The organism is Caulobacter sp. DWR1-3-2b1 (assembly GCF_049895765.1).
Taxonomy (GTDB): domain Bacteria; phylum Pseudomonadota; class Alphaproteobacteria; order Caulobacterales; family Caulobacteraceae; genus Caulobacter.
This window is the reverse complement of the sequence record NZ_JAFCSZ010000007.1, coordinates 1-108250: the sequence shown is the minus strand read 5'-3', so window position 1 is coordinate 108250 and position 108250 is coordinate 1. Positions and strand designations below refer to the sequence as shown.

Sequence of the window (108250 nt, the reverse complement as noted above, 5' to 3'; positions counted from 1 at the left end):
GCTGGTACGAGGTCGCTCGCTACGACATGCGGTTCGAGAAGGGCTGCGAAGGCGTCACCGCCGAATACTCCACGCGTCCCGACGGCCTGATCCGGGTGCTCAACACCTGCCATCAGGGCGCAGTCGACGGTCCGGTCAAGACCAGCGAAGGCAAGGCCAGGGTGGTCGACACGGCCACCAACGCCAAGCTGAAGGTCTCGTTCTTCGGTCCGTTCTGGGGCGACTATTGGGTGATGGACCGCGCCGACGACTACAGCTGGGCGATCGTCGGCGAGGGCTCGGGCAAGTATCTCTGGCTGCTCACCCGCAAGCTGCCCACTGACCTGGAGCGCGAAGCCCTGACCGCACGGGCCAAGGCTTTGGGCTACGACACCGCAATGCTGCGCCCGACCAAGCATTTCTAGCGCCCAATTGGCGTCCGAGTGGTACCGCTAGAGCCCTTTCCGACCTGATGGCTTCATCAGGGTCGGGCGAAAAGGGCTCTAAATCAAAAGTTTAGAGCATTTTTCGATCCGATAACCGTTTCACACTTATCGGAAAATGCTCTAGTGGGACGCTTGGCGAGCTTCCAGGACGGAGGCGATCCGCTCCAGTGTGCGATTGAGCTGCTTGGTCTCTTCTAGGTGAGCCGCCATATAGGCGACATGAGCGTCAACTGCGGGCGTGGCCTTTTTCATCCGGCTCATGAAGAACACCCACACTCCAACCACCAAAATGATGGGGAGCAGATTGATGATTATGCTGGTGAGGGTCATGGGAGCGGGCTCGATCTTGCTGTGACGCTTAGCGGTCAAGCTAGCGATGTCACATTGGGCTTGTCACGCGAACAAAGCTGGAACAGGATCGCGCCATGGACGTCGTGATCGACCTGCGCAGGTCGCGGCCCGAGACCACCGACGCGGTCACCCGCGGGGCGGCGCGATTCCTGGTTTCGCTGGGCTACGCACCCTTGGCGGAAGTAACCCTGCCCAATAGCCGGCGCGCCGACCTGATGGCGCTGGGGCCCAAGGGCGACATCATCATCGTTGAGGTGAAGTCAGGCCTCGAGGATTTTCGCATCGACCGCAAATGGCCCGAATACGCGCCCTATTGCGACGGTTTCTATTTCGCGGTCGCGCCGCATTTTCCGGACGGCATCCTGCCTGAAGAACCGGGCCTGATCGTCGCTGACGCCTTTGGCGGCGCCGTGGTGCGCGAAGCCCCGGTCGCGCCCCTGGCTCCGGCGAGGCGCAAGGCCCTCACCCTGGCTTTCGCGCGGCTGGGAGCCATGCGGGCGGCCGGCGTAAAGGCCGACCAGCTTTAGTTGTCTCGCACCACTTTCAGCACCGCCTCGCCGTAGCGATCCAGCTTGCCCTGCCCCACCCCGCCGGCCTTGGCGAGGGCAGGCAGGCTGGCCGGACGCGCGGCGGCGATCTCGGCCAGAGTGGCGTCGTGGAAGATCACATAGGGCGGCACGTGCTGGGCCTGGGCCTGCTCCTTGCGCCAGGCGCGCAGAGCCTCGAACAGGGCCTGATCCTCCAGCGGCACGGTCAGGGCCTTGCCCTCGCGACGCTTGCGCGGCGCGCCCGACCGCGTGCTGGAGTCCGAAGCCTCGACCTGCTGGCGCAGACTAACCCGGCGCTCGCCGCGATACACCGCCTTGACGCCCTCGACTTCGCCGAGACCGATCAAGGGACGACCGTCATTGGGGTCCTCGCGCAGCAGCCCCTCGAACACCAGGGTGTCGAGCAGGTCGCGCCAGGTTCCGGGACTGTATTCGCGACCGATGCCGAAGGTCGACATCTGGGCCTCCTGCGGGGTGACGTCCTTGGTCTTGCCCAGAAGGTGGTCGATCAGGCGGCCGCGCCCGAACCGTCCGCCCAAGCGGTGAGCGGCCGACAGCGCCTTCTGGGCAGCCTCGGTAGCGTCGATCCCCTGGGGCGGCGAGGTGCAGATGTCGCAAACCCCGCACCGGGCCACGCCCTCCTCGCCGAAATAACGACGCACGGCGGCGGCGCGGCAGGTGACGCCCTCCAGCATGGCGTAGAACTGCCGCAGCTTGCGGGTCTGGACCTGGCGCACATCGTCGGGAGCCTCCCGGCCTTCGATCCGCTTGCTGGCCCAGGCCATGTCGGCCGAGCCGTACAGCGTGATCCCTTCCGCCGGCTGGCCGTCACGTCCGGCGCGACCGATCTCCTGCCAATAGGCCTCGATGGCGGCGGGCGGATCGGCATGGATCACGAAGCGGACGTCGGGCTTGTCGACGCCCATGCCGAAGGCGATGGTCGCCACCATCACGGCGGCGTCGGCCTCAAGGAACTCCTCCAGCCGCCGTGCCCGGACGTTCTTGTCGAGGCCGGCGTGATAGGCGAGGGCCGGAACACCCTGGGCGATCAGCTTCTCGGCCAGCTTCTCGGTGGAGTCTCGGCTGCCGGCATAGACGACGCCGGCGCGGCCCGGTCGCTCCAGCACCAGCTCGACGACCCGGTCATGACCTTTGCCGCGCTTGCGCTCGGCGTTCAACGCCAGTTCGGGGCGGGCGAAGCTGTCGACAAATTCGGCGGCGCCTTCAAGGCGAAGTTCGGCGCGGATGTCGTCGCGGGTCCGGGCGTCGGCCGTGGCGGTGACGGCCAGGCGCGGAACGTTGGGAAACACCTCGGCGATGCGGCCCAGCATCCGGTATTCGGGCCGGAAATCGTGCCCCCACTGGCTGACGCAGTGCGCCTCGTCGACGGCGACCAGGGCCAGGTTCAGGCGCGACAGCCGGTCCAGCATCGACGGCTGCATCAGGCCCTCGGGCGACAGATACAGCAGGTCGAGCTGGCCCTCGTCGATGCGCCGCCAGATATCGGCGCGCTCGCCCGGCAATGTGTTGCTGTCCAGCCGCTCGGCCGCGACGCCGGCCTGTTGCAGCCCGGCCACCTGGTCAGCCATCAGGGCGATCAGCGGCGAGACCACCAAACCCAGGCCCGGCCGGATCAGGGCGGGGATCTGGTAGCACAGGCTCTTGCCGCCGCCGGTCGGCAGCACGGCCATGGCGCTGCGCCCGGCCAGCAGCTCGCCGATCACGCCGGCCTGCAAACCCCGGAAGTCGGCATGGCCGAACGTCCGGCGCAGCACGTCGCGGGCGGTGTCGAGAGCGGTCTCGGGGGGAGCGGAATCAAGGTTCGTGGGCACGTCGGACTTGTGACAGCGGGGATGCGCAGCGCCAAGCCATTCCTCGCGCGGCGATCGTAAGGAAGATCACCTTACTCAATCCCAAATCGCTACCTTGGAATTTCGCCACGCCGCCACAAGAGCGCCGCCTTCGACGTTCACCTCTCGTCAATCTTGTCGCGCGTTTGGTGGGCTTCAGCTAAACGGGACGCTGGCGCGCGCCCTCCGACGCGCCCTGGGATAAACGACGACATGGCCAACGGCACCTTCGGCGGAAACAGGGCGGCGAAGCCGCAACGCACGCCGCTGCAAGCCGCCCTCTACTGGAGCGCGGTGCTGGGCGTCTGGGGCCTGATCTTCATCGTCGCCTTCTTCGCCGTGTTCGCCAGCGACCTGCCCGACACGTCCAAGCTCTATGACGTCAAGCGCCAGCCCTCGATCAACTATCTGGATCGCTCGGGCGCCCTGCTGGCCGTGCGCGGCAGCCAATATGCGCCGCCGGTCGATATCGACGCCCTGCCGAAATATGTCCCGGCCGCCTTCGTGGCCATCGAGGACCGCCAGTTCTATCGCCACTTCGGGTTTAACCCCTGGGGCATCATGCGCTCGATCGCCTGGAACATGACCCATGATGGGCCCCAGCGCGGCGGCTCGACCATCACCCAGCAGCTGGCTCGCAACCTATTCCTCAGTCCGGCCCAGAACTATCGCCGCAAGGCCCAGGAGCTGATCCTGGCTGTCTGGCTGGAGCTGAAGTTCAGCAAGAAGCAGATCCTCGCCCTTTATATGAACCGGGTCTATTTCGGGGCCGGCGCCTATGGCATTGAGGCCGCCTCGCAGCGCTATTTCAACAAGCCCGCCGACCAGCTGACCATCGGCGAATCCGCCCTGCTGGCCGGCATGATGAAGGGCCCGGCCCGCTATTCGCCCGTCAGCGCCAGCGAGCGCGCCGCCCGCCGCGCCACCGTCGTGCTCGACGAGATGGTCCGCATCCGCGCCATCACCGCCGAAGAGCGCGACGAGGCCTTCAAGACCCCCGTGCAGGTCTCGGCCACCCTGGCCAACCAGCGCGCCCAGTATTTCACCGACTATATCGACGCTCAGGTGCGCTCTCTGGTCGGCGAGCCGACCGAGGACCTGGTCGTCGAGACCACCCTGGACCTGCCGATCCAGGTCGCCGCCGAACGCTCGGTAAAGCTGGGCGTCGAGGGCCATATCAAGCAGGGCGTCGAGCAGGCGGCCTTGGTGGCCATCGACGGCGAAGGCCGTATCCGCGCCTATGTCGGCGGCGCCGACTATGGCGAGACCCAGTTCGACCGCGCCACCACCGCCCGCCGCCAGGCGGGCAGCGCCTTCAAGCCGTTCGTCTTCCTGACCGCGATGGAACAGGGCCGCACGCCCAATGTCATCGTGGTCGATGAGCCGGTGAAAATCGGCAACTGGGAGCCCAAGAACTACACCAACAAGTTCCTGGGTCCGATCACCCTCCAGACGGCCTTGGCCCAGTCCATCAACACGGTCGCCGCGCGCCTGGCCAATGAGGTCGGCACAAGCAATGTCGCCTCCACCGCCCGCCGCCTGGGCATCGCCAGCAAGATCCAGCTGGACCCGTCCATGTCCCTTGGCGCCGTCGAGGTCAGCCCGCTGGAGATGTCCCAGGCCTATGCTCCGTTCTCGAACGGCGGCTTCCTGGCCAAGGGCTATGGCATCGAGCGCATCCGCACCGCCAGCGGCCAGGTGTTGTACGATCACGGCGTCGAGAAGGTGTCGCGCGCGGCCGTGATCGGCTCACCGGCCCTGCAATATATGAACCAGATGATGCGCCAGGTCGTGACCTCGGGCACCGGGACCCGCGCCAAGGTTGCGGGCTATGACATCGCCGGCAAGACGGGCACCACCAGCGACTATCGCGACGCCTGGTTCGTCGGCTACAGCGGCGGCTTCGTCACCGCCGTCTGGACCGGCAAAGACAATAACACGCCGATGAAGAAGGTGACCGGCGGCGGCGCCCCGGCCGAGATCTGGCGTAACTTCATGACGGCCGCCCTGCCCCGCCTGAAGTCCACCCCGATCCCCGGCGGCGTCATTGACCCCCCGCCGGTGGCTGGCGAGGACCCCATCGGAGATTTGATCGATCCGTCTGCGCCGGAAGGGCCGAGCGCCGAGGTCCCGGCCTCGACGACGCCGCCTGCCGATAACTTGCCCTACTAGGCTCACGGGTTTCGCGCCGGGGGCTCAAGTCGCTACTGCACACTGCTGGGCGTAAACTCGCCCCTCGCAATCGCGCCTTCGCGGCCTTAACTAGGGCACTCGCAGCGCGGGACGGCGTAGGTCCCCGTCGAGCTGATCCGGAGTCGTCCATGTCGCTGAGAGTCGCCGTCCAGATGGACCCCGTTCAGGGGATCAACATCGACACCGACACCACCTTCCTGATGATGATGGAAGCCCAGCTGCGGGGCCACAAGCTGTGGTTCTACACACCCGACAAGCTGTCGATGGAAGACGGCCGGGTGTTCGCCCGCGCCCAGTCGCTAGTGCTGACGGCGACCAAAGGCGCCCACGCCACGCTCGGCGAGATGCAACTGCTCGACATGAAGGACGATGTCGATGTGGTGCTGATGCGCCAGGATCCGCCGTTCGACATGGCCTACATCACCGCCACTCACTTTCTTGAAAAGGTCCACCCGCACACCCTGGTGGTCAACAATCCGGCCGAGGTGCGCAATGCACCCGAAAAGCTGTTCGTCACCGATTTCCCCGGCGTGCAGCCGCCGACCCTGATCACCAGCGACTACGAGGCGATCTACGACTTCCGCGCCCGGCATGGCGATATCGTGCTCAAGCCCCTCTACGGCGGCGGTGGTTCGGGCGTGGCGCGACTGCTGGCCGATGATCCCAATCTCGACGCCCTGCTGGAACTGCACGCCATGATCAGCCGCGAGCAGGTGATCGCCCAGAAGTTTGTTCCGGCCGTCAGCAAGGGCGACAAGCGCGTCCTGCTGGTCGACGGCGAGCCGGTCGGCGCGATCAACCGCGTGCCGGCGGCGGGTCAGGTGCGCTCGAACCTTCGGGTTGGCGGACGGGCCGAGGCTGTTGACCTGACCGCGCGCGACCTGGAGCTCTGCAGGATCATCGGCCCGGAGCTGAAGCGGCGCGGCCTGCTTTTCGTCGGCATCGACGTGATCGGCGATTACCTCACCGAAATCAACGTAACCTCTCCCACCGGAGCCCAACAACTGAAGCGTTTCAGCGGAATCGACGCCGCCGCCGCTCTCTGGGACCGTATCGAAGCGATCCGCGCGCAAGCTTAGGTAAGGCTCAGTCGGTGGATGAAGTGCGTGTGATAGCACGCTGATTTCCCGAAACGTTCGTTTTTCGTTCTTGCTCTGCTCTTCACGTCATGTTTCGTGTGTGGATAAGTCGACCTTATCCGGAGGCGGGCATGGCCGCAAAAGTCGTCACGGTTGCATTTGAAGGCGTCGAGGCGCGCCGGGTCGATGTCGAGGTTCAGCTGACCAGTGGTCAGCAAATCTTCGTCATCGTCGGCCTGGCCGACAAGGCCGTCGCCGAGAGCCGCGAACGGGTGCGCGGGGCCTTTGCCGGGCTTGGCCTGTCGCTGCCCGGCAAGCGCATCGTCGCCAATCTGGCGCCCGCCGACATGCCCAAGGAAGGCACGCACTTCGATCTCCCCATCGCTCTCGCCGTAATGGCGGCGATCGGCGTGATCCCGCAGGACGCCCTCGATGGCTGGGCGGCCATGGGCGAGCTGTCACTGGACGGCCGCATAGTCCCGGCGGCCGGAGCGCTTCCCGCGGCGATGGCGGCGGGCGCCATGGGCCTTGGTCTGATCTGCCCCGAGGCCAGCGGACCGGAGGCGGCCTGGGCCGGCGGCACGCGCATCCTCGCACCACGCTCGCTGGTGTCGCTGATCAACCATTTTCGGGGCAGCCAGGTGCTTTCCGCGCCGTCGCCCGGTCCGGTCATCGAGGGCGAGCGGGGCAAGGACCTGCGCGACGTCAAGGGTCAGGAGCACGCCAAGCGCGCCCTGGAGATCGCCGCCGCCGGCGGTCACAACCTGCTTTTTGTCGGTCCACCGGGATCGGGCAAGTCGATGCTGGCCCAGCGCCTGCCGGGCCTGCTGCCGCCCCTGACCTCGACCGAGCTGTTGCAGACCTCCATGGTCCATTCGGTGGCGGGACTCATTGCGCGCGGGGCGCTGACCCGGGCGCGGCCGTTCCGATCGCCGCATCACTCGGCCAGCATGGCGGCCCTGACCGGCGGTGGGCACAAGGCCAAGCCGGGCGAGGTCTCGCTGGCGCATAATGGCGTGCTGTTTCTCGATGAGCTTCCGGAGTTCGGCGTCCAGGCCCTCGATAGCCTGCGCGGCCCGCTGGAGACCGGCGAGGTCATGGTGGCTCGCGCCAACGCCCATGTGCGCTATCCGGCCAAGGTGCAACTAGTGGCGGCCATGAACCCTTGCAGATGCGGGCATGGAGGAGCCGGCCGGGGCTATTGCGGCAAGGCCCCGCGCTGCCAGCGCGACTATCAGGGCCGGGTATCAGGCCCGCTGATGGATCGCATCGACTTGTCCGTCGACATGCCCGCCGTCACCGCCGCCGACCTTGCCCTGCCCCCGCCCACCGAAGGCTCGGCGGAGTTCGCCGCCCGGGTGGCGCGGGCTCGGCAGCTGCAGATCGAGCGAGCCGAGGCCCTGGATAGCCCGGAAAGCCTGAACGGCCGCGCCGAGGGCGCCTTCCTCGACAGGATCGTGGCCATCGACGAGGCAGGCCGGGCCCTGCTGACTCGCGCGGCCGAGGCCGGCAAGATCAGCGCCCGGGGCTGGACGCGGGTTCTGCGTCTCTCGCGCACCATCGCCGACCTGGAGGGCGCGGACAGTGTGCGCCGGGTGCATGTGGCCGAGGCCCTGGCTCACCGCCGCTCTGCCGCCCCGGGCGAGGATGTCGCGCCGAGCTTTGGGCAGCCTGTTTTCTGAGGGCCGTGTTTTGACCGGCCGTTAAGCCGCGCAAGCTAGCCTCTCCGCCCATGAGCAGCACCCGTCCCTCCGCCCCCCGCGTGTCCGCTGGCGTCACGCCCGAGCAACTGGCCACCCTGAGCCACGAGTTTCGCACGCCCCTCAACGGCGTGCTGGGCATGGCTCGGCTTCTGGAAGGGACCCGCCTGACGGCCGAGCAGCGGTCCTATGTCACCGCCCTGCGCGAAAGCGGCGATCACCTGCTGTCCCTGGTCAATGACGTGCTGGACTTCGCCCGCCTGGGCGCTACAGCCATCGATCTGGCGCCGGCGCCGGTCGATATCGAGGGCCTGCTGCGCCAGGTCGCCGAGCTGATGAGCCCACGGGCCCACGAGAAGGGCGTCGAGATCGCCTGGGCCGTCTCGCCTGGCCTTCCGACCATCCTGGCCGACGAGGGGCGCCTTAGGCAGATCCTGCTGAACTATGCCGGCAACGCTGTGAAGTTCACGCAGATTGGCGGCGTGCTGCTGACCGCGACCGCCGCGCCGAACGGCCGCGTGCGCTTCAGCGTCGCCGACACCGGGCCGGGTGTCGCACTCGAGGCCCGCGCCAAGATCTTCGAAGCCTTCGTTCAGACCGACGCCAGCCACCGCACTCAGTTGGGCGGGGCCGGGCTGGGCTTGGCTATCGTCGCTCGCCTGGCCCGCGCCATGGACGGCGAGGCCGGGGTCGGCGGGGAGATCGGCAAGGGCGCCGATTTCTGGTTCGAGGCCCCCTTTGCGATCGCGTCGCCGGCTTCGGCTGACCGGCCGCTGGCCGGACGCGTGGTCGCCATTGCCTCGCCCAACCCCGTTGTCCGCATCGCCACCGCCCGCCAGGTCGAGGCCGCCGGCGGCCGGGCCATCGTCGCTGCAGACAAGGCGGCCGCCCTCGCCGCGGCGCCGTCTGATGCGGTGCTGCTGATCGACGCCGCGCTCTGTGGTCCGCGCGGGGCGCTGAAGCCGCCCGCCGACCGCCGCGCCGTGGTGCTGTTGACGCCAGACCAGCGCGGCCGCATCGACCGGCTGAAGACCGCCGGCTTCAGCGGCTATCTGATCAAGCCCCTGCGCGCCGCCTCCATCGTCGCCCAGGTGCTGCAAGCCACCACCCACAGCCCCGCCCCGGCCGACAGGCCCGCCGAGGACGACCGCATCGCCGAGGCCTCGGCCCCGGGCGTCCGCGTGCTGCTGGCCGAGGACAATCCGATCAACGCCCTGCTGGCCCGCACCCTGCTGGAGCGCGAGGGCTGCAAGGTCGACCGCGTCGCCGACGGCGAGCAGGCCGTCGCCGCCCTGTCCAGCGACAGTTATGACCTCATCCTGATGGACGTGCGCATGCCGGTGCTGAATGGCATCGACGCCACCCAGCGCCTGCGGGTCCAAGGCGTGACGACCCCCATCGTCGCCCTGACCGCCGACGCCTTCGATGAGGACCGCCGCGCCTGCCTCGCGGCCGGCATGACGGACTTCCTCGTCAAACCCCTGACCCACGCCGCCCTGCGCGACGTGCTGACCCGCTGGACCGGATCAAAGGCGGCGTCAGCAGGAGCGTCCGGCGTCTGGACGAAATCCGCGACGCGGGCCAAGGTCGCCGGCTAAGCGCGGGGCGTTCCCCGCGAGGGGACGCCGCATGACAGACCAGCCCGTAGCCGCGCCGCAGAAGAAGACCCTTCTTCAGACCCTGGCCTTCTTTGGCGAGCGTCGCAGTCTGGCGATGCTGGGCTTGGGCTTCGCGTCGGGTCTGCCGTTCATGTTGATATTCGACACCCTGTCGCTGTGGCTGCGCGACTCCGGCGTGTCACTGGCGGTGATCGGCTTCTTCTCGCTGGCCACTTTGAGCTTCTCGTTCAAGTTCCTGTGGGCCCCACTGATCGACCGCGCCAAGGTGCCAGTCCTGCACAAGCTGCTGGGCCACAGGCGGGCGTGGATCCTGGTCTTCCAGACCGCGATGATCCTGGGGCTTTGGACGATTTCGACCCTCAATCCGGCGTCGCAGCTGGGGATCCTGGCCGCCGTCGCCGTCGCCGTAGGCTTTGCCACGGCCTCGCACGACGTTGTCCTGGACGCCTGGCGGATCGAGGTGGCCGACAAGGAAGAGCAGGGGCCCATGGCGGTCGCTTATCAGTGGGGCTACCGCGGCGCGATGATCGCGGCGGGCGCCGGCCCCCTGCTGCTGGCCGAACGGTATGGCTGGAATTTCTCCTACGCCGTCATGGGCTTCGTGGTTGGCATCGGGGTGATGGCCACGCTGTGGGCGCCGCGTGAGGCCGAGCACACGGTCCGCCCGATCCCGACCGGCGACGTCAACCAGCCCCGCGCGCTGGAGATCCTGGAATGGATCGCGCGCCTTGGCATCCTGCTGCTCGGCGCCCTGGCCTTGGGTTCGGGCCTGTCGGGCGACGCGTCCCTGCTGTCCAAGCTGATCGGCGGGGAGGCTCTGGCCGAGGCCTGGAAGGCCAAGCCCAACGGCGTCTGGCTGCAACTGCTGGGCGTGCTGACGGGCCTCGCCATCGTGGTGGTGGCCGCCTGGCCGATCCCCAAGGTGCGCACCAAGCCCGGCGTCTACATGTCGGCGGCGTTCGGCGAGCCGCTGATCGACTTCACCAAGCGCTTCCACGGCGTGGCCGGCCTGATCCTGGCGGCGATCTGCGTCTATCGCGTGTCGGACTTCGTGCTCAACATCATGAACCCGTTCTATCGCGACATGGGCTTTACGCTGACCGAGATCGCCGAGATCCGAAAGGTGTTCGGCATCATCGCCTCGATGATCGGCGTCTTCCTGGGCGGGGTGATCGTGGCGCGGCTTGGTCTGATGAAGGCCCTGGTCATCGGCGCCTTCGCCCAGCCGATCAGCAACCTGTTCTTCGCCTGGTTGGCCATGAGCGGTCACAATGTGCCGGTGCTGTTCTGGGCGATCTGCATCGACAACGTAGCCGGCGGCGTCGCCGGCACCGCCCTGATCGCCTATATGTCCAGCCTGACGACGGTGGGCTTCACAGCCACGCAGTATGCGCTGTTCTCGTCGCTCTACGCCCTGCCCGGCAAGCTGCTCGCCTCGCAATCGGGCCGCATCGTCGAGGCCTCGGCCATGGCGGCGGAAGCCGGCGGACCTATCGGCGCGCTGAAGGGCCTGTTCACCCGCCTTCCGCCCGAGAGCTTCACCGCCGCCGGCGCCAAGCTGGGCGTCAGCGCCCCGGCCATGGCGGCGGGCTATACGGCATTCTTCCTCTACACAGCGGTGATCGGGGTGGTGGCCATCGTGCTGTCGTTCATGGTGGCGGCCAAGCAGGGCGAAATTGACCGGCGGGCCGAAGAGGCGGTAGCGGCCCAGGACCCTTCCCCTGAAGGGGGAGGATCTAGAGCCTAGGTCCCCAGACAAACCACCTGAGCCACGCGCAAGTCCCGGCGCAGGCCGTCGGCCACGCGGCCGTAGTTTTCGGTGGTGATCGCCTCGCCCATGGCGAAGTCGCTGCCGCCGCGACGGCGGTGGGGGCCGAGCAGGGTGCGGAGGGTCTCGGGGGCCGTGGTATAGATGCGGCCGCGACGCGGGCTTTCGGCCACCGTCACCCCAATCACCCGCCCGGCGCTGTCGAGGGCTGGGGCACCGGAGAGGCCGGCCAAGGTGCCCTTCAGCGTGTCGGTGCGGCCGACCTCGGCCCAGACCAGCACCGGCTCGGTGCGGGCCCCGCGACCATGGACGACCAGATTCTCGCGCCCCAGCAGGCGCGAGGCGGCCTCGCCCGGATGGCCCTGCGGGAAGCCCGGATGATAGGCGCGCGCGCCCCGACGCAGGGGCTCTTCCAGGCCGAGCGGCACGGCGGGCGCTCCGCCCTCGGTGGTCAGGATGGCGGCGTCGGCGCGCGGGTCGATGGTGATTTTGGCGGCCACGCCTCGCCCGTCGGCCACGACGATGGCGGCCGACTTGCAGCCGTCGACCACGTGGCGAGCGGTCAGCCAGGTGCCGTTGTCCCCCACAGAAAAGGCGGTGCCTGAGCCCGGCTCGGGCTTGGCGGGCACCTGGACGACGATGGACGGATCGAACGGCGAGGCCGGGCCCAGCGGCAGGCCTTCTTCGCCGGGCACCGGCGGCGGCGGCGGCGGGGCGTCGGAACGCTCCTGCCGGCCGACAGCGACGATCAGCAGGGCGCTGACGGCGGCGGCGTAGACCAGCCAGTCTGGAAGCTTGGGAAAATGCACGGGACCTGGCCCTCGCCTTTCCGGATCAGCCGGCTACGGCGGCAGCGAGAACCAAGGCGGTGGCCAGCTTGGCGCCCACCAGCAGGGCGGCGGCGGCGACCTCGCCCTCGTGGATGCGCTCGGGCAGGCCCTGCAGCACCATGTCGGTGATGCGGAACACCAGCAGTTGCACGGCGATGGTCGCCGCGCCCCAGATGACGATCTCGATCACCGAGGTCGAGGCGGTCAGCGAGATGGCCAGCGGAATGGCCAGGCCCACCATCACCCCGCCCAGCGACAGGGCGGCGGCCGAGTTGCCTTCGCGGATCAGCTTGATTTCCTTGTGCGGGGTCAGCAGCGCGTAGAGCGCGGTCCCCACGATCAGCATGAACAGGGTCACGCCCGCATGCATCAGGGTGACAGGGAAGCCCGTGGCGAAGGCTTGGACCTCGGGCGACTGAAGCTGGGACGGCATGAACGCGAATACCCTCGGAACCTGGAGGACGAAGTCCTATCACGGGTCGGCGAGGCTTGCGTAGGGGGCTCGCCTGAGAGATGGCCTCTTAGGCGAGGCCGTTACACTCGATCATCGCGATCTTGTCGGTTGCGACGTCGTAGATGACTGTCACAATCGAGCAGCCACCATCGAGCACCGCCGGCAGCGCGGCATAGGGCTCAATCTTCGCCACGCCGATTGTCGGCGGGTCCGACCAGTCGACCTCAATCCAGCGCCCCTCGATGACCTTGCGGCCCGCTACGGTCGCTCCAGCGTAATGACGCTGATATTTCGACAACGCCTTTACGTGACGGGGCCGCTTCGCGATGGCTTCCACCCTACTAACTTGAGCAGCGGTAGGATTCCAGAGCGGCGCGCCGACGACCTCGGCGATGGCCACCGAAGCCACAAACATCGATACGGCGAGCGCCGTGAAAAGAGCGCCTGCCTTCTTCACGCCGCCTCGTCGTCCTCGTCGTCATCCAGCACACCCGCCATGGCCGCCATGGACAGCTGGCGCAAGGCGCTGGCGCGGACCTTCTCGCTCTCGCTCTTCAGTTGGCCGCAGGCGGCGAGGATGTCGCGGCCGCGCGGGGTGCGGATCGGCGAGGAATAGCCGGCCTTGTTGAGGATCGCGGCGAAGGCCTCGATCGCGGCCCAGTCGGAGCATTGATAGTCAGAGCCCGGCCAGGGGTTGAACGGGATCAGATTGACCTTGGCCGGGATGCCCTTGATCAGCTTGACCAAGGCGCGCGCCTCATCGGGGCTGTCATTGACGCCCTTCAGCATCACATATTCGAAGGTCACGCGGCGGGCGTTGCTGATGCCGGGATAGGCGCGGATGCCGGCGATCAGCTGGTCCAGCGGGTACTTCTTGTTCAGCGGCACCAGCTCGTCGCGCAGGGCGTCGTTGGTGGCATGCAGGCTGATGGCCAGCATCGCTTGCGTCTTTTCGCCCAGAGCTTGCAGCTGTGGCACGACGCCCGAGGTCGAAACCGTGATGCGGCGACGCGAGATGGCGATGCCCTCGTTGTCGCTGATGATCTCGATGGCGTCGGCGACCGCGCCCATATTGTAGAGCGGCTCGCCCATGCCCATGAACACGATGTTGGACAGCAGACGGTCGTCCTTGTCGGACGGCCATTCGGCCAGGTCGTCCTTGGCCACCTGAACCTGGGCGACGATCTCGGCGGCGGTCAGGTTGCGGACCAGGGCCTGGGTGCCGGTGTGGCAGAAGCTGCAGTTCAGGGTGCAGCCCACTTGGCTTGAAACACACAAGGCGCCGGCCCGGCCGACCGATGGGATATAGACCGCCTCGACCTCAATGCCGGGCGCCATGCGGATCAGCCACTTGCGGGTGCCGTCTTTGGAGACCTGGCGCTCGATGATCTCAGGGCGCGCGATGGTGAAGACCTCGGCGAGGCGGGCGCGGGTTTCCTTGGCGACGTCGGTCATCATCGCAAAGTCGGTGACGCCGCGATGATGGATCCAGCGGAACACCTGGGTGGCCCGCATCCTGGCCTTGCCATGCTCGGCCACGCCCGACTCAGTCAGGGCGGCGATCATCTGCGACCGGGTCAGGCCCGAAAGGTTGATCAACGGCTTGGCTGCGGGAGCCGCGCCGGAGACGCGCGACAGATCGAGGGTGACGCTCAAGGGGCGGTCCGGGGTCGGGAGGATTTGCGGGGTCAAGGACGGCATATAGCACTTGGCGGGGGTTTTTCCAAAAGGGGCGGGGTGATGTGACGCAATGGTCGTGTGGCAATGCCCGGACGCCCCTAGACACCCCCACCCCACAGGCCCATATCCGCTTCATGCGCGCCCACGACGCCGATGTGATCATCGCGGGAGCCGGCATGGCCGGTTCCACCCTGGCCCTGGCCCTGGCTTCGGGCGGGCTGAAGCCTCTGCTCGTCGATCCCCAGCCGTTCGAGGCCCAGCTGGCCCCGACCTTCGACGGACGGTCCTCGGCCATCGCCTATTCCAGCTTCCGCCAGTGGCGCACCATCGGCGCGGGCGAGGCCTTGGCCCCCCACGCCCAGCGGATCGAGCAGATCCTGGTCACCGACGGCCGCACGCCCGGCGCCGCCGCGCGGGGCGCCTCGCCGGCGTTCCTGCGCTTTGACTCCAGCGAGATCGCCGACCGTTCGGACGGCGAGCCCCTGGGCTATCTGATCGAGAACCGCCAGATCCGCGCGGCCCTGGCCAAGGCCGTGACCGATCAGAGCCTGCCGGTGATCGCCCCGATGGCCGTCAGGACTCTTGAGGTCGACGCCGCCGGCGCTCGCCTGACCCTGGCCGATGGCCGGGTGCTGAGCGCCCCGCTGGCGGTGAGCGCTGAAGGCCGAGGCTCGGTTTTACGCAAGGCGGCTGGCATCGGCGAGATCGGCTGGGGCTATGGCCAGAGCGGCGTTGTGGCCACCGTGAAGATGGAGCGCCCGCACGAGGGCGTGGCCCACGAATATTTCCTGCCCAGCGGCCCGTTCGCCATCCTGCCGCTAACGGGCAACCGCGCCAGCCTGGTCTGGACCGAGAGCACCGCCAGGGCCGAGGCCCTGCACGGCGCGCGGCCGGAGGTGTTCCACGCCCACCTGATGCGGCGGTTCGGCGAGTTCCTGGGCGCGGTCGAGATGTGCGGGCCGGTCTTCGTCTATCCGCTGTCGCTGTCGCTGGCCGAGCGCATGGTCGCCCCGCGGCTGGCCTTGATCGGCGACGCGGCCCACGGGGTGCACCCCATTGCGGGACAAGGCCTGAACCTTGGCCTGAAAGATGCGGCGGCCCTGGCCGAAGTGCTGGTCGAAGCAATGCGCGGCGGAGAGGATATCGGCTCCGACGTGGTGCTGGAGCGCTTCGCCCGCTGGCGGCGGTTCGACACCGTGACCAACGCGCTCGCCTTCGACGGCTTCGTGCGGCTGTTCTCTAGCAACAACCCGATCCTGCGCCTGGCGCGGGGCATCGGGCTGGCGGCGGTCAACCGCATCGCGCCGGCCCGGCGTTTCTTCATGCACGAGGCTGGCGGGGCGGTAGGAGATCTGCCCAGGCTGCTGCGCGGGCAGGCGATCTAATCCTCTCCCCGTGGGAGAGGTGTCGGCGCAGCCGACGGAGAGGGGATGCCATGAACCGGGATGACTTCCCCCTCCGGTCGCTGCGCGACCACCTCCCCCGCTAAAGCCCTTTCCGACCTGATGGCTTCATCAGGGTCGGGCGAAAAAGGCTCTAAATCAAAAGTTTAGAGCATTTTTCGATCCGATAACCGTTTCACACTTATCGGAAAATGCTCTAGGGGGAGGATCAGACCTTCACGATCCAGTTCTTCCGCCGCGTGTAGGCCACCACCGACCAGATCAGCGCGATGAAGATCGCCACCGGGATCAGCGCCGCCGTCTTGGTTCCAACTACCGGCGAGGCGGCGGCGTAGGGGATCTTGAGCATGTGCGCGGTCAGGATGATCGAGGCCAGCTCATGCAGCACATAGGCGAAGATGGCGTTGACCCCAAAGTCGGTCAGGAAGCCGCGTCCGGGGACGCGCCACAGCTTGACGTCCAACGCCTGATGCAGGGCCGCCAGCACCAGCAGCGCCGCACCGCTGGAGATCAGGACGTAACTGCTGGTCCAAAGGTCTTTCACGACCGGGAAGGCAAAGCCCCAGGCGATGCCGACCGCCAGCAACAAGGCGCCGGCCAGAGCCAGGCCCCGCGCGCCGCGCCGGGCGGCAAGCCATTCGCCGGCGGCGACGCCGATCAGTGCCTGGGCGATGGCCGGCAGGGTTCCCAAAAGGCCTTCGGGGTCGTAGCCCAACGGGCCTTTGACATAGGTGTGGACGCCCAGCACAGCGCGGTCGGCAAAGGCGATCAGGCTGGCGCCCGGCTTCATGAGGTCGGCCGCACCGCCGGGATAGGGTGCGAGGCACAGTAGCCAGTAAAGCAACAGCACGACCACCGCGATGGTCAGACGCGTCCGGGGTCCCGTCAGGCGGTACAGGACGGCAGCGGCGAGGAAGGCCAGGGCGATGCGCTGCAGCACGCCCATCGGACGGAAAACCACACTCTCAGGCGTGGCCAGCCAGTAGATGTTGGAAACCAGCAGACCCAGCAGGAACAATCGCCCTGTCCGCACCACCAGGCGGCGCAGACCCACGCCATTCAGGCCGCGCTCGGCGGTCGCCAGCGGGATCGACACGCCGGTCATGAAGATGAAGGCGGGAAATACCGCGTCGGCCAGGGTGAAGCCTGCCCAGCGCGAGTGCATCAGCGCCGGAAAGACGTCGTAGCCGCTGACATAGTGCAGATAGGCGGCCGAATTGACCAGGATCATGCCGACGATGGTCAGGCCGCGCAGGACGTCCAGCGACGCCAGGCGGGGCGGCTTTGCCAGGCCGGCGTCGAAGGCCACGGACCTATTCGCCGTCTTCGAGCGAGCGGGCCTCTTCAGGCAACATGATCGGTACGCCGTCGCGGATCGGATAGGCCAGCTTGGCGGCCCGGCTGACCAGTTCGCCGCGGGCGCGGTTATAGTCCAGCGTCGTGCGGGTGACGGGGCAGACCAGCACCTCCAGCAGGCGCGGGTCGATTTCGGCGGGCGGCGGGGTCGGTGTGACGGTCATGAAACCTCTCTACCGCCCCTCATTATCACTGGATAGAGGGGGGATCGTCGTCGTCCCCTACGGCCGCGTCGATCTCCAGCAGGGCGACAAGGGTCTCGCGCCGGTCGTCCATGGTCGGGGCCTCCAGCAGGGCCTGCTTTTCCATGCCGTCGAACGGCAGGGCCATCGACAGGCTGTTGATCAGGGCGTCCGATGGCGCGGTCTCGGCGCTGGTCCAGTCGATGGCCAGACCCCGGTGATCCAGATAGCGGCGCAGGGCGGCTAGTAGCGGCGCCGGGTCGGCTGAGGAGGGTCCGTCCTCGCGCAGATCAGCCGCAAACGACGAGAAGTCGGCTCGCACCTGGCGATACGGCGTCCGCACCGGCAGTTCGTCGCCCGCCCGGAAGCGGCATACCCCGGTCAGGGTGACCAGGTAACGACCGTCACTGGTCTCGGCGAAGCTGGTCACCCGGCCTGCGCAGCCGATCGGGGCCAGGCTTGGCTCGCGCTCGTCGTCCGGCGCTGCGCCGTTCGCCCGGGTCTGGATCATGCCGATGATCCGCTCGCCCGCCATGGCGTCGTCCAGCATGTTCAGATAGCGCGGCTCGAAGATGTTCAGTGGTAGCTGGCCGCCGGGTAGCAGCAGCACCCCATCCAGCGGAAACACCGGGATCACCAGCGGCAGCTCGCTGAGTTTTCGAAACGATCCCGGCATCTGAACTCCTAACTGAAGAGGATGGATGACAGCCGCTTGCGGCCAGCCTTGGCGACCTCCGACATTACGCCGGCCGCCTCGAACACGGTGAGCAGTTGCTTGCGGGCCGCGTCCTCATTCCAGGCGCGGTCGCGCTCGATGATGGTCAGCAGGTGGTCGGCTGCGGCCTGCAGATGGCCGGCGCCGGCCAGGGCCTTGGCGAGCTCGAAACGGGCTTCGTGGTCGTCAGGGTCAGCGGCCAGGCGCTTTTCGAACGGCGCCGTCTCGGACGGAGCGTCGGCGGCCAGGGCCAGGGCGGCACGGACGCTTTCCAGATCGGCGTCCTTGGCGTTTTCCGGCGCCATCGCCGCGGTGGCCGCCGCGCCTTCGAGATCGCCGCTGTCGAGATAACAGCGCGCCATGCCGCCGATGGCCTTCAGATTGGCCGGATCCAGCTGCAGGGCCTGGGCATAGGCCTGAGCCGCGCCGCCGATGTCGCCGAGGTCCAGGGATTCCTTGGCCATGGCCAGCAGGGCGTCCAGATCGCTCTGGGCCGGCGGACCCGAGATGCGGGCGATGAAGGCCTTGATCTCGCTCTCGGGCACGGCGCCCTGGAAGCCGTCTACCGGCTGGCCGTCGACGAAGGCATAGACGGTGGGGATCGACTGCACGCGCAGCTGACCCGAATAGCCGGGGTTCTTGTCGACATCGATCTTGACCAGCTTGACCGCGCCGCCAGCGGCCGCGACGTGCTTTTCAAGGGCGGGCGTCAGTGTCCGGCATGGACCGCACCAGGTGGCCCAGAAGTCGACGATCACAGGCTGGGTCTTGGACGCCTCGATAACGTCGACCATGAAGCTGGCGTCCGTACCGTCCTTGATGTGCGCGCTCGTGCCGCCGGCCTGGGCTCCACCGGCTTGGCCCCCGGCTTGGAGAGGGGCGGGCTTTTCGCCGATAAGGCTCATCGGAAGTCTCTCATGGAAGTCGAAACGCAGTGACCGGCAAGATGGTCCCTCGACGCGACAACCGCAATCAGGGGGCGACCGTCATCGCCTCGAAATCGACGATTATCGGCTCGACCCCCAAAACCGACAGGAACCGCCGGAAGCCCGCCTGGCTGAGCGCCGTGGTGGCGTCGTTGCCCAGCGGGTGGAAATTGACCGGGTCGGCCTTGGCCAAGGCGGCGTCGAGCACGAAGCGGACCCTGTGATCCACATCATTGATCAGGCCCAAGGCCGTCACCGAGCCCGGCGTCACGCCAAGGGTCTCGACCATCATCGCCTCGGGTCCGAACGACAGCCGGCCCGAACCGATCACTGTGTGCAGGCGCTTCAGGTCTATCACCGTCTCGCCGAGAGCCGAGATCAGCCACAGCTGGCCCTTCGCGTCCTTCAGGAAAAGGTTCTTGGTGTGGCCGCCAGGCAGGGCCACCTTGATCTCCATCCCCTCCTCCACCCGGAAGACGGGCGGATGGTCGAGGGTGGAATGGGCGACATCATGGGCGTCAAGAAAGGCGAAAAGATCGGCGCGGGTCTTCATACCCGCTCTTAGGACGTGGCGGCCAGGCGTTCGAGTACGAAATCAGCGCGCGTCTCGACATCGACGCGGGGGAGTTCGACCAGCCTGTAGCCCAGCGCCGGATAGACCTGCGCCATCGCGGCGTGGGTGCGTTCGGCCTCGGCCAGATCCTGCCGACGCTCGGCGTCCTGGGCGAAGATCTCGGGCCAGGGCGGGGCGATGAAGACCACGGGGTCGTACCGCAAGCGGCGGACCGCATCATCGACGGCGTCGGGAACGGGCAATTCGCAAAGTGTCAGATAGCCGATGATGTCGGGCAGGCCCCGGTCGAAGAACACCGGGCCGGTCAGGCCGTCCGCCATTCGGTACGACGTCAGCTCCCGGGACAGCATTCGGTCCGCATAGGCCTGTGGGTCGCCCCACGGCAGAGCGGTTCCGCCCGCGCGAACCTCTTCCTGGATGATCGTCCGCCCGGCCTCGAAGGAGCGCGCAAAGCCGCGAACCTCCAGAGCGTCGATCAAGCTGGTCTTGCCCGAGCCGGGGCCACCGGTGACGATGATCCGGCGCGGCGGGACAAGGATCATGACGGGGGCCTTTCGATGAGGGGCTCAAGGTCAACTGGACGGCCTCGCCCGTTGGGCGCTAGACCAGTTCCAAGGGTCAAGGAAAACAGGAAGACGAGCGGCATGGAACTGGAGTGCTATCCTACCGAGAACCGCCCGCCGGAGATCGTGCCGGGCCGTCCGCAGCGGGCCTGGATGGACCACTTCGCCGACCGCCACCCCTATCGCTGCCTGCCGCTGTCGATGGCCAACACTTCGGGTTGGGAAATCTTGTGCCCGGTCGGCTTCTCGATGACCTGGGACGGCGGGGCGCACCAGGAGTGCATCAAGTTCCAGCCCGACCATCCCTATCCGGGCTTTACCGAATTCGTGAAGTCGCACTTCTCGCGCGGCACTGTGACCTTTCACACCGGCTATCTGTTCCGCACGCCGCCCGGCTGGTCGATGCTGGCCATGGGGCCGCCCAACCACATCAAGGACGGCATTCAGCCGCTGGCCGGCCTGGTCGAGACCGACTGGCTGCCCTTCCCCTTCACGATGAACTGGCTCTTCACCCGCCCCGGCACGGTGCGCTTCGAGAAGGGCGAGCCGTTCTGCTTCATCATGTTGCTGCAGGATAAGGCGATGGACAACGTCCAGCCGGTGATCCGCTCGATGAACAGCAATCTGGACCTGCGCCGCCAGTACGACGTCTGGGCCGAGAAGCGCACCGAGTTCAACAGCCTGATCTTCAAGCGTGACCCCGAGGCCACCAAGGAGGCCTGGCAGCGCTTCTACTTCAAGGGCGAATACCCCGAAGAGGTGGAGGCCGAGGCCCCGTCGCACCACGTCAACAAGCGTCGGCTGAAGACCCCGAAGCTGGGGTGACAGGCGCTTGAAGCGGGTTCTTTTCGTCTGCGGCAAGAACAGGCTGCGCAGTCCCACGGCCGAGCAGGTCTTCTCGACCTGGCCGGGGATCGAGGTCGGCTCGGCTGGCGTCAACGCCGATGCCGACGAGCCCCTGACCGGAGAGATGGTCGCCGAGGCCGACCTCATCTTCGTGATGGAGAAGGCCCATCGCGCCAAGCTGACCAGACGTTTCAGGGCGCACCTGAAATCGGCGCGGGTCATCTGCCTCGACATCCCGGACGACTACGCCTTCATGGACCCAGAGCTTGTGCGGATGCTGCAAGTGCGCGTCCCGAAGTTCCTACCTGCCAGATAGAGCCCAGAGAACTCTGCTTGACAGAGTATCTGTCACACCATAACTCTGCGTCACAGAGCGCTTTGACACATCTCAGATCGAGGGAGGATCATCATGAGCATGACACGAAACGAGGCGGCGGCGGCGCTGTCGGATATCGAACGCACGACCGAGCGCGGACAGGTGCTGCGCGGCTATCGGATCGCCGGACCAATCCTGATGCTTTGGGGCCTGATCTGGGCGGCGGGCTATGTCGCCATGGGCTTACTGGCGCCGGAGCGATGGGGCCAGCTCTGGATCGTGCTGGACGTTGTGGGGGTCGTAGGCAGTCTGGTGCTGAGCCGCAGCGCCGGAAGCGCCAGGCGAGGCGAGGCGATGGCGATGAACTGGCGGATGGTCGTCGGCATGCTCGCTGGTCTGGTCTTCTTCTTCGGGACTTTCACCCTGTTCCAGGCCTCGACGGTGGAGCCCTATCTGGCCTTTCCCGGTCTGGTGACGGGCCTTGTCTATATCGGCATGGGTCTGTGGAGGATGCCGCGCTACCTCTGGATCGGCGCCACACTGATGATCGCGACCATGGTCGGCTATGTCTTCTTCCAGCCCTTGCTGACCTTCTGGATGGCCGCCTTCGGCGGCGGCGGCCTGTTCCTGGCTGGTCTGTGGCTTCGGAAGATATAAGCATGGCCGCGCAACTCGACGACCTTATCCACCAGCCCCTGCGCCTGAAGATCATGGCCGCCCTCTATGCCGAACGCGACGCCGATCCTGTCGAATTCAGCCGCCTGAAAGCGGTCACCCAGGCCACCGACGGTAATCTGGGCAGTCACTTGGCGACCCTGGAAAAGGCCGCCTACCTGGAAATTCTGAAAGACCATGTCGGCAAGAAGCCCCGCACCCGGGCGGCCCTGACCCCGGCCGGCCGCAAGGCCTTCCGCAGCCACGTCGACTATCTGCGCGAGGTGGTCGAGGGCGTGGGAGAGGGGACCTGATCGCGTCCCGGACCCGCCGAGCCCACGACGGCGGCCTAGGTATAGCCCCTTAGGGAAGACTCCCTTAGGGGGCGGCCCCGAATTTCGCCACCCGCCGGCAGGTCGTATCGAGGCGTCATGAGCGGCTCGACACGGGCTTGGCTCTACCGAGGATGCCGCTATGACCAGCCCCGCCATCGACCTCACGGTCCATCACAAACCCGCCGGCGCGTCGGACCGCGTCGCCTACGGTTTCGTCAAGCTGCTGCGGTTTTTCGCCGACACCTTCTTCGCCAAGCGTTACGGCCACCGCGCGGTGGTGCTGGAAACAGTGGCGGCCGTGCCGGGCATGGTTGGCGCGACGCTGAACCACCTGAAATGCCTGCGACGGATGGAAGACGACCGGGGCTGGATCAAGACCTTGATGGACGAGGCCGAGAATGAGCGGATGCACCTGATGACCTTCATCCAGGTCGCCCAGCCCACCGCGTTCGAGCGCTTCGTCGTGGTCGCCGCCCAGTGGGTGTTCTACCTGTTCTTCTTCGCCCTCTATCTCGTGTCGTCCAAGACCGCTCACCGCGTGGTCGGCTATTTCGAGGAAGAGGCGGTGATCAGCTACACCCACTATCTGGCCGAGATCGACGAAGGTCGTTCCGAGAACGTGGCGGCGCCGCAGTTGGCTCTGGACTACTGGGACCTGCCCGTCGGCTCCACCCTGCGCGACGTGATCGAGGTGGTGCGGGCCGACGAGGCGCACCATCGGGACGTCAACCACGGCTTCGCCAATGAACTGTCCGGCCTGCCCCATGGCGACATCGCGCCCTGCCCGCCGCACGTGGTGCTGGAACCGAACTGGAAGACGGCGGCCTGACGCCGCCACCCGGCTGAGGATCCGCGCACGCCCCGAGGCCTCGCCTCGGGGCGTTTTGCGCCTAGGCGGCCTTCACAGCCGAGACGATCGACTTGACGACCTTGCGGACCAGCGCCGGATCGTCGCCCTCGGCCATGATGCGGATCAGGGGCTCGGTGCCGGACGGGCGCACGACGATGCGGCCCGACCCGTTCAGCTGAGCCTCGCCGTCGGCGATGGCTTCCTTGACCGTCTTGGCTTCCAGGGGCCTGGTCCCGCCGGTGAAGCGGACGTTTTCGAGAAGCTGCGGCACGGGCTCGAACTGACGACCCAGGGCGCTCATCGGCTGGCCGGTCTCGATCATCACCGCCAGAACCTGCAGGGCCGCAATCAGGCCATCGCCCGTGGTCGAGAAGTCCGACAGGATCACGTGGCCCGATTGCTCGCCGCCCAGGTTGAAACCGCCCTCGCGCATCCGCGCCATCACATAGCGGTCGCCGACGCTGGTGCGCTCAAGGCCCAGGCCCTGCTCGTTCAGGAAGCGTTCGAGTCCGAGGTTGGACATCACCGTGGCGACCACGCCGCCGGCCTTCAGCTTGCCGGCCTTGGCAAAGGCGGCGGCGATGATCGCCATGATCTGGTCGCCGTCGACCACCAGGCCGTTCTCGTCGCAGATCACCAGCCTGTCGGCGTCGCCATCCAGGGCGATGCCGATATCGGCGCGGTACTCGCGCACCAGTTTGGCCATGGCTTCGGGATGGGTCGAGCCGCACTCGTGATTGATATTGGTCCCGTCCGGATCGACGCCCAGCGGAATGACCTCGGCGCCCAGCTCGTACAGGGTGACGGGCGCAACCTTGTAAGCCGCGCCATTGGCGCAATCGATGACGATGCGCAGGCCGGCCAGGGACAGCTGGCGGGGGAAGGTCGCCTTGACGATCTCGACATAGCGGGCCTGGGCGTCGTCGATGCGCTTGACGCGCCCGAGGCCGCGCGGCGGCGCCAGGCCCTCCTGCAGGCCCTCGTCCATCAGGGCCTCGATCTTCAGCTCCTGCTCGTCCGACAGCTTGTAGCCGTCGGGACCAAACAGCTTGATGCCGTTGTCGGCGTAATTGTTGTGGCTGGCGCTGATCATCACGCCCAGGTCGGCGCGCATCGAGCGGGTCATCATGGCCACGGCCGGCGTGGGCAGAGGACCAAACAGCCGCACGTCCATGCCGACGCTGGCGAAGCCGGCGACCAGGGCCGGCTCGATCATGTAGCCCGACAGCCGGGTGTCCTTGCCGATCACCACCAGGTGGCGGCGGTCGTCCTGTGAGCGAAACAGCTTTCCGGCGGCGAGACCCACCCGAAGGGCAACCTCTGCCGTCATCGGGTGTTGGTTGGCCTGGCCGCGAATGCCATCAGTGCCAAAATAGGCGCGCTTGCTCATGGTCGCTCTAATCTCGTCAGCTTCGTAGGGATCGCGAAACGATCCGAAATGCAGATTTATGTAGGCCGAACCGGCGCGAATGCTAAAGCCCGGCCGAAGACATACCCGCGCTGGTAGCCATAATCCCCGCTGGCGCGATTTACAAAGGACCATGGCATGTGCGGCATTATCGGCATCGTCGGAAACCAGCCCGTTGCAGACCGTCTGGTCGAAAGCCTAAAGCGTCTGGAATATCGCGGCTATGACTCGGCCGGGATCGCCGCCCAGGTGGACGGCGTGCTGCAGCGCCGCCGGGCTCCTGGCAAGCTGCGCGAGTTGGAAAGCGTGCTGGCCCACGAGCCGCTGGTCGCCACCACCGGCATCGGACACACCCGCTGGGCCACCCACGGCGCACCTACGCTGCGCAACGCCCACCCTCACATCGTCGGCAAGGTGGCGGTGGTCCACAACGGCATCATCGAGAACTTCGCCGAGCTGAAGGCCGAGATGATCGCCGCCGGCCGCGAGTTCCAGAGCGACACCGACACCGAGGTCGTCGCCCACCTGCTGGACGCCGAGCTGGCCGCCGGCCTTGCGCCCCTGCAAGCCTTCGAGGCGACCCTGAAGCGCCTGCGCGGGGCCTACGCTCTCTGTGTTCTCATCGGCGGCGAGGACGAGGTGATCCTGGCCGCCCGCAACGGCCCACCCCTGGCTGTGGGCTATGGCGACGGTGAGATGTTCGTCGGCTCCGACGGTCTGGCGCTTGGCCCCTTCACCAACCGCGTCGCCTATCTGCACGACGGCGACTATGTGATCCTCGACCACAAGGGCGCGAAGATCTTCGACCAGTCGGGCAAGCTCGCAAACCGTCCGATCAAGATCGTCCCGGCCTCGGCCGTGCTGATGGAGAAGGGCAATTACCGGCACTTCATGGAGAAGGAAATCCATGACCAGCCGGAGGGCTGCCAGCGCACCATCGCCGCCTATGTCGACCCGATCACGTCGCGTGCAACGGTGCCCGGCGGCATCGACTGGAAGACGCTGGAGCGTATCCAGATCGTCGCCTGCGGCACCTCCTATATCGCCGGCATGGTCGGTCGCTATTTGATCGAACAGCTGGCCGACCTGCCGGTGGATGTCGAGATCGCCTCGGAGTTCCGCTACCGCCAGCCGGCCATCCGTGCGAACGCCCTGGCCATCGCCATGTCGCAGTCGGGCGAGACCGCCGACACCCTGGCGGCCCTGCGCTATTGCCAGGCGGCCGGCATGAAGAGCGCCGTGGTCGTCAACGCCACCGAGTCGACCATGGCCCGCGAGGTCGACGTGGTCTGGCCGATCCATTGCGGTCCCGAGATCGGCGTAGCCTCGACCAAGGCCTTCACCGCTCAGGTCAGTGTGATGATCGCCCTGGCCATCGCCGCCGCCAAGGCGCGCGGCCGCATCGACGACGCCGAGGAGCAGCGCCTGGTGAAGGTGCTGCTGGAAGCGCCGCGCCTGATCGCCGAGGCCATCGGCCTGGAAGACGCCATCAAGGACATCGCCGTCGAGGTCTCCAAGGCCCGCGACGTGCTTTATCTTGGCCGCGGCCCGATGTCGGCCCTGGCCCTTGAAGGCGCTCTGAAGCTCAAGGAAATCAGCTACATCCACGCCGAAGGCTACGCCGCCGGCGAGCTGAAGCACGGCCCGATCGCCCTGGTCGACGACCAGACCCCGATCGTCATTCTCGCGCCCTATGACAATTGGTTCGAGAAGTCGGCCTCGAACATGAGCGAGGTTATGGCGCGCGGCGGTCAGGTGATCTTCATCACCGACACCGAAGGCGCCAAGCACGCCCCAGCCGGCGCCAAGGTGGTGATCACCGCCCCGGCCTGCGACCCGCTGATCTCCGCCCTGGTGATGTCGGCGCCGATCCAGCTGCTGGCCTATCATGTGGCTGTCCAGAAGGGGGCGGACGTGGATCAGCCGAGGAACCTGGCCAAGTCGGTGACGGTGGAGTAGCCCTGAAGGGGACCAACGAATGTCGATCATCATGACGCCCATCGGCCGGGTGCAGGGCGGCCGCGACATCCCCGAAGACGACGACTGGGGCAAAAGTCGCGCCAAAATCGTGCTCGACCCGACCCGCTTCGACGCCGAGGCCTTGATGGGTTTGGAGACCTTCAGCCACGCCGAGGTGGTCTATGTGTTCGACAAGGTCACCGACGATCAGATCGTCACCGGCGCTCGCCACCCGCGCGGCAATAAGGCCTGGCCGAAAATCGGCATCTTCGCCCAGCGCGGCAAGAACCGGCCCAACCGCATCGGCGTCACGGTCTGCCGGGTCGTGGCGGTGGATGGCCTAAGCCTCGAGGTCGAGGGCCTGGACGCCATCGACGGCACGCCGGTGCTGGACATCAAGCCGGTGATGAGCGGCTTCTCCCCGCGCGGCCCGCACCGCGAGCCCGACTGGGCGCGGGAGATCATGGAGAAGTACTGGTGACCGACGCCGCGCCCTATTGGAGCGATCTGGAACGCTTCCGGTTCGGCGATGGACCCGAGACGGCCGACACCCTGTTGGCTCTGGTTCTGTCAGGCGACAAGACCGCGACCTGCTGGTCGGTGCGCGAGGGCCAGTTGACCGTCATCGGCAAACGCATGGTGGCGTGCGACAGCCAAGATCGGCCGCGCGCGGTGCTCGAGACTGTGTCGCTTGAGATCACGCCCTTCGATCAGGTCACCGAGGCCTTCGCCGCCAAGGAGGGCGAGGACAACAAGACGCTGGCCTCATGGCGCAGCGAGCATCAGGCGTATTTCGAGCGCAATGGCGGCTTTGATCCGGCGATGCCGCTATGGTGCGAGACGTTCAGTCTGATCACCGAGATCGCGATCCCCTGAAGCCCGGTTCAGTCCTTGGATAGTTTCGCCAGGAAGGCCTTGGCCGCTTCCTTGTGACGCGGCCGCAGGTTCTTGCCGACGATGGCGATGACCGCGGCGATCACGGCGGCGTCGTCGGTCATGCCCAGGGCCGGCAAGATGTCGGGGATCACGTCGGTGGGCAGGACAAAATAGGCGAGAGCCGCCATCATCATGCCCTTGGCCGCCGTGGGCGTGGCCGGATCGCGGGCGCACCACCACACCGACAGGACCTCTGCCGCGAACGGCACGCGGGCTGCCACCCGGCGGATCTTAGGCAGGAAGCCGCGAGCCACGCGCTCTTCGTTCAACTGCACCGTCGCCGGGACCAGGGCCTTGGACGGATCCAGGATCTGGTTGACGTCAGGGGATGGTTTGGCGTCGACGCTCATCGGTTTACACCTTCTTCAACTGCGAACTTAAACGCAAACCGTGAGGGAACGTCTATGAAACTCGACAACACCGTCGCCGCCGTCGTCACTGGAGGCGCATCGGGCCTCGGCGAGGCCACCGCCCGCGCCCTGGCCGCCCATGGCGTCAAGGTGGCCATCTTCGACATGAACGAAGTCACCGGCGAAAAGGTCGCCGCCGAAATCGGCGGCGTGTTCTGCAAGGTCAATGTCACCTCCGACGCCGAAGTCGACGCTGGCTTCGAGAAGGCCCGCGCCGCCCACGGCCAGGAGCGGGTGCTGATCAACTGCGCCGGCACCGGCAACGCCGCCAAGACCGCCAGCCGCGACAAGACCACCGGTGAGACCAAGCACTTCCCGCTCGACGCCTTCGACCGCATCATCCAGATCAACCTGGTCGGCACGTTCCGCTGCATCGCCAAGTCAGCCAAGGGCATGCTGGACCTTGAGCCGCTGGCCGACGGCGAGCGCGGCGCCATCGTCAACACCGCCTCGGTCGCGGCGGAAGACGGCCAGATGGGCCAGGCGGCCTATTCGGCGTCCAAGGGCGGCGTGGTCGGCATGACCCTGCCAATCGCCCGCGACCTGATGAGCGAGGGCATCCGCGTCAACACTATCCTTCCGGGCATCTTCAATACCCCGCTGATGAACAACGCCCCCGAAGCGGTGAAGGCCGGCCTCGCGGCGTCCGTGCCCTTCCCCAAGCGCCTGGGCCTGCCGGAAGAATACGCCCAGCTGGCCGTGACCATGGTCACCAACGGCTATTTCAACGGCGAGGATGTGCGCCTCGACGGCGGCATCCGCATGGCGCCGCGCTAAGTATAAAACTCCTCCCCCTGAAGGGGGAGGAGATCGCGGAGCGATCGGAGGGGGAAGCCAGCTGCGGTACAGCAACCACTTCCCTCTCCGTCGCCTATGGCGACACCTCTCCCATCAGGGAGAGGATTGCCGACCTACTTCCCGGCGACAGGCCGCTGGATGCTGCTGGCCAGGTTGGCCATGATCTCGCGGGCGTCATAGGCGCGGGAATCGCCCTGGGGCTTGGCGCCCTTGTGCATGACGATCTCGGCGCCGGCTTCGAAACGCTCGATGGTCCGCACCTGGGTGCGGTCATAGAAGAAGGGGTCACCCCAGAAGGGGTCCCAGCTGCGCCAGCCATAGCTGGGGCCGAAATAGCGCCAGGACGGGCGCCAGTAGCCGTAAGGATAGCCATAGCCGAAGCCCGGGCGCGCCAATGGATCGGGATCGATCACCGTGCGCGCCGTCCGGTCGGTGCGACGGTCGGCCGTTTCGAACCAGTCATAGCCTCCCTGCACGGTCAGTTCGGCGGCGCGATACAGCAGATAGCGCTCGACGGTCTCGCGCGAGGTCAGGCTGTTGCCGGCGAAATTGACCCGGTAGCGGTCGCCTTCGAGGCGCAGCTCGGAGAACCCGCCGGTGGTCGAGCCCGATGTGACCTTGGGCTGGTAGGGGGTAGCGGTCGCGCAGGCCGAAAGCCCGGCGGCGACGACCATGGCCGCGACGAGGGCGGCTTTCTTCAGGGACATGTGAGATGCTCCACGACCCGAAATCTCGGATCTAGACTCTAACTCTGGCCGGGGTTTGTGGTTTCGCCAAGGCGTTTGATTTCTTGCCTGAAATCAGCAGGATACGAAATCAGCCGCGCGAGACGATCAGGACCGCGGCGCAGATTAGCAGCGCCCCGACCACGAAAGCGAAGGCCCGGCGGAACACCGGCTCGTTCATCCGTGTCGACAGGGCCGCGCCGCCCAGGCCGTAGGCGCTCATGCTGATCAGGTCCATGCCGATGGTGGCGGCCCCGAACATCAGCAACTGGGGAACCAGAGGCCGGTCCACATCGATGAACGGCGGCAGGACGGCCGTGAAAAACAGCAGGACCTTGGGGTTGGCGATCTGGACGGTGAAGCCGTCGAGAAAGGCCGACTTTCCCGCCTTCACGGTGGCGCTGGCATGGCTCTCGGTATTCTTCCAGCCGGCCCACAGGGACTTCAGCCCCAGCCAGACCAGATAGGCCGCGCCCGCCAGGGCCAGGATGTGGAAGGCCTGGGGAAAGGCGATGATCAGCGCGCCGAGACCCAGGGCCGAACCGGCGAACCAGATCAGGGTGGCGGCGTTCATGCCCACCACGCCGAGCAGGGCCGCGCCCTTGCCCTTTTCCATCCCCGTGGCGATGGCGAACAGGTTGGCCGGGCCCGGCGTGATGGCCATGACGAACATGGCGACAAGGAAGGCGCCGTAGCGGGCGGGATCGACGGGCAGGATCATGGCTTGGCTATAAGGTGGAGCCCGCCCGTCGAAAAGCGATGTCTAGGCGCCGACGACCACCAGCATCCAGATGACCCGTCCCAGGGCGCCGAACAACAGAACTGCCGTCGCCAGCATCTGGATGATGAAGCCGACCTCGCGCTTGTCGGCCGAGGCGGCGTAGCCCAGGGCGTAGACGATCCGGCCCACGATCCAGACCGCGCCGGCGATGGTGGCGACAAGGTCGCTCCAGTAGATGGCGAACAGCCACAGGGACGGCAGGAAGATCGGCAGCCATTCCAGCGTATTGGCCTGGACGCGGATGTGGCGCTCCAGCTCGGGATCGCCGGTCATGGTGGGCGCGTCGATGCCGCACTTCTTGCGGGCGCCCCCGACCCGGGCTCCCATCCAGACATAGACCAGCAGGGCGACCAGCGTGACGATGGCGACCCAGGAATGCGGCTGCATACGTATTCTCCCGTTCGGCCCACGGACGGGGCCTTGAAGCTGCGAAGCTTAGCTGGCTTCGCGGGATTTGCATCCGACCGCTGTCGGCATTAACAATTTCGCCAGTGGGGACCCTTCGAGGTCGTGCGCGTCAAGCGGGGCGGCGGTTTTCGCCTTCGCGACCGGACCAGCGCGCAACGCCCTGGAACCGGCTGCGCGGGTGAGCGCTTCCTGTACAGAACGATCCCTCATCGCGGAGCCCCGGGCTATGCGTGTGAATTCCACGGCCATCGCCGAGATCGACTACAAGCCCGAACACGGCAAGCTGTTCGTCACGTTCCACGACGGCGACGAATACGTCTATGTCGGCGTGCCCGAACGGGTCAGCGTGGCCTTCGTCCGCTCGACCTCCAAGGGCCGGTTCTTCCAACGGATTATACGGGATCGGTATCCATACAACCGGATCTGAAATGCTCCCCTTTTGGGGGAGCTGTCGCGGAGCGACTGAGGGGGCCAACTGAGCATCGGCCGCGCTGCCCCTCCGGCCCTCCGGGCCACCCGTCCGGAGGGCCGGAGGACCCCAACTTCGATCTATCCCTCGCGCTTGTCGCGCTTGGCCAAGACCCGCAGGCGCAGGGCGTTGAGCTTGATAAAGCCGCCCGCGTCGCGGTGGTCGTAGGCGACCTTACCTTCCTCGAAGGTCACGAGGTCCTGGTCGTACAGGCTGTAGGGGCTGGTGCGGCCGATGATCGAGGCATTGCCCTTGTAGAGCTTGACGCGAACCTGGCCGGACACCTTGGTCTGGCTGTAGTCGATGGCCGCCTGCAGCATCTCGCGCTCGGGGGCGAACCAGAAGCCGTTGTAAACGAGCGATGCGTATTTCGGCATCAGCTCGTCCTTCAGGTGCATGGCGCCGCGATCCAGGGTGATGCTCTCGATGCCGCGGTGGGCGACCAGCAGGATCGTGCCGCCTGGGGTCTCGTAGACGCCGCGCGACTTCATGCCGACGAAGCGGTTCTCGACCAGGTCCAGCCGGCCCACGCCGTTGTCGCGGCCCAGTTCATTGAGCTTGGTCAGCAGGGCGGCGGGCGACAGAGCCACGCCGTCGACAGCGACTGGGTCGCCCTTCTCGAAGTCGATGGTGAAGACGTGCGGCTTATCGGGCGCGTCTTCCGGCGCGATGGTGCGCATGTGAACGAATTCGGGGGCCTCGACAGCCGGATCTTCCAGCACCTTGCCCTCGGACGAGGAGTGCAGAAGGTTGGCGTCGACGCTGAACGGCGCCTCGCCGCGCTTGTCCTTGGTGATCTGGATCTGGTGCTTCTCGGCGAACTCCAGCAGGGCCTCGCGCGACTTGAAGTCCCACTCGCGCCAGGGGGCGATCACAGTGATGTCGGGCTCGAGGCCGTAATAGGCCAGCTCGAAACGGACCTGGTCATTGCCCTTGCCGGTCGCGCCGTGGCTGACGGCGTCGGCGCCCATCTTGCGGGCGATCTCGATCTGCTTCTTGGCGATCAGCGGGCGGGCGATCGAGGTGCCCAGCAGGTACTGGCCTTCATAGACCGTGTTGGCGCGGAACATCGGGAAGACGTAATCGCGCACGAACTCCTCGCGCACGTCCTCGATGAAGATGTTCTCGGGCTTTACGCCGGCCGCCAGGGCCTTGGCCCGCGCCGGTTCGATCTCTTCGCCCTGACCAAGGTCGGCGGTGAAGGTGATGACCTCCGCGCCGTACTCGGTCTGCAGCCACTTCAGAATGATCGAGGTGTCGAGGCCGCCCGAATAGGCGAGCACGACCTTCTTCACGGACTTGTTGGCCATGGGCGGGGTCCTTTAGGGAGGAAACACAAAGTCGGGCGCGTTCAAGGGCGCCCGGCGGGTCGGGTCAAGCCTTAAAGGCTGCCTTCGTCCAGCAACGTCTTCATGGCGAAGCGCAGATGCAGCAGCTGGCCCATGGCCAGCAAGGCCGCCAGGGTGGCGCGCACGCACAGCAGCATCATCGCATCCACGCCTTTGACCTTGAAGGTCGCGCCCGACAGGGTGAAGGCGTAGATCACGATGCACGACACTACGGGGATGAACAGCAGGCCCACGGCCTTGCTCGCCCGCCAGCTGACGCCGCCGTCCAGACGCCATTGCATCGGCACCTTCACGCCCTGGGGCACGCGCTTCCAGGCCCCCAGGGCCGTGGAGGCGATGATCGCCAGGGCGGCGATGGACAGGCCGTCGCCGATGACGCGAAGCGCAGTCTCCATCTAGACCGTCACCTGCGCGCCGAGCTCCACCACGCGACCGGGCGGGATCTTGAAGAAGTCGGTCGGGTTGGCGGCGTTGCGCATCAGGAAGATGTACAGCCGGTCCTGCCACAGCGGCATGCCGCTATTGGCCGACGGCACGATCGAGCGGCGCCCCAGGAAGAAGCTGGTGGCCATGATATCGAACTTCAGCCCCTGCTTGCGACAAACAGCCAGGGCCTTGGGTAGGTTCGGGCTTTCCATGAAGCCATAGGTGATGACGACCTTCTTGAAGTCGTCATTGACCTTCTCGATCTTGACCCGGTCGTCCTCGGCGATGCGGGGCGTATCGCCGGTTCGCACGGTCAGTATGACGTTGCGCTCATGCAGCACCTTGTTGTGCTTGAGGTTATGCATCAGCGCGACGGGCGTCATGTCCGGATCGGAGGTCAGGAAGATTGCCGTGCCCGGGGCGCGGTGCGGCGCGCGGGCCCGGAGGATCTCCATCAGGTCGATCAGGGGCACGCTGTCGCGGCGGGTCTTGGCGGTCAGAATCTGCGAGCCGCGCACCCAGGTGGCCATGACCAGGAACAGGGCCGCGCCGATTAGAACCGGCAGCCAGCCGCCTGTGAAGAAGCGCAGGGCGTTGGCGCTGAGGAACACGATGTCGAGAGTCAGGAAGGGGACCAGGAAGCACAGGGCCATAGGCAGGCTCCAGTTCCACAGCCGGCGCATGACGATGAAGGCCATGCAGGTGGTCACGATCATCGTCCCGGTCACCGCCAGGCCATAGGCGTGGGCCAGGGCCGACGAGGTCTGGAAGGTGAACATGATCGCCAGCACGCCAAACAGCAGCATGGTGTTGAGCTGCGGCACGAAGATCTGGCCCGACTGGGTCTCCGACGTGCGGCGAACGTCCAGGCGTGGCAGCAAGCCGAGCTGGATGGCCTGCTGGGTCAGGGAGAAGGCGCCGGTGATGACCGCCTGGCTGGCGATGACCGTGGCCGCGCCCGCCAGCAGCACCAGCGGCAGGCGGAAGGCCGCGGGGGCCATCTCGAAGAACCAGTTGAGCGCGGGGAACGGCACGCCGGCCTTTTCGGCCGCATCGAAGGTGGCCAGGGCGAAGGCCCCTTGCCCCAGATAGTTCACGACCAGACACGGCAGGACGAAGAACATCCAGGCGGCCTGGATCGGACGCTTACCGAAGTGACCCATGTCAGCCGACAGGGCCTCGGCTCCGGTGACGGTCAGGAACACAGCGCCCAGCACGACGAAACCCGTCACGCCGTGTCCGGCCAGAAACTGCGCGGCATAGTGCGGGCTGATCGCCATCAGGATGCCGGGTTGCTGAACCAGGTGCCAGGCGCCAAGCGCGAACATCACGCCAAACCACAGGGCGCAAATCGGGCCAAACAGGCGGCCGACCGTCGCCGTGCCCCGGCTCTGGATGAAGAACAGGCCCAGGAGCATGATCGTGGCGATCACCAGCACCACCTGGGTGGTGACGCTGGACGCGAGATCGGGAATGGTTCGCAGACCTTCGACGGCCGAAAGCACGGAAATCGCCGGGGTGATCACGGCGTCGCCATAAAACAGCGCCGCGCCGGCCACGCCGAGCGCGAACACCATCATGGTCCTGCGCCCCATGGCGTGCTGGGCCAGGGCCATCAGCGAGAGCACGCCGCCTTCGCCCTTGTTGTCGGCGCGCATGATGAAGAACACGTACTTGATCGTGACGACCAGAATCAGCGCCCACAGGGCCAGCGATACGACGCCATAGATCTCGGACCGGGTGACCCCGTCATGGGCGGCTGCGTGCAACGCTTCCTTGAAAGCGTAGAGCGGGCTGGTGCCAATGTCGCCGAAGACGATCCCGACCGAGCCAAGCGCAAGCGCGAAGAAGCCGTGGCCCTTCGAAACGGGGCCATGCTGCTGTGGAATGTCGGCAGAGGAAGGTGCGCAATCGGGGGTCGGCGCGTCGGAGGCTTCGGAAGCCATTCAATGTCTCCGGGCGTCCCCCCTCGCAAAATGCGAGCGGCGGGCCCATATCGATCAAGCGCGGCGCGATACACCCAATCTGATCCGGGTTCAATCGTCACGCTACGTGCGGCGCTAGCAGGCATATTGGCCCAAAGCGAGTTTTTGATTGAACGCGCGTATATCGCCCTTAGGTTCCTGCAGAGATGTCCGACAGCCAAAAGTTTCCCGTTGCGGCTCACGCCCTCGCCTATCTGGCGCACAAGAAAGCCTTTTCGGCTGATCGTGCGGTGGCGAGCGTCGAGCTGGCGGCCTCGGTGCCGACCAATCCTGTCGTCGTCCGGCGAGTGACCGCCATGCTGGGGAAGGCTGGACTCATCGGGGCCCGGGCCGGCGCCAATGGCGGGGCCTGGCTGCTGAAACAGCCCGAGGATATTACGCTCGATCTCGTCCTGCGAGCCGTCAAGGGCTGCGCCCACCTCGGCGTCGCCCCTCCGGGGGTCAAGGGCTGTCCAGTCGGCGAGAAGATCCCCGACGCCGTCCGCGCCGCCATCACCGCCGCCGACACCGCCGCCCACGAACGGCTGGGCCAGATCACTGTTGCGGACCTGCTAGCGGGCGCGCACTAGCCTCTGAATAGTCGCTCATACCGCCGTCCTCGCCGACAAGATCGCCCAGGGCGTCCGCGACGCCGGCCAGACCCCGGTGCTCCTGCACATCGAAAACGCCGCCCAGGATTTCGGACCCATCCTCGAAGCCGCCAGCAAGGCCGACGCCATCATCTTCGGCGCGCCGACCTATATGGGCGACGTCTCCGGCGTGTTCAAAGTCTTCGCCGACGCGACCTCGGCGGTGTTCGCCACCGGCGGCTGGAAGGACAAGCTGGCCGCAGGCTTCACCAATTCGCACAGCTTCGCCGGCGACAAGGGCCACGCCCTGGACAGCCTGACGATCCTGGCCGCCCAGCACGGCATGAATTGGATCAACCTCGGCATCCCGTCGCCGGCTGTCACCGCCGCCGAACGCGGCCCCGACACGCTCAACCGCGCGGGTTCGTTCATCGGCCTGGCCGCCCAGAGCGACAATGCCTCGCCCGAGACCACCCCGCCGGCCGGCGACCGCGAGTCCGCCCGCCTGCTGGGTGAACGCGTCGCCAAGGCGGCGCTGCGCTGGACGCAAGGCGCCGATGCGGTGCTGACCAAGGCGGCCTAAGCCTCTCGCCGGATCCCTCCCGGCGATCGAGCCGTCGCGATGTGAGCCCGCATCGCGACCCGAGGGGGCGTCGTTCCCCAATCCCCGACGGCCCCCTCACCTCTTCCTTGATTGAAAAGGGGCTCTTCCGGTCCGCCTTGAACCAGATCGCCGGCTGTGCTGGTCTCCAGCGAAGTTTCGCTTTCGCATCGGATACCGCTTCATGGCCCGCCGCCTCGCCCTGATCACCGGCGCCTCCGCCGGCATCGGGGCCGCCTTCGCCCGTATCCTGGCCAGCCATGGCTATGACGTGGCCCTAACCGCGCGCCGCGCCGACCGCCTGGAAGCCCTGGCCGCCGAGATCCGCCTGCGCTTCGGCGTCGAGGCCTACGCCATCCCCGCCGACCTGGCCGATCCGGCCGGCGTCGAGGCTGTGCTGGCTGGCGTCGAGGCTCAGGGCCGGGTCGTCGACGTGCTGGTCAACAACGCCGGCTACGGCCTGCCCGGGACCTATGCGGCCACCAGCTGGGCCGACCAGAGCGCCTTCCTGCAAGTGATGCTGACCTCGGTGTGCGCCCTAACCCACAAGGTGCTGCCGGGCATGATCGAGCGGCGTTTTGGCCGCATCGTCAATGTCGCCTCGCTGGCGGGCCTGGTTCCCGGCGCGGCCGGCCACACCCTCTATGCGGCGACCAAGGGCTTCCTGGTGAAGTTCTCCCAGAGCCTGCACCTGGAGAACCTGGCGACCGGCGTGCACGTCTCAGCCCTGTGCCCGGGCTTCACCTATTCGGAGTTTCACGACGTCAACGGCACCCGCGCCCAGGTCAGCCAGACCCTGCCGGAATGGCTGTGGCTGGGCGCCGACGAAGTCGCAGCCTCGGGCTATGAAGCGGTAGAAGCCAACCGCCCGGTCTGCGTGCCTGGCGCGCCCAACAAGACCATCGCGGCCATCGCCAAACTATTACCGGATGATTGGGCCCTGGCCTTGATGGCCAATCAGGGCGGGCGGTTCCGGAAGGTCTAGGCCTCCACCTCGCTCACCGCTTGAGCATCAAGATGGAGAGCCGGATTACGGCCTTCGACCCGCCCCGCAAGCTGACCATCACCTGGGGCGACACGGGCGGAGTCACCTTTGAGCTGGAGCGCCAGGACGGCGAGGTGCTGCTGACCCTGACCCGTCATCGCGTGGCCGACCGCAGCGTCCTGCTGAACGTCATCGCCGGCTGGCATGCCCATCTGAATCCTGGCGGCCCGCATGGCCGGCTAGAGCATTTTCCGATAAGTGTGAAACGGTTATCGGGTCGAAAAATGCTCTAAACTTCTGATTTAGAGCCCTTTTCGCCCGACCCTGATGAAGCCATCAGGTCGGAAAGGGCTCTAGGCGCCAGCGCCCTTCTGGGACACCTGGCCGCGCCTGAAGTCGGACTACGCGCCGCGATTGCCGGGCTGAGGAGGGATCGGCGGACGGATCGAAAATGCTCGACCCTCCGCTTCCCGCACGTCGATATCAGGCCGCGATCTGGGCCAAGGTCGCCGCCGCCGCGGGCTCGTAGCGTTCGCCGGACCAACGGCCAACCAGAACGCCGACCGCGTCGAGAACATGGATCTCGACGTCCTGGCCGCGCACGGCCTGCCTTACCGCCAGGAAGCGGGCGCGGCGCTCGGCCAGGGCCAGCGACGGGAACCGGAGGGGCGTGGCGTCCTCGTCGAGGCTCACCCACCAAGCGCTGGCATTGGGATAGACGCGATAGACGACTGGCATCCGACCTCCGACCTCCCACCTGCATGGTCAAGTCAGAACGCAGGGTGAGGCGATGTCGTTCCGGCAGCTCTACTTGGCTTCGGCGTAGGGCGCCTGGGCCTCCTGTCGCACCAGACCCTTCGTAGCGTCGCCCACGCCGATCAGCACGAACTGCACCGCCAGAGCGCAAAGGATCAGGCCCAGCACCCGCACCACGATGCTCATGCCGATCCGCCCCAGGACCCGGCTGATCAGGGGCGAGGCCCAGAACACCGCCACCAGCACCACCGACACCGCCGAGATCACGCCCACGCCCAGGCCCAGGCCCGCCCAGCCGAACGGCTTGGCCTCGGCGGCGTAAATGATCACCGTCGAGATCGCGCCCGGACCGATCAGCAGCGGCATGGCGAACGGCACGATCAGGCGCTCGAAGCGCTTTTGGGCGTAGACCCGCGCCGACTGGCCCTCGATGTCCTCGGCCGCGTCGGCGAACATGGTGATGAAGTCGTCGCGCAGCATGTCCAGGCCGAGGATGAACAGGATGATGCCGCCGGCGATGCGGAAAGCCGGCATCGATATGCCGAAGAAGGCCAGCAGGCCGACCCCGGTGAAATAGAAGAAGATCAGGAAGGCGGCGACGAACAGGCCGATATAGACCGCCACCATCCGCCGGCCGGCGGTAGCAGCGCCCAGGGTCGCGGCGGCGAACAGCGGCACGTTGCCGATCGGATCGATCAGGGCGAACAGCGCGACGAAGAAGTTGACGGCGAGTTTGGCCTCGGTCATTCGACGTCCTTACCTCTATCAAAGCGCCAGCATTGCCCTTCCTAGGGTGAAGCCTGGCGCGCGCCAACCCCCGGGGCCCTTCGCCATGACCGCCGACCCGCGCTTGATCGTCCCGCTGGACCTGCCCACCGTCGACGAAGCCCGCGACATGGTCGAGCGGCTGGAGGACTCGGTGAGCTTTTACAAGATCGGCCTGGAACTGCTGGCCACCGGCGGCATGGGTCTGGCCGGCGAGCTGAAGAAGAGCGGCAAGTCGGTGTTCCTCGACTGGAAACTTCACGACATTGGCGCGACCGTCGAGCGCTCGACCCGGGTGCTGGCCGGTGCGGGTTGCGACCTGCTGACCGTCCACGCCGAGCCGCAGGTGATGCGCTCGGCCGTGCTGGCGCGCGGCGGCTCGGATCTGAAGATCCTGGCGGTGACGGTGCTGACCAGCCTGACCGACGCCGACCTGGCCGAGATGGGCTACGCCTTCGGAGCCCGCGACCTGGTCGAGCGTCGCATCCGCCAGGCCATGGACTGCGGCGTCGACGGCGTCGTCTCCAGCCCCCACGAAGCCGCCCTGGCGCGCGAGATCGCCGGTCCGGACTTCCTGGTGGTGACGCCGGGCGTGCGTCCCGACTGGTCGGCAAAGAACGACCAGGCCCGCGCCGCCACCCCGGCCGACGCCCTGCGCGCCGGCGCCAGCCACCTGGTCTGCGGCCGCCCGATCACGGCGGCGGCCGATCCGCGAGAAGCGGCGTTGAGGGTGATCTCGGAGATGGCGGCGGTTTAGCGGCGCCATGGTCGACGGCGCCACTAGCCTTTAGCATCGCTTCCATGGAAGACCCGGTCTCGCGCGCCGTCCGGCATGTCCGCCTCCGATCCGCCGGGGAGCCGATCCCGCTTGGCTGTGCAGTGACGCTGAACTTCCATCCCGACATGCTGGCTAACGACATGTCCGTGATCGAGCAACTGGCCCGGGACGGCGTCTATCGATCCCAGTTCGAGACCGGTACGAGCAACGGTGGACTGACGGCCCATGCAGGCGGCGATCGCTGGCTGTGGGAGAGCCGTCTGTTTGGCGGGGCCTATGACGATGCCGACGTCGGGTTACGGCCCAGATACGGGGCCCTGAACCATCGGCGCGATCCCGTGGGCGGCTCACGGCGCTTCGGGTCGTGCCACCTGCGCTTGAGGCCGCACGTGCTGAACCGGACGACCTTCTGCTATCCCGACAGCCACATGCATCCTGAGCACTTCGGGGTGTGGGATCGGATGTCGCTGATCGCCATGGCCGACTCGCACGCTGCGTCACTTGAGCCACTGGACGACTATATCGAGGCGCACGTGCATGGCGTGCTGTCCATCGCGGCCGACGCCGAGGCTGTAGTGCTTGACGCCAGCTATCGGGAAACGCCGGTCGAGGAGGCCGCATCCCGCCTCGGATGCGCCGTCGAATGGCACGAGGGCTTTAGCCTGCCGCCCGACCGCTTAAACGACTGCGAGCGTTACCGCGGGACTGCCGCCGCCAGCGCATTGGCCGATCTGGGCTCGGGCAAGGCGGTCACACCCTCTCGGATCGGTGTGGCGCGGAAGGAGGGTCTGGAGCCTCAGCTAGCCAAATGGGCATGGCACTGTGTCGCGAGGTTCGGCGGAAGGTAGCGTTGTCGGTTCTCAGAAATCCACCGCGACGCCGCGCCGTTCCCAGTCGCCGTATCGCGTTGGCTCGGGACCGTCGCGGCCGCCCTTCTCCTCGGCCATCGCAACCGCGTCGGCCTCGGCGCGGCGAGCGGCGGCTTCCTCCAGCGCGCGTTTCGCAGCGGGGGGAAGGACCTTGTCAGGCGTCGCGGGAGGCGGGGTGTTTTTTTCGGTCGTGGACATGGCCGTCTTCTAGCATGAAGGCCGCGCCAAATCATCCAAGCCCCTTGCGCTCCGCCGCGTCACAAGGCACGGCGGGGCGGTGAACCAGGAACTCAATGACGGCCTTCCCGCCCGGGAAGCCGCGCTTACCCTCATAGACGCGGCCCTGTCGCGTCGCGGCGGCATCGACGAAGCCGCGTCCGCCCACGGCTTCCGCTTTCTGGAGCCGCGCGAGCGCGCCTTCGCCCGCGCCCTGGCCATGGCGACCTTGCGTCGCCTCGGCCCCATCGACCGCGCCCTGTCGGCCAAGCTGGCCAAGGAGCCGCCGCCCCGTGTGCGCAACCTGCTGCGCTTGGGCGTGGTGCAGGCCTTCTATCTGGAGGTTCCCGCCTTCGCGGCCGTGGCCACCAGTGTCGAGATGGCCGGGGTCAACAAGGCCAGCCGGCCCTTCAAAGGGCTGGTCAACGCCGTACTGCGCGGCCTGCTGCGCGACGGCCCGCCGTCCGATGATCCCGAGCAGTTGGCCCCGCCGTGGCTGTTCACCCGCTGGACCGCCGCCTGGGGTCTCGAGACCGCCCGCGCCGTGGCGCTTGAGATCGCCAACGAACCTGCCGCCGACCTGTCGCTGAAAGACCCCAGCCTCGCCGAATCCTGGGCCGAGCGCCTGGAGGGCGAGATCCTGGCCGGCGGCACGCTGCGCGCCAGCCGCAAGGGCGATGTCGCCGCCTGGCCGGGCTTCGAGGAAGGCGGCTGGTGGGTGCAGGACGCCGCCGCCGCCATCCCGGCCCGCCTCCTGAACGTGAAAGCCGGCCAGACCGCCGTCGACCTGTGCGCCGCGCCCGGGGGCAAGAGCCTGCAACTGGCCGCGGCCGGAGCGAGCGTCGTCGCCGTCGACCGCTCGGCCGCCCGGCTGGACCGCCTGGCCGACAATTTCAAGCGCATGGCCCTGACCGCCGAGGTCGTGGTCGCCGACGCCGGCGCCTGGGACGACTCGCGCACCTTCGACGCCGTGCTGCTCGACGCCCCCTGTTCGGCCACCGGCACCTTCCGCCGTCACCCGGACGTGCTGTGGGCGGCGCGGCCCGGGGATGTGGCCAGCCTCGCCGCCGTCCAGTCTCGCCTGCTCGACGCCGCCGCCGACAGGACCAAGCCCGGCGGACGCCTGGTCTATTGCGTCTGCTCGCTGGAGCCCGAAGAAGGCGAGGCCCAGGTCGAAGCCTTCCTGGCCCGCCGTCCCGACATGCGGCTTGAGCCCATCGCATCTGGCGAAGCCGGCTCCCCCGCCGCCAGCCTGACGGCGCGCGGGACGCTTCGCCTGCTGCCGCACCATATCGAAGGCGGCCAGGACGGCTTCTTCGCGGCGCGTTTCGTCAAGCAAGGTTAAGACGGCCAGCGCGACCACGCGTTGCCTTGTTCGACGCGCCATGCCCGGCTAAGCCAAGAACATGACCGCCGCACCGCTCATCGCACCGTCCATCCTCGCCTCGGATTTCGCGAAGCTGGGCGTCGAAGTCGCCGCCATCGAGGCGGCCGGCGCCGACTGGGTGCATGTCGATGTGATGGACGGCCACTTCGTGCCCAACATCACCCTGGGCCCCGACATCGTCAAAGCGATCCGGCCGCACGCCAGCATCCCGTTCGACGTCCACCTGATGATCAGCCCGGCTGACCCCTATCTCGAGGCGTTTCGTGCCGCTGGCGCGGACATCATCAGCATCCACCCCGAGGCCGGCCCGCACCTGCACCGTTCGCTGAAGCGCATTCGCGAGCTGGGAGCCAAGGCCGGGGTGGTGTTCAATCCCTCGACCCCCATCGATCACGTCGAGTGGATACTGGAAGACGTCGACCTGCTGCTGGTCATGTCGGTGAACCCCGGCTTCGGCGGCCAGAGCTTCATTCCCGGCCAGCTGCGCAAGGTCGAGGCCCTGCGCAATATGGTCGACAGGGCGGGCCTGCCCATCATCATCGAGGTCGATGGCGGCGTCACACCGGCTACCGCGCCGCAATGCGTATCCGCCGGGGCCACGGCCCTGGTCGCCGGCTCGGCGGTGTTCAAGGGCGGGCCGGGCGCCTATGCCGACAATATCCGCGCGCTGAAGGGCGGCTGATCGCCCTGATGGTCGCCGAACGTCCCGCTCGCGGCTTACCCAAAATGCCCGCCCTTCCGAGCGGCGGCCTGATGACGCGGGCGATCGGCGCCAATATCAAGACCCACGTCGAGCGCGAGTGGTTCGGATCGCCGCCGCACCGGCTGCTGCTGTCCCTGCCCAAGCCACGCGGCCTTGCCGCCCATCCGCACGATCCCCGCTCGGTCGATCCCGAGCATGGCCGCAAGATCCTCGCGGGGATCATGACCCTGTCGGGCGGCGCCTTGAGGGTCGGCGAGGCGGGCGATCCGTTCGACACCCCCAGCCCGACCCGGCGCTTCGCCCTGGCCCTGCACCGCTTCGACTGGCTGCCCGACCTGGTCGCCGCCGGTTCCGACGGCGCGCGGCGCTCGCTGCGACTGCTGGACGACTGGCGGCGGGTGTTTGGCCGCTGGAACGCCTTCAGCTGGAGCGGCGAATGCCTGGAGCGGCGGGTTTTCCACCTTTCCTGCGCCGCCCGCGCCCTGGCCGCCGAGGGCTCCGACGCCGAGGTCGCCGACCTGGCCCTCGATCTGGCCCGTCAGGCCCGCCAGCTCTTCAAGGCCTCCGACGCCCCCGAGCGGGTGCTGGAACGCGCCGTGACCGCGACCATCGCTGGCTGCGTGCTGGCTGAAAAGCCAGGCGACCAGCTGATCGACCGTGGACTGAAGATCGTCTCGGCCCAGATCGACCGCATCGTGCTGGGCGACGGCGGCCACGCCACCCGCTCGCCTGAGGCTGGGCTGGAACTGCTGTTCGACCTGCTGACTCTCGACGACGCCCTGGGCCAACGCGGCCGGCCCTCGCCGGAAGCCGTCTCCCGCGCCATCGACCGCTTGGCCTCGGCGACGCGGTTCTTCACCCTGACCGACGGTCAGCTGGCGGCCTTCCACGGCGGCGAGGCCGTGCCCGCCGCCCGCATCGCCGCGGCTCTCGCCCATGACGACGCCGGCCCCCGCCCGCCGCACTCGGCCAGCCACAGCGGCTATGAGCGCATGCAGGGCGCCAGCATTCTGGTCATGGCCGACGCCGGAATCCCTGCCACCGGCCACCTCAGCCGCGCCGCCTGCGCCCAGCCGGCCGCCGTCGAGATCGTCTGCGGCAAGGACCGGCTGATCACCAGCTGCGGCTGGAGCCCCGAGGCCGGCGGCGCCCACGCCTTCCGCCTCTCGGACGCCGCCTCGACCCTGTCGCTCGGCGACGGCTCTGCGGGCCGACCCCTGTCGGGCTTCCGCGCCCACGCGCTGGGTCCCTGGCTGGTCGATGGCGCCACCGAGGTGGAGGTCAAGCGCCACGACGCCGACAACGGGGTCTGGCTGGACATCACCCATGACGGCTGGAAGCGCCTGGGCCTGTCCCACGCCCGCCGCCTGTTCCTCGACATCGCCGCCGACGAGCTGCGCGGCGAAGACAGCCTGATCCCCCTGACGCCGGGCGACGCCGCCGGCCCGCGCCGCTACCTGCCCTTCGCCGCCCGCTTCCACCTCCACCCCGACGCCCGCGCCTCCATCGCCCGCGACGGCAAGAGCGTGCTGATCCGCGGGCCGTCCAACATCGGCTGGTGGCTGAGGAACGACGCGGTGGACGTGGAGATCGCGGCCTCGGCCCACTTCGACCATGGCCAGGCCCGCAAGGCCGGCCAGATCGTGCTAAAGAGCCAGGTGCGGCCCGAGGTCGGGGCGAAGATCCGGTGGAAGCTGACGCGGGCCGAGGGGTAGGTCACAACCCAAGGCCGCCCCCCCCCCCGCCACGCGGGACAAATCGCCGCAGGCTCGCCCTTGGCGAACCCCATTCAGTCGCTCTAAACCCTTGACACTGCTAGTGAACGTCGCGCGCGTAATGTGAGGCTTCATGATCGCTGGTAACCCGGAGCAACCGTCCGCCGTGGAATCGACGCTGCAGGCGGCGCTCGACGTGGTGCCCGAAGGCTTCGTGCTGTTCGACGCCGAAGACCGCTGCGTGATGTGGAACGCGCGCTATGCGAGCCTCTGGGCGCGATGGGGCGTCACCCTGACACCGGGCGGGCCGTTCGAGGACATGCTGCGCACCGGCCTGGCCAACGGGCGATATCCCGAGGCGGACGGACGGAAGGAGGCCTGGCTCGCCGAACAACGCCTGCGCCGCAAGCTCGACAAGATCGACGAGCTTCGCGAGGAGTTTGGCGAGCATCTACGCTTCGAAAGTCGGCGCACGCCATCGGGCGGCCTGGTCACCACCTGTATTAACATCACCGACCTGCGCCGTCGCGAGGCACAGGCCCTCGCCGCCCAGGGTTTCCTCGACACCGTGGTCGAGAACACCCCCGCCATGCTGTTCGTCAAGGACGGCGACACGGGCAAGTTCATGCTGGTCAATCGGGCCGCCGAAGGCCTGCTGGGCGTGTCGCGCGCCGATCTGCTGGGCAAGAACGACCATGACTTCTTTCCCAAGGAGCAGGCCGACGCCTTTGCCGCTGACGACCGGCGGGTGATCGAGAGCGGCCAGCTGATCACCATCGACGAAGAGCCCCTGGACACTCCGCACAACGGCCGCCGCTGGTTGCAGACCCGTAAGATCGCCATATCGGGCGAAGATGGCCGCAGCCACTTGCTGGTGATTTGCGAGGACATCACCGAGCGCAAAGCCGGCGCCGCCGCCCTGGCCCAAGCGCTGGAGAAGGCCGAGGCCGCCAGCGTCGCCAAGAGCGAGTTCCTGGCCAATATGAGCCACGAGATCCGCACGCCCCTTAATGGGGTGATCGGCATGGCCGAGGTGCTGAGCCGCACCGCCCTCGACGACGCCCAGCGCGACATGATGGAGGTGATCCTCAATTCCGGGCGAACCCTGAACCTGCTGCTCAGCGACATCCTGGACCTGTCGAAGATCGAGTCTGGCGCCCTGGAGCTGTCGGACGAGCCGCTGGACCTGCGCGAGGCGGTCACCGCTGCGGTGGCCGTGTTCAAGGCCGTGGCCCAGGAAAAGGGTCTGGGCTTCCAGCTGACCTTCGCGGACGATTTCCGCGATCGCGTCATGGGCGACGCCCTGAGGATCCGGCAGATCATCGCCAATCTGACCAGCAACGCCGTCAAGTTCACCAGCGCCGGCGCGGTGAACATCCTGGCCCGGACAGAGACTCTGGCCGACGGCCGCATCGCCCTGTCGGTCACCGTGCAGGACAGCGGCGACGGCTTCGACGCCGCCACCGGGGATCGCCTGTTCAAGCGTTTTCAGCAGGCCGACGGCTCGGTGACCCGCAAGGTCGGCGGTACGGGCCTGGGCCTGCCCATCGCCCGCCGTCTGGCCCGGCTGATGGACGGCGACATCGCCTGGACCGCCAAGCCCGGGGTCGGCGCCGCGTTCACCTTCGAGGCTCTGCTGTCGGCCAGACAGGCCCATGATCAGCAGGCCCACGCGGAAGCCGCGATGGAGTGGACCGCCGAGCGGCGGCTGCGGGTGCTGCTGGCCGAAGATCATCCGACCAATCAGAAGGTGATCGGCCTGATGCTGGCCGACGCCGCCGATGTCACCATCGCCGTCGATGGCCAAGCCGCCATCGAAGCCTTTGATCGCGACGACTATGACGTGGTGCTGATGGACACCCAGATGCCGGTGCTGGACGGCCTGGCCGCCATCGCCGCCATCCGCGCCCGGGAACGGCGCCTGAACGCCCGCCGCACGCCGATCATCTCCCTGACAGCCAACGCCATGCCCCACCAGGTGCAGGCTTGCCTTGACGCCGGCGCCGACCTCCACCTGGCCAAGCCCGTCAGCATTCAGGGCCTGTTCGCCAGCCTCACCGCCGCGCTGGAGGGGGCGGGAGCGGGATTGTGAGAGGCTGAAGGGCTTTCTATTTCACCCAACCTTTCACCCGTCATTCCCGCCCTTGTGGCGGGAACCCCCTCGACGTCGGAGCCGAAGTCTCACGCCTCGTACACCCCGCCGATGCGGCGCGGCGCCGGACGGTTCAGGCGGCGGCGGATGCGCGGCCCGAACTTGGTGGCCGACATCAGGCGCAGGACCATGGCCGTATCGCCGCCGCGCAAGAAGGCGCGGCTGGCGGCGGTCCACAGGGCGGTGGTCACCGGCGCCGGGGCGACGATCCCGAGGGCCGCGCCCAGCGCCAGGAGCAGCCAGCCCAAGGCGCGGAAGACGATGGAGAGCGGGTCGGTCATCGAAGTCTCCTGTGTCGAAAGATCGGGGAGAGCGGCAGGCTGGGAGAAAGCCGCCCTCCCCGCGCCTCCGGACAGTCCAGATACGCGGACTATTCGGCGGCGATAGCGGCGGAGTCGAATGCGGCCCCGATGCGTTGGGCCACGCCGGCGGCATAGGCCGGGTCGGCGCGATGGAAGTGGACCAGCTGACGCTTCTGGATTTCGACCGGCACGCCGTGCATGGCCGCGGCGATGTTGTCGAACAGCTGGCGCTGCTGGTCGATGTTCATCAGTCGGAACAGGTCGCCGGGCTGGGTATAGTCGTCGCTGACCCCGCGATGGCCGAAGCGGTCAGCGTCGCCGGAGAGCGGCAGGGCCGGCTCGGCGAAGCGCTTGTCTTCCACCGGCCCGCCGAACGAGTTGGGCTCGTACCAGGCGTTGGTGCGCGGCGGACTGTCGAAGCGCATGGCGCCGTCGGCATGCTGGTGGTTGACCGGGCAGCGCGGACGATTGACCGGCAGGGCCTCGTAGTGCGTGCCGATCCGATAGCGGTGGGCGTCGGCATAGGCGAAGATCCGCGCCTGCAGCACCTTGTCCGGCGAAAAGCCGATGCCGGGTACGATGTTCGACGGGCTGAACGAGGCCTGCTCGATCTCGGCGTGATAGTTGTCGGCGTTGCGGTTGAGCTCGACGATCCCGACCTCGATCAGCGGAAATTCCGCGTGCGGCCACACCTTGGTCAGATCGAAGGGGTTCCAGCGGAAGGTCTCGGCCTGGGCCTGCGTCATCACCTGGATGCAGAACCTCCAACGCGGGAAATCGCCTCCCTCAAGGGCTTCGAACAGGTCGCGCTGGGCGCTTTCGCGGTCATTGGCGATGACGACATTGCCCTCGGCGTTGGTCCAGTTCCTGATGCCCTGCATCGACTTGAAGTGGAACTTCACCCACACGCGCTCATTGGCGTCGTTGAAGAACGAATAGGTGTGGCTGCCAAAGCCATGCATGAACCGGTAGCCCTGGGGCAGGCCGCGGTCGCTGAACAGGGTCGTGACCTGGTGCAGGCTTTCGGGGCTCAGCGACCAGTAGTCCCACATCGCCGTCGGCGAGCGCAGGTTGCTCACCGGGTGGCGCTTTTGAGTGCGGATGAAGTCGGGAAACTTCAGCGGGTCGCGGACGAAGAACACGGGGGTGTTATTGCCCACCATGTCCCAGTTGCCCTCCTCGGTGTAGGCCTTGATCGAGAAGCCGCGCACGTCGCGCTCGGCGTCGGCGGCGCCGCGTTCGCCGGCCACGGTCGAAAAGCGCATCAGGATTTCGGTCTGCTTGCCGACCTCGCCCAGGAACTTGGCCTTGGTCCAGCGCGTGACGTCCTGGGTCACCGTCAGCGTGCCATAGGCGCCCGAGCCCTTTGCGTGGACGACCCGTTCGGGCACGCGCTCACGGTTCTGGTGGGCCAGCTTTTCCAGCAGCTGGTAGTCCTGCATCAGCAACGGACCACGCGGGCCGGCGCTGAGAGAATTCTGGTTATCGGCTATGGGCGCGCCGGCCGTGGTGGTCAGGATCTTGTCGGTCATGTCTGCCTCCGCCGTTTTGGTATGCTCAAGGTGACCGACTGCGCTTCATAAATCCAATCGATCCTTTTTCTCGACAGCATCGGAGCAGTCTATGGCGATGATACTGGACGATCCTGACGGCGGCGCGGCAGGCGGTCGTGAGGGATCGGCCGGCGTTTTGTCCCAACGCGCTGTGTTCCCTGCCTCGCCATCGCGCGCTAAGCCTTGGCTCATGACGACCATCCTGCCCGACGCCGCCGCCACCAACTGGGTCGACCGCCATGCGCCGCAAGCGCTGCGCCCGTGGCTGAAGCTGGGCCGCTTCGACCGGCCGGCGGGGATCTGGCTGCTGATGCTGCCGGGCTGGCAGGGCATCGCCCTGGCGGGCGCCGAGAAGGGGCAATGGCCCAATCCGCTCCTGCTGATCGCCTTCTTCGCCGGCGCGGCCCTGATGCGGGCGGCCGGCTGCGCCTTCAACGACATCATCGATCGCGACTTCGACGCCCAGGTCAGCCGCACCGCCCTGCGACCGATCCCGGCGGGGCTGATCACGGTCAAGCAGGCTTGGGCCTTCGTGATCGGCTGCTGCCTGGTGAGCTTCCTGATCCTGGTCTGCCTGGGCTGGCTGGCCATTGGCCTTGGCGTGCTGTCGCTGGGACTGGTCGCCGCATATCCGTTCATGAAACGCATCACCTGGTGGCCGCAGGCGTGGCTGGGCCTGACCTTCAACTGGGGCGTCCTGCTGGGCTATGCCGCGGCAACGGGACGCCTGAGCTGGACCGCCGCCCTGCTCTACGCCTCGGGCATCTTCTGGACCCTGGGCTATGACACGATCTACGCCGTGCAGGACCTCGAGGACGACGCCCTGGCCGGGGTGAAGTCCTCGGCCCGCCGCCTGGGCGACAAGGCCCAGTACGGCGTCGCGGGGTTCTATGCGGCCTCGTTCGTGCTGGCCGTGGCGGCGGCCTGGGTGGGCAATCTCGGCGCTCTGTTCCTGCCTCTGGCGGCGCTGTTCGCGGTGCACCTGTCGCGGCAGGCGGCGGCCCTGCGGCTGGACGATCCGGCCGGGGCGTTGAAACTCTTCAAGTCCAACACGGTGGCGGGGCTGGTGCTGTTCCTGGCGCTGGTCGCCGGGCTGTGGAAGCCCGAGACGCGGTTCTAGAGCCCTTTCCGACCTGATGGCTTCATCAGGGTCGGGCGAAAAGGGCTCTAAATCAAAAGTTTAGAGCATTTTTCGATCCGATAACCGTTTCACACTTAATCGGAAAATGCTCTAGGGGTTCGCTTCACCCGGCATTTAAACCACCGTCTTCCCGGGACTTGTTCCCGGGATCCATTTCCCCGCCGCGTGGACAGAGCCAGAATACGCTCTCACGATGGAGCTGAGCCATGGGTCCCGGGAACAAGTCCCGGGATGACGGTGAAAGGGTGAACGGATCAGAACGGCGCGTTCTGGTAGATCCGCTCCATGCTCTTCTCCAGATCGCCCAGCCGCCGGTCATAGGCCCGGTTGAGGCACGCCTTGTTGCTCCCGCAGGCCTTGCGATCGCGCAGCCAGTCGCGCTGCTGGTCCTGCAAGGCCCCGCGCCCGCCCATGGCCAGGGTGCGCTTGTTGATCCCGTAGAGCTCGGTCATCCGCACATCCTTGTCGTTCAGGGCGCGCTCGGCGCAGATCGCCTTTTCGTCGGCGGCGCGGGCCTTCTTGCAGTCGAAGCTGGCGGCGCTGGCCGAGCCGGCGATGCCCATCAGCAAGATTGGGGTGAGGGCCAGTACGAGGCTGAGAGTTTTGGGACGCATGAAGAGCTCCTGAAGGCGTGACGCCGCGTCATCCTTCATGCCCCTATCTGAATGTGAGATGATGACACCATGGCCGTGGCTCCTCGCGTCAAACCCCTGGACCTGTTCACGCCCGAGGAATGGGCGAAGGTTTCGGCGCGCTCGTCGTGGCGCGGGATCTGGATGGTCGCCCATGCCTGGGGGACGATCCTGCTGGCCGGCGCCCTGTTCGTCGTCTTCCCCAATCCGCTGACCTATCTCCTCGCGCTCATGATCATCGGCGCGCGGCAGCTGGGCCTGGCGATCCTGATGCACGAGGCGGCTCATGGCGGCCTGCATCCCAACCTGAAGATCAATGACGGACTGGGCGAGTGGCTGTGCGCGGCGCCGACCGGCGCGTCGCTGAAGAGCTATCGCCCCTATCACCTGACCCACCACAAATACGCCCAGCAGGCCGAGGACCCCGACCTGATCCTGTCGGCCCCCTTCCCGACCACGCGGCAGTCCCTGCGCCGCAAGATCGTCCGCGACCTGACCGGCCAGACCTTCTTCAAGCAGCGCTTTGGTCCGTTGTTGAGCAAACTGAAGGGCGCTGGCGCCGGACAGCCCAGGAGCGCGATCTTCGGAGGCGAAGTGGCCCGGCAAGGGCCGTTCCTGCTGTGGAACCTTGCCTTGCTCATCGCCCTGTCGTCGGTCGGCCTCTGGTGGGCGTGGCTGGCCCTATGGATCGTGCCGATGGCGACCTGGTTCCCGCTGGTCACCCGCCTGCGCAATATCGCCGAGCACGCCCTGGTCGCCAGGGACGAGCCCGACCCGTTCCGCCACGCCCGCACCACCCGCGCCAACTGGATCGAGCGCCTGCTGATCGCGCCCTACCACGTCAACTTCCACGCCGAGCACCACATGTTCATGCACACCCCGTGCTGGAACCTGCCGCTGGCGCATAGGCTGCTGGAGCAGAAGGGCCTGACGGGCGGCATGCTGAGGGCGCCTGGCTATCTGTCGGTGCTCAAGGACGCCTCGAGCAAACCCGCCGTCGCCTGACGCCCGGCCGCGTGCTCTAAGCCGCTCCATGATCGACCAGACGCTGGAGGGCCGCCGCGCCTTCATCTTTGAAAACACCCGCGTCCAGTCGCCGCCGCATACGCCGGAGCTCATGCTGCATCTGGCCGATGAGATCACGCCGATCTGGAAACTGACCGAGGAAGCCCTGGTCGAGATCGGCTTGCCGCCACCGTTCTGGGCCTTTGCCTGGGCCGGGGGACAGGCCCTGGCGCGCTACATTCTCGACCACCCCGAAATCGTCGCCGGCAAGACCGTGGTCGATTTCGCCACCGGCTCTGGGATCGTGGCCATCGCGGCGATGAAGGCCGGCGCCAAGACTGTGCTGGCCAATGACATCGACAGCTTCTGCCAGGCCGCCGTCAGCCTGAACGCCCAGGTCAACGGGGTCGAGATCGCCTTCACCGACCTCAATCTGCTGCAAGGCCCGCCGCCCGCCTGCGACGTGCTGCTGGCCGGCGACATCTGCTACGAAAAGCCGATGGCCGAGGCGGTGATGGCCTGGATGCGCCAGGGCCGCGCTGCCGGGTCGGCCGTGCTGATCGGCGATCCGGGCCGCAGCTATTTCCGCAAGGACGACCTTGTGAGGCTGGCCGAATACCAGGTCGAGACCACCCGCGAACTGGAAGACTTCGCCGTCAAGCACACCTGCGTCTGGACTCTGCCTTGACGGGCCAATAGAACAATACAAGAACAGCTACCGGGAACGACACCATGCGTGAAGACGGCAAGATCGACTATATCGAATGGCCCGCAGCCGACCTGCCGGCCACCAAGGGCTTCTACGAAAAGGCCTTCGGCTGGACCTTCACCGACTACGGCCCCGATTACAGCGCCTTCGAGGGCCAAGGCGCCGACGGCGGTTTCTTCAAGCCCGAGGCCGCGCCGCCCAAGCCGCTGGTCATCCTCTACGCCCTTGACCTGGAAGCGATGGAAGCCAAGGTCACCGCCGCTGGCGGCGTGATCAGCACCCCGATCTTCAGCTTCCCCGGCGGTCGCCGGTTCCACTTCACCGATCCGGCCGGCAACGAACTGGCGGTCTGGAGCGAAAACGAGCCCGCATAAAAACCGTCACACGCTGTCGCTAATGTCCGGCCCCGGAGTATCGGGGTCGGGCAAGATGGGCGAGCGAAGCTGCGGCGACTGCGGCATGTGCTGCAAGGTCCTGCACATTGGCGAACTGAGCAAGGACGCCGGCGTCTGGTGCGGTCATTTCAAGAAGGGCGGCGGTTGCGGCGCCTATGAGATTCGCCCCTCGGCCTGCCGGGGCTTCACCTGCCTGTGGCTGGACTCCGTGCGGCTCGACGACAACTGGCGGCCCGACAAGGCGGGTTTCCTGATGTACCCCGACAAGGACGGCAAGCGCCTGAATGTCGTGGTCGACACCGGCAAGCCCACCTCTTGGAAGCGCGAGCCCTACTATTCCAAGCTGAAAGCCATGTCGCAGCGCGCCTATGACGGCTTCGAGCTGATGGTCTGTATCGGGGACCGCCGGGTGGTGATGTTCCCGTCCGAGGACGTCGACCTGGGCGTGCTCAATCCCGACCACAAGGTGGTGAGTGGCTTCGTCGAACGCGAGGGCGTGCAGGTCCCCTTCGCCATGGTGCTGAGCGACGTCGCCCAAGCCTAGAACTTCGGGTGGAAATCTCGCGGCGCCCAGCCGAAATCGCGCCGCGCGTCGCTGCTGTCAAAGGTCAGGTCCACGCCCATCCGCGCGCCCATTGCCGCCGTGGCTCCCGGCAGGAACGGCGAGGCGGCCTTCAACATCAGGCTGAACAGGCCCGGCGGCAGGGAGAGCACCGCTGGCCTGCGCCGCAGCCCCTCGAACACCCGGGTCGCCATCTGACGATAGGTCAGGGTCTCGCCGCCGACGAGGTCATAGGCCCGGTTCTCGGCGGCCGGCGCGGTCGCCGCCGCCAGGGCGCCGACGGCCAGGTCTTCTGCATGGACCGGCTGACGCAGACCCTCCCCCTTGCCCGACAGCGGCAGCACGCCGAACCTGCGGATCAGGCTGGCCAGCCGGCTGATATTGCCGTCGTGGCCCTCGTCATAGATCAGGGTCGGCCGCAGGATGGTCCAGGCCACACCCTGGCCGGCGCAGAACCGCTCCACGGCCGCTTCGGCGTCGGCCAGGCTGGCGGCCACGGCGCGCTCCTCGGGAACATCGGAGGCCTGCTTGGTGAAGCGGCTGGTCGAGGAAAAGGCCACCAGCCGGGTCATGCCCTTGGCCTTCAGGGCCGGCAGGGCGGCGGGTAGCAGCCAGATCGGCGACAGTGAGAACACCGTCGCCACCGCCGGCAGGGCGTCCTCCAGATTCGGGTCCGACAGGTCGGCGTCCAGCCAGCAGGCCTCCCCGGTCGGCGGCCGACGGCTGATCGCCACCGGATCGACACCGGCCGCGCGCAGGCGATCCAGCAGATAGCCGCCGATCAGGCTGGTCGCGCCCAGCACCAGAACCGGCGTCTTCAGGGTGTTCGAGACGGTCATCCCGTTCCTATAGTCGAGCTGGAGAGACGATCCCATGGCCATGACCTTTGACGCGGTGCGCGCCTTCGCCTTCAACCTTCCCGGCGTCGAGGACGGCACCGCCTATGGCCACCCGTGCCTGAAGGCGCACGGCAAGTTCCTGACCCGGCTGTGGGACGACGACGACACCCTGGTCTGCCCCGGCGTGCCATACGACGAGCGCGAGATGCTGATCGAGGCTGAGCCCGACACCTTCTATCTCACCGATCACTACCGGAATTATCCGTATGTTCTTGTCCGGCTGTCACAGGTTCATCCGGGAACGGTGGAACGCCTGATCGAACGGCGCTGGCGCGCCACCGCCCCCAGGAAGGCGCTCAAGGCCTGGGACGCCGCAAGACCGGAGACTGCATGAGACACTGGCGCATCCTGATCGCCGCCCTGGCTTGCCTGGGCCCCGCCCTGCAATACGGGCTGATGATCCACAACGAGAGCCTGGCCTCAGGGTTGGCCAAGTCCGTCGAGTTCTTCAGCTACTTCACCATCCTCAGCAATATTCTGGCCGCCGTGGTCCTGACCGCGCCCTTGATCGCGGCCGGCTCGGTCGTGGCGACCTGGGCCGAGCGCTCGTCAACCCGGATCGGCGTCGCCGTTTATCTGACCATCACGGCGGCGATCTATCACACCCTGCTGTCCGGCCTGTGGGACCCCAAGGGCTGGCGGCTGGTCTCCGACACACTGCTGCACACCGTGACCCCCGCTCTGTTTGTCATCGACTGGCTGGCCCGCGGCGGCCGAGGCGAGACCGGCCGCGCCACGGCGGCCAAGGCCCTGATCTTCCCGGCCCTCTATGGCGTCTGGACCCTGGCCCACGGCGCAATGTCAGGCTTCTATCCGTACCCGTTCCTCGACGTCGGCAAGCACGGCTACCTGTCGGTGATCGTGACCATGCTGGTCATGGCGGGCGGCTTCCTGTTGATCGCCCTGCTGTTCACCGTGATCCATCAGGCCCGGGCCAAGCTGGCGATCGGTCGCGGAGCGCCTATATCGGCCTGACCGCTTTGCCCGAGGTTCCAATGTCCAAGCTCGTTCCCGCCGTCCGTTCGGGCGATGTCCTGATGCCCGCCCTGGGCTTTGGCACCTGGCAGCTGGAAAGCGGCGGCGCCCAGCCCCTGGTCGAGCAGGCCCTTGAGGTGGGCTACCGCCACATCGACACCGCCCAGGCCTATCGCAACGAGCGCGACGTCGGCGCGGCCATCGCCGCCAGCGGGATCAAGCGCGACGACATCTTCCTGACCACCAAGGTGTGGATCGACCAGTTCGCCGACGGCGATCTGCAGCGCTCGGCCGAGAAGAGCCTCGAGCGCCTCGGCGTCGCTCATGTCGATCTGCTGTTGCTGCACTGGCCCAATCCGGCCACGCCCCTGGCGCAGACCATGGCGGCCCTGAACGACGTCAAGGATCGCGGCCTGGCGCGCGCCATCGGCCTGTCCAACTTCCCCTCGGCGGTGATGGCGCAGGCCCAGAGCCTGTCCAAGGCCCAGATCGCCACCAACCAGGTCGAGTACCACCCCTATCTGTCGCAAAAGACCCTGATCGCCGCCGCCCACGCGGCTGGAACCTCGATCACCGCCTGGTCGCCCCTGGCCCAGGGCAAGGTCGCCGACGATCCGGTGCTGATCGCCATCGGCCAGGCCCACGGCAAGACGCCGGGCCAGGTCACCCTGCGCTGGCTGATCCAGCAGGGCGTCATCGCTATCCCGCGCACCAAGACCCCGGCCCGCATCGCCGAGAACTTCGATGTGCTGGATTTCGCGCTGTCGGACGACGAGATGGCGGCGGTGTTCGCCCTGGCGCGGCCGGATGGCCGGATGGGGAACTGGCTGGATGCGGCGTACAGCTGGGATGTGGAGTAGGGGGCTGAGGTCTGTAACGGGCGGCAAGCGGACGGCCTAGCGCGCAAGCTCGCTTTCAATCGAGGCAGCATATTTCAGCGGCCCGAGATCGGGCTCTCCCCCGGTCTTTTCTATGCTTATGCTCAGCCCCTGGAAACTCGCAGCGATAGCGGCCCCACCAATAGCCGCTAGCGTGGGAGCGCCTGTCGCAACCGCCAACAGTCCGAATGACGTAGCTCCTGCCTTCAAAGCATCAGTCAGGCTAAACGAGGGCGCGATCTTCAGGCCAATGAAGCCCCCGAATCTCTCGCTGGTCACTGCGCGCGCCGCTCTTACACTGGCGTGCAGACTATCGATTTTGCGAATGAGCGCAGCCTCGCCATCAGATGAAGCGACGACTAGGTCGGCCAACTCATCAACATGTATGCGTAGTTCGCGCAGTTCATCGATCCTCTTTTGCCGGAACTCCAGAAGCTCCTCGAAGGGCAGATCAGATGGTGGGAGGGGCAGATTTTCCAGTAGCCGCACGGTCACGGCCTCGTGGGAGTGAGCAGATGTCACCCCCTCGTTTGCAATTAGGAAGTGGCTCCACCGACCTGGCGATTGAGCCTTTAACTCTCTCACCACCGCGTCATGCGCCGCTTCCACGGACTCACCACCTGACCAGCGCCCGGAGAACTGAACCTGAGAACGACTGACGACACCCATCTGCGTCAGCGCATCGATTTCTGGCGAGCCAAACTCAATCATCTGGCTGCTGGGGTACTCAATCGCGTCCCAATAGAGGAGGCTGGCATCAAGACGCTTCCTGTTGAAGCTGGAACTTGTCAGCCCCCCATTCGCTGTCAGCTTCACTGGTGGAGGCAGGATCACGCCCCGCTCACCCACCTCAAGTTTGGGCGCATTGGACTGAACCAATACGGTCCTTGGAGTCCGGTAGGTAAGATTGAAATCCAATCCCTGAGACCATTCATCCATTGCCGTTGTAGCTCCTTTCCCGTGCTCCTTGTTTGGCGGGCGTTCAGCTTCTCATGAAGCCAGCTTAACCTTATCGGCAGTGGCTTACACCAGCGTTCGCGCTGGCCGGAACCCAGACCCCAAGGTCGGTGCGATCCTTAGATCTCTTGGAGGCTGCAGTGTGCAGGGCTGATCAGGTCAGTCAAGGACCGCTCTCCGAGCGGCCGCTGCGCGGCGGCGAAGCCGTCCTTGAGTGACCTGATCAGCCCTGCGATCGTCTCGCCGTGAGATGTAAGGATGGCTCTGCCCGAGGGGCAGTGGCTTCGCGGATCAGTCAGGCCCGCATGGAACCCCTCTCTCTTTGATGTTCAGACCGGGGACATCCGTGAACGGCATCTCCGACCTCCCTGTGAGATCGAAAATGTGTCACGGATGTCTCCGAACACCTGTCACGGATGTCCCCGGTCTGAACATTTGAGAGAGGGAGGGGCCTGCCGCCGCAGGCGGTGGGAGGGTGAGAGGTTTCGCCGCTGGCCGGAAAATCTCGATTCCTGTCGTTGAGCGGCCCGAGCGCTTGAGACCATGCTCCCGTCATGGACAAGACCGCCAACGCCCGTCGTCTTCGCCAGAACCAGACCTTGGCCGAAAGGTCGCTCTGGACCCTCGTTCGCAACCGCCGCCTGGGTGGGTTCAGGTTCCTGCGCCAAGTCGCGATCGATCGGTACTTCGCGGACTTCGTCTGCGAAGCGGCCAAGGTGATCGTAGAGCTCGACGGCGCCGCCCATGAGGGCCGCGAGGAGTACGACGACCGCCGCACGCAGACGCTGGAGCTGTACGGCTATGTGGTGGTGCGGTTCCCCAACGAGCGAGTGCTGACCGACCTGGGTGGAGTGACGGATGACATCCTGGCGGTGCTTCGTTCGGTCAGGGTGTAACCTCTCACCCTCCCACCGCTGCGCGGCGGGCCCCTCCCTCTCTCAAAGAGAGAGGGTTTCGGATAAGGCGCCCGGCCTCTGTCCCCGTTCCCGTTCCCGCACGGGCATTCGCACCCCTCGTCCCCAACAAATTCAACACCCTGACCGCCCCACCCACCGTCACGATCCAAAATCGACGCATCACCCTCCAAAACGCCCGCATACTTCTCCTCGCCCCGCCACTGGGGAGGACGTCCAGCTGGCGACCTGACGGGCGGTGGGGGCGGTTGTGCGGGGCCACCGGTCGGACGAATGTTCGCGCCGGCCGGCTTAAAGCGAGGACAGGGGACGTAAACCTGTCCATCGGGGGAAAGCCAAAGCCCCCGCCCGTCCGAAGGTTCGCTCCGGGTCCTCCGGAATCGGCGTGGCTGCAGCCTCAGGGCTGGGTCCGTCGCGAGGAGGGCAAGCCCGGGTGGGGCAAAAGGCTGAACAGGCCTGCGCACCCCGGCCAGAGGGATAACGACCGCGCGGAGCGCTCCGGCCACGGCCGAAACGGTACTCCCCTACACAATCATCCGGGCCTGGCCCGGACGCTCCGCCGGCTCCCCACACCTTCAGCGGGTCTCCCGGATGAAGCCGGGAAGCCGTGTCACGGGTTGGCGCGGTCGCTCGGGATACGCAAGGAACCTGCGTCCGCCATCAGACAATCGCGGTTCCCCCTCATGGCGAAAGCGCCTAGGTAAGGCTCAACCTGAGCATATCCTTGGGATGGTGAGGCGATGGACGACGCTGGGGTCAGCTTGCAGGCGAAGATGATCGCGATGGGCGATGCCGCCCGCGCGGGCGCACGCGCGCTGCGTCTCGCCTCGGCCGACCAGCGCACCGCCGCCCTTCAGGCCATGGCCAGGGCGATCCGCGAGGACGCCGCCCGCATCCTCGCCGCCAACGCCAGGGACATCGAGCAGGCCAGGGCCAACGGCCTGTCGGGTCCGATGCTCGACCGCCTTCTGCTCGATGACGAGCGTCTGGAAGCCATGGCCGTCGGCGTCGAGACCGTCGCCGCGCTTCCCGATCCCCTGGGCGTCGCCACTTCGCGCTGGACCCGGCCCAACGGGCTGGACATCGCCCGGGTGCGCACCCCCATCGGGGTGATCGCCATGATCTATGAGAGCCGGCCCAACGTCACTGCCGACGCCGCCGCCTTGTGCGTGCGCTCGGGCAATGCGGTGATCCTGCGCGGCGGCTCCGAGTGCCTGGCCTCGAGCCTGGCCATCCACGCCGCCATCGTTCGGGGCCTGAAGAGCGCCGGCCTGCCCGCCGCCGCTGTCCAGGCCGTGGGCACCTCCGACCGCGCCGCCGTCGGCCATATCCTGGCCGGGTTGAACAAGACCATCGACCTGATCATCCCGCGCGGTGGCAAGAGCCTGGTCGCTCGCGTCCAGGCCGAGGCCCGCGCCCCGGTGCTGGGCCACCTGGAAGGCCTCAACCACGTCTTCGTCCATGCCGGCGCCGATCCGCAAAAGGCGATCGGCATCGCCGTCAACGCCAAGATGCGGCGGGTGTCGGTCTGCGGCTCGGCCGAGACCCTGCTGGTCGACCGGGCGGTGGCCGACAGTCTGCTGCCCCGGCTGGCCGACGCCCTGATCAGGTCCGGCTGCGAACTGCGCGGCGACGCGGCGGCGCTGGCGATTGAGCCGACTATGAAGAAGGCCACTGACGCCGACTGGACCACCGAGTATCTGGCTCCGATCCTGTCGGTGGCCGTGGTCGATGGCGTGGCCGGGGCTGCGGCCCACATCGCCCGATACGGCTCGGGCCACACCGACGCCATCGTCACCGAGGACGCCGCCGCCGCCGAGGCCTTCGCGGCCGAGGTCGACAGCGCCATCGTGCTGATCAACGCCTCCACCCAGTTCGCCGACGGCGGCGAGTTCGGCTTCGGAGCCGAGATCGGCATCGCCACAGACAAGCTACATGCCCGCGGTCCGGTCGGGGCCGAGCAACTGACGACATTCAAATATGTGGTTCGCGGGACCGGCCAGACTCGTCCCTGAGGCCGGTCGGCCAAACGCGCAGCGCCTTGGCTTCCATCTGGAGCCGGGCATGCGCGTCGGGCTGTTCGGCGGCAGCTTCAATCCCGCGCACGAGGGCCACGCCCACGTCGCCGAGACAGCTCTTCGACGCCTGAACCTCGACAAGGTGATCTGGCTGGTCTCGCCGCAGAACCCGCTGAAATCCTCGGCCGAGACAAAGCCGCTCGTCGAACGGATGGCCGCCGCCCGCCAGCGGGCCCGAGGCAACTCGATGATCGTGTCCGACGCCGAGACGCAGCTGGGCTCGCAATACACCATCGACACACTGCGGGTGCTGCGCGCCCGCTATCCCGGCGTGAAATTCGTCTGGATAATGGGAGCCGACAGCCTGGCTACATTCCACCGCTGGCGGGGCTGGACCCAGATCATGCGCGAGGTTCCGGTGGCGGTGATTTCGCGCCCGTGGGCGGCGTTGAAGTCGCGCACCTCGCCCGCCGCCCGCCGCTTCGCCCATGCCCGAAAGCCCGCCAGCGCCGCCGCCACCCTCCCCGATCTGGCCGCCCCGGCCTGGATCTATCTGACCGGCCCGCTGAACTTCGCCTCGTCCACGGCGATGCGCGACCGGCTCAACAAGACGACCTGACCAGCGGCAAAACCGCCTCTTGCACGCAACCCCTCACCTTTTCGACTCACCCATGCTATGAGGAGAACCCGCGCGACCCCATAAGGAGTACTTCCGCTGCGTAGCGACCCCGCGCAAATTGCGCACGAAGACACGGCTGCCGCCGAGTCCTCGACCAAGAATCCGGGCCTGAGCCCCGATCAAAACATCAAGGCCCTCGAGACCTTGATCCTGTCGCGTCTCGACGACGACAAGGCCCAGGACATCGTCCACATCGACCTGACGGACAAGAGCTCGGTGGCTGACAGCCTGATCGTGGCGTCTGGCCGTTCGCACCGCCACGTCGGCGCTCTGGCCGATCACATCATCCGCGCCCTCAAGGAAAACGGGTTCGGCAAGGCGCGGGTCGAAGGCCTGCCGCATTGCGACTGGGTCCTGATCGACGCCGGCGACGTTGTCGTGCATCTGTTCCGTCCCGAAGTGCGCACCTTCTACAATATCGAGAAGATCTGGGCGATCGACGCCCCCCACCGCATCGCCACCTCGGCGAACTAACCCCTCACGCGTCATCGACCGGTCTCGCCGGCCGGTGACGCGGGTTAGCGCATGAAGCTCACCATCCTCACCGTTGGAAAGCTCGGCCGCGTGGTCGAGGCGCAGATGGCGCTGGACTATATGTCCCGCGCCACGGCGTCCGGCCGCGCCCTGGCGCTCGGTCCGGCCGAGATCGTCGAGGTCGAAGCTCGCAAACCCGGAAAGGCCGCCGAGGCAGAGGTTCTGCGCCCGCACCTTGAGGGCGCCTATGTCATCGCCTGCGACGAGCACGGAAAGGTTCGGCCCAGTCGCGCCTTCGCCGAGCATATCGGCCGGCTGCGCGACGATGGGACGCGGAAGATCGTGTTCCTGATCGGCGGGGCCGACGGCCTGGATCCCTCGATCCTGTCCGGCGCCAATGAAACCCTGGCTTTTGGTCCCCAGACCTGGCCGCACGCCCTGGCCCGGGCGATGCTGGCCGAGCAGATCTATCGCGCCGTCACCATCCTCGCGGGCTCGCCCTACCACCGCGATTAGGGCTAGAGAGCGAGAGATGCTTCGCCGTCCCTCGCCCGTCCTGGTTTCCGTCGCCGCGCTCGTCTTCGCCCTGTCGGCAGGCGGCATGGTCCTGGCGCGCCAGGACCAGCAGCGGATGCGCGACCGACAGACGGCCATCGACACACGGCGCGAGATCGAGGATCTGCGCGGTGAACTTTCCCGCCTCGACCACGCCAAGGTTTCGGCCGGCGGGAATGTCGATCTGAAGCGCGCGCGGCTTGAAGCCCTGAACTTCCGCGAGGCCCGGGTGCTGGCCGATCTGGGCCGCGACCGCCATCGGTTGGCCAAGCTGCTCTCGGCCCTGCAACTCTTCCGGCGCAACCCGCCGCCAGCCCTGCTGGTCAGCCCCGGCGACGCCCGCGACGCCGTGCGGGCCGCCATCCTGATCCGCGCCATGACCCCAGACCTGCAGCGTCGGGCCGACGCCTATGCCCGCCGGGCCTCGGCCGTCAGCGCCCTGCGCCGCGAGGCCGCCGCCGCCTCGGCGGAGTTGTTCACCGCCGAAAGCGTCGTGGCCGACCGCAAGGGCGAGATCGAGCGCCTGATCATCGAAAAGACCCGCCTGGAACGCGCCTTCGCCCAAGAGGCTTTGGTCGAGGCCAGCGAACTGCGCACCCTGGGCGCCCTGACCGACGGCCTGACACCCCGCGCGCCCACCGGCCCCCTGACCCTGGCCTCGCCCGCGCCCGGCGGGATCACCAGCCGGTTCGGCGCGACCCTGCCGGCCGGCGGTCGCTCGTCCGGCGTGTCGATTCGCACGGAAAAGGGGCGGACCGTGACCAGTCCGGCGGCGGGAACCGTCGAATATGCCGGCGCGCTCAGCGGCTGGGGTGTCGTTCTTATCTTGCGAGCTCAAGACGCCTACCTTCTGGTGCTGGCAGGTCTGGATCAGGTTTCTGTCGCACCCGGACAATCGGTCGCGGCCGGCGCTCCCATCGGAAAGATGGCGGATCGTGTATCCTCCAAGCCGGAACTCTATCTGGAGGTCCGCGAGGAGGGCGTTCCGGTCGATCCGGAGCGCTGGTTGAAGCAGGGGTCGCCGTAGACGGCTTTTTCAGTAATGATGGCCGCAAATAGGACGTTCTCGGCTGGGATGGTCGAGCTCGAGACATCAAAAGCGCGGCGTTAACGCGTCGCCAGGGAGCCTTTAAGGCCTAATGCGCAAGTACCTGCTCATCGGAGTTTCGGCCTTTGTCCTCGGCGCGGGGACCATGGCCTATCTTAGCCCCATCGCTCAGGCGAACATCCCGCCCAAGACCAAGACTTACAAGCTGCTGGAACTTTTCGGCGACGTGCTCGGCACGGTCGAGGACCAGTATGTCACTGAGGTCGACGACAAGAAGCTGATCGAAGCGGCCCTCGACGGCATGCTGACCAGCCTCGACCCGCATTCGGGCTATCTGTCGCCCGACAGCTTCGAGGACATGCAGGACACCACTCGCGGCGAATATGGCGGCCTCGGCATTGAGGTCACCAGCGAAGAGGGCGTGGTCAAGGTCATTTCGCCGATGGACGGCACCCCCGCCTCGCGGGCCGGCATCCAGGCGGGCGATTACATCACCGCCGTTAACGGCCAGAGCGTTCTGGGCCTGACGGTCAGCGAAGCGGTCAAGCAGATGCGCGGCGCCCCTGGCGAAGCGGTCAACCTGACCATAGCCCGCGAAAAGACCGACCCCTTTGACGTCAAGCTGATCCGCGAAGTGATCAAGCCCAAGGCCGCCATCGCCCGCATGGAAGGCGACTACGGCTATGTGCGCCTGCCCGGCTTCAACGAGAAGGCCACCGACGCCCTGATCGCCTCGATCAACGAGCTGAAGGCCAAGAACCCGAAGATGAAGGGCCTGGTCTTCGACATGCGCAATAATCCCGGCGGTCTGCTCGACCAGGCCGTGGGCGTGGCCGACGTGTTCCTGGACGGCGGCGAAGTGGTCAGCCAGCGCGGCCGCGATCCTCGCAACATCCAGCGCTACAATGCCCGCCCCGGCGACCTGCTGAATGGCCTGCCGGTGGTGGTGCTGATCAATCAGGGCTCGGCCTCGGCGGCTGAAATCGTCGCCGGCGCCCTGCAGGATCGTCACCGCGCCGAACTGGTCGGCCTGACCAGCTTCGGCAAAGGTTCGGTCCAGACCGTGATCCCGCTGCGAGGCGGCGCCGACGGCGCCCTGAAGCTGACGACGGCGAAATACTTCACGCCGTCGGGCCGCTCGATCCAGAAGACCGGCATCGCGCCCGATCTCGAGGTCGCCCAGACCCGCGACCAAGCCCAAGACATCGCCAACCGCGTGTGGTTCAGCGAGGCCAGCTTCAAGAACGCGCTCAACGCCGACGAAGGCAAGACCCGCCAGGGCGCCCACACCCCGGCCGAAGCCCCGCCGACCGCCTTCGATGACAAGAAAGGCGACTTCCAGCTGCAGCGCGCTCTTGCCGTTCTGCAATCTGGCTCGGTAGCCGCCACGCCCAAACTGCCCAAGCCGGCCGCCAAGATCGCCGAAGTGACGGCCAAGGCCGCCGCCATGGGCAAGCCCGTGGTTGAGAAGAAATAGACCTTTCGAACGGCCCTCATCTTCGTGATGGGGGCCAATTCGTCGCAGGCCTTTGTTAACCATAAATTCGAAGCTTGCCGGCTAGGGTCCCGTCCATGGCCGCCATGTTCTCCCGCAAGCCCGCCTATGCCGCCTCCGCGCCCTCGCCCGAGGCCAGCGGAGACCTGCGCGCGCGCCTGATGACGGCGGTGTCCAATCCCTATATCGCGGCCAGCGGCGCGGCCTGTCTGTTCATGGTCACCCTGGCTGGACTGATTCTCGTCACCGGCGATCCCAAGGCCGGCGCGCCGATCATCCGGGCCGAGTTGACCAAGATCGGCGCCACCCGCAACGCGCCCGACGGCTGGAAGGAAGCCCTGGCCGACGAAGGCGAGCACGAAGCCGCCTTCAAGCCCGACACCTTCGACCTCTCGGCCAAGCCCATCCTCGACAATCCGGTCGAAGCCTCGATCTCGTTCCCTGGCGAGGAAGGCCCGGGCGTCATGCACGCCGCCAGCGGATCCTTGCCGCAAGCACCTCTCGCTGGCTTGGTCGGTCCCGGTCCCGGCGGCGCCCAGCTGCCGATCATCGCCGCCAATGGCCGCACCGCGGCCGAAGCCTATGCCCGGCCGTTCACCGCCAGCGGCCGGCCCAAGGTCTCGGTCGTCATCGGCGGCCTGGGCCTGAACCCCCAGACCACCCGCGCGGCCATTGAGACCCTGCCACCCGAGATCACTCTGTCATTCGCACCCTATGCCGAAGGCCTGCAGGGCTGGATCGACCTGGCCCGCGCTAGTGGCCACGAGGTGCTGCTGGAAACCCCGATGGAGCCGGCCGACTATCCAGCCAACGATCCTGGCCCCTACACCCTGATCGCCGCCAACCGTCCGGAAGACACCGTGCGCAAGCTGGAATGGCTGATGTCGCGCGCCACCGGCTATTTCGGCCTCAGCAACTATCTGGGCGCCAAGTTCGTGGAGTCGGACGCGGCCATGAACACCTTCAACGCCGCCCTCAAGGCCCGCGGGCTGGCCTTTGTCGACGACGGCCTGGCCGCCCGGCGCGGCGGCTCGATCCCGCGCGCCTCGGCCGACCGGGTGATCGACGACGAGCTGTCGGCCGCCGCCATCGACGCCCAACTGCGCGCTCTGGAGACCGGCGCCAGCGCGAGGGGTCAGTCCATGGGCTCGGGCTTTGCCTATCCGGTGACGATCAATCAGGTGCGCACCTGGGCCAACGGCCTGTCGGCGCGCGGCCTGCAGTTGGCGCCGGCCTCGGCCCTCACCCGTCGATGACCCCTGAAGATCTGCCCCGCCATCGGCCAAACGTCGGCGTCGTGCTGTTCCATCCTGACGGCCGCGTCTGGTTGGGTCGCCGCAACAAGCAACCGCCGCCCCACAACTGGCAGTTCCCGCAAGGCGGCGTCGATGACGGCGAAGACCTGCTGGACGCCGCCCGGCGCGAGCTGTCCGAGGAGACCGGCGTCGTGTCCGCGGAGCTGTTGGCTCGCACCGAAGGCTGGATCCCCTACGACTTCCCACCCGAACTGGTCGGCTCCAAGCGGGCGCGCGGCTGGCTGGGCCAAAAGCAGGTATGGTTTGCCTTCCGTTTCGTCGGTGAAGAGACGGAAATCGACCTTGAAGCGCATGGCGAGGTCGAGTTCGACGCCTGGATGTGGGGAAAGCTCGACGAAACACCCGAACTGATCGTACCCTTCAAGCGCGGGGTCTACGAAGCAGTGGTTTCCGCGTTCCAGGGGTTTGCGCGCGGCGTCTGATTACTTGTCGCTCGCTGGGGGAGTACGGATGGCGGATACGGTTCTGCTGATTCACGGTTACGGCTGCGCAGGCGATGTATGGGGACCCGTCGCCGAGCGGTTGAGGACCGAAGGCTATCGCGTAGAGGCCCCAACGATCAAATCGGCGCTGCGAACGGTGGACGGCCCCAAGGCGGGTCTGACGGATCTGACCCTGGCCGACTACGTCGCCGAGATGAGCGCCCTGGCTCAGTCCCTGTCCAAGCAGTCCGGCAAGAAACCCCTCGTCATCGGCCACTCGATGGGTGGGTTGATCGCCCAGAAGATCGCCGAGGCCGGCCATGCGTCGGGTCTGGTCCTGTTCGCTCCTGCCTCGCCGGCCGATGCGCGCGGAAAGCCCAGGCTTTCGCCGGTCTTCACCTTCCTGAACATGGCCCTGTCGCCCAAGCCCCAGACCAAGGCGGGCAAGATGTGGAAGACGGGCTTCAAGTACGGCGTGGTCAACGTCGTGCCGTCCGCGCGCCACGACGGCCTCTACGCCAAGATGGTCTATGACAGCGGGCGGGTGCTGGCCGACCTGGCTTGGCCGGACAAGGACCCCAGCAGGACCGCCCATGTCGACGCCGCCAAGGTGACCGTGCCAGTTCTGGTGCTGGCCGGCGCCCTGGATCGCACCATGCCTCTCGACGATGTTCGTCTGGTCAGCCGGAAGTACGCGACCGCCGACCTCAAGATATACCCCGAAAACGCCCACTATTTGATAGATGAGCCCAACACGATGAAGATCCTCAACGACCTGATCGCCTGGCTTGGTGGCAAGAATCTCACGCCCGAGACCGCTACGCCCGCGTCGGCGGCCGCGCCGGCCGCCAAGGCTCAGGTGATGCCAAAGGCCGCAGAGCCTACGCTCGTTCCCGCGAACACCCCGGAGCCGGCTCCCGGAGCCGCCACCCCGGCCGCGAAGGCGCCCGCCAAGCCCAAGGCAGAGGCCAAGCCCAAGGCGCCGGTCAAGACCGCCGCGAAACCGGCTCCGGCCAAGACGGTCGCAGCCAAGCCCGCCCCCGCGCCGAAGCCCGCAGCGGCGGCTAAGGCTCCGGCAAATGCGCCCGCCAAAAAGGCTGCGCCACCCGCAGCCGCCAAGCCCGCGTCGGCCAAGGGAATGGCTTCGAAGGCCAAGCCTCCCGCCGCCGCCGAGCCAAAGGCCACCGTAAAGGCTGCTCCGGCCGCCGCACCAACCAAGGTCGCGGCTCCCGCGACGAAGGCTCCGGCGAAAGCCGCCGCTTCGAAACCGGCTCCCGCAGCGAAAGCCCCGGCTAAGGCCGCCCAAGCGAAGGCCGCGACGCCCAAGCCGACCGCCGCCAAACCCGCGGCCGCCGCGAAGCCAGCTCCGGCCAAGGCCGCTGCTCCTAAAGCAGCTCCCAAAGCTGCCGCGAAACCGGCCGCCAAGCCCGCCAACGCGCCCGCCGCCGCAGCCAAGCCGGCTGCGACAACGAAGCCCGCCAAATCTTCGCCGAAGGCGAAGTAGAGCGTGTAAGCTCGAGCCGTCGGCCGCTTCGCCGACGGCGTTCGAAAGGCGCCCATGCCCGCTACGGTCATTATGGTCCACGGCGCCTTTTGCGGCGGCTGGACATTCGACAGCTTTCGCCAGCCGTTCGAGGCCGCCGGTCATACGGTGATCACGCCGGATCTTCTGGGACACGACGGCAAGGGCTCGGTCGCCGGCCGCTCGATGACCGACTACGCCAAGCAGGTCGCCGCCCTGTGCGCGACCTGCGAGGAGCCTCCGATCCTGATCGGCCACTCCATGGGCGGCCTCGTCGCCCAGATGGCGGCCGCGCGGGCCAAGGTCTCGCGCCTGATCCTGCTGGCCCCCTCGCCCCCCTGGGGCGTGCCGGGCGCAAGCCTGGAGGAGGCGGTCTCTGCCGTCAGCCTTTATGCGCTGGGTCCCTACTGGCTGCAGGCCGTCGATCCCGACTACAGCGTCGTGGAACGCTACAGCCTGGACCGGATGGACCGCGCCGAGCGCAAGGCCCTCTATGCCCGCATGACGCCGGAAAGCGGCCGCGCCCTGTGGGAAACACTCAACTGGTGGCTTGATCCGTTCATGACCACCAGCGCCACGCCCTGCGGCGCGCCGACCCTGGCTATCGCCGGGGGCAAGGATGTGATCCACCCGACAGCCACCGTCCGCCAGACCGCTGCGCGACTGAACGGCTCCGTCGAGGTCTTTCCGGAGATGAGCCACTGGCTGCCGGGCGAACCGGGCTGGGAAGCCGTTGCCGAGCGCTGCCTGGACTTCATCACGACTGAGGGGCGCGTAGCGGCCTAGACGGTGTTTACGCCGGTGGCGTGAACAGCTTCAGGCCCAGTATGCCCGCCACGATCAGGCTAAAACAAACCAGCCTTGCCGCCGTCGCCGGCTCCTTGAAGACCACGATGCCAACAATCGCCGTGCCGACCGCGCCGATGCCGGTCCAGACCGCATAGGCCGTGCCCAGCGGCAGGGTCTTCACCGCCCAGCCTAGCAGGCCCATCGACAGCACCAGACTGACCGCCGTCAGGGCGATCGGAATGGGCTTGGTGAAGCCTTCGGTGAACTTCAGGCCGACAGCCCAGCCGATCTCGAACAGACCCGCGATGAAAAGGATGATCCAGGCCATGACCTGCTCCGTTTACGAGCGGGGTCGTCCCCGGAAATGACAAAAGGCGCGGGGTCGTCCCCGCGCCTTCCGTTGATATGGGACAGCATGGCGGGAGGGCAAGCCTCCCGATGCGGCCTTAGCGGCTGGTGGTGCTGTACAGGATCTTGGCCTGTTCGTAGTTCTTGCCCACCGACGAGCCGTCAGTCTTCTTCAGGCGCATATAAACGAGACCGGCCTTGCCGTTGGCCCAGGCGTCGTCCCACGAAACGGTGAAGCGACGGAAGTCACTGCCGGCGACCTGGTCGTTGCGGATCAGGCGCAACTGCGGGGAGTTTTCCCAGGTCGCCCAGTCATGCAGGGCGGTAGCCAGAGCCTGGGCCTGGACGTCGCCTTGGGCGTACTGGATGGTGACGGTGCAGACGTTGCTGTTGGAACCCGGGTTGTCCAGAACCATCTGGTAGGGCTTGCCCAGATCCAGGGTCCACATCTTCTTCTTCAGCTTCAGGCCGGCGGCCTTGGCGAGGGCGTTGAAGTCCCCGCCGACGACGGCCGGCTTGCAGATGCGATCCAGCACGCTCAGCAGTTGCAGCGAGACCGGGTCGGTCGAAGGCGCCGGACGAACCGGCTCGACATAGGCGTCGGCCGGAACCGTTCCTGCGGCCGGGGCCTGAACGGCCGGAGCGGCGGCCGGATCGACGGGCGCCGGAGCCGGTGTCTGAGCCGGTGCCTGAGCCGGAGCAGCGGCTGGCGCAACGGCGGGAGCCGGAGCGGTCTGCTCCTGGGCGGCGGCGGTCGAAACCACACCGAAGGCGATCAGGCTGGCGAGCGCGAGGCGCATTATCGAGATATCCCCAACAGACAAGAGGTCGGCATTAAAGCCGACAGACGTTCCCTCGCAACCCTTATGGCGACAGATTGCGACGGAGATGGGGCCACAGATGTAATTTTATGGTCAAGAGTGCTGGATTGTTCGCCTGGAGCGCGAATATCGAGCCGATGGGCGCTACGGCCGCCCCCTGAGAGTGATGACGACGAGTTCGGGCGGCGCGCGAAACCTCACAGGGAGAATCGAAACGCCGACGCCGCCCGTGACATACAGTTGTCGGCCACCCTCGACATAGATCCCGCAACCCCATCGGCGGGCAGCGTGCGACGCGTGGACGAGACGCCCGACCAACGGGAGGTTCACCTGACCGCAATGGGTGTGACCTGCCACGGTCAAGGCTACACGCCGAGGCGCCGCCACGAACGGGTCGGGCCAATGGCTCATCACCACCACGGGCTCATTCGGGGGCAAGGACGCCAAGGCGGTGGGATAGGAGGGTTGCTTCCGGGTGGACTCCAGATCGGCAAGTCCGGCAATCCACAACCGGCCCTCGGGGCGATCCACGGCCACGGCGCCGTTTTCCAGAACAGTGGCGCCGGCCAGGGTGAGGGCGCTCTCGATCGCTGGGCCATCGTACCACCAGTCGTGGTTGCCGAGCACCGCGTAGACGCCGTAGCGAGCGCGCAGTCCCTTGAACGCCGCTACGCCGCGCAGGATTTCGGAACGTTGCGGCGCTGCGCGCATCGCCGCCGGCTCATGGCCGCCCGCATAGTCGCCCAGCAGCAGCACGACATCGGGCGACAGCGCGTTCATCCGCGCTACGATCTTCTGGATCCGCCGGGCGTCCACATGGGGCGCAGCGACATGGGTATCGCTGATCAGGCCCAGACGCACGGGCGGCCCGCGCCAGGTCGGGGACTCGATCACGACCTCGCGCGTCACCAAGACGCGAGGCTCGACGAGGAAGGTCCAGACGCCAAGGACGTAAAGCGGCGCGGCCAGCGCCGTCAACGCCCAGGCCAAACGAAAACGGCCCGAGCGCTGCAAGAGCGCCCAGGCCGTGATCAATATCGGAGGTCCGGCGACGGCGCCGATCCAGGCCAGAAAGAGAACCTGCCCGGAAGCGCCCATCGAGACCTGACTTAGACCGCTTCGACCGCGTGCTCGGCCAGGATGGTCAGGCCGTCGGGACCGACGTCGGCGAAACCGCCCTGGATGTCGAACAGTTTGGTGGTCGCGCCGTCCTTCACGGTGACGCGGCCCTCGCGCAGCGTCGTCATGAAGGGAGCATGGTTGGCCAGCACGCCGAAGTCGCCTTCGGCGCCCGGGGCCTGGACCATGTCGACCTCGCCCGAGAACAGTTCGCGTTCCGGAGCGACGAGAGAGAAGTGCAGCTTTGCCATTATTCCACGATCTCCACGTCGCCGAGGGCCGCCTCGACGTCTTCGTCGGTCTGAATCTCGGTGCCGCAGAACGGGCAGAAGCGGATGGTGGCCAGCACGACGCCGGTCTCACCGTCTTCCGTCCGTTCGCCAAGATTGAGCAGAATCAGGCCGCTGTCATGCTCGATGAGCGCGTCGGTCGGGTCTGAAGAAACCGCGTCCTCAAGCTCTTCGCAGCAGAAGCCGACCAGATCGTGGTCCTGTTCGTCGGTCATTACGCTTCCGCCGCCAGCTTTTCGGCCTTGGCCACGGCTTCTTCGATCGGGCCGACCATGTAGAAGGCGGCTTCCGGCAGGTGGTCGTACTCACCTTCGACGATGCCCTTGAACGAGCGAATCGTGTCCTTCAGCGCGACGAAGGCGCCGGGGGTGTTGGTGAACTGTTCGGCCACGTGGAAAGGCTGGGACAGGAAGCGCTGGATCTTGCGGGCGCGGGCGACGGTCAGCTTGTCCTCTTCCGACAGCTCGTCCATGCCCAGGATGGCGATGATGTCCTTCAGCGACTTGTACTGCTGAAGCACTTCCTGGACCGAACGGGCCACGTTGTAGTGCTCTTCGCCGATGACCAGCGGGTCCATGATCCGCGAGGTCGAGTCCAGCGGATCGACGGCGGGGAAGATGGCCTGGGCGGCGATGTCGCGCGACAGAACGGTGGTGGCGTCCAGGTGGGCGAACGAGGCGGCGGGCGCCGGGTCGGTCAGGTCGTCGGCGGGCACGTAGATGGCCTGGACCGAGGTGATCGAACCCTTGTTGGTCGAGGTGATGCGCTCCTGCAGGTTGCCCATCTCGGTGGCCAGGGTGGGCTGATAGCCCACGGCCGAGGGGATGCGGCCCAGCAGAGCCGACACTTCGGCGCCGGCTTGCGTAAAGCGGAAGATGTTGTCGACGAACAGCAGCACGTCCTTGCCTTCTTCATCGCGGAAATATTCGGCGATGGAGAGACCGGTGAGGGCCACGCGGGCGCGGGCGCCCGGAGGTTCGTTCATCTGGCCGTAAACCAGGGCGCAACGCGAGCCCTCGGTCGAGCCGTTGATCTTCGGATCCACGTTGACGTTGGACTCGATCATCTCGTGATAGAGGTCGTTGCCCTCGCGGGTACGCTCGCCCACGCCGGCCAGAACCGAATAACCGCCGTAAGCCTTGGCGATGTTGTTGATCAGTTCCTGCATCGTCACGGTCTTGCCCACGCCGGCGCCGCCAAACAGGCCGATCTTGCCGCCCTTGGTGTAGGGGCACATCAGGTCAATGACCTTGATGCCCGTGACCAGGATTTCAGCCGTGTTGGTTTGCTCGGCGAACGAAGGCGCGTCGCGGTGGATGGTGCGGAAGATGTCCGACTTGATCGGGCCCTGCTCGTCGATCGGCTCGCCGATGACGTTCATGATGCGACCCAGGGTGCCGGGACCGACCGGAACGCGGATCGACCCGCCGGTGTCGCGCACGGCCTGGCCGCGAACCAGGCCTTCGGTGGCGTCCATGGCGATGGCGCGGACGGTGTTCTGACCCAGGTGCTGGGCGACTTCGAACACCAGGCGCTGGCCGGTCGCGATGTTGACGGTTTCCAGGGCGTTGAGGATCGCCGGCAGCTCACCGGTGAACTCGACGTCGACGACGGCGCCGATGACCTGCACCAGCTTGCCGGTGGCGGCGCCGATCACAGCCGGAGCGGCCTGGGTGGTCTTGGGAGCAGCCTTCGGCGCCGCGGCCTTGGGGGCTGCGGGCTTCTTGGCGGCGGGAGCGGCGGCGACTGCGGTCGCAGCGGCGGGGTTCACGGCTGCCGGCTGGGCGGCGGCGGAAGCCTTAGCGGGGGTCTTGGCCATGGCGTGCGGGTCTTTCGTGCGTGCTCGTGCGTGCGTTTTTTACGTTAGGCTTTTGATCAGACGGCTTCGGCGCCGGAGATGATCTCGATCAGCTCCTTGGTGATCTGGGCCTGGCGGGAACGGTTATATTCGAGGGTGTAGCGCTTGATCATGTCGCCGGCATTGCGCGTGGCGTTGTCCATCGCCGTCATCTGGCTGGCGTAGAAGCCGGCCATGTTGTCGAGCAGGGCCGACAGGATCTGGACCGTCAGGTTGCGCGGCAGCAAGGTTTCGAGGATGGCCTCTTCCGAGGGCTCATACTCATAGACCGCGCTAGCTCCAGCGGCCGGAGCCGCCGAACCATCGACAACCGCCGGGATCAACTGCAACGCCGTCGGAGTCTGGACGACCACAGACTTGAAGCGGCTGTAGAACAGCGTGACCACGTCGATGTCGCCGGCCTCATAGAGGCGCGTGACAACGTCGGCGATGGGCTGGGCCACCGACAGGGTGAACTGGCGATAGGCCGACAGGTCGAAATTCTCGACGATGCGGTCGGCGTACAGGCGGCGCAGCTGCACGGTCGCCTTCTTGCCGACGCAGACGATCTTGACGTCCTTGCCTTGGGCGATCAGCCCGTCGATGTGCTGGCGAGCGGCCCGCACGATCGACGAGGTAAAGCCGCCGGCCAGACCGCGATCGGCCGCCGCGACGATGACCATGTGACGATCATCGCGACCGGTGCCGGTCAGCAGGGCCGGAGCCCCGTCGCCCGACACGCCGGCCGCCAGGTTGGCGATCACCGCAGCCAGACGCCGGGCGTAGGGACGGGCAGCTTCAGCCGCGTCCTGGCTGCGGCGCAGCTTTGCTGCGGCCACCATCTGCATCGCTTTCGTGATCTTCTGCGTCGCCTTGACGCTAGAGATCCGATTGCGCATTTCCTTCAAGCTGGCCATTCGGCGCTACTCTCTCCGAGCGTTCCGAGGGCTTAGGCGAAGGTCGACGAGAAGCTGTCGAGCGCGCTTTTCAGCGTGTTCTCCAGGTCCTTGTCGAGGGCCTTCTTGGTGCGGATGCCGTCCAGCAGGTCCTTGTGCTGGCTGTGAAGGCGAGCCAGCAGCTCGCTTTCGAACCGGCGGACCGACGAGGTCGGGATCTTGTCCAGATAGCCGCGCGTGCCGGCATAGATCACGCAGACCTGCTCTTCGACCGATTGCGGCGAATATTGCGGCTGCTTGAGCAGCTCGGTCAGGCGTTCGCCGCGAGCCAGCAGCTTTTGGGTCGAGGCGTCGAGGTCCGAGCCGAACTTGGCGAAGGCGGCCATTTCGCGATACTGGGCGAGCTCGCCCTTAATCGCGCCGGCGACTTGCTTCATGGCCTTGATCTGGGCCGACGAACCAACGCGCGACACCGAGATGCCGACGTTCACGGCGGGGCGGATGCCCTGATAGAACAGGTCGGTTTCCAGGAAGATCTGGCCGTCGGTGATCGAGATCACGTTGGTTGGGATGTAGGCCGACACGTCGTTGGCCTGGGTTTCGATGATCGGCAGAGCCGTCAGCGAGCCCGAACCATTGTCTTCGTTCAGCTTGGCGGCGCGTTCCAACAGGCGGGAGTGCAGGTAGAACACGTCGCCCGGATAGGCTTCGCGGCCCGGCGGGCGGCGCAGCAGCAGCGACATCTGACGGTAGGCGACGGCTTGCTTGGAAAGGTCATCATAGATGATCAGGCCGTGCAGGCCGTTGTCGCGGAACCACTCGCCCATGGCGCAGCCCGAGAACGGCGCGAGGTATTGCAGCGGAGCTGGCTCGGAGGCCGAGGCGACGACGACGATGGTGTATTCCAGGGCGCCGTGCTCTTCGAGCGTCTTGACGATCTGGGCGACGGTCGAACGCTTCTGGCCGATGGCGACATAGACGCAATAGAGCTTGGCGCTCTCGTCCGTGCCGGCGTTGGCGATCTTCTGGTTCAGGATGGTGTCGATGGCGACGGCGGTCTTGCCGGTCTGACGGTCACCGATGATCAGCTCGCGTTGGCCGCGGCCGACGGGGATCAGGGTGTCGATCGACTTCAGGCCGGTCTGCACAGGCTCGTGCACCGACTTGCGCGGGATGATGCCCGGGGCCTTGACGTCGACGCGGCGACGCTCGGTCGAGATGATCGGGCCCTTGCCGTCGATGGGCTCGCCCAGCGGGTTGACGACGCGGCCCAGCAAACCACGGCCGACCGGAACGTCGACGATCTCGCCGAGACGGCGAACTTCGTCGCCTTCCTTGATGGCCTGGTCCTGACCGAAGATCACGCAACCGACGTTGTCGCGCTCGAGGTTCAGGGCCATGCCCTTCACGCCGGCCTTCGGGAATTCGACCATTTCGCCGGCCTGGACGTTATCCAGACCGTAGATGCGGGCGATGCCGTCACCGACGGACAGAACTTGGCCGACGTCCGAGACGGCGGCTTCTTCGCCGAAATTGGCGATCTGCGACTTGAGGATGGCCGAAATCTCGGCGGCGCGGATGTCCATGGCTGTACTTGGGCTCTCTGCGATTTTTATCTTTTGACGCGCTTATAAAGGTTTAGGCGCGCTTCAGGGCGAATTTCAGGGAATCGAGCTTCGAACGAAGCGAAGCATCGAAAAGGCGGGAGCCGACACGCACTTTGAGGCCGCCCAGGAGGGAAGCATCGACGCGGGTCGAGAGTTCAGGGGTCTTGCCGAGCGCCGAGGCGAGCGCGGCTTGCACGCCTTGCAACTGCACGGGGGTCAGTTCAATGGCCGAGATAACCTCGGCCGAGACGACGCCGCGGTGTTTGGCCGACATCTCGGAGAACGCGGTGATCGCGCCCATCAGGTCACCGGCGCGGCCGTTGCTGGCCACCAGACCGATAAACTTGTTGGTCAGCTGCTGGAAACCCGCCGTCCGGGCGATCGCGGCCAGGCCCTTGGCCTTGTCCTCAGACGAGAACGCCGGGGAAGCGACAAGGCGGCGCAGATCGGCGCTGTCGGCGTACATCGCCTTCAGCGACTTCAGGTCGGCTTCGACCGTCGTCAGTTGACCGCTCTCGATCGTCAGTTCGAAGAGGGACTGCGCATAGCGCTGACCCGCATCCGTCGCCTTGGTTTCGTCCGCCACTTGGTATCCGCCCGGTGCGTTGCAATGGCCGCGGACAAGAAGATTAACCCTCGTCCCGGCTTAAAGGCTTGAGCGCGCTTGAAAAAAGCGCATGGAGGGCCGGCGCTGATGCGTCACCCCGTCCGAAGCCGCGCGCCTGATAACACGGGCTTTTCGCAGTCGCAACCAAAGGGGCGCGATCAGACCCCAGCGCGGCGAAACACCGCCGAGGCGGTTGCAGCGACGGCGCCGTTACGGCGCCGGGCTTCGCCTTGCGCGAAGACCAGGCTGCGCGTCGAGCGCTCCACCCAAGCGCGCACCGCCAGGTCGTCGTCACGCTCGCCCTCGGGGCCGTCCGAGCCATAGTCGATGGTCAGGGACGATGGGCGGGCCTCCACCCCGGCAACATCGCGCAGGGCGGCTTCCAATTGGGTGACAAGGGTCGTGCTCATGAACTTCAACTACGCAGGATCGACGGAAAGAAAAAGGGCGGCGGGACAGGCCCGCCGCCCCATCAGGCGAATGTTCGAGGAAACAGCCAGACGGGGCGAGGTCGCCCCAACGCGTCCGGGTAGGGTAAAGTCTTACTTCGAGGCCGTCAGGGTGGCGCCACCCTTGGCGGCGACATTGCAACGGCCCAGGTCGTCGGCGTCGAGCGACTTGGTCTCGCCACCGAAGGCGGCCACGCGGCCGACTTCCTTGGCCAGCGCCTTGCAGGACGCAGCGGTGATGGCGCGCGAGGGGGCCGAGGTCGAGATGCATTCAGCGCCGTCGCAGACGAAGACGGCGCCACCGGCGACGATCTTGGTCTTGGCGGCGACCGGGGCTTCCAGAGCAGCGGCGACGCGGCCATCAGCCAGGGCGGCGCCAGCGAACATGGAAACGGACAGAGCGGCGGCAGCCGCAAGGGTACGGAGCTTCATAGAGCCCTCCAACGTTTAGGGGAGTTGTGCGAAGATCGATGATCGGCGAAAAGCGTACTGGTCGTTCAAGCTTCGGGGATGCAGGCACCGGTATCCCCACCGACGCCACCTAGCTGAACTAAGCACTGCTTAGATATCAGTGATCAGCGATTGTGCAAGCGGATTTTATCCGCGTTACGTTTTTTTTAGAAACGACGGCTTTCGCGCGGAATCGGCGGCTACAGCCCGAGGATCGAGTCGATCCGGCTCTCGGCCTTCTCGTGGATCTGGCGTTCCTCGACCATCCCCTGGATCCGCGAATAGCGACCGTTCTTGCCGGCCTTGCTGCACAACTCGTTGTCGGTGAGCAGGCCCACCGATTTTACCGGATCGGAGAACCGCCCCATCAGGGCGGCCAGCACCGCGCCAATAAAGGCTGTGGCCACCGGAGCGGTGGCGGCGATCAGGTCTTCGCCGAACAGGGCGTGAAGCCGGCCGATCAGCAGTTCACGATTAGGCTGGCTTTCCAGCAACCGGACCAGCAGCAGAGCGCCGCCCTCGACCGAGCCCACCAGCACCACAGCGATGAGCACGCCCAGGGTCCGCGGTCGGACGAAGAGTCCGAGTGCGGCGCCAAGGATCGCGGCTGCTGCCATGGTGATCATGCGGCAACCCTAAGCGCACTTGGTCAAAGGCCCGTTAAGACCGATGTTACCCAGCGGCAGGATTGGCCGCAGCCAACCGTCGCGCATACTCGTCCGCAAGACCAAGAAACCGCAGGGAGGCTAGGCCATGGACTTCAACCCGCCGCCGGAACTGACCGCCTATCTGGCCGTGCTGGACCAGTTCATCGAGGACGAGATCGCGCCGCTGCAGGCGCGCGACGACAACGAGCGCTTCTTTGACCACCGCCGTGAATGGGCCCGCACCGACTGGGACGGCGGCGGCCTGCCCCGCCATGACTGGGAAGAGCTTCTCGCTAAGGCCCGCAAGTTGGCGGACGCCGCCGGCCACTATCGCTTCGCCCTGCCGAAGGCGTTTGGCGGACAGGACGGCTCCAACCTCTGGATGGCGGTGATCCGCGAGCATCTGGCGTCCAAGGGCCTTGGCCTGTTTAACGACCTGCAGAACGAGCACTCGATCGTCGGCAACAACCCCTTCGTGCTGATGATCCGCGACTTCGGTCGACCCGATCAGCAGCACCTGATCGCCGACATGCTGGATCGCGGGACCTTTCGCCCGACCTTCGGCCTCACTGAGCCCGAGCATGGCTCCGACGCCACCTTCATGGAGACCCGCGCCGTGCCCGAGATCCACAAGGGCGAGAGCGGCTGGCGGATCAATGGCGAGAAGATGTGGACCACAGGCATGCACGCCGCCACCCACTGCTGCCTGTTCGCCCGCACCTCTGGCGCAGATGGGGAGGCCAAGGGCATCACCGCCCTGCTGGTTCCGGCCCACGCGCCCGGCGTGAAGATCGAGGAGTATCTCTGGACCTTCAACATGCCGACCGACCATCCCCGGGTCAGCTTCACCAATGTCTTCGTGCCCGACAGCGCGATGTTCGGTCCCGAGGGCGGGGGCCTGGCCCTGGCCCAGCACTTCGTGCACGAGAACCGCATCCGCCAGGCGGCCTCCAGCCTGGGGGCGGCGGTGTTCTGCATAGAAGAGAGTGTGAAATACGCCCGCGCCCGCAAACCCTTTGGAAAACCGTTGGCCGAGAACCAGGCCATCCAGTTCCCGCTGGTCGAGCTGGCCAGCACCGCCGAGATGCTGCGCCTGCTGATCCGCAAGACCGCCTGGGAGATGGACCAGATGTCCAAGCCGGAGGTGGAAAAACGCCTCTCCGACAAGGTCTCGATGTGTAACTACCAGGCCAACCGCCTGGTCTGCGACGCCGCCGACCGGGCCATGCAGGTGCATGGCGGCATCGGCTATTCGCGCCACAAGCCGTTCGAGCACATCTATCGCCACCATCGCCGCTACCGGATCACCGAAGGTTCCGAGGAGATCCAGATCCGCAAGGTGGCCGCATGGCTGTTCGGCTATCTGGGCCCGCGCCGAAAGGCCTTCGCGGACGCGGGCCTATAGGGCGTTGCGTCCGCGCCCGCCTCGCCCTTAAGTGTGCGCCGACAGACCGGCGTTATCTCCGGATCCAAACAGGCCCGAAGGGACTTCCATGCGGATGCTCAAGACCATCGCCCGCCTCGCCCCCGTCCTTGCCATAGCCACGCTGCTTGCGGGCTGCGGGATCAACACCATCCCCACCCAGGACGAAGCCACCAAGACCGCCTGGGCCGAGGTGCAGAACCAGTATCAGCGCCGCGCCGACCTGGTGCCCAACCTCGTGGCCACGGTGAAGGGCTACGCCGCTCAGGAAAAGGACGTGCTGGTCGCCGTGACGCAGGCGCGCGCCAGCGCCACCCAGGTCAAGGTCGACGCCTCGACCATTACTGACCCGGCGGCTTTCGAGAAATACGCCGCCGCCCAGGACCAGCTGTCGGGCGTGCTCGGCCGACTGATGGTGATCCAGGAGCAATATCCGGACCTGAAGTCGAACCAGAACTTCATAGCCCTGCAAAGCCAGTTGGAAGGCACGGAAAACCGCATCACCATTTCGCGGCGCGACTACAACGAGACGGCCCAGAAATACAACACGACGCTGCGGACCTTCCCCAGCATCATCTGGGCCAAGACCATGTATTCGGGCCAGAAGCCCGCTGTGCTGTTCCAGGCCACGGCCTCCGCGCAATCGGCTCCGACCGTCAATTTCGACACAGCTCCGCCAGCCTCGGCTCCGGCTCCGGCTCCGGGCCAGTAGGTTGAACACCACATACCTCGTCATCCCGGAAGCCTCGCAGAGGCTGTCCGGGACCCAGGGGCCGGCGCAAAGCGGTCGCCCCTGGGTCCCGGCGCTACGCGCTACGCGCTACGGCCGGGATGACGGAAGTTGGATTGGCGCACTGGTGATCGTGGCCCTCGCCGCTCTCGCCCTCGCCCTCCCCGCCCTCGCGGCGCCCAAGTTCCCGGCGCTGTCCGGCCGGGTGGTCGACGAGGCCAATATCCTCTCGCCCCAGGTCGAAGCCGACCTGACCACCAGGCTGCAAACGCTGGAGACCACCACCGGCCGCCAGCTGGTGGTCGCCACCGTGCCGACCCTGCAAGGTTATGAGATCGAGGACTACGGCTACCAGCTGGGCCGGACCTGGAAGATCGGCGAAAAGGACAAGGATACCGGCGCGATCCTGCTGGTCGCCCCCAATGACAAGAAGGTCCGCATCGAGGTCGGCTATGGCCTGGAGCCGGTGCTGACCGACGCCCTGTCCAGCGTCATCATCCAGAGCGCCATCATTCCGAAGTTCAAGGCCGGCGACCTGCAAGGCGGCGTCGTGGCCGGGGCCAACGAGATCGCAACCCAGCTGTCCCTGCCCGACGACCAGGCCAGGGCCAATGTCGCACAGGCCGCGGCGCCCGAGCGGCGCGACAGCGGCGGGTTCCCGCCGATCCCGCTCCTGCTGATCGGCCTGTTCGTGTTTTTCCTGATCACCCGCCTGCTGCCAGGACGGCGCAGACGGAGCAGCGGGCTGGGCTCGGCCATGCCGTGGATCATCCTCAACGCCCTGACCAGCGGCGCCGGGCGCGGCGGCGGCGGCGGCTGGAGCGGCGGCGGAGGCGGCGGAGGGTTCTCCGGCGGCGGCGGCTCGTTCGGCGGCGGCGGAAGTTCGGGGAGCTGGTGATGCGCAAGATGACACCCGAAGACCAAGCCCGCATCGCCGACGCCGTGGCGGCGGCCGAGAAGACCACCGCCGGCGAGATCTTCTGCGTCCTGGCGCCCGAGGTTTCCGACTATCGCGAGACGCCGCTGGTCTGGGCGGCGGCCGTCGCCCTGGTGTTGCCGGCGGTGGCCCTGTTCGCCGGTCTGCGTCCCGACATGCTGACAAGCCTGTTCGGCGGCTGGACCGTCGGTCACGCCTCGGCCACCGACGCGGCGATCCTCTCGGCGCTATCGATCTATATCGGCCTGCAGGTCGCGGCCTTCATCGTCGCGGCCCTGCTGGTCTCGATCCCGCCGATCCGCCGCGCCCTGACGCCCCGCGCGCTGAAGGCGGCGGCGGTCAAGCGCGCGGCCATGGAGCAATTCATGAGCCACGGCCTGCACCTGACGCGCGACCGCACCGGCGTCCTGATCTTCGCCGCCCTGGCCGAGCACCGGGTCGAGGTGATCGCCGACGAGGGCATCTACAAGGCCGCTCCCAACGCGGTCTGGGATGAGGTGGTCGCCGATCTGGTCGCCGGCATGAAGGCCGGCCGGATCGCCGACGGCTTCGTCGCCGCTGTCACTCGGGTGGGCGAGATTCTCGCCAGCCACGTGCCGGTGCGCGAGGCCGACACCAACGAACTGTCCGACGGCCTGACCATCCTGCCCCGGAACTAGGCCCGTGACGGACGAGGCCCGCCGCCGCGACCACGGCCGCGTCTGGCTATTCTTCGGACTGGTATTTCTGGTCAGCTGGGGCGTAGGCGGACTTTATCTGGCCTTTCCCAGGTCCCTGACCGCCACCTTCGGCCCCTTTGCCTACGGCTGTCCGGCCTACTATCTGGCTGCGTGGTCGCCCACCCTGGTCGCCCTTGGCCTCACCTTGGCGTTCGAAGGACCGGCTGGTCTGGCCAGGCTTGGGCGCCGCTTGGTTCAGGTCACACCATTGTGGGCGCTGGTTCCGGCCTTCCTGATCTTGCCGGCGATCGCTCTGTTGCTGAGCCTGCTCATGCCCCGCCTGGGGGCCTGGCAGGTCTCGCCCAAGGACATCCTGATCGCTGCGCCCCTGGTGCTCTTTACGACAGCCCAGATTGTCACCAATTCCGGGCCTCTTGGCGAAGAGCTGGGATGGCGCGGCTATGCCCTGCCCCGTCTTCTAGACCGCTGGTCGCCCGTTCACGCCGGTACAATCGTCGGCTTGATCTGGACACTCTGGCACGTCCCGGCGTTCCTGTTTTCGGGCATCATGAGCACATCGCTGGCGAACCTGGGCGTCTATATGCTCGGCACGATTGGCCTGTCGTTGCTGATGACGTGGCTGTTCGTACGAACCGGCGGCAGCGTCCTGCTGGCCGGGATCATTCCACACTTCGTGATCAATGGATTGGGGGCGGTCGGCGCCTGGCAGTCACGGCCGGCGGAGGTGTTGAGCCTGGCCATTGTTGCTGCGGCGCTTCTCGTCTTGCTGGCCAGGAGGAATAGAAGCGGAGCGGTCGATATCGACCGCTCCGCCTGTCTCAAGCCTGAAGGTCCAGACTAGAGCATTTTCCGATAAGTGTGAAACGGTTATCGGATCGAAAAATGCTCTAAACTTTTGATTTAGAGCCCTTTTCGCCCGACCCTGATAAAGCCATCAGGTCGGAAAGGGCTCTAGAACGTCTTGCGCACCGTCACGCCCATGGTGCGTGGCTGGCCGACCGTGTAGCCGAGGCGCGCCCGACCACCACGTTCGCGGTCGAAGGACAGCAGCGGGTTCTCGTCGAAGACGTTGTTGGCGTAGGCGATGATGTCGACGCCGTTGTCCATCTCAAGGCCGATGCTGAAATTGACGATCTCGTAGCTGGGCAGCTGGAGATTGACGACCGTCGGCACGGTTCCGGTGGCGCCGCCGAACGGCAGGCCCGAGACGAAGGAGCGTGGATTGTTCTCCTGGTCGCTGGCCTGCGTATAACGGCTGCCAATGTGCTGGACCGAGGCGTTCACATAGGCCTCGATGTTGTCCTTGAAGCGCCAGGAATAGGTGGCGTCGGCCGAGATCTGGAACTTGGGCACCGACGGAAGACGGTTGCCCTCGCGGATGCCGCCCAGAACCGCGCCCGTCCCGTCCTTCACGGTCGAGTCGAACTCGGCTTCCAGCAGGCTGCCCGAAACGCCGATATCGAAGCCCGGCGCCAGGCGCGCCGAGAGCTCCATCTCGATGCCTTTGGTGTGAGCCTCGGGCACGTTGAACACGACGCGCGAGGAGCACGAGCCGGCGTCCAGCGTCGTCTGCAGGTTCTTGATGTCGGTATAGAAGACGGCGCTGTTGAAGCTGATCCCGCCGAAGCGCGACTTCACGCCGGCTTCGTAGTTCCACAGCGTCTCGTCGTCATACGACTGGAAGCCGCCGAAGATCGCCTTGTCCTGCGGCGAGCACAGCGGCAGGTTCAGCGGATCGTTGACGCCGCCGAGCCGGAAGCCCTGGGCCGCCTGGGCGTTGAAGGTGACCTGATCGCTGGCCTCATAGCTGACCAGGACGCGCGGGGTGAAGCCGTTCGACGAAGTCTTGTCGACCTGGTTGTCGCCATTGGCGAACAGGCCGCCGGACTTAAACTGGCGGGTTTCCTTGAAGTCATAGAAGCGGCCGCCGGCGGTGACGGTCAGCTTGTCGAGCTTGTAGCTGGCTTCGCCGAACAGGGCCTTCTGCTTGATGTTATAGGGCAGGGAGGCGTTGTAGGGGGAGTTGAGCGGGAAGCCGTTGGCCACCGCCGCCGAGGTGCCCGCGCCGAGCCGGGCGTCGGTAAAGGCGTCATAGCCGGGAGTCGGCAGGCGCTGGTCGTAAATGCGATCGACCTCGGAATAGAAGCCGCCAAACACCCACTGGAACGGGCCATCGCCCGTCGAGCCCAGGCGCAGTTCCTGAGTAAACTGCTGAAGGTCGGTGGTGTCGACCAGCTTGGACGGCAGAACCACGGACGCGGCGGGGAAGCCGAGATCCACCGAGACGCTGCCCGTCAGGGCGCTGGCGTCACGGTCGAGGTGGATCTTGCGGTCGACATAGCTGGTCACCGAGGTCAGCTCGACGGCGCCCAGGCCGATCGAGGCGGTCAGGTCGGTCAGCAGGGTGTCGTCGGCGAAGCTCTCGTCCAGCAGCAGGTGCTGTTCGCGCTCGCCCAGCCGGACCGGCGTGCGGGTCGTGGTGTTGGGGTTTGCGAACAGGTTGAACACTTCCTGACGGTTGAAGCCGTCGGCGCGGATCTCCTGGTAGACGACGCGCGGGGTGATGCTGATGTTCTCGGTCGGCTGGAACAGCACCGCCAAGCGCCCGCCGGCGCGGCGGCCGTCATTGACGTTTTCCTTGCGCCCGCCGCCCTCGCGGCGCGCGTCGATGAAGCCGGCGTATTTGGTGTAGTAGCCCACCGCGCGCACCGCGACCTTGTCTGACACTGGAATGTTGACCGCGCCTTTGACATAGCCGCCGGTGTCGTCGCCATCGACCATGTTGGCGTTGGCTTCGATCACGCCATCATGGACGCCGATCTTGGGCTGGTTGGTGATGTAGCGAATGGTGCCGCCGACCGAACCCGAGCCAAACAGCGTGCCTTGCGGGCCGCGCAGGGTTTCCACCCGATTGAGGTCGAACAGGTCGATGTCGGGCGTGAACAGCGACAGCGAGATCACCGACTCGTCGAGATAGACCCCGACCTGCTCCTTGACGCCCGGCTGGTCGCGAACGACCTGGCCGGCCGAGACGCCGCGCACCGAGACCTGACTCTGGCCGGGGCCGAGGTTCTGGATCGTCAGGCTGGCGACGTTGCGCGACAGGTCTTCCAGCGTGACCGCGCCGGAGCGCTGGATGTCCTGCTGGGTCTGGGCGTTGATCGAGAACGGCACGTCCATGATGGTCGAGTTGCGCTTGGTGGCGGTGACGATGATTTCGTCGACCGAGGTGGCCTGCGCCGCCGCGACGGTCGGCAGGGCGACGAAGCCGGCCAAGGCCGTGGCGGCCAGCAGCGCTTGACGCGCGCGCGGGCGCTGAGTGCTAAAGCTCATAGATATTCCTCCCAGACGTTCTTTTCGCGGTCTCTGAGCCAAGCCCGGCCGCAACCGGAGCGTTCTTGCCGCTGCGAACGAAAGTCAACGTCAATCGAGGATCGGGCCGGACAAGCCTCCAACCTTGTGTCTTCGCCGACTCACATTTGCCCCGGGCCGGCAAAGACATCGCGAAAATCACCAAATCCCGGCGAATGTTTGCGCGGTGTTGAATAGACACCGGTTTCCATTGGCGTTCCGTCGAGATTTTCCACTGCTGCAGGGCCGCGACGGCGTCCGCGGCTTTACGCTTGCGTGACCTTTCGCCGACGGAATTCAGAGTCTAGGGTGGCCGCCAATTCAAACTAACGTTTAACGGGGAGAAGCGCCCAATGCGCGAAGCGGTCATCGTCTCTTACGCCCGAACCGGTCTGGCCAAGTCAGTCCGCGGCGGCTTCAACAACACCCATGGCGCGGCCATGGCCGGTCACGCCATCCAGCACGCCGTGTCGCGCGCCGGTCTGGAAGGGGCCGAGGTCGAGGACGTGGTCCTGGGCTGCGGCGGCCCCGAGGGCGCCACCGGCATGAACGTGGCCCGCAACGCCGCCATGTGGGCCGGCCTGCCGGTCACCACCTCCGGCCAGACCGTCAACCGCTTCTGCTCTTCGGGCCTGCAAGCCATCGCCACAGCCGCCAACTATGTCCGCAACGACGGCGCCAATGTCGCCATCGGCGGCGGCGTCGAGTCGATCTCTCTGGTCAATGCGGGCGGTCACATGAACCGCCACCACATCACCGAGGAAAAGCTCCTCAAGACCCATCCGGCCCTGTGGATGGCGATGATCGACACCGCCGACATCGTGGCCAAGCGCTACAATATCAGCCGCGAATATCAGGACGAATATGCGCTGCGCAGCCAGCAGCGCATCGCCGCCGCCCAGGCCTCCGGCTTGTTCAAGGACGAGATCGTTCCGATGGCCACCAAGATGAAGGTGGTCAACAAGGAAACCAAGGAAGAGAGCCTGGTCGACTACGTGGTCGACAAGGACGAGTGCAACCGTCCCGAAACCACGCTGGAGGGCCTGGCCAAGCTGGAGCCCGTCAAGGGCGCCGGCAATTTCGTCACCGCCGGCAACGCCAGCCAGCTGTCGGACGGCGCCGCCGCCGTGGTGGTCATGGACGCCAAGGAGGCCGCTCGTCGCGGCCTGGAGCCCCTGGGCCTGTTCAAGGGCTTCGCCGTCGCCGGCTGCGAGCCCGACGAGATGGGCATCGGCCCGGTCTTCGCCGTGCCCCGCCTGCTGGAACGTCACGGCCTGAAGGTTGACGACATCGACCTGTGGGAACTGAACGAAGCCTTCGCATCGCAGTGCCTCTATAGCCGCGACAAGCTGGGCATCGATCCGGAGAAGTACAACGTCAACGGCGGCTCGATCGCCATCGGCCACCCCTTCGGCATGACCGGCGCCCGCTGCGCCGGCCACCTGCTGATGGAAGGCAAGCGTCGCGGCGCCAAGCTGGGCGTCGTGACCATGTGCATCGGCGGCGGCATGGGCGCCGCCGGCCTGTTCGAAATCTTCTGATTTCGATCAGGACAGACCAGAGGCGCTCATCACTTAAAGTGGCTGAAATCGCATTCGCGATTTCAGCGCGGCGCGGCGGGTCTGTTCGAGATCTTCTGATCTTTCATTGTCATCCCGGAAGCCTCGCAGAGGCTATCCGGGACCACGGCACGCTCAGCGTTTCCGGCGGTCCCGGCTCTGCGCTTCGCTACGGCCGGGATGACAAGGAAAACGAGCTCAACGAAACCGGGCCGGGAACCTTCAATCGGGTTTCCGGCCCGTTCTGCATTCTGGTGGGGCTTTCCGGAGATTATTTTCGGGAGGCGCTTGAACCCCGGCCTTTGGCAACCATTTGTGCTGCCGAAGGCGCACCGCGCGATATCCGCGCGACGCCAAATCAGAGACTTGCCATGGCCATCAAGGCCTTCTTCGCCCTCGCCCTCGTACTTTCGGTAACCATTGGCCTGCTGTTGCCGACGCCGGGCGCACATAAAGCGGCGCCGACCCAATCGTCGATCCAGACGATCGAGCTGCGACGCGGCTAACCGGCCCAGGTTGCGACGCTCTTTTCCTGCCCCGTAGCGAAGCCTGCGGGGGAGGTGGCGCGCTGCGAATACGCAGCGTGACGGAGGGGGCGTCCGGCGCTTGCCCCTAAACCTAGGGCTTGGGCTGCGCGGCCAGCACCGCTGTGTGCTCGGCGCAGCCCTTCAGGGTCTCGCCGTCGATCCAGACCTCGGCATAGAACCGGTAGACCCGGTCAGACATGCCGTCGGTGCAGACGCCCGGCGTCAGGCGCACGACCAGACGACCCTTGTCTTCCACCAAACCGTTTGAGTCCCACACGCCCTGCTCGCCGTCGATCCGCACGCCCGGATTGGCGTTGCTGACCTCGGGAGCGTCAGGGCGGGTCAGGGCGACGCTGGCGGTCCGGATCTTCACGGCCCAGAACGGCTCGGTTCCGATAACGTCGATATCGCCGGAATAGTCAGGCGCCTTGGCGGAGGCCGGCGCGTCGGCCGGCGGCGCGGGCTCCTCGGAAGCGCCCATCGGCGCTTCGCCGCAAGCAGCGAGGGTCAGGAGCAGGATCGACAAGGCGGCTGTACGAAGCATGGCGGCGACTATCCCCTTTTGCCCGACTGAGGCTAGACTCATGCGGCATGACTCGGAAAGCTTCTCCCTCGTTCCTTGAATTCTTCGCTGGCGGCGGCATGGCCCGCGTCGGTTTGGGAGACGGCTGGACCTGCGTCTTCGCCAATGATTTCGACCCCTTGAAAGCGACCGCCTACCGCGCCAATTTCGTCGACTCTGGCGCCTCGAACGGTGACGGACACTTCCACCAGGGCGACGTCTGGGCCATCGACTCCGACAGCCTGCCGAGCGCCGACCTGGCCTGGGCCTCCAGTCCCTGCCAGGACTTCAGCCTGGCCGGAGCGCGCGCGGGCTTAAGCGGCGGTCGCTCCTCGGCCTTCTTCGGCTTCTGGAAGCTGATGCAGGCGCTGAACGCGGCCGGCCGGGGCCCCGACACCATCGTCATCGAGAACGTGGTCGGGATGTTGACCTCGCATGACGGTCGCGATTTCGCTGCTCTCTGTCAGGCCCTGGACGACGAGGGTTATCGCTTCGGGGCGCTGGAAATCGACGCGGCGCAGTTCACGCCGCAGTCGCGGCCGCGCGTCTTCGTGATCGCCACCCGCAAGCCCGCCGACGCCCTTGCTGGCCCCAGCCCCTTCCACACCCGCGCGGTCAGGGCGGCCCATGCTCGCCTGCCCGCCGCGCTGCAAGCCGACTGGATCTGGTGGGGGTTGGACGCGCCGCCGGCCCGCAACACCGACCTGGCCGCCACCCTCGAGCCCGACGACGCCGTTTCGTGGAACACGCCCGAAAAGACCAGGGCTCTGCTCGCGCTGATGGCGCCCACCCACCGCGCCGCCGTCGAGGTCCGAGTGCAGAGCGGCCAAAGGGCGGTCGGGGCGGTGTTCAAGCGCATGCGCAATGGCCAGCAACGGGCCGAGGTGCGGTTCGACGGTCTGGCGGGCTGCCTGCGCACGCCGCGCGGCGGCTCCTCGCGCCAGACCCTGCTGGTAATCGACAACGGTCAGGTGCGCTCGCGCCTGATCGGCCCCCGCGAGGGCGCGCGGCTGATGGGTCTGCCCGACGCCTATGTCCTGCCCGGCAGCCAGACGGCCGGCCTGCACGTGATCGGCGACGGCGTCGCCCCGCCCGTGGTGCGCTGGCTGGCGGAGCGATTGCTGGAACCTCTGGTTGTCAGTAAATCTGCAAGCCTGGCCGCCGAATGACCCGCTGACAGGTGAAAACCCACGCCGTAAGGTGAGTTTAAATCTGCAAAACCTTCAGCGAGACGTCCCATGGCCGACGCCACCTCCTCCTACGATGCGGCCCGCTACAAGCGTTCCGGGCGCGGCAAGATCTACGACTCCATCCTCGACACCATCGGCGACACCCCGCTGATCCGGCTGCCGCGCCTGTCGGCGCAGATCCAGCCCAAGGGCGAGGTCGTGGCCAAGCTCGAGTTCTTCAACCCGCTTGCCTCGGTCAAGGACCGCATCGGCGTGTCGCTGATCGAGAGCCTGGAAGCCCAGGGTATCCTGAAAGAAGGCTCCGTCATCGTCGAGCCGACCAGCGGCAATACCGGCATCGCTCTGGCCTTCGTGGCCGCCGCCAAGGGCTACAAACTGATCCTGGTAATGCCGGAAAGCATGTCGATCGAGCGTCGCAAGATGCTTCTGATCCTGGGCGCCAAGCTGGAACTGACCCCGGCCGAGAAGGGCATGCGCGGCGCTGTCGCCCGCGCCCAGGAGATCATTGAGGCCACCCCCGGCGCAGTGATGCCGCAGCAGTTCGAGAACGCCGCTAACCCGCTGATCCACCGCGTCTCGACCGCCGAGGAGATCTGGAACGACACCGCCGGCGCCGTCGACGCCGTGGTCTCGGGCGTTGGCACGGGCGGCACCATCTCGGGCGTCGGCCAGGTGCTGAAGGCCCGCAAGCCCTCGGTGAAGATGGTGGCAGTCGAGCCGGAGGCCTCGGCGGTGCTGTCGGGCGGCGCGCCGGGTCCGCACAAGATCCAGGGCATTGGCGCCGGCTTCGTCCCTGGCATCCTGGATCGCGGCGTCATCGACGAGATTGTCCAGGTCAGCAATGACGACGCCTTCGCCATGGCCCGCCGCTCGGCCGCCGTCGAAGGCCTGCCGGTCGGCATCAGCTCGGGCGCGGCCCTTACTGCCGCCTTCGACCTGGCCCTGCGCGACGACTATGCCGGCAAGCTGATCGTGGCGATCATCCCCAGCTTCGCCGAGCGCTACCTGTCTACGGCCCTGTTCGACGGTCTGTAGTCGAAGGGCGGCAGCCCGGCATGACCACCGACGTCTATGACAAGGCCAAGCGTTCGGCCGTGATGGCGCGGGTCAAGAGCCAGGACACCGGACCCGAGAGGCAGTTGCGCGAGGCGCTAACTGCGCTCGGGGCCCGGTACCGGCTGCAACGCAAGGATCTTCCCGGCAAGCCCGACCTGGTAATGCCGGGTCGCAAGCTCATCTTCTTCGTTCATGGCTGCTTCTGGCATGGCCATGACTGCCCCAGGGGTTCACGCGTGCCTCAGGCCAATCGCGACTACTGGCTGGCCAAGGTCTCGCGCAACAAGGCTCGTGACACCGCCTCGGTCGCAGCGCTCACTACTGCCAGCTGGCGCGTCGAAACTGTCTGGGAATGCCAGATGAAGGACGCCGAAGCGCTGAAGGCCCGGCTGGTCCAGGTTCTGGCCGAGACCCTGGATCAGGCCGCCGCGCGGGCCTTGATCACCAGCACCTGAGTCAGCGCCGTGTAGAGCTCGATGGGATCGATCGGCTTGGCGACATGGCCGTTCATGCCGGCGGCCAGGCACGCTTCCCAGTCCTTGGGCGTGGCCGATGCGGTCACGGCGACAACTGGCGTATCGCGGTTGGGACCCCCGCCCGCGCGCAAGGTCCGGGTCGCCTCGCGGCCATCCATGCCGGGCATGTAGACGTCCATCAGCACCGCGTCGAAGATTTCGGCGCCCAGCAGCTCCAGGGCCTGCTCGCCGGATTCCGCCAGGGTGGCGTCGACGCCGAAGGGCTGCAGCACCAGTTCGATGGCCCGCCGGTTGACCACGTGGTCGTCGACTACCAGCACCCGCGCGCCGGCGATGGAGGGGCCCTCCTCGCCGGCTTCGGGCGCCTGAGCGGCCTCGACCGTCAGCGTCAGGATGAAGGTCGCGCCCTGGCCCTCGACGCTGGTGACGATCAGGTCTCCGCCCATCAGGCGGGCCAGTTCGCGGCTGATCACCAGGCCCAGACCCGAGCCGCCATGCTGGCGAACCACGCTGGTGCTCAGCTGCTCGAACGGCGTGAACAGGCGGGGCAGGTTGGCCTGGGAAATTCCGGGACCGGTGTCGGTGACGGTGATGGTCAGGCGCCGGTCGACCCCGTCGTCCCGGCTCTCGAACCGCAACGCGATGCCGCCCCGGTCGGTGAACTTGATGGCGTTGGACAAGAGGTTGTTGAGCACCTGGCGCAGGCGCAGGGCGTCGCCGGCCACCCATCTGGGCAAGGCCGAGGCGCCCTCTATTCGCAGGCGAAGCCCCTTCTTGGAAACCTCGGGACGCCACAGTCGCAAGGTGTCCGCCAGGGTCTGGCGCAGATTGTACGGAGCCTTCTCGACCGCCATGCGGCCGACCTCCAGCCGCGAGAAGTCCAGCAGGTCGTTAAGCAGGGTCCGCATCAGCCCCCCGGCGTCGCTGATCAACTGGGCGTGGATCTTGGAGCTGGCCTCGGGGACCTCGCTGTGCAGGCGCGCCGCGCCGGCCAGGATGGCGCTGATCGGGGTGCGCAGCTCGTGGCTGATCATGGCCACGAAGGCGGACTTGGCGGCCACGGCTTCCTCAGCTTCATGCCGGCGAAGCTCGGCCTCTTCCTTGGCGTCCGCCTCGGCCTTCAGCGCGGCGCTCAGGGTGCGGCTGGCCACGGCGACAGAGGCGATCAGCAGCAGGGCCGCGAACCACAGGGCGTTGGCCAGGGGCGCGCCAGGGTTGGCGATCCGCCCGACGAACGGCGCGATCAACAGATAGATCACATGCGGCGCGGCGGCCGACAGGGTCGCCGACCTCAGGCTGCCATTGACCACAATGACATTGAGCAGCGAGCCGGCCAGCAGCATGCCGCCCAGGGTCGGGGCGAACCGCTCGTGCGAGGCGAACAGCGGCAGGGACAGGAAGCCGAAGATCGCCGAGGTGACGAAGGGCGACGTGGTCAGCGCCAAGCGCCGCCAGGTCGAGGGCCGGGCCTCGGGATCGGCCCTCACCGGCCGGGTCACCCAAAGCTCGAACAACTGCGCCGTCACATAGAGCGAGGCCCAGATCCAGACCCACTTCATGTCGACGAAGGCGTGCAGGATGATGGAGATCGTCAGGGTGGCGAACAGACGCAGATAGGTATTGGAGCGTCGCGAAGCCGCGGCGCGCGCCACATCCCTTTGCGTATCGCTCACCCCCATCGGCGTCTCAAGTCCCTTGGGTCGACGCACACGTCGCGTCTCCGGCAGTCTCCATGACAAGCGCTAAGATGATGTGAAGCACCAGCGTTCCGTCAATGTGGGCGTCGCCGACATTTCCGTAGGCCGGTCGCAATTTTTGTAGCGAACAAAGCCTGGAGCGGACTCGGTTGAGGCAAAATCTACCCTATTGGCGGGCCTGGCGCCAATAGGTGCCGCTCACGGGCGAGGCCCGAAGGCGCGGCCCTCAAAGGCGCGGTCGGTCCTCAAAGGCGCGGTCCAAGTCCGCCTCTTCGACGCCGTCGACCTCAAGGCGTTTTATGCACGCGGTTGCGCGCGCCGCCAGACGGACGGCGGATTTGGGGATGCGCAGACTCTTGGCGATGAAGCCAATCAGGGCTGTGTTGGCCTCTCCATCGACCGGGGCGCTGGCCACGCGCACCTGCAGATACGCACGCCGTTCGGCGCACTTGGCCCAGCCGTCCGCCCCGTCACGCCCGCCGTGTGACGTCAGGCGGACGGCCAGCAGCATGGATCAGCCCACCAGGTTCAGCAGCGCGAACTGCAAGGCCGGCAGGATGAAGCGCTGAATGCCGGTGATGATCAGCAGCACGATGATCGCGCTGATATCCACGCCGCCCAGCGGCGGAATGATCCGCTGGAATGGCCGCAGCACCGGACCGGTCACGCGGTCCAGGAAGGTGCTGATCTGATAGACGGCGCGATTGCGCAGATTGATGACGTCGAACGCCACCAGCCAGCTCATCACCGCGGAGATGATAATCGCCCACCACAGAAGGCTGAGCAGCGCCGAAGCGATGAAAAAGACGAAGTTGATAATGGCGGCCATGGGTTTCCCGTCCGAGTCATCCGCTTCTGCCGCGCCTTGGCTCCGCTGGCAAGCCAAGCCGAATTCCCCAGCTTGACGCGAGCCCCTCCCCGCCCTATTCCCGCGCTTCCTTGGGGCCGTAGCTCAGATGGTAGAGCGCCTCGTTCGCAATGAGGAGGTCAGGGGTTCGATTCCCCTCGGCTCCACCAAGGAACACCCCCGGAACATCCCTGTGCCTTCCGCAGCGTTATGTCGGCTATCCGGCGGTTCGCGCTTTCGGTAGCGGTTATGGTCCCGCTTGTTCTCTCCTGAAGTCGGGAAGCGAGTCGGGTCGAATGGTCTTCTTTTGCTACATCTATTCGCTCGGCTCGGAGGTGCCTCACATGGAGGCCCTGACCTGTTCGTCGTTGAGCGAGGCGCAGGCCCGCTGCCGACGGATGCTGAACGACCACCGCGCCGCCGCGCGAGCCGAACTGTTCGACGACGACGAACGGGTGGCGATCATTTCCTTCGAAGAGGCCGGCGATCGTCAGGCCCAGGCCTGATCGCGCCCGCCAACGGCGCCCGCGACGACGGCTGCTGGACAATCTTGAGATCGGCCTCGACCTGGATCTGGACAAGGCCATCGGCTGGCGCGGGGGCAGCGTCCATATTCTGGCGCTCAACAACAGCGGCGGCATGCCCAGCGACGACGCGGGCACGGCCCAGGGCGTTGACAATATCGAAGTCTCGCGTCAGCGCGCCCGCCTGTTCGAGGCCTGGGTGCAGCAAAGCTTCGCCGGCGACAAGGCCTCGGTGCTGGCCGGCCTCCATAACCTCAACAGCGAATTCTACGCCAATGACAGCGCCGGCCTGCTGATCGCGCCGGCCTTTGGCATCGGCTCTGAACTGGCCGCCACCGGCCCCAATGGCCCGTCGATTTTCCCGTCCACCGCCTTGGCGGCGCGCGTGAAATGGGCGCCGCGCGAGGATCTCTATCTCCAGGCCGCCGCGTTGAACGCCTCGGCGCCCTGCTGATTGCCGAAGCCGGCTGGACCGGCTCGGGCAAGTTCGCCGTCGGCGCCTGGCGCTACACGGAGAAGCAGGACGACATTCGCGATCTCGATCCGGCCGGCGATCCGGCCAGGAGCGACGCTCAAGGCGTCTATCTGCTGGCCGAACATCCGCTGGACGTGCGAACCGAAGGACCGCGCCGCGCGGTCGCCTTCGCGCGCCTGGCCTTTCGGACGGCGACACCACCGACTTTTCCGGGGGTTGGCAGGCCGGGATACTGATCCAGCAAGTCTTCGAGAGCCGCCCCAATAGCGCCCTGTCGTCCGGCGCCAACCAGGCCTGGTTCGGCGACAAGGCCCGCGCCAATGCCATCGACGCGGGCGCGCCCCTGCGGCGTTCGGAATCGGCTCTGGAACTGACCTATGCCGACACCTTCGGCCCGATCACCCTGCAGCCCGACCTGCAATATGTGATCAACCCGGCCGGCGACGAAGCCATCGGCCACGCCATCGTCGCGGCCCTGCGGGTCAGCGTCGCGTTCTAGAGCATTTTCCGATAAGTGTGAAACGGCTATAGGATCGAAAAATGCTTTAAACTTTTGATTTAGAGCCCTTTTCGCCCGACCCTGATGAAGCCATCAGGTCGGAAAGGGCTCCAAAGTGTGACCCAGATCGCGCCGCTGCCGGGCTTTTCCAGTCTCAGCGCCTTTGCCCGCTGGCGGCGCCGATTGGCGCCTAGAACTCTTCCCACTCTTCCTTGACCGCCACGGCGGCCGAGCTGCGGCCCGGACGGACGGCGGTTTGCAGGCGGGGGCGCTGTTGCGGCGCGGCGCGCGGCGCTTCCTGGCCAGCTTCCGAGACCTTGAAACGACCGACGAGGCTGGCCAGTTCGGCAGCCTCGCCCTTCAGGGCGTGGGTGGCTGCGGTGGCCTGCTCGACCATGGCGGCGTTCTGCTGAATGACCTGGTCCATCTGGTTCACGGCCTGATTGACCTCGTGCAGGCCGGTGGACTGCTCGGTGGCCGAGGCGGCGATCTCGTTGACCAGGGTGTCGATCGAGGCGACCTGCTCGACGATGCGACGCAGGGCCTCGCCCGTCTGGCCGACAAGGCTAACCCCCGAACCGACTTGCTGGGTCGACGTCGAGATCAGCACCTTGATCTCCCTGGCGGCGTCGGCGGAGCGTTGGGCGAGCGCTCGGACCTCCTGGGCGACGACCGCGAAGCCGCGACCGGCTTCACCGGCCCGGGCAGCTTCGACGCCGGCGTTCAGGGCCAGCAGGTTGGTCTGGAAGGCGATCTCGTCGATGACGCCGATGATGTTGCCGACCTTCTGCGAGGAGCCCTCGATCTCGGTCATGGCGGCGACGGCCTGGCTGACGATCTCGCCCGAGCGCTGGGCGTCGGTGCGGGCGTTGGCGACCACTTGCGAGGCCTCCTTGGCGCCCGAGGCGGTCTTGCGGACCGTGGCGGTGATCTCGTCGAGGGCGGCGGCGGTCTCTTCCAGGCTGGCGGCCTGTTGCTCGGTGCGGCGCGACAGGTCGTCGGCGGCCCGGGCGATCTCATCGGAGCCGGCGCTGACGCCCTCGGTGGTGACCGAAATGCTCTTCATCGCATCCTGCAGGCGACCGGCGGCGGCGTTGAAGTCGGTCTTCAGCTGGGCGGCCTTGGGCGCGAACGCGACGACGATCCGGTGGGTCAGATCGCCGTTGGCGAGGCGGTCGAGGGCCTCGCCCAGAGCGCCGATGGCGACGGCGTCGGCCTGGGCGTCGGCGGCCTTGTCGGCCTCGCGCTCGGCGCGCTCGCGTTCGGTCTGGGAGCGCTGGCCGGCAGAGTCGCTTTCCAGCCGCTCCTTGGCGATGGCGGCTTCCTTGAAGTGGGTGACGGCGGCGGCCATCTCGCCGATCTCGTCCTTGCGGCCGGCGGCCGGCACTTCGATGGTGTTATCGCCCGAGGCCAGGCGGCGCATGGCGGCGGTCATGGCGGCGACGGGGGTGGCGATGCCGCCCGACAGTATCAGCCCGCCGACAACCGCGATGGCCGCAGTGATCAGGATGCCGATGGCGAGCGTCAGGGTTAAGGCGGCGGACGCCTTCTTCTGGGCGGCGGCCTCGACGGCTATGACGCCCTCGAAATTCTTGACGATGGCGTCGATGGAGTCTTCGACCGGCGCGACGGCCTTGTCGGCGACGCCCTCATTGCGCACCAGCTCGACGGCCTGTTGGCGGGTGGCGGGATCGGCGCCCAGGGTCTTGCCCGGCTCGATGGCCTGCTGGCGGAAGTTGGCGTAGGCGGCCTCGACGGTGGCGATACGGGCCAGATCGTCCTTGTCGCCCTTGGCCAGGGTCTTCAACGTTTCCAGAGCGGCGAGGAACTTGGGCTTGTGAGCCTCTTCCAGGCGCTTGACGTAGTAGTTGTCGCCCGACAGCAGGAAGCCGCGCAGCGAGTTCTCCTGACGGGTCAGGCGGAAAGCGGCGATATCGGCGGCGCGCAGCGACTCGTAGGCGCGCTCGGTGCGCCCCACGGAATGCTCGAAGCTCAGCTTGTTGGCGTACAGCGCCCCACCCATGAGCATGATCGTGGCCAGCATGACGGCAAAGACAGCCACCAGCTTGTGGGGAATTTTCAGATCGCCGAACGACACAGCCGCCCTCCAGGGTTCAGTGGCGGCGCTACAAAACCTTAAATAGCACAGACATTTAAATCTGCGCCTCAAGGCTGTACGCCAACCCTAGCTCTGGCGTGAAATCGGTTTCCGCTGCGTTAACCATGACGTGACGGAATGTCGCGGTTGCACCTTTTCCGGCCCATTTCCAACTAGAGCCCTTTCCGACCTGATGGCTTCATCAGGGTCGGGCGAAAAGGGCTCTAAATCAGAAGTTTAGAGCATTTTTCGATCCGATAACCGTTTCACACTTATCGGAAAATGCTCTAGTGAGCCTCATCCCAGTTGAGCGCAGCCCGGGCCTCCACCGTGAGCGGCACTGAAATGGCGACCGCCGGCTCGGCGGCGCCCTCCATCACCTGGCGAGCAACGGCGCAGGTGGCCTCGGCCTCGGCTTCGGGCGCTTCGAAGACCAGCTCATCGTGCACCTGCAGCAAGACCTTGGCCGACAGCCCGGCCACGACCAGAGCGCCCGGCATGCGGATCATCGCCCGGCGCATGACGTCGGCCGCCGCGCCCTGGATCGGAGCATTGATCGCCGCCCGTTCGGAAAACTGCCGCTGAGCCGCCGACTTGGCGTGGATGTCGGGAATGTTGATCTTTCGGCCGAAGATCGTCGTCACATAGCCGTGTTCGCGGACGAAGGCCTTTGTCTCGTCCATATAGGCCTGGATGCCGGGGAAGCGCTCGAAATAGGTCTTGATATAGGCCCCCGCCTCGCCCTGACCGATGCCCAGCTGGTTGGCGAGGCCAAAGGCCGAGATGCCGTAGACGATGCCGAAATTGATCGCCTTGGCGCGGCGGCGCACGTCCGACGGCATGCCCTCGATCGGCACGCCGAACATTTCCGAGGCCGTCATGGCGTGGATGTCGAGGCCCTCCTGGAAGGCGTTCTTCAACTGCGGGATATCGCCGATATGGGCCAGCAGGCGCAATTCGATCTGGCTGTAGTCGGCGCTGATCAGCACCTTGCCCGGCGCGGCGATGAAGGCCTTGCGGATCTTGCGGCCTTCCTCGGTGCGGATCGGGATATTTTGCAGGTTCGGATCCGATGAGGACAGGCGCCCGGTCGTGGTCGCCGCCAGGGCGTAAGAGGTGTGGATGCGGTTGCCACTGCCCGGCGCGATGGCCGCGATCAGGTTGTCGGTATAGGTGCCCTTCAGCTTGGACAGCTGGCGCCAGTCCAGCAGCACCCGCGGCAGCTCGTGCTCCAGAGCCAGCGACTCCAGCACGTCGCTGTCGGTCGACCACTGGCCGGTGGCGGTCTTCTTGCCGCCCTTCAGGGCCATTTCGCCAAACAGCACGTCGCCGATCTGCTTGGGGCTGCCCAGGTTGAACGGCCGGCCGACCAGGGCCTGCGCCTTGGCCTCGAACTGGGCCATGCGCATCGAGAACTCGTTGGATAGCCGGCGCAGGGTGTCGGGGTCGACCCGGATGCCCTCGTTTTCCATGGCCGCCAGCACCGGCGGCAACGGACGTTCGAGCGTTTCATAGACGGTCAGCAGGCCCTCGCGCGCCAGGCGGGGCTTGAGGACATTATAAAGCCGCAGGGTGACGTCGGCGTCCTCGGCGGCATAGGCCGTGGCTTCGGCCAGTCCCACATGCTTGAAGCTGATCTGGGCCTTGCCCGCGCCCGCCACCTGCTTGAACGGGATCGGCTTGTGGCCCAGATGCAGCTCCGACAGCTCGTCCATGCCGTGGCCATGCAGACCGGCCTCCAGCACATAGCTGATCAGCATGGTGTCTTCGATGGGCCACACGTCGATGCCGTGGCGCGCCAGGACCGCGATGTCGTACTTGGCGTTCTGCGCGATCTTCAGCACAGCCGGGTCTTCCAGCAGCGGCTTCAGGGCAGCCATCGCCTCGTCGAGCGGGATCTGCACCAGGTCGGCGGCCGCCTCCAGGGCCAGGCCGTCCTTCTCGCAGTGGCCGACCGGGATATAGCAGGCCTCGCCGGGATTGATCGCCAGCGACACGCCGCACAGACCGGCGGTGGCCGAGGACAGGGCGTCCGTCTCGGTGTCGAACGCCACGATCCCCTTGGCCGTCGCCCTGGCGATCCAGGCTTGCAAGGTCTCCAGATCCTGGATGCGCACATAGGACGCGTGGTCGATGGTGGCCGGCTCGGCGACGGTAGCTGCCGCCGCGCGGGCGGCGGCGCTGGCATAGGAGACGCTGGCGACCGGCGCGCGGGGCGCAGGACCCGCTCCTCTTTCCCCAGCAGGACGGTCGAGACTACGCGGCGCCGCCGAAGCGTTGCCGTCGCCCACGCGGCGGGCCAGGGAGCGGAATTCCATCAGCTCCAGGAAGTCCTGCAGGACCGCCTTGTCCGGCTCGCGCACGGTCAGGTCGTCGATCGGTTCCGGCAGCGGTGTGTCGCAGTCCAGCTTCACCAGGGCCCGCGACAGGCGGATCTGGTCGGCATATTCGATCAGGGTCTCGCGGCGCTTGGGCTGCTTGATCTCGCCGGCCCGCTCCAGCAGCGTGTCCAGGTCGCCATATTCATTGATCAGCTGGGCGGCGGTCTTGATGCCGATGCCCGGTGCGCCCGGCACATTGTCGACGCTGTCGCCGCACAGGGCCTGAACGTCGACCACCTTTTCCGGATAGACGCCGAACTTCTCGAACACCTGCTCGCGGTCGATGCGCAGGCCCTTCATCGGGTCGAACATTGAGACGCCGTCGCCGACCAGTTGCATCAGGTCCTTGTCGGACGACACGATCACGGTCTCGCCGCCCAGCTCGCGCACCCGGCAGGCATAGGCGGCGATCAGGTCGTCGGCCTCGTAGCCCGGTAGTTCGATGGCGGGCACGCCAAAGGCGAGGGTCGCCTCGCGCACCAGCGGAAACTGCGGGATCAGGTCCTCGGGGGCCGGGGGACGGTGGGCCTTGTACTTGTCATAGAGATCGTTGCGGAAGGTCTTTTCCGAGTGGTCCCAGATCACCGCCAGATGGGTGGGGGCGTCGCCCTGCATGTCGCGCAGCAGCTTCCACAGCATGTTGCAGAAACCCTGCACCGCCCCGACCGGCAGGCCGTCGCTCTTGCGCGTCAGGGGCGGCAGGGCGTGATAGGCGCGGAACAGATAGGCCGAGCCATCCACGAGGAAGAGCCGGATGGCGGGCCCGTCTTGAGTCAGCGAGCCCTGGGTGAGGGTGGAGACGGGAGCGGAATCGGCGGAATCGGCGGGCGCGGCGGTGTCGGTCATGGCCGGAACATAGGCTGGCGGCCGGGCGGCGGGAAGGCTTGGCGAGGGCGCACAACTCAGCCTCCTTCCATCACGGAATCGGTTCAGCTTGCGGGGATGCTGAACTGCCGCAACGTTCTCCCTCGGCGTCTTCGCCACTTCCTCGCGCTCGCGCAGTTGATCATGGCGCTGGGCGGTGCTGCTCTCGTCACAGGCGCAGCCGCGCCAGCAGGAAACCCGAACCCTGTTCCTCCTCTAGCGAAGGTCGGGGAAACAGAACCAGAGCGAGCGTCTCCCCTAGCGGCGCATGATGTTGCGACGCTTGCAGCGACAGTAGACGCAAACCGGATCGCGAAGGCCGGGGTCGCAGCCCAGGTTGAAGCTACGCGTTCGCAGAGCATGCTCGACATCGGGGCGCTAATCCTATCGTTGCTGACAACTCTAGCGGCCGTCGCGGCAGCGACTTTTGCGGCGCTCGCTTGGCGAGAAAACAAACGCAGCGCTAACGTCGCCGAACGTATGCTGACAGGTTACGAACGGCCTTTTCTACTGCTCGAAGTGGTGCAGAGCGGCATTGTCATCGACGGAAGCTCCATCGCCTTTGGCGTGACCAAGTACCAGTTCCGCAATCTCGGTCGTGTGCCAGCCCTGCTTATCCGGCGCCACTTTGAGCTTGAGAGCGGCGATGTAATGCCGGAGCCCATCGACCCACAGAAAGAAGCCGGACAAGCGGTCGTTCACGGCATAGCAGTCGGTGCCAATGCCACCTCTGACCAGATTGACGTGGGAAGCGCACAGCCCCTCGTGTCTGCTTTCAAGCGGTTCCGTCAGAGCGGCCACCGGACAAAGATGGGACGCCCTTCGGTATATTTTCACGGCTTCGTGGAATATCGAGACTTGGCTGGGCGTGTCTGGATCACCGGCTTTTGCTTCGCCCATTCTGATAATGAGATCGGTTTCCAGCTGCTCAGCCTAGCCGAGCGAGACGGTCCAGATCCTTACAACTACGACCGCCAGGTTGGCTAAAGCGCTGGAGCGCTCGCCGCCTCATGCCCGACAAGTGGACGCCCCGCGTCCCGCTCATCCTTGAATCTCCTGGAGGTTGCAGCGTGCTGTCTGGAAAGGTCTGTCAAGGACGGCCCTCTGGGCCGCCGCGGCGCGGCCGGTCGCCGACCGGTGTTAGCGGAGTGACCTTTCCAGACCAGCGATCGTCTCGCCGTGAGATTTAAGGATGGCTCCCTTCGGCGAGAAGGTGTCTTCGACAACTAACAAAGCTTTGTCATCCCGGCCGCAGCGAAGCGGAGAGCCGGGACCGCCGGAAGCGCGGCGTTCAGGCGTCGGTCCCGGATCTTCGCGCTTCGCGCTCGTCCGGGATGACAACCGCTTTTGGTCTTGTGCGGTAGCATGGGCTTCAGTGAGGATTTCGCGCTCTATCCTCTGCAGAGAGCGAATCGAAGTCAGTAAAATCAATGTCTTGGAGATTTCTCGCCCTTCTGTATCCCCCGCTCCGAAACCTGATGGATACTTCTCCCTGTCCCCGTCGCAGGGGGAGGGCGCTTGGTACCGGCCTGATGCGGCGACGGGTGATGAAGCTGAGCGGGGCCGCGACGCCCTGGAAGGCGGGTCGAGGTGTGCGGGCTGTCTCAGAAGGACGGACCGGATGCTGAGTGGCTTGTCGGCCGAGCGAGCGCGGGTTGAAGAGGGCGGGGGTCAGAAGCCGCCTATCGCACATCGTCGGCGTCGAGACGGATAGCCGATCGACGAGATGCGCGCCCGTCCGGGGGTTAATTGGGAATCAGAGCTGAAACTCACGCTCGTGTGCCCCGATCCTCACGGTCAAGAACAGCTTGGCGAAGCGGACAGGTCGAACCGAAACGCACAAAACACATCACGGTCATCCGGGTTCGCCCCGGCCGCTTCGCGCCTCCCCGACTAGCTCAGCGAGTGATCGCGTGAGATCGCGAGCCTGTATCCGCCAAAGATCCTCTCCCCGTGGGAGCGGTGTCGGCGCAGCCGACGGAGAGGGGCTGCCATGAACAGAAGAGACTTCCCCCTCCGGCGCTTCGCGCCACCTCCCCCGACAGGGGGAGGATCTTTCTAAGGCAAGGGCCGAGACTTCCGATGTTCATCAATGGCGACGAACGTGAACACGCCCTCGGTGACCTTGTTGGCCTGCTCGCCGTCGCGACTGCGGCGCCAGGCCTCGACCCCGACCTTCAGGGAGGTGCGGCCCGTATGGACGACCTTGGCGAACAGGCTGACCTCGTCGCCGACGAACACCGGGCTGATGAAGGTCATGCCGTCGATGGCGATGGTCGCGCAGCGGCCGGCGGCGAGGTGGAAGGCGATCGAGGCGGCCGCGAGATCCATCTGCGACAGCAGCCAGCCGCCGAAGATGTCGCCCTCGGGATTGGTGTCGGACGGCATGGCGATGGCGCGGAGCACAGGGGCTTCGCGCGGCCATTGCGCCGCCGCCCAAGCCTCGACCAGGGTTTCGGCGCGGCGCGAGGGAGGAATGGCGCCTTGCACGATCCTAGAGCCCTTTCCGACCTGATGGCTTCATCAAGGGCAGGCGAAAAGGGCTCTAAATCAAAAGTTTAGAGCATTTTTCGATCCGATAACCGTTTCACACTTATCGGAAAATGCTCTAGTGGCCGCCGGCGCCTTCGTAGACGCCGAGCGCGAGTTGCTCGTCCTCGTCATGGCCGGCCACCGTGGTCGCCACGAAGCGGCGGTCGCAATAGGAGCAGTCGACGAAACCGGCTGCGCCCATTTCCAGCCAGACGCGCGGATGGCCCAGGGCGCCGCCGACGCCCTCGCAGGCGATGCGGTGCGAGCGGACCATGACGGTCTCCGGCGCAGGGCCGGGATGGGCCAGGGTGTCCATGGCGGTCGGAACCGTCGCGGGCTCCGTCGTCGCCGATCCGGGCAGGGCGTCGAGAGCGGAGGTGGACTTGGCCTTGCGCGCCATGTTCGAAAAATCCCTGAAGTCTGGACGCGGCCTTGGCGTGGCGGCGATGCAGGCATACCTATGCGACCTGTCGCGCCGTCGTCAATTCAAGCCGCGCGCCTTCCTTGCCCTAACGTCCCGTACGGGACCGACCTGGGGCCTATCGTCCCTTCCGGGACCTGTCTGGACGTTCCATGGACCTTCCCGCCTACGCCATCGAAGCCGAAGGCCTGTTCAAGACCTACGCCGCCACCAAGACCTCGCCGGAAAAGCGCGCCCTCAACGGCATCGACCTGAAGGTGCCGCGCGGCTCGATCTTTGGCCTGCTGGGACCCAACGGGGCCGGCAAGTCGACCTTCATCAACATCCTGGCCGGGCTGACGCGCAAGACCAGCGGCACGGTGCGGATATGGGATCGCGACATCGACCAGCGGCCGCGCGACGCCCGCGCCGCCATCGGGGTGGTGCCGCAGGAACTGGCCACCGACGTCTTCTTCACCCCGCGCGAATCGCTGGACGTCCAGGCCGGCATGTACGGCGTGCCCAAGAGCGAGCGCCGCACCGACGAACTGCTCAATGCGCTTGGTCTTTCCGACAAGGCCAACGCCTATGTCCGCCAGCTGTCGGGCGGCATGAAGCGCCGCCTGATGGTGGCCAAGGCCATGGTCCACCAGCCGCCGGTGCTGATCCTCGACGAGCCGACCGCCGGCGTCGATGTCGAGCTGCGCCGCCAGTTGTGGAGCTATGTGAAGGGCCTCAATGATCTGGGCGTCACCATCGTCCTGACCACTCACTATCTGGAGGAAGCCCAGGAGCTGTGCGACCAGATCGCCATCGTCAATCGCGGCGAGGTGGTGGCCTGCGAACCGACTTCGGTGCTGCTGCGCCGCATGGACAGCCGCAACGTCGTGGTCACGCCGGAAGAGCCGGTGACGGTAGCGCCGGTTTTGGCCGGCTTCGAGACCAAGATCCGGGCCGGCGGCGCGTTCGCGGTCTCGTATCGCACTGGCCAGTCCAGCGTGGAACAGGTGCTGGCGGCCGTCCGCGCCACTGGCCTGCACATCAAGGACATCGCCACCGAAGACCCGGATCTGGAGGACGTGTTCGTATCCCTGACCTATGGCGACCCGAACGCGGCCGATCCGACCAAGGACTGACGCTCGACTCTTGCGTTCTGGAAGCCTTTGGACAAACTCCACCGGTAAAGTCGGGGGTGAGTTGATGAGTTTTCTAGCCAAGTCTTTCTTGGAAAGGCAGTTCGGGCTGCAGGCCCAGGGCACAAACCTGCGCACCGAGGCGCTGGCCGGGTTCACCACCTTCCTGACCATGGCCTATATCGTCATCGTCAATCCGGCGATCCTGGGCCAGGCCGGCATGCCGGTCGCCGCCGTGGCCGCCGCCACCTGCATCTCGGCCGGCATCGGCTGCATCCTGATGGGGCTGATCGCCAACTATCCCATCGCCCTGGCCCCCGGCATGGGGCTGAACGCCTATTTCACCTACACGGTCGTGATTGGCATGGGCGTGCCGTGGCAGACGGCCCTGGGCTGCGTCTTCCTGTCTGGTGTCGCCTTCCTGATCCTCACCGTGGCCGGCATTCGCCAGTTGATCGTCGGCGCCATTCCCCGGCCGCTGTTCTCCGCGATCGCAGCGGGCATCGGCCTGTTCATCGCCTTCATCGGCCTGAAGGAGGCCGGGATAATCGTCGCCCATCCGGCCACGACCGTGGCGCTGGGCGACCTGACCAAGCCCCCCGCCATACTGGCCCTGACCGGCCTGCTGATCATCGGCGCCCTGATGGCCTGGCGCGTTAAGGGCGCGATCCTGATCGGCATCCTGATCGTCGCCGCCGTCGGCTGGTTCATGGGCCTGTCGAAGGTCGCGCCCGGCGGCTACTCGTTCGCCGAGCTGTCGGCCACCGCCTTCCAGCTCGACATTCCCGGCGCCCTGCACCTGAACGGCGCGATGGGGATGGCCCTGGCCGAGATCATCTTCGTCTTCCTGTTCGTCGACCTGTTCGATAATGTCGGCACCCTGGTCGCCGTCACCAAGAAGGCCGGCCTGGTCGAGCCTGACGGCACGATCCCCCGCCTCAACCGCATCCTGACCGCCGACTCGGTGGCGACCATCGCTGGCTCGCTGGCGGGCACCAGCACGGTCGTCAGCTATATCGAGAGCGCCTCGGGCGTACAGGCCGGAGGTCGCACGGGCCTGACGGCGGTGATCGTTGGTCTGCTGTTCCTGGCCACCCTGTTCTTCGCGCCCCTGGTCCAGGCCATTCCGGTAGCGGCCACGGCGCCGGCCCTGATCCTGGTCGGCGCCATGATGATGGGCTCACTGGCCGAGGTGGAATGGGACGATCCCGGCGTCGCGATCCCGGCCTTCCTGACCCTGGTCATCATCCCGCTGACCTTCTCGATCGCCAACGGCCTGGCGTTCGGCATCACCAGCTATGCGGCGCTGAAGCTGGTGCGCGGCCAAGCGCGGCCAAGCGACTGGCTGCTGTACGTGCTGGCCGCTCTGTTCATCGTCCGCCTCATTTATATGGGGGGCGAATAACCCCGTTTGCGCCGGCCCGGCCTTTCGGCTAAGAGGCCATTCCCCGCAAGGCGGATGCACCCGTAGCTCAGCTGGATAGAGTGTCGCCCTCCGAAGGCGAAGGTCACAGGTTCGAATCCTGTCGGGTGCGCCAAGCCTCATAAGGGTTTGGTGGAAACTGACGGACCTAGTCCGTTCTCGCTGTCCGCAGAATGTCCGCGCAACCTGTTCCCTGAGGGTTCTGAGGCGCATCGCGCTGTGTTGCGCAAAGCGCCAACCGGCGAATTGTTGCCCCTTCACGCCCTGTTCGCATCCGGTCGCGCCTTGCGGCTCATGGGCAAGCTGGCCCAGGTGGACGCGATGCTCCTGGTCGCTTGCGAGATCGAGGCCGAACTCTCGCTCAGAGGTGTTCCCGTCGCGGCGGGCGCGGCAGTCGCCGGCCTGCTTGGGCGGTCCGCATGACGGCGGCGTTGGAAGGGGGGTCTGTAGCACCCCCCATGTTGGCCAATCCTGTCCATCGCAGCTGGATTTGAGCGAGTCGGGCGGTTTCGACACCGTCCGACTGCGCATTCCGTGGCACGAGCTTCCGATGCCGCTTGGCGCAATGTTCGTCGGCGTCAGCGCGGATGGGGAGGTCAGCGACAGGGTTGTTGGTCGGTTCTCCCGTCTACGGCTTGAAAGCTGGCGTGGAGGCTGGGCGATAAAACCCAAAAGGGCCGAGGATGGTCAGTGGGTCATTCTGGAGGGTTCTCCGGCCAAAGCAGCGACCGGCCAAAATCTGTACCTTCCGCAATGGGAGGGATTGCTCGGGGGTGTGTGGGCTGGGTTGGAGCCGTTCCTCCGCGAATTGTGGTGCCGGCTAGAGGCTCGGGTCCCTGCGGAGCAATTTGAACGGCTCCTACACGACGCCTTGTCGAAAGCCGTTTTGCAGAGACTTGATCTCACCACTCACGTTCCGACACTGGGGCAAGAGGAGGCGATAGCGCTCCTACGACACGTCGATCAAGCGCGCGGCGGCATCTACTGCAACCGGACGGTCAGGCGGTGGAATCGTGATGGTGAGACCTCGTTGTCGTGTGGCCCGGGCCGGAGATGGGGCGCGGTGCTATACTGTAAGCAAAACGAGATGGTCGTTGTGGGCCACTGCCCCCGGCTTTAGGCAGTTCCGGCGCTGCACGACGAAGCTGAAGGTCTGGTCCGCTTTGAGTATCGGCATCGGAGCGAGATGATGACGCTGGAGGAGCGCGAAATTACGTTCTGGACAGGTGCTCGTATTGTCGAGCAGCGTGCAAAGGACTTCAGCCTCATACATTGGCCTGCGTTACCGCCTGGCTCAACGCCGAGATATCGACGGCATCGAATAGGTCATGATTGTTTCGTGTCGAAAGTTGTTGAGAGACTTGAGCGGCTAGCCAACGATCTCGGCTATCTGCGCTTTTCTGATCTACCCAATATGATCGCCAATTCATTATTCGTAGATTTTCGCGATATTTACGCTGAACAGAGAATAGTATATAGTCTCGAGGATGTCGTCGATTATGAAGATGGAGCGGGAACGATGGGTGTTCTTGAACGACAACGTGATCGAGAAGTACTGGCAATGTGGGAAGCTGGCGTTGATGTGTGGGCCGGCATCCGCGAACTGCTAGGCGTATAGTCAACAACATTCTCAAGGCCACAGGCGTATATATCCGCGCCCGAAAGGCCGGTGAGGGTGTTCACTTCGAAGATTCAATCGCTATTAGCGGTTGGAAGCCAGCGCGCAGCTGGCAAGAACTTCTGGTCGCATGATGGGGAAGATAACCCGCAATCTCCTCATCATGTTCGCGATCTCTTTCGCATGTTCGTCTCTGTCGTTCGCCCTCGGGGAGCTAGACCTGGCGCTGACCGGGATGAAGGATGTCGGGCAGCGCGGCGCTGGAAGTGCTCGCGGTCGCATTCATCTGGCGCGCTGGCCGTGATCGATACCGTCGTTGGAAGATCGATCGTGTTGTATAAATTTATCGTTCGCGTCAGATACAGAGAATTCTGCAGGAACGCAGATCTCTTTCTAGCAATAGCTAGTCAAAGAGACTTGATCGTAATGAGCTACCCCGCGATCCGATATCGTTATCATATCAATGGGAAGGTACAAGAAACTCATTCGTCATTCAGATTCTTTTTAAAGGTGATTGTTAGGTCTACAAAGCCAGAGATTTTGAACGCTCTCATGCCCTTACCGCCTTAGCGCCCTCGCATGGAAGGGATTGCGGTACTTCAGAGCTTCGGGACTATCGTCATCCTGCGGCGCCTGTCCTCCTCAATCCGGGCTTGCTCAAGCGGCTCGATCCACGCCGCTTTCCACGCCGCTTCTCTCCGAGCCGACGAAATGACCGCCACAGGATCGACCAGGAGCATCCGCGCCGTCACCACGCCTGGCTCGGCACCCGACAGCGTCATAGGACGATCGAGACTTTTTCTAACTCGTAGGTCGCGCCCGCATGCCTGGCTGATGGGTAGGCCCTCGGCACCGTATACGTTAAGCAGCGGATCGACGCGCCACGACGCACCTAGCGGTATCTCTTTGAATTTAAGATGGCTTCCCATTTCTCGATTCATTGGCACTGGGAGTTCCTCGCACTTGATGACTGTTTTCGAGGGTCTCTTTCCACCGCGATCTGCGTCGGAATGGTACGCTCCTACGGTCGTTTCGCTACTCGGCCAGACAAAGCCGCGGCCCACCTTGTTCGTCAGGTCGAGCAAAAACCGCACCCCCGTGGGGCGTTCTTCCGCCTTGCCGTACGCGATCTCTCTCCAAACGGACATGGCGCGGGGAGGGCCAGGCGGACCGGAAAAATAGACTTCGATGAAATCGTGATCATCCAAGTACGTCTCGGGAGTGCCTAAAAACGCGCTGACTCGCCGTGTGAAACGCCTGTCAGGCAACGCCGGATATGAGTGCTCATATACGTCCGACTTGTAGCCGGCCGCGTGGAGCGCGGCCCGAACCTCTTCCGGACTCTGGCCTAGCCGAATGCCACGTATGTCAAAAGCGACCAAATCCGCCGCCGGAGGGTCGGCCGAGGCCGCAGGGGATGCCAACAGGGCCGCCACAAGGCCAACGACCTTCGCAATCTCTCTCATCCCACCACCTATAGTAGCGCTTGAGCATACAAGCCTAGCGCTTCTGGTTATGCAAGTGGTGAAGCGCGCCCGCCTTGGTTGGGCGGGCTCTCGCGGCTGGCTCGGCAGCTTCGTCGTGATCTTCGCCGCAGCCAACATAGCAGATTCCGGTGGGGAAGATGCCACCCCTTGGGCGTTTGTCTCTCAAACCAAAACCAACGGTTTTGGAGCGGAAACGCTCCATTGGGATCGAAACTGATCAATTTCGACCGAAAGTACTTTGGAGGCACGCATTGTCATTCTATCTCAGTTTTGTAACTATATATTTGCGAATCCAAATCATAATTCATTATAATCAAAATTATGGAAAACAACGGAAAGGAATCGAAGTTGCACAAGTCTCTAATGTGGAAGTTACTTTAGTCGGTCAGATTGCATATACGCGTGAAGCGCCGTCGCGTGATCCGCGCTGGCCACCCCGCGTTTACTCGGATGTGGTCGTTCCGGCGGCGGACGGGTCGCCGTACCCAACCACCTTCCAGGTGACGAGCAGTAAGATCCTGGGCGAGCGCGGCTCGGTCGTGAACATTCGATGCAAGCTCGTCAGCAAACAATTTCGCCGCACCGTCCAGACCGCCAATGGCCCTCGGGACATGCCCGACCTTCGGCTGTCGTTGCTGGCGATCGAAGAGTGATGCACGATGACGGAGATCGATCCGCAGCTTGTCGGGCGGTTCTTCTTCACTGGGCTCACCTCGCCCGTCATGTTCTTCGTTATCGGAAGCATATGTCGGATCATCCTTCCATTTTGAAAGAGGAATCAAAATGACTCATCTTGTATCTATTGGAAGGCGGCCTTGCGCGATGCCGAAGAGGCCGTCGATCGAGCACAGGCTACTATGTCGGCTCTCCGGACGCAGACGGCGCTAGATGTTTGGTCCCGGACTTTGATGGGTTGGATCGACGTTGAATCTGTCGGGCTCTTTTGTCCAGATTTTGCAGATGTATTCGTATGGGGTCAGGCCGTTGAGGGTCTTCAGACGGCGCGCGAAATTGTAGGCGTCGATGAAGTCGCCGAGGTGGCGGCGGAGATGATCGTGGGTCTCGTAGTGGAACCGCTTGACCGTTGCTTCCTTGATGGTCCG

General features: G+C 66.2%; 118 protein-coding genes, 2 tRNA genes and 3 pseudogenes (1 of these 123 cut by a window edge). 70 read left to right on the top strand and 53 right to left on the bottom strand.

Features of this window, described 5'->3' with window-relative positions:
- Positions 1-404, top strand: partial view of a lipocalin family protein gene (locus ACP69S_RS09330; RefSeq protein WP_425996513.1) — the 3' portion only. 118 nt of this gene lie to the left of the window's left edge; the window shows 404 of its 522 coding nt (coding positions 119-522); the start codon falls outside the window, past its left edge; its stop codon occupies positions 402-404.
- A gap of 141 nt (positions 405-545) precedes the next feature.
- Here the strand turns inward: ACP69S_RS09330 and ACP69S_RS09325 are convergent, their stop codons facing one another.
- Positions 546-755 carry a hypothetical protein gene (locus ACP69S_RS09325; protein WP_425996512.1) on the bottom strand — a complete coding sequence of 70 codons (210 nt, stop codon included), beginning with the start codon at positions 753-755 and terminating at the stop codon, positions 546-548.
- 95 nt (positions 756-850) lie between these two features.
- On the opposite strand from ACP69S_RS09325, the gene mmcB reads away from it, so the two are divergent.
- Entirely contained in the window at positions 851-1303 is a 453-nt protein-coding gene (mmcB, locus tag ACP69S_RS09320; protein WP_425996510.1) for a DNA repair putative endonuclease MmcB, read from the top strand.
- On the opposite strand, the gene recQ is transcribed toward mmcB, so the two are convergent.
- Positions 1300-3156: a DNA helicase RecQ gene (recQ, locus tag ACP69S_RS09315; protein WP_425996508.1), complete on the bottom strand. Its 1857-nt coding sequence runs from the start codon at positions 3154-3156 to the stop codon at positions 1300-1302. The genes mmcB and recQ overlap by 4 nt on opposite strands.
- A gap of 231 nt (positions 3157-3387) precedes the next feature.
- Here recQ and ACP69S_RS09310 point away from each other — a divergent pair, with 231 nt between their 5' ends.
- From ACP69S_RS09310 to ACP69S_RS09290, 5 genes are all read left to right on the top strand, one after another.
- On the top strand, positions 3388-5346 hold the full coding sequence (locus ACP69S_RS09310; RefSeq protein ID WP_425996506.1) for a transglycosylase domain-containing protein: 1959 nt from the start codon (positions 3388-3390) through the stop codon (positions 5344-5346).
- Positions 5347-5495: 149 nt separating this feature from the next.
- Positions 5496-6446 carry a glutathione synthase gene (gshB, locus tag ACP69S_RS09305; protein ID WP_425996504.1) on the top strand — a complete coding sequence of 317 codons (951 nt, stop codon included), beginning with the start codon at positions 5496-5498 and terminating at the stop codon, positions 6444-6446.
- A gap of 131 nt (positions 6447-6577) precedes the next feature.
- Positions 6578-8128, top strand: a complete 1551-nt coding sequence (locus ACP69S_RS09300; RefSeq protein WP_425996503.1) for a YifB family Mg chelatase-like AAA ATPase — start codon at positions 6578-6580, stop codon at positions 8126-8128.
- Between the two features lie 50 nt (positions 8129-8178).
- Positions 8179-9744, top strand: coding sequence for a response regulator (locus ACP69S_RS09295; RefSeq protein WP_425996502.1), 1566 nt, complete (start codon positions 8179-8181; stop codon positions 9742-9744).
- Positions 9745-9775: 31 nt separating this feature from the next.
- A complete protein-coding gene (locus tag ACP69S_RS09290; protein ID WP_425996501.1) occupies positions 9776-11512 on the top strand; it encodes an AmpG family muropeptide MFS transporter in 1737 nt (578 codons plus the stop codon).
- On the opposite strand, the gene ACP69S_RS09285 is transcribed toward ACP69S_RS09290, so the two are convergent.
- The 4 genes from ACP69S_RS09285 to rlmN all read right to left on the bottom strand — a co-directional run bounded on the left by ACP69S_RS09285 (position 11509) and on the right by rlmN (position 14473).
- Entirely contained in the window at positions 11509-12342 is an 834-nt protein-coding gene (locus ACP69S_RS09285) for a S1 family peptidase (RefSeq protein ID WP_425996500.1), read from the bottom strand. The genes ACP69S_RS09290 and ACP69S_RS09285 overlap by 4 nt on opposite strands.
- Before the next feature lie 25 nt (positions 12343-12367).
- Positions 12368-12796, bottom strand: a complete 429-nt coding sequence (locus ACP69S_RS09280; RefSeq protein WP_425996499.1) for a DUF350 domain-containing protein — start codon at positions 12794-12796, stop codon at positions 12368-12370.
- A gap of 88 nt (positions 12797-12884) precedes the next feature.
- Entirely contained in the window at positions 12885-13274 is a 390-nt protein-coding gene (locus ACP69S_RS09275; protein ID WP_425996497.1) for a hypothetical protein, read from the bottom strand.
- On the bottom strand, positions 13271-14473 hold the full coding sequence (gene rlmN, locus ACP69S_RS09270; protein ID WP_425996496.1) for a 23S rRNA (adenine(2503)-C(2))-methyltransferase RlmN: 1203 nt from the start codon (positions 14471-14473) through the stop codon (positions 13271-13273). Before rlmN ends, ACP69S_RS09275 begins: the two co-directional genes overlap by 4 nt.
- A gap of 158 nt (positions 14474-14631) precedes the next feature.
- Between rlmN and ACP69S_RS09265 the strand changes: the two genes are divergently transcribed.
- Positions 14632-15882 (top strand): UbiH/UbiF/VisC/COQ6 family ubiquinone biosynthesis hydroxylase, encoded by a 1251-nt coding sequence (locus ACP69S_RS09265; protein WP_425996598.1) that lies wholly within the window; start codon positions 14632-14634, stop codon positions 15880-15882.
- 226 nt (positions 15883-16108) lie between these two features.
- On the opposite strand, the gene ACP69S_RS09260 is transcribed toward ACP69S_RS09265, so the two are convergent.
- The 6 genes from ACP69S_RS09260 to ACP69S_RS09235 form a co-directional block, all read right to left on the bottom strand.
- Entirely contained in the window at positions 16109-17209 is a 1101-nt protein-coding gene (locus ACP69S_RS09260; protein WP_425996494.1) for an acyltransferase family protein, read from the bottom strand.
- 4 nt (positions 17210-17213) lie between these two features.
- Positions 17214-17420 carry a Trm112 family protein gene (locus tag ACP69S_RS09255; protein ID WP_425996493.1) on the bottom strand — a complete coding sequence of 69 codons (207 nt, stop codon included), beginning with the start codon at positions 17418-17420 and terminating at the stop codon, positions 17214-17216.
- A 25-nt stretch (positions 17421-17445) separates the two neighbouring features.
- Complete coding sequence (locus tag ACP69S_RS09250; protein WP_425996491.1) at positions 17446-18114, bottom strand: LON peptidase substrate-binding domain-containing protein; 669 nt, start codon at positions 18112-18114, stop codon at positions 17446-17448.
- An 8-nt stretch (positions 18115-18122) separates the two neighbouring features.
- On the bottom strand, positions 18123-19058 hold the full coding sequence (locus ACP69S_RS09245; protein WP_425996489.1) for a tetratricopeptide repeat protein: 936 nt from the start codon (positions 19056-19058) through the stop codon (positions 18123-18125).
- 67 nt (positions 19059-19125) lie between these two features.
- Complete coding sequence (locus ACP69S_RS09240) at positions 19126-19632, bottom strand: prolyl-tRNA synthetase associated domain-containing protein (protein WP_425996487.1); 507 nt, start codon at positions 19630-19632, stop codon at positions 19126-19128.
- 8 nt (positions 19633-19640) lie between these two features.
- Entirely contained in the window at positions 19641-20195 is a 555-nt protein-coding gene (locus tag ACP69S_RS09235) for an AAA family ATPase (protein ID WP_425996485.1), read from the bottom strand.
- 102 nt (positions 20196-20297) lie between these two features.
- Between ACP69S_RS09235 and ACP69S_RS09230 the strand changes: the two genes are divergently transcribed.
- From ACP69S_RS09230 to ACP69S_RS09210, 5 genes are all read left to right on the top strand, one after another.
- Positions 20298-21041, top strand: a complete 744-nt coding sequence (locus tag ACP69S_RS09230; RefSeq protein ID WP_425996483.1) for a DUF6065 family protein — start codon at positions 20298-20300, stop codon at positions 21039-21041.
- A gap of 7 nt (positions 21042-21048) precedes the next feature.
- Positions 21049-21378 carry a low molecular weight protein tyrosine phosphatase family protein gene (locus tag ACP69S_RS09225; protein WP_425996482.1) on the top strand — a complete coding sequence of 110 codons (330 nt, stop codon included), beginning with the start codon at positions 21049-21051 and terminating at the stop codon, positions 21376-21378.
- 93 nt (positions 21379-21471) lie between these two features.
- Complete coding sequence (locus tag ACP69S_RS09220) at positions 21472-22035, top strand: hypothetical protein (RefSeq protein ID WP_425996480.1); 564 nt, start codon at positions 21472-21474, stop codon at positions 22033-22035.
- Between the two features lie 2 nt (positions 22036-22037).
- Complete coding sequence (locus ACP69S_RS09215) at positions 22038-22346, top strand: winged helix-turn-helix domain-containing protein (protein WP_425996478.1); 309 nt, start codon at positions 22038-22040, stop codon at positions 22344-22346.
- Positions 22347-22506: 160 nt separating this feature from the next.
- Positions 22507-23196, top strand: coding sequence for an alternative oxidase (locus tag ACP69S_RS09210; protein WP_425996477.1), 690 nt, complete (start codon positions 22507-22509; stop codon positions 23194-23196).
- Between the two features lie 61 nt (positions 23197-23257).
- Here ACP69S_RS09210 and glmM read toward each other — a convergent pair whose 3' ends face one another.
- Positions 23258-24607 (bottom strand): phosphoglucosamine mutase, encoded by a 1350-nt coding sequence (gene glmM / locus ACP69S_RS09205; RefSeq protein WP_425996475.1) that lies wholly within the window; start codon positions 24605-24607, stop codon positions 23258-23260.
- 156 nt (positions 24608-24763) lie between these two features.
- Between glmM and glmS the strand changes: the two genes are divergently transcribed.
- From glmS to ACP69S_RS09190, 3 genes are read left to right on the top strand one after another with little or no spacing between them, the layout of a single operon-like run.
- The gene (gene glmS / locus ACP69S_RS09200) at positions 24764-26584 is read left to right on the top strand and encodes a glutamine--fructose-6-phosphate transaminase (isomerizing) (RefSeq protein WP_425996473.1); all 1821 of its coding nucleotides are present in this window, start codon (positions 24764-24766) and stop codon (positions 26582-26584) included.
- Between the two features lie 19 nt (positions 26585-26603).
- A complete protein-coding gene (locus tag ACP69S_RS09195; RefSeq protein WP_425996471.1) occupies positions 26604-27065 on the top strand; it encodes an SAM-dependent methyltransferase in 462 nt (153 codons plus the stop codon).
- Positions 27062-27460: an ASCH domain-containing protein gene (locus ACP69S_RS09190; RefSeq protein WP_425996469.1), complete on the top strand. Its 399-nt coding sequence runs from the start codon at positions 27062-27064 to the stop codon at positions 27458-27460. Before ACP69S_RS09195 ends, ACP69S_RS09190 begins: the two co-directional genes overlap by 4 nt.
- Before the next feature lie 8 nt (positions 27461-27468).
- Here the strand turns inward: ACP69S_RS09190 and ACP69S_RS09185 are convergent, their stop codons facing one another.
- Positions 27469-27870, bottom strand: a complete 402-nt coding sequence (locus ACP69S_RS09185; RefSeq protein ID WP_425996468.1) for a YkvA family protein — start codon at positions 27868-27870, stop codon at positions 27469-27471.
- A gap of 54 nt (positions 27871-27924) precedes the next feature.
- Here ACP69S_RS09185 and ACP69S_RS09180 point away from each other — a divergent pair, with 54 nt between their 5' ends.
- Positions 27925-28707: an SDR family NAD(P)-dependent oxidoreductase gene (locus ACP69S_RS09180; protein ID WP_425996467.1), complete on the top strand. Its 783-nt coding sequence runs from the start codon at positions 27925-27927 to the stop codon at positions 28705-28707.
- Between the two features lie 134 nt (positions 28708-28841).
- On the opposite strand, the gene ACP69S_RS09175 is transcribed toward ACP69S_RS09180, so the two are convergent.
- The 3 genes from ACP69S_RS09175 to ACP69S_RS09165 all read right to left on the bottom strand — a co-directional run bounded on the left by ACP69S_RS09175 (position 28842) and on the right by ACP69S_RS09165 (position 30621).
- On the bottom strand, positions 28842-29435 hold the full coding sequence (locus ACP69S_RS09175; protein WP_425996465.1) for a CC0125/CC1285 family lipoprotein: 594 nt from the start codon (positions 29433-29435) through the stop codon (positions 28842-28844).
- Between the two features lie 109 nt (positions 29436-29544).
- Entirely contained in the window at positions 29545-30174 is a 630-nt protein-coding gene (locus ACP69S_RS09170; protein ID WP_425996463.1) for a LysE family translocator, read from the bottom strand.
- 42 nt (positions 30175-30216) lie between these two features.
- The gene (locus ACP69S_RS09165; protein WP_425996461.1) at positions 30217-30621 is read right to left on the bottom strand and encodes an MAPEG family protein; all 405 of its coding nucleotides are present in this window, start codon (positions 30619-30621) and stop codon (positions 30217-30219) included.
- A 247-nt stretch (positions 30622-30868) separates the two neighbouring features.
- Between ACP69S_RS09165 and ACP69S_RS09160 the strand changes: the two genes are divergently transcribed.
- Entirely contained in the window at positions 30869-31069 is a 201-nt protein-coding gene (locus ACP69S_RS09160; protein ID WP_425996459.1) for a KTSC domain-containing protein, read from the top strand.
- 122 nt (positions 31070-31191) lie between these two features.
- Here the strand turns inward: ACP69S_RS09160 and ACP69S_RS09155 are convergent, their stop codons facing one another.
- From ACP69S_RS09155 to ACP69S_RS09145, 3 genes are all read right to left on the bottom strand, one after another.
- Positions 31192-32421: an argininosuccinate synthase gene (locus ACP69S_RS09155; protein WP_425996457.1), complete on the bottom strand. Its 1230-nt coding sequence runs from the start codon at positions 32419-32421 to the stop codon at positions 31192-31194.
- Positions 32422-32492: 71 nt separating this feature from the next.
- Entirely contained in the window at positions 32493-32855 is a 363-nt protein-coding gene (locus ACP69S_RS09150) for a hypothetical protein (RefSeq protein ID WP_425996455.1), read from the bottom strand.
- Positions 32856-34832 (bottom strand): potassium transporter Kup, encoded by a 1977-nt coding sequence (locus tag ACP69S_RS09145; RefSeq protein WP_425996453.1) that lies wholly within the window; start codon positions 34830-34832, stop codon positions 32856-32858.
- Positions 34833-35017: 185 nt separating this feature from the next.
- On the opposite strand from ACP69S_RS09145, the gene ACP69S_RS09140 reads away from it, so the two are divergent.
- The 4 genes from ACP69S_RS09140 (at position 35018) to ACP69S_RS09125 (ending at position 37319) form a co-directional block, all read left to right on the top strand.
- The gene (locus ACP69S_RS09140) at positions 35018-35440 is read left to right on the top strand and encodes an Rrf2 family transcriptional regulator (protein WP_425996451.1); all 423 of its coding nucleotides are present in this window, start codon (positions 35018-35020) and stop codon (positions 35438-35440) included.
- Between the two features lie 76 nt (positions 35441-35516).
- Positions 35517-36023, top strand: coding sequence for a flavodoxin family protein (locus ACP69S_RS09135; protein WP_425996449.1), 507 nt, complete (start codon positions 35517-35519; stop codon positions 36021-36023).
- Between the two features lie 202 nt (positions 36024-36225).
- Entirely contained in the window at positions 36226-37026 is an 801-nt protein-coding gene (locus ACP69S_RS09130) for an SDR family NAD(P)-dependent oxidoreductase (protein ID WP_425996447.1), read from the top strand.
- A gap of 20 nt (positions 37027-37046) precedes the next feature.
- The gene (locus ACP69S_RS09125; RefSeq protein WP_425996445.1) at positions 37047-37319 is read left to right on the top strand and encodes an SRPBCC domain-containing protein; all 273 of its coding nucleotides are present in this window, start codon (positions 37047-37049) and stop codon (positions 37317-37319) included.
- Positions 37320-37509: 190 nt separating this feature from the next.
- On the opposite strand, the gene ACP69S_RS09120 is transcribed toward ACP69S_RS09125, so the two are convergent.
- Positions 37510-37764 (bottom strand): hypothetical protein, encoded by a 255-nt coding sequence (locus ACP69S_RS09120; protein WP_425996444.1) that lies wholly within the window; start codon positions 37762-37764, stop codon positions 37510-37512.
- Positions 37765-37833: 69 nt separating this feature from the next.
- On the bottom strand, positions 37834-38529 hold the full coding sequence (locus tag ACP69S_RS09115; RefSeq protein WP_425996442.1) for a MarC family protein: 696 nt from the start codon (positions 38527-38529) through the stop codon (positions 37834-37836).
- An 85-nt stretch (positions 38530-38614) separates the two neighbouring features.
- Here ACP69S_RS09115 and pyrF point away from each other — a divergent pair, with 85 nt between their 5' ends.
- On the top strand, positions 38615-39304 hold the full coding sequence (gene pyrF / locus ACP69S_RS09110; RefSeq protein WP_425996440.1) for an orotidine-5'-phosphate decarboxylase: 690 nt from the start codon (positions 38615-38617) through the stop codon (positions 39302-39304).
- A 44-nt stretch (positions 39305-39348) separates the two neighbouring features.
- A complete protein-coding gene (locus ACP69S_RS09105; RefSeq protein ID WP_425996439.1) occupies positions 39349-40173 on the top strand; it encodes a DUF3626 domain-containing protein in 825 nt (274 codons plus the stop codon).
- Positions 40174-40185: 12 nt separating this feature from the next.
- Here ACP69S_RS09105 and ACP69S_RS09100 read toward each other — a convergent pair whose 3' ends face one another.
- Positions 40186-40392: a DUF1674 domain-containing protein gene (locus ACP69S_RS09100; RefSeq protein ID WP_425996438.1), complete on the bottom strand. Its 207-nt coding sequence runs from the start codon at positions 40390-40392 to the stop codon at positions 40186-40188.
- A gap of 79 nt (positions 40393-40471) precedes the next feature.
- On the opposite strand from ACP69S_RS09100, the gene ACP69S_RS09095 reads away from it, so the two are divergent.
- The 4 genes from ACP69S_RS09095 to ACP69S_RS09080 all read left to right on the top strand — a co-directional run bounded on the left by ACP69S_RS09095 (position 40472) and on the right by ACP69S_RS09080 (position 46307).
- Positions 40472-41755, top strand: coding sequence for an RsmB/NOP family class I SAM-dependent RNA methyltransferase (locus ACP69S_RS09095; RefSeq protein WP_425996436.1), 1284 nt, complete (start codon positions 40472-40474; stop codon positions 41753-41755).
- 61 nt (positions 41756-41816) lie between these two features.
- Entirely contained in the window at positions 41817-42479 is a 663-nt protein-coding gene (gene rpe, locus ACP69S_RS09090) for a ribulose-phosphate 3-epimerase (RefSeq protein WP_425996434.1), read from the top strand.
- A gap of 8 nt (positions 42480-42487) precedes the next feature.
- Positions 42488-44215 carry a heparinase II/III family protein gene (locus ACP69S_RS09085; RefSeq protein ID WP_425996432.1) on the top strand — a complete coding sequence of 576 codons (1728 nt, stop codon included), beginning with the start codon at positions 42488-42490 and terminating at the stop codon, positions 44213-44215.
- 133 nt (positions 44216-44348) lie between these two features.
- A complete protein-coding gene (locus ACP69S_RS09080) occupies positions 44349-46307 on the top strand; it encodes a PAS domain-containing protein (RefSeq protein WP_425996430.1) in 1959 nt (652 codons plus the stop codon).
- A gap of 89 nt (positions 46308-46396) precedes the next feature.
- Here the strand turns inward: ACP69S_RS09080 and ACP69S_RS09075 are convergent, their stop codons facing one another.
- Together ACP69S_RS09075 and ACP69S_RS09070 are read right to left on the bottom strand one after the other, a co-directional pair.
- Positions 46397-46648: a hypothetical protein gene (locus ACP69S_RS09075; protein ID WP_425996428.1), complete on the bottom strand. Its 252-nt coding sequence runs from the start codon at positions 46646-46648 to the stop codon at positions 46397-46399.
- Positions 46649-46737: 89 nt separating this feature from the next.
- Positions 46738-48201, bottom strand: a complete 1464-nt coding sequence (locus ACP69S_RS09070; RefSeq protein WP_425996426.1) for a catalase — start codon at positions 48199-48201, stop codon at positions 46738-46740.
- Positions 48202-48412: 211 nt separating this feature from the next.
- Between ACP69S_RS09070 and ubiA the strand changes: the two genes are divergently transcribed.
- Positions 48413-49342, top strand: coding sequence for a 4-hydroxybenzoate octaprenyltransferase (gene ubiA, locus ACP69S_RS09065; protein WP_425996424.1), 930 nt, complete (start codon positions 48413-48415; stop codon positions 49340-49342).
- 275 nt (positions 49343-49617) lie between these two features.
- On the opposite strand, the gene ACP69S_RS09060 is transcribed toward ubiA, so the two are convergent.
- Positions 49618-49977: a lysozyme inhibitor LprI family protein gene (locus ACP69S_RS09060; RefSeq protein WP_425996422.1), complete on the bottom strand. Its 360-nt coding sequence runs from the start codon at positions 49975-49977 to the stop codon at positions 49618-49620.
- A 69-nt stretch (positions 49978-50046) separates the two neighbouring features.
- Between ACP69S_RS09060 and ACP69S_RS09055 the strand changes: the two genes are divergently transcribed.
- From ACP69S_RS09055 to ACP69S_RS09040, 4 genes are all read left to right on the top strand, one after another.
- Positions 50047-51000 (top strand): fatty acid desaturase family protein, encoded by a 954-nt coding sequence (locus tag ACP69S_RS09055; RefSeq protein ID WP_425996420.1) that lies wholly within the window; start codon positions 50047-50049, stop codon positions 50998-51000.
- Positions 51001-51028: 28 nt separating this feature from the next.
- On the top strand, positions 51029-51688 hold the full coding sequence (locus tag ACP69S_RS09050) for a class I SAM-dependent methyltransferase (protein ID WP_425996419.1): 660 nt from the start codon (positions 51029-51031) through the stop codon (positions 51686-51688).
- Between the two features lie 44 nt (positions 51689-51732).
- The gene (locus tag ACP69S_RS09045; protein ID WP_425996417.1) at positions 51733-52083 is read left to right on the top strand and encodes a VOC family protein; all 351 of its coding nucleotides are present in this window, start codon (positions 51733-51735) and stop codon (positions 52081-52083) included.
- Positions 52084-52168: 85 nt separating this feature from the next.
- Positions 52169-52648, top strand: a complete 480-nt coding sequence (locus ACP69S_RS09040) for a YkgJ family cysteine cluster protein (protein ID WP_425996416.1) — start codon at positions 52169-52171, stop codon at positions 52646-52648.
- Here ACP69S_RS09040 and ACP69S_RS09035 read toward each other — a convergent pair.
- Positions 52645-53505: an SDR family oxidoreductase gene (locus ACP69S_RS09035; RefSeq protein WP_425996415.1), complete on the bottom strand. Its 861-nt coding sequence runs from the start codon at positions 53503-53505 to the stop codon at positions 52645-52647. The two genes, ACP69S_RS09040 and ACP69S_RS09035, sit on opposite strands and share 4 nt — an antisense overlap.
- Before the next feature lie 34 nt (positions 53506-53539).
- Between ACP69S_RS09035 and ACP69S_RS09030 the strand changes: the two genes are divergently transcribed.
- From ACP69S_RS09030 to ACP69S_RS09020, 3 genes are read left to right on the top strand one after another with little or no spacing between them, the layout of a single operon-like run.
- Positions 53540-53899, top strand: coding sequence for an MmcQ/YjbR family DNA-binding protein (locus tag ACP69S_RS09030; RefSeq protein ID WP_425996414.1), 360 nt, complete (start codon positions 53540-53542; stop codon positions 53897-53899).
- Positions 53896-54540, top strand: a complete 645-nt coding sequence (locus ACP69S_RS09025; protein ID WP_425996412.1) for a Pr6Pr family membrane protein — start codon at positions 53896-53898, stop codon at positions 54538-54540. The genes ACP69S_RS09030 and ACP69S_RS09025 overlap by 4 nt, the downstream gene beginning before the upstream one ends.
- A gap of 20 nt (positions 54541-54560) precedes the next feature.
- A complete protein-coding gene (locus ACP69S_RS09020; RefSeq protein WP_425996410.1) occupies positions 54561-55400 on the top strand; it encodes an aldo/keto reductase in 840 nt (279 codons plus the stop codon).
- A 36-nt stretch (positions 55401-55436) separates the two neighbouring features.
- On the opposite strand, the gene ACP69S_RS09015 is transcribed toward ACP69S_RS09020, so the two are convergent.
- Positions 55437-56357, bottom strand: a complete 921-nt coding sequence (locus ACP69S_RS09015; protein ID WP_425996408.1) for a DUF6236 family protein — start codon at positions 56355-56357, stop codon at positions 55437-55439.
- A 222-nt stretch (positions 56358-56579) separates the two neighbouring features.
- Positions 56580-56654, bottom strand: a pseudogene (locus ACP69S_RS09010) (hypothetical protein); the annotation flags it as partial.
- A 275-nt stretch (positions 56655-56929) separates the two neighbouring features.
- On the opposite strand from ACP69S_RS09010, the gene ACP69S_RS09005 reads away from it, so the two are divergent.
- The 11 genes and pseudogenes from ACP69S_RS09005 to ACP69S_RS08955 all read left to right on the top strand — a co-directional run bounded on the left by ACP69S_RS09005 (position 56930) and on the right by ACP69S_RS08955 (position 67604).
- Entirely contained in the window at positions 56930-57271 is a 342-nt protein-coding gene (locus ACP69S_RS09005; RefSeq protein WP_425996406.1) for an endonuclease domain-containing protein, read from the top strand.
- A 752-nt stretch (positions 57272-58023) separates the two neighbouring features.
- Positions 58024-59304 (top strand): annotated as a pseudogene (locus ACP69S_RS09000) (glutamate-5-semialdehyde dehydrogenase); the annotation flags it as partial.
- Positions 59270-59926: a nicotinate-nucleotide adenylyltransferase gene (locus ACP69S_RS08995; RefSeq protein ID WP_425996404.1), complete on the top strand. Its 657-nt coding sequence runs from the start codon at positions 59270-59272 to the stop codon at positions 59924-59926. The pseudogene ACP69S_RS09000 and the gene ACP69S_RS08995, both read left to right, overlap by 35 nt.
- Before the next feature lie 96 nt (positions 59927-60022).
- A complete protein-coding gene (rsfS, locus tag ACP69S_RS08990; RefSeq protein WP_425996596.1) occupies positions 60023-60460 on the top strand; it encodes a ribosome silencing factor in 438 nt (145 codons plus the stop codon).
- A 51-nt stretch (positions 60461-60511) separates the two neighbouring features.
- On the top strand, positions 60512-60976 hold the full coding sequence (gene rlmH / locus ACP69S_RS08985) for a 23S rRNA (pseudouridine(1915)-N(3))-methyltransferase RlmH (protein WP_425996402.1): 465 nt from the start codon (positions 60512-60514) through the stop codon (positions 60974-60976).
- 16 nt (positions 60977-60992) lie between these two features.
- On the top strand, positions 60993-62042 hold the full coding sequence (locus ACP69S_RS08980; protein WP_425996400.1) for a murein hydrolase activator EnvC family protein: 1050 nt from the start codon (positions 60993-60995) through the stop codon (positions 62040-62042).
- A gap of 112 nt (positions 62043-62154) precedes the next feature.
- Positions 62155-63540 carry a S41 family peptidase gene (locus tag ACP69S_RS08975; protein ID WP_425996398.1) on the top strand — a complete coding sequence of 462 codons (1386 nt, stop codon included), beginning with the start codon at positions 62155-62157 and terminating at the stop codon, positions 63538-63540.
- Between the two features lie 95 nt (positions 63541-63635).
- Positions 63636-64814 (top strand): divergent polysaccharide deacetylase family protein, encoded by a 1179-nt coding sequence (locus tag ACP69S_RS08970; protein ID WP_425996396.1) that lies wholly within the window; start codon positions 63636-63638, stop codon positions 64812-64814.
- Positions 64811-65296, top strand: coding sequence for an RNA pyrophosphohydrolase (locus tag ACP69S_RS08965; RefSeq protein ID WP_425996394.1), 486 nt, complete (start codon positions 64811-64813; stop codon positions 65294-65296). The genes ACP69S_RS08970 and ACP69S_RS08965 overlap by 4 nt, the downstream gene beginning before the upstream one ends.
- 28 nt (positions 65297-65324) lie before the next feature.
- Positions 65325-66800: an alpha/beta hydrolase gene (locus ACP69S_RS08960; RefSeq protein WP_425996392.1), complete on the top strand. Its 1476-nt coding sequence runs from the start codon at positions 65325-65327 to the stop codon at positions 66798-66800.
- 54 nt (positions 66801-66854) lie between these two features.
- On the top strand, positions 66855-67604 hold the full coding sequence (locus ACP69S_RS08955; protein ID WP_425996390.1) for an alpha/beta fold hydrolase: 750 nt from the start codon (positions 66855-66857) through the stop codon (positions 67602-67604).
- 7 nt (positions 67605-67611) lie between these two features.
- Here ACP69S_RS08955 and sugE read toward each other — a convergent pair whose 3' ends face one another.
- From sugE to ACP69S_RS08895, 12 genes are all read right to left on the bottom strand, one after another.
- Complete coding sequence (sugE, locus tag ACP69S_RS08950; protein ID WP_425996388.1) at positions 67612-67935, bottom strand: quaternary ammonium compound efflux SMR transporter SugE; 324 nt, start codon at positions 67933-67935, stop codon at positions 67612-67614.
- Between the two features lie 118 nt (positions 67936-68053).
- Positions 68054-68755 (bottom strand): hypothetical protein, encoded by a 702-nt coding sequence (locus ACP69S_RS08945; protein ID WP_425996386.1) that lies wholly within the window; start codon positions 68753-68755, stop codon positions 68054-68056.
- 165 nt (positions 68756-68920) lie between these two features.
- Positions 68921-69874 (bottom strand): metallophosphoesterase, encoded by a 954-nt coding sequence (locus ACP69S_RS08940; protein WP_425996384.1) that lies wholly within the window; start codon positions 69872-69874, stop codon positions 68921-68923.
- A gap of 11 nt (positions 69875-69885) precedes the next feature.
- Entirely contained in the window at positions 69886-70146 is a 261-nt protein-coding gene (locus ACP69S_RS08935) for an ATP synthase F1 subunit epsilon (protein WP_421736277.1), read from the bottom strand.
- Positions 70146-70400, bottom strand: coding sequence for a hypothetical protein (locus ACP69S_RS08930; protein WP_425996382.1), 255 nt, complete (start codon positions 70398-70400; stop codon positions 70146-70148). Before ACP69S_RS08930 ends, ACP69S_RS08935 begins: the two co-directional genes overlap by 1 nt.
- Complete coding sequence (gene atpD, locus ACP69S_RS08925) at positions 70400-72004, bottom strand: F0F1 ATP synthase subunit beta (protein WP_425996380.1); 1605 nt, start codon at positions 72002-72004, stop codon at positions 70400-70402. The genes ACP69S_RS08930 and atpD overlap by 1 nt, the downstream gene beginning before the upstream one ends.
- Positions 72005-72060: 56 nt before the next feature.
- Complete coding sequence (locus ACP69S_RS08920; protein ID WP_425996378.1) at positions 72061-72939, bottom strand: F0F1 ATP synthase subunit gamma; 879 nt, start codon at positions 72937-72939, stop codon at positions 72061-72063.
- Between the two features lie 32 nt (positions 72940-72971).
- On the bottom strand, positions 72972-74504 hold the full coding sequence (gene atpA / locus ACP69S_RS08915) for a F0F1 ATP synthase subunit alpha (protein ID WP_425996376.1): 1533 nt from the start codon (positions 74502-74504) through the stop codon (positions 72972-72974).
- A 52-nt stretch (positions 74505-74556) separates the two neighbouring features.
- Complete coding sequence (locus ACP69S_RS08910; RefSeq protein ID WP_425996374.1) at positions 74557-75111, bottom strand: F0F1 ATP synthase subunit delta; 555 nt, start codon at positions 75109-75111, stop codon at positions 74557-74559.
- A gap of 179 nt (positions 75112-75290) precedes the next feature.
- Complete coding sequence (locus tag ACP69S_RS08905; RefSeq protein ID WP_425996372.1) at positions 75291-75542, bottom strand: hypothetical protein; 252 nt, start codon at positions 75540-75542, stop codon at positions 75291-75293.
- A gap of 132 nt (positions 75543-75674) precedes the next feature.
- Entirely contained in the window at positions 75675-76013 is a 339-nt protein-coding gene (locus tag ACP69S_RS08900) for a CC_3452 family protein (protein WP_425996370.1), read from the bottom strand.
- Between the two features lie 218 nt (positions 76014-76231).
- Positions 76232-76657 carry a hypothetical protein gene (locus tag ACP69S_RS08895; protein ID WP_425996367.1) on the bottom strand — a complete coding sequence of 142 codons (426 nt, stop codon included), beginning with the start codon at positions 76655-76657 and terminating at the stop codon, positions 76232-76234.
- A gap of 127 nt (positions 76658-76784) precedes the next feature.
- Here ACP69S_RS08895 and ACP69S_RS08890 point away from each other — a divergent pair, with 127 nt between their 5' ends.
- Positions 76785-78083, top strand: coding sequence for an acyl-CoA dehydrogenase family protein (locus tag ACP69S_RS08890; RefSeq protein WP_425996365.1), 1299 nt, complete (start codon positions 76785-76787; stop codon positions 78081-78083).
- Positions 78084-78171: 88 nt separating this feature from the next.
- On the top strand, positions 78172-78813 hold the full coding sequence (locus ACP69S_RS08885) for a LemA family protein (protein WP_425996363.1): 642 nt from the start codon (positions 78172-78174) through the stop codon (positions 78811-78813).
- Positions 78814-78826: 13 nt separating this feature from the next.
- On the opposite strand, the pseudogene ACP69S_RS08880 reads toward ACP69S_RS08885, so the two are convergent.
- Positions 78827-78904 (bottom strand): annotated as a pseudogene (locus ACP69S_RS08880) (hypothetical protein); the annotation flags it as partial.
- 54 nt (positions 78905-78958) lie between these two features.
- On the opposite strand from ACP69S_RS08880, the gene ACP69S_RS08875 reads away from it, so the two are divergent.
- From ACP69S_RS08875 to ACP69S_RS08865, 3 genes are read left to right on the top strand one after another with little or no spacing between them, the layout of a single operon-like run.
- The gene (locus tag ACP69S_RS08875) at positions 78959-79729 is read left to right on the top strand and encodes a TPM domain-containing protein (protein WP_425996361.1); all 771 of its coding nucleotides are present in this window, start codon (positions 78959-78961) and stop codon (positions 79727-79729) included.
- Positions 79729-80427, top strand: coding sequence for a TPM domain-containing protein (locus tag ACP69S_RS08870; RefSeq protein WP_425996359.1), 699 nt, complete (start codon positions 79729-79731; stop codon positions 80425-80427). The genes ACP69S_RS08875 and ACP69S_RS08870 overlap by 1 nt, the downstream gene beginning before the upstream one ends.
- Positions 80428-80431: 4 nt before the next feature.
- Complete coding sequence (locus tag ACP69S_RS08865; protein WP_425996357.1) at positions 80432-81289, top strand: CPBP family glutamic-type intramembrane protease; 858 nt, start codon at positions 80432-80434, stop codon at positions 81287-81289.
- A 110-nt stretch (positions 81290-81399) separates the two neighbouring features.
- On the opposite strand, the gene ACP69S_RS08860 is transcribed toward ACP69S_RS08865, so the two are convergent.
- A complete protein-coding gene (locus ACP69S_RS08860; RefSeq protein WP_425996355.1) occupies positions 81400-83781 on the bottom strand; it encodes a TonB-dependent receptor in 2382 nt (793 codons plus the stop codon).
- Positions 83782-84152: 371 nt separating this feature from the next.
- Here ACP69S_RS08860 and ACP69S_RS08855 point away from each other — a divergent pair, with 371 nt between their 5' ends.
- Positions 84153-85340: an acetyl-CoA C-acyltransferase gene (locus tag ACP69S_RS08855; protein ID WP_425996353.1), complete on the top strand. Its 1188-nt coding sequence runs from the start codon at positions 84153-84155 to the stop codon at positions 85338-85340.
- Positions 85341-85378: 38 nt separating this feature from the next.
- The gene (locus tag ACP69S_RS08850; protein WP_425996351.1) at positions 85379-85864 is read left to right on the top strand and encodes a hypothetical protein; all 486 of its coding nucleotides are present in this window, start codon (positions 85379-85381) and stop codon (positions 85862-85864) included.
- 112 nt (positions 85865-85976) lie between these two features.
- Here the strand turns inward: ACP69S_RS08850 and ACP69S_RS08845 are convergent, their stop codons facing one another.
- Positions 85977-86429 (bottom strand): COG3650 family protein, encoded by a 453-nt coding sequence (locus ACP69S_RS08845; protein WP_425996349.1) that lies wholly within the window; start codon positions 86427-86429, stop codon positions 85977-85979.
- 47 nt (positions 86430-86476) lie between these two features.
- Here ACP69S_RS08845 and ACP69S_RS08840 point away from each other — a divergent pair, with 47 nt between their 5' ends.
- From ACP69S_RS08840 to ACP69S_RS08830, 3 genes are all read left to right on the top strand, one after another.
- Positions 86477-87616 carry a DNA cytosine methyltransferase gene (locus ACP69S_RS08840; protein WP_425996346.1) on the top strand — a complete coding sequence of 380 codons (1140 nt, stop codon included), beginning with the start codon at positions 86477-86479 and terminating at the stop codon, positions 87614-87616.
- A gap of 69 nt (positions 87617-87685) precedes the next feature.
- Positions 87686-88672 carry a cysteine synthase A gene (gene cysK, locus ACP69S_RS08835; RefSeq protein WP_425996344.1) on the top strand — a complete coding sequence of 329 codons (987 nt, stop codon included), beginning with the start codon at positions 87686-87688 and terminating at the stop codon, positions 88670-88672.
- Between the two features lie 20 nt (positions 88673-88692).
- Complete coding sequence (locus ACP69S_RS08830) at positions 88693-89148, top strand: very short patch repair endonuclease (protein ID WP_425996342.1); 456 nt, start codon at positions 88693-88695, stop codon at positions 89146-89148.
- Here the strand turns inward: ACP69S_RS08830 and ACP69S_RS08825 are convergent.
- The 3 genes from ACP69S_RS08825 to ACP69S_RS08815 form a co-directional block, all read right to left on the bottom strand.
- Positions 89112-90848, bottom strand: coding sequence for an ATP-binding protein (locus ACP69S_RS08825; RefSeq protein ID WP_425996594.1), 1737 nt, complete (start codon positions 90846-90848; stop codon positions 89112-89114). The two genes, ACP69S_RS08830 and ACP69S_RS08825, sit on opposite strands and share 37 nt — an antisense overlap.
- A gap of 244 nt (positions 90849-91092) precedes the next feature.
- Positions 91093-91377, bottom strand: a complete 285-nt coding sequence (locus ACP69S_RS08820; protein ID WP_425996340.1) for a DUF167 family protein — start codon at positions 91375-91377, stop codon at positions 91093-91095.
- A gap of 3 nt (positions 91378-91380) precedes the next feature.
- Positions 91381-91695, bottom strand: a complete 315-nt coding sequence (locus tag ACP69S_RS08815) for a YggT family protein (RefSeq protein WP_425996338.1) — start codon at positions 91693-91695, stop codon at positions 91381-91383.
- Positions 91696-91807: 112 nt separating this feature from the next.
- Between ACP69S_RS08815 and ACP69S_RS08810 the strand changes: the two genes are divergently transcribed.
- The 5 genes from ACP69S_RS08810 (at position 91808) to ACP69S_RS08790 (ending at position 93211) form a co-directional block, all read left to right on the top strand.
- Positions 91808-91883 (top strand) — tRNA-Ala (locus ACP69S_RS08810).
- Between the two features lie 174 nt (positions 91884-92057).
- Positions 92058-92219 carry a hypothetical protein gene (locus tag ACP69S_RS08805; RefSeq protein WP_425996336.1) on the top strand — a complete coding sequence of 54 codons (162 nt, stop codon included), beginning with the start codon at positions 92058-92060 and terminating at the stop codon, positions 92217-92219.
- Entirely contained in the window at positions 92200-92691 is a 492-nt protein-coding gene (locus ACP69S_RS08800) for a carbohydrate porin (RefSeq protein WP_425996592.1), read from the top strand. The genes ACP69S_RS08805 and ACP69S_RS08800 overlap by 20 nt, the downstream gene beginning before the upstream one ends.
- A complete protein-coding gene (locus tag ACP69S_RS08795) occupies positions 92628-92948 on the top strand; it encodes a hypothetical protein (RefSeq protein WP_425996333.1) in 321 nt (106 codons plus the stop codon). Before ACP69S_RS08800 ends, ACP69S_RS08795 begins: the two co-directional genes overlap by 64 nt.
- Positions 92942-93211 carry a carbohydrate porin gene (locus ACP69S_RS08790; RefSeq protein WP_425996591.1) on the top strand — a complete coding sequence of 90 codons (270 nt, stop codon included), beginning with the start codon at positions 92942-92944 and terminating at the stop codon, positions 93209-93211. Before ACP69S_RS08795 ends, ACP69S_RS08790 begins: the two co-directional genes overlap by 7 nt.
- Before the next feature lie 190 nt (positions 93212-93401).
- Here the strand turns inward: ACP69S_RS08790 and ACP69S_RS08785 are convergent, their stop codons facing one another.
- Entirely contained in the window at positions 93402-95309 is a 1908-nt protein-coding gene (locus ACP69S_RS08785; protein ID WP_425996331.1) for a methyl-accepting chemotaxis protein, read from the bottom strand.
- A 287-nt stretch (positions 95310-95596) separates the two neighbouring features.
- Positions 95597-98536 carry a DNA polymerase I gene (gene polA, locus ACP69S_RS08780; protein WP_425996329.1) on the bottom strand — a complete coding sequence of 980 codons (2940 nt, stop codon included), beginning with the start codon at positions 98534-98536 and terminating at the stop codon, positions 95597-95599.
- Between the two features lie 378 nt (positions 98537-98914).
- Between polA and ACP69S_RS08775 the strand changes: the two genes are divergently transcribed.
- Entirely contained in the window at positions 98915-99541 is a 627-nt protein-coding gene (locus tag ACP69S_RS08775) for a hypothetical protein (RefSeq protein ID WP_425996327.1), read from the top strand.
- A 1071-nt stretch (positions 99542-100612) separates the two neighbouring features.
- Here ACP69S_RS08775 and ACP69S_RS08770 read toward each other — a convergent pair.
- Positions 100613-101044, bottom strand: a complete 432-nt coding sequence (locus ACP69S_RS08770; RefSeq protein ID WP_425996326.1) for an acyl-CoA thioesterase — start codon at positions 101042-101044, stop codon at positions 100613-100615.
- Positions 101045-101162: 118 nt separating this feature from the next.
- A complete protein-coding gene (locus tag ACP69S_RS08765; RefSeq protein WP_425996589.1) occupies positions 101163-101402 on the bottom strand; it encodes a zinc-finger domain-containing protein in 240 nt (79 codons plus the stop codon).
- Between the two features lie 257 nt (positions 101403-101659).
- Between ACP69S_RS08765 and ACP69S_RS08760 the strand changes: the two genes are divergently transcribed.
- From ACP69S_RS08760 to ACP69S_RS08735, 6 genes are all read left to right on the top strand, one after another.
- Positions 101660-102622 carry an ABC transporter ATP-binding protein gene (locus tag ACP69S_RS08760; protein ID WP_425996324.1) on the top strand — a complete coding sequence of 321 codons (963 nt, stop codon included), beginning with the start codon at positions 101660-101662 and terminating at the stop codon, positions 102620-102622.
- Positions 102623-102710: 88 nt separating this feature from the next.
- Positions 102711-104024 (top strand): NCS2 family permease, encoded by a 1314-nt coding sequence (locus ACP69S_RS08755; RefSeq protein WP_425996321.1) that lies wholly within the window; start codon positions 102711-102713, stop codon positions 104022-104024.
- A 56-nt stretch (positions 104025-104080) separates the two neighbouring features.
- A tRNA-Arg gene (locus ACP69S_RS08750) sits at positions 104081-104157 on the top strand.
- Between the two features lie 134 nt (positions 104158-104291).
- Positions 104292-104465 carry a hypothetical protein gene (locus tag ACP69S_RS08745; RefSeq protein WP_425996608.1) on the top strand — a complete coding sequence of 58 codons (174 nt, stop codon included), beginning with the start codon at positions 104292-104294 and terminating at the stop codon, positions 104463-104465.
- A complete protein-coding gene (locus ACP69S_RS08740; protein ID WP_425996319.1) occupies positions 104410-105162 on the top strand; it encodes a phage/plasmid replication domain-containing protein in 753 nt (250 codons plus the stop codon). Before ACP69S_RS08745 ends, ACP69S_RS08740 begins: the two co-directional genes overlap by 56 nt.
- Positions 105163-105231: 69 nt before the next feature.
- Complete coding sequence (locus tag ACP69S_RS08735) at positions 105232-105660, top strand: hypothetical protein (protein WP_425996317.1); 429 nt, start codon at positions 105232-105234, stop codon at positions 105658-105660.
- A gap of 599 nt (positions 105661-106259) precedes the next feature.
- On the opposite strand, the gene ACP69S_RS08730 is transcribed toward ACP69S_RS08735, so the two are convergent.
- Complete coding sequence (locus tag ACP69S_RS08730) at positions 106260-106868, bottom strand: hypothetical protein (protein WP_425996315.1); 609 nt, start codon at positions 106866-106868, stop codon at positions 106260-106262.
- A gap of 530 nt (positions 106869-107398) precedes the next feature.
- Here ACP69S_RS08730 and ACP69S_RS08725 point away from each other — a divergent pair.
- On the top strand, positions 107399-107800 hold the full coding sequence (locus tag ACP69S_RS08725; RefSeq protein ID WP_425996313.1) for a hypothetical protein: 402 nt from the start codon (positions 107399-107401) through the stop codon (positions 107798-107800).
- A gap of 231 nt (positions 107801-108031) precedes the next feature.
- On the opposite strand, the gene ACP69S_RS08720 is transcribed toward ACP69S_RS08725, so the two are convergent.
- Positions 108032-108250: IS3 family transposase (locus tag ACP69S_RS08720; protein ID WP_425996311.1), on the bottom strand; the 219-nt coding region annotated here is incomplete at its 5' end.

Excerpts from the sequence above, each read along its gene's own strand:
- ACP69S_RS09325 (WP_425996512.1), bottom strand. The coding sequence starts at position 755 with ATGACCCTCACCAGCATAATCATCAATCTGCTCCCCATCATTTTGGTG.
- mmcB (WP_425996510.1), top strand. The coding sequence starts at position 851 with ATGGACGTCGTGATCGACCTGCGCAGGTCGCGGCCCGAGACCACCGAC.
- ACP69S_RS09310 (WP_425996506.1), top strand. The coding sequence starts at position 3,388 with ATGGCCAACGGCACCTTCGGCGGAAACAGGGCGGCGAAGCCGCAACGC.
- gshB (WP_425996504.1), top strand. The coding sequence starts at position 5,496 with ATGTCGCTGAGAGTCGCCGTCCAGATGGACCCCGTTCAGGGGATCAAC.
- ACP69S_RS09300 (WP_425996503.1), top strand. The coding sequence starts at position 6,578 with ATGGCCGCAAAAGTCGTCACGGTTGCATTTGAAGGCGTCGAGGCGCGC.
- ACP69S_RS09295 (WP_425996502.1), top strand. The coding sequence starts at position 8,179 with ATGAGCAGCACCCGTCCCTCCGCCCCCCGCGTGTCCGCTGGCGTCACG.
- ACP69S_RS09290 (WP_425996501.1), top strand. The coding sequence starts at position 9,776 with ATGACAGACCAGCCCGTAGCCGCGCCGCAGAAGAAGACCCTTCTTCAG.
- ACP69S_RS09280 (WP_425996499.1), bottom strand. The coding sequence starts at position 12,796 with ATGCCGTCCCAGCTTCAGTCGCCCGAGGTCCAAGCCTTCGCCACGGGC.
- ACP69S_RS09265 (WP_425996598.1), top strand. The coding sequence starts at position 14,632 with ATGCGCGCCCACGACGCCGATGTGATCATCGCGGGAGCCGGCATGGCC.
- ACP69S_RS09255 (WP_425996493.1), bottom strand. The coding sequence starts at position 17,420 with ATGACCGTCACACCGACCCCGCCGCCCGCCGAAATCGACCCGCGCCTG.
- ACP69S_RS09250 (WP_425996491.1), bottom strand. The coding sequence starts at position 18,114 with ATGCCGGGATCGTTTCGAAAACTCAGCGAGCTGCCGCTGGTGATCCCG.
- ACP69S_RS09245 (WP_425996489.1), bottom strand. The coding sequence starts at position 19,058 with ATGAGCCTTATCGGCGAAAAGCCCGCCCCTCTCCAAGCCGGGGGCCAA.
- ACP69S_RS09240 (WP_425996487.1), bottom strand. The coding sequence starts at position 19,632 with ATGAAGACCCGCGCCGATCTTTTCGCCTTTCTTGACGCCCATGATGTC.
- ACP69S_RS09235 (WP_425996485.1), bottom strand. The coding sequence starts at position 20,195 with ATGATCCTTGTCCCGCCGCGCCGGATCATCGTCACCGGTGGCCCCGGC.
- ACP69S_RS09230 (WP_425996483.1), top strand. The coding sequence starts at position 20,298 with ATGGAACTGGAGTGCTATCCTACCGAGAACCGCCCGCCGGAGATCGTG.
- ACP69S_RS09220 (WP_425996480.1), top strand. The coding sequence starts at position 21,472 with ATGAGCATGACACGAAACGAGGCGGCGGCGGCGCTGTCGGATATCGAA.
- ACP69S_RS09215 (WP_425996478.1), top strand. The coding sequence starts at position 22,038 with ATGGCCGCGCAACTCGACGACCTTATCCACCAGCCCCTGCGCCTGAAG.
- ACP69S_RS09210 (WP_425996477.1), top strand. The coding sequence starts at position 22,507 with ATGACCAGCCCCGCCATCGACCTCACGGTCCATCACAAACCCGCCGGC.
- glmM (WP_425996475.1), bottom strand. The coding sequence starts at position 24,607 with ATGAGCAAGCGCGCCTATTTTGGCACTGATGGCATTCGCGGCCAGGCC.
- glmS (WP_425996473.1), top strand. The coding sequence starts at position 24,764 with ATGTGCGGCATTATCGGCATCGTCGGAAACCAGCCCGTTGCAGACCGT.
- ACP69S_RS09195 (WP_425996471.1), top strand. The coding sequence starts at position 26,604 with ATGTCGATCATCATGACGCCCATCGGCCGGGTGCAGGGCGGCCGCGAC.
- ACP69S_RS09185 (WP_425996468.1), bottom strand. The coding sequence starts at position 27,870 with ATGAGCGTCGACGCCAAACCATCCCCTGACGTCAACCAGATCCTGGAT.
- ACP69S_RS09180 (WP_425996467.1), top strand. The coding sequence starts at position 27,925 with ATGAAACTCGACAACACCGTCGCCGCCGTCGTCACTGGAGGCGCATCG.
- ACP69S_RS09175 (WP_425996465.1), bottom strand. The coding sequence starts at position 29,435 with ATGTCCCTGAAGAAAGCCGCCCTCGTCGCGGCCATGGTCGTCGCCGCC.
- ACP69S_RS09170 (WP_425996463.1), bottom strand. The coding sequence starts at position 30,174 with ATGATCCTGCCCGTCGATCCCGCCCGCTACGGCGCCTTCCTTGTCGCC.
- ACP69S_RS09165 (WP_425996461.1), bottom strand. The coding sequence starts at position 30,621 with ATGCAGCCGCATTCCTGGGTCGCCATCGTCACGCTGGTCGCCCTGCTG.
- ACP69S_RS09160 (WP_425996459.1), top strand. The coding sequence starts at position 30,869 with ATGCGTGTGAATTCCACGGCCATCGCCGAGATCGACTACAAGCCCGAA.
- ACP69S_RS09155 (WP_425996457.1), bottom strand. The coding sequence starts at position 32,421 with ATGGCCAACAAGTCCGTGAAGAAGGTCGTGCTCGCCTATTCGGGCGGC.
- ACP69S_RS09150 (WP_425996455.1), bottom strand. The coding sequence starts at position 32,855 with ATGGAGACTGCGCTTCGCGTCATCGGCGACGGCCTGTCCATCGCCGCC.
- ACP69S_RS09145 (WP_425996453.1), bottom strand. The coding sequence starts at position 34,832 with ATGGCTTCCGAAGCCTCCGACGCGCCGACCCCCGATTGCGCACCTTCC.
- ACP69S_RS09140 (WP_425996451.1), top strand. The coding sequence starts at position 35,018 with ATGTCCGACAGCCAAAAGTTTCCCGTTGCGGCTCACGCCCTCGCCTAT.
- ACP69S_RS09130 (WP_425996447.1), top strand. The coding sequence starts at position 36,226 with ATGGCCCGCCGCCTCGCCCTGATCACCGGCGCCTCCGCCGGCATCGGG.
- ACP69S_RS09120 (WP_425996444.1), bottom strand. The coding sequence starts at position 37,764 with ATGCCAGTCGTCTATCGCGTCTATCCCAATGCCAGCGCTTGGTGGGTG.
- ACP69S_RS09115 (WP_425996442.1), bottom strand. The coding sequence starts at position 38,529 with ATGACCGAGGCCAAACTCGCCGTCAACTTCTTCGTCGCGCTGTTCGCC.
- pyrF (WP_425996440.1), top strand. The coding sequence starts at position 38,615 with ATGACCGCCGACCCGCGCTTGATCGTCCCGCTGGACCTGCCCACCGTC.
- ACP69S_RS09105 (WP_425996439.1), top strand. The coding sequence starts at position 39,349 with ATGGAAGACCCGGTCTCGCGCGCCGTCCGGCATGTCCGCCTCCGATCC.
- ACP69S_RS09100 (WP_425996438.1), bottom strand. The coding sequence starts at position 40,392 with ATGTCCACGACCGAAAAAAACACCCCGCCTCCCGCGACGCCTGACAAG.
- rpe (WP_425996434.1), top strand. The coding sequence starts at position 41,817 with ATGACCGCCGCACCGCTCATCGCACCGTCCATCCTCGCCTCGGATTTC.
- ACP69S_RS09085 (WP_425996432.1), top strand. The coding sequence starts at position 42,488 with ATGGTCGCCGAACGTCCCGCTCGCGGCTTACCCAAAATGCCCGCCCTT.
- ACP69S_RS09080 (WP_425996430.1), top strand. The coding sequence starts at position 44,349 with ATGATCGCTGGTAACCCGGAGCAACCGTCCGCCGTGGAATCGACGCTG.
- ACP69S_RS09075 (WP_425996428.1), bottom strand. The coding sequence starts at position 46,648 with ATGACCGACCCGCTCTCCATCGTCTTCCGCGCCTTGGGCTGGCTGCTC.
- ACP69S_RS09070 (WP_425996426.1), bottom strand. The coding sequence starts at position 48,201 with ATGACCGACAAGATCCTGACCACCACGGCCGGCGCGCCCATAGCCGAT.
- ubiA (WP_425996424.1), top strand. The coding sequence starts at position 48,413 with ATGACGACCATCCTGCCCGACGCCGCCGCCACCAACTGGGTCGACCGC.
- ACP69S_RS09060 (WP_425996422.1), bottom strand. The coding sequence starts at position 49,977 with ATGCGTCCCAAAACTCTCAGCCTCGTACTGGCCCTCACCCCAATCTTG.
- ACP69S_RS09055 (WP_425996420.1), top strand. The coding sequence starts at position 50,047 with ATGGCCGTGGCTCCTCGCGTCAAACCCCTGGACCTGTTCACGCCCGAG.
- ACP69S_RS09050 (WP_425996419.1), top strand. The coding sequence starts at position 51,029 with ATGATCGACCAGACGCTGGAGGGCCGCCGCGCCTTCATCTTTGAAAAC.
- ACP69S_RS09045 (WP_425996417.1), top strand. The coding sequence starts at position 51,733 with ATGCGTGAAGACGGCAAGATCGACTATATCGAATGGCCCGCAGCCGAC.
- ACP69S_RS09040 (WP_425996416.1), top strand. The coding sequence starts at position 52,169 with ATGTGCTGCAAGGTCCTGCACATTGGCGAACTGAGCAAGGACGCCGGC.
- ACP69S_RS09035 (WP_425996415.1), bottom strand. The coding sequence starts at position 53,505 with ATGACCGTCTCGAACACCCTGAAGACGCCGGTTCTGGTGCTGGGCGCG.
- ACP69S_RS09030 (WP_425996414.1), top strand. The coding sequence starts at position 53,540 with ATGGCCATGACCTTTGACGCGGTGCGCGCCTTCGCCTTCAACCTTCCC.
- ACP69S_RS09025 (WP_425996412.1), top strand. The coding sequence starts at position 53,896 with ATGAGACACTGGCGCATCCTGATCGCCGCCCTGGCTTGCCTGGGCCCC.
- ACP69S_RS09020 (WP_425996410.1), top strand. The coding sequence starts at position 54,561 with ATGTCCAAGCTCGTTCCCGCCGTCCGTTCGGGCGATGTCCTGATGCCC.
- ACP69S_RS09015 (WP_425996408.1), bottom strand. The coding sequence starts at position 56,357 with ATGGATGAATGGTCTCAGGGATTGGATTTCAATCTTACCTACCGGACT.
- ACP69S_RS09005 (WP_425996406.1), top strand. The coding sequence starts at position 56,930 with ATGGACAAGACCGCCAACGCCCGTCGTCTTCGCCAGAACCAGACCTTG.
- ACP69S_RS08995 (WP_425996404.1), top strand. The coding sequence starts at position 59,270 with ATGTGGTTCGCGGGACCGGCCAGACTCGTCCCTGAGGCCGGTCGGCCA.
- rlmH (WP_425996402.1), top strand. The coding sequence starts at position 60,512 with ATGAAGCTCACCATCCTCACCGTTGGAAAGCTCGGCCGCGTGGTCGAG.
- ACP69S_RS08980 (WP_425996400.1), top strand. The coding sequence starts at position 60,993 with ATGCTTCGCCGTCCCTCGCCCGTCCTGGTTTCCGTCGCCGCGCTCGTC.
- ACP69S_RS08975 (WP_425996398.1), top strand. The coding sequence starts at position 62,155 with ATGCGCAAGTACCTGCTCATCGGAGTTTCGGCCTTTGTCCTCGGCGCG.
- ACP69S_RS08970 (WP_425996396.1), top strand. The coding sequence starts at position 63,636 with ATGGCCGCCATGTTCTCCCGCAAGCCCGCCTATGCCGCCTCCGCGCCC.
- ACP69S_RS08965 (WP_425996394.1), top strand. The coding sequence starts at position 64,811 with ATGACCCCTGAAGATCTGCCCCGCCATCGGCCAAACGTCGGCGTCGTG.
- ACP69S_RS08960 (WP_425996392.1), top strand. The coding sequence starts at position 65,325 with ATGGCGGATACGGTTCTGCTGATTCACGGTTACGGCTGCGCAGGCGAT.
- ACP69S_RS08955 (WP_425996390.1), top strand. The coding sequence starts at position 66,855 with ATGCCCGCTACGGTCATTATGGTCCACGGCGCCTTTTGCGGCGGCTGG.
- sugE (WP_425996388.1), bottom strand. The coding sequence starts at position 67,935 with ATGGCCTGGATCATCCTTTTCATCGCGGGTCTGTTCGAGATCGGCTGG.
- ACP69S_RS08945 (WP_425996386.1), bottom strand. The coding sequence starts at position 68,755 with ATGCGCCTCGCGCTCGCCAGCCTGATCGCCTTCGGTGTGGTTTCGACC.
- ACP69S_RS08940 (WP_425996384.1), bottom strand. The coding sequence starts at position 69,874 with ATGGGCGCTTCCGGGCAGGTTCTCTTTCTGGCCTGGATCGGCGCCGTC.
- ACP69S_RS08935 (WP_421736277.1), bottom strand. The coding sequence starts at position 70,146 with ATGGCAAAGCTGCACTTCTCTCTCGTCGCTCCGGAACGCGAACTGTTC.
- ACP69S_RS08930 (WP_425996382.1), bottom strand. The coding sequence starts at position 70,400 with ATGACCGACGAACAGGACCACGATCTGGTCGGCTTCTGCTGCGAAGAG.
- atpD (WP_425996380.1), bottom strand. The coding sequence starts at position 72,004 with ATGGCCAAGACCCCCGCTAAGGCTTCCGCCGCCGCCCAGCCGGCAGCC.
- ACP69S_RS08920 (WP_425996378.1), bottom strand. The coding sequence starts at position 72,939 with ATGGCCAGCTTGAAGGAAATGCGCAATCGGATCTCTAGCGTCAAGGCG.
- atpA (WP_425996376.1), bottom strand. The coding sequence starts at position 74,504 with ATGGACATCCGCGCCGCCGAGATTTCGGCCATCCTCAAGTCGCAGATC.
- ACP69S_RS08905 (WP_425996372.1), bottom strand. The coding sequence starts at position 75,542 with ATGAGCACGACCCTTGTCACCCAATTGGAAGCCGCCCTGCGCGATGTT.
- ACP69S_RS08900 (WP_425996370.1), bottom strand. The coding sequence starts at position 76,013 with ATGAAGCTCCGTACCCTTGCGGCTGCCGCCGCTCTGTCCGTTTCCATG.
- ACP69S_RS08895 (WP_425996367.1), bottom strand. The coding sequence starts at position 76,657 with ATGATCACCATGGCAGCAGCCGCGATCCTTGGCGCCGCACTCGGACTC.
- ACP69S_RS08890 (WP_425996365.1), top strand. The coding sequence starts at position 76,785 with ATGGACTTCAACCCGCCGCCGGAACTGACCGCCTATCTGGCCGTGCTG.
- ACP69S_RS08885 (WP_425996363.1), top strand. The coding sequence starts at position 78,172 with ATGCGGATGCTCAAGACCATCGCCCGCCTCGCCCCCGTCCTTGCCATA.
- ACP69S_RS08870 (WP_425996359.1), top strand. The coding sequence starts at position 79,729 with ATGCGCAAGATGACACCCGAAGACCAAGCCCGCATCGCCGACGCCGTG.
- ACP69S_RS08860 (WP_425996355.1), bottom strand. The coding sequence starts at position 83,781 with ATGAGCTTTAGCACTCAGCGCCCGCGCGCGCGTCAAGCGCTGCTGGCC.
- ACP69S_RS08855 (WP_425996353.1), top strand. The coding sequence starts at position 84,153 with ATGCGCGAAGCGGTCATCGTCTCTTACGCCCGAACCGGTCTGGCCAAG.
- ACP69S_RS08845 (WP_425996349.1), bottom strand. The coding sequence starts at position 86,429 with ATGCTTCGTACAGCCGCCTTGTCGATCCTGCTCCTGACCCTCGCTGCT.
- ACP69S_RS08840 (WP_425996346.1), top strand. The coding sequence starts at position 86,477 with ATGACTCGGAAAGCTTCTCCCTCGTTCCTTGAATTCTTCGCTGGCGGC.
- cysK (WP_425996344.1), top strand. The coding sequence starts at position 87,686 with ATGGCCGACGCCACCTCCTCCTACGATGCGGCCCGCTACAAGCGTTCC.
- ACP69S_RS08830 (WP_425996342.1), top strand. The coding sequence starts at position 88,693 with ATGACCACCGACGTCTATGACAAGGCCAAGCGTTCGGCCGTGATGGCG.
- ACP69S_RS08825 (WP_425996594.1), bottom strand. The coding sequence starts at position 90,848 with ATGGGGGTGAGCGATACGCAAAGGGATGTGGCGCGCGCCGCGGCTTCG.
- ACP69S_RS08820 (WP_425996340.1), bottom strand. The coding sequence starts at position 91,377 with ATGCTGCTGGCCGTCCGCCTGACGTCACACGGCGGGCGTGACGGGGCG.
- ACP69S_RS08815 (WP_425996338.1), bottom strand. The coding sequence starts at position 91,695 with ATGGCCGCCATTATCAACTTCGTCTTTTTCATCGCTTCGGCGCTGCTC.
- ACP69S_RS08805 (WP_425996336.1), top strand. The coding sequence starts at position 92,058 with ATGGAGGCCCTGACCTGTTCGTCGTTGAGCGAGGCGCAGGCCCGCTGC.
- ACP69S_RS08795 (WP_425996333.1), top strand. The coding sequence starts at position 92,628 with ATGGGCGCCGCGCGAGGATCTCTATCTCCAGGCCGCCGCGTTGAACGC.
- polA (WP_425996329.1), bottom strand. The coding sequence starts at position 98,536 with ATGACCGACACCGCCGCGCCCGCCGATTCCGCCGATTCCGCTCCCGTC.
- ACP69S_RS08775 (WP_425996327.1), top strand. The coding sequence starts at position 98,915 with ATGCTCGACATCGGGGCGCTAATCCTATCGTTGCTGACAACTCTAGCG.
- ACP69S_RS08765 (WP_425996589.1), bottom strand. The coding sequence starts at position 101,402 with ATGGACACCCTGGCCCATCCCGGCCCTGCGCCGGAGACCGTCATGGTC.
- ACP69S_RS08760 (WP_425996324.1), top strand. The coding sequence starts at position 101,660 with ATGGACCTTCCCGCCTACGCCATCGAAGCCGAAGGCCTGTTCAAGACC.
- ACP69S_RS08735 (WP_425996317.1), top strand. The coding sequence starts at position 105,232 with ATGACGCTGGAGGAGCGCGAAATTACGTTCTGGACAGGTGCTCGTATT.